This window comes from Chitinophaga sp. (genome assembly GCF_017745275.1).
Classification (GTDB): domain Bacteria; phylum Bacteroidota; class Bacteroidia; order Chitinophagales; family Chitinophagaceae; genus Chitinophaga.
Map to the genome: position 1 here is coordinate 346,029 of NZ_JAGHZS010000001.1, position 115,343 is coordinate 461,371.

A 115,343-nucleotide genomic window follows, 5' to 3' on the forward strand; every position below is an offset into this window, starting at 1 on the left:
CCGCTGTTTTCCAGCGACGGATATCATACAGGCGTAGCCCTTCAAAGGCCAGTTCTACGGTGCGCTCATAACGTACCGCTGCACGCAGCTGGCTTTGTGTGAGCCCCACCGGTAGTGCCGGCATATTTACATCTGCCCGCTGACGCACCGTGTTGATAGCGTTATATACGGTTTGATCCAACTGGTTCAATTCAATTTTTGCTTCTGCATAAGTAAGCAGCACTTCTGCATAACGCAGCAGGATAATGTTGATACCGCAGTTAGTGGGGTTGACATAATCTTCTGCATTCACATATTTCTTCAGGTTATAACCAGTGGTGGAGGCAATATAAGTGCTACCGATAGCATCGGCAGTGCCGCTGTTGGGCGCCGGATGAAACACCTGTCCGGAAGGCAGTACATCTCCATCTGTGAAAAGGCTGTATTTCAGGCGGGGATCGCGGTTGTCGTAGGGATGGGCAGGATCATAGTTGCTACCGTTATCGTTGATGCCTTTGCCGTTGGCAGTTTGATATGTATCGGCCAACACACGGGTAGGCACATACGAACTATTACCATTCTTCTGGCTGTACGGCGCCAGCAAACTAAATACGTTGTTGGGATAGTTGTCTTTGATAAACTGTTTATCCAGGATCACTTCCTTGTTATTTTCTGCTGCATAGCTGAATAATTTCTGATAACTTTCATACAGCGTGTAGCCGAGACCGTTCACCTGTGTTGCCGCATCTGCGGCCAGTTGATAGCGGCCGGCAAAAAGATCGGCACGGGCTTTTAACGCCCAGGCAGCGCCGCGTGTGATGCGGCCCTTGTCTGCAGCTGCATAGCTGGCAGGTAGCAGGGCGGCTGCTTCGGTGAGTTCTTTGTCGATGAAATCGTAAATTTCAGACACCGGCGTTCTTTTCAGGCTCCGTGCCTGTTCCAGGGTAATAGAAGTAGTGACCAGTGGTACATCTCCATATAAACCTGCCAACTTAATATACTGGTAAGCGCGTAATGTTTTGGCTTCTCCTTTGAACTGGCTGATCAGCGCGGGCGTAACAACGGTAATTTTATCCACATTTTCGAGGAAATAGTTGCTGGCGTGGATGCCTTTGTAGGCGTTCTTCCACTCGCCGTATACCTTGGCGCTGGACTGGTCATAAGTGCCCAGCTCAATATAGGCTTGTACATCGAAGTTCTGGTTGGTATGACCGATATCCGTGAGGGCATCCAGGGCGATGATATTGGTAGAGTCAAGGTCCTGGTACAGTGCATTCACGGCCAGTTTCGCGTCGGCTTCTGTTTTCCAGAAAATATTCACAGCCAAACGATCTGTAGGCGCGGTATCCAGCAAATTTTTATTGCAGGATGCAAGCAGGACGAGGAGAAAAAGATAGATATTTCTATTGATTAAGTTCATAGCATTCATTTTTGCACAGCACTAGAGCTGCAGGTTAATACCAACGGTGTACAACGATGTTTGCGGGTAATACACGGCGCGGCCGGATTCCGCTTCCGGATCCAGGTTCCATTCATTCAGTTTGGAAATGGTGAACAGGTTGGTAGCAGATACGTATACCCGTGCGCTGCTGAGGAAGGCTTTCCGCGTGATGTTGGATGGCAACTGATACGCCAGTTGTATATTTTTCAACCGCAGGTAAGAACCATCTATCACCAGCCGGTCAGACGTCGCCACGTTGCGCAGATCATACTTCAGCGGTCTTGGGAAACGGGCATTAGGATTATCCGGTGTCCAATAGTTGTTGGTATAAATTTTATGTGTGAATCCTTCCTGGTTACCCATTTCAGCCAGTGCGCCGGATAAGCGGGTATCTACTTTAGCGGCGCCCTGTAACAGGATATTCAGCTCTATGCCATGATATTGAATACCGGCATTGATACCAAAAGTATATTTTGGGAAAGACACTCCTATATTGGTCATATCGTTCGCATCAATTTTACCGTCGTGGTTACGGTCTACGTATTTTACGTCTCCCGGTTTAGTATTCGCTGCCAGGGTGGGATATTTACTAATTTCTTCCTGGGTCTGAAACAGGCCATCTGTCTGGTATCCCCAGAGGGTGTTGATGGGAAGTCCTGTTTTAATGATATAACGGGGATCAATATCCGAACCCGTGATATATGGCCCGGTTCCTTTCAGGTCTGTTACTTTATTTTCGTTATAACTAACGTTGGCGCCTATATTATAACGTATTTCGCTGGTAGGTTTGCTGCTGTAATTCACGGCAATTTCCACGCCTTTATTTTCTACAGCACCCGCGTTTTGCGGTGGAGCATTGAGTCCTACCGTAGCGGGGATATCCAGGTTGAGAAGAATATCCGAAGTAAGCTTGCGGTAATAATCGGCCGTTAACGTGAGTCGCTTATCGAGGAAAGCGGCATCCAGACCGAGATCCAACTGCTTTGTAGTTTCCCATCCAAGGTCGGTATTGGCCAGTGTCGTTTGCCGGTAGCCGGGTACCGGCACGCCGTTAAACGTATAGCTGGTAGCGGTGAGTGCATCGTAGTAACTGTAGAGATCTACTGACTGGTTGCCGGTACTGCCATAGGAGCCCCGTATTTTCAGGTCGTTGACCACCGGAAGCAGCGAGGCAAAAAAGTTTTCCTGCGAAATGCGCCAGCCTGCGGAGAATGACGGGAAGAAGCTGTATCGTTTATTGCCGGCGAAACGGGAAGAGCCATCGTAGCGACCGTTTACTTCCAGCAGGTATTTGCCGGCATAAGCATAGTTGATTCTGCCAAAATAAGAACGCAGTCCCCAGGTGGCATCACTCCCGCCGTTGCTTTTGGTACCGTCGTTGGCACCTTGCCCGATAGAGGTGATATCGTTGTTATAAAAACGTTCGCGGTACGCTGAAAGGAACGATTGTTTATTGCTGATTTGTGAATATCCGGCCAATGCCCTGAGGTCGTGTTTACCAAAGGAGCGCTCGTACGTGAGCAGGTTATTCCACGTATATTCTTTGAGGTTATTGCGTACTTCTGTGAGCGAATTGTTCGTTACCGTTTTGGTGATGTTGGTGTTTTTATCGGTATTCGTATAGGCGCTTAGGAAGTTTTTCTGGCTGGTATATACTACACGCGCGCCGAATTGTGTGGAGAACCGGAGGCCACGCAGCAGTTCCACATCTCCCTTTATATTTCCATTAAAGTAATCCACCTTCTGTTTGGACAGGCCGCCTAATTCATCGAACATGAGTGGGTTGTTACCTTGTGTGCTGAGGCCATAGGTGCCGTCCGGGTATTTGGGTACGGCCCAGAGTGATCCATGCAGCATGTTATTGAAAGGCGCTACAGAAGGCGCATTGGAAGCATTGTTCTGGTAATGGATATCACCGGCTACGTGAAAGCGGCTATTCACCGGCGTAAGGTCGGTGTTCAATCGCAATTCGCTGAGCTGGTTGCTGTAATTTTCCACGATACCCTGCTGATCCTGGTAGCGGATGCTCAGCCGGCTTTTCACGACGTCATTACCGCCGGCAACAGAGAGCGCATGACTCTGCTGTGGCGCAGTTTTCAACATGGTCTGGAACCAGGTGTTGGGCAAAGGGTATTTATACCGGTCCGTTGCATTCACATATTGTTGAATAGAGGCCTCTGTGAAACGGGCGGGTACAGCCACGCCGGCGTTGGTATAAGCTACTACCTGTTCCCGCATATAGGATTCGATGTCCATCATTTGCGGTTTATTCACGCTTTGTTGCCATGCGTAGTAGCCGTTGTAGTTCACAGTTACCTTACCGGCTTTAGCCCGTTTGGTAGTAATCAGGATGACCCCATTGGTGGCACGTGATCCGTAGATAGCGGTAGAGGCGGCATCTTTCAATACAGTAAGCGAGGCAATATCTTCCGGGTTGAGGTAAGACATTTGTTGTTCTATTCCATCTACAATCACCAGTGCATCATTTTTATTGAGATCGAAGCCGCTGGTGGAGCTGTTGTTGGTATTGAAAGTAGTGATCCCTCTTACGCGGATAGTAGCCGCTGATGTGCCCGGAGCGCCACCTCTGTCTAGTACAGTCACACCGGGAGCAATGCCTTGCAGCGACTGTTGTATATTAGACACGGGCCGCCGCGTGATATCAGCTCCTTTGATTTGGGCCACCGCATTCGTTAAATCGCTTTTCTTTTGTGTGCCATATCCTACTACTACAATTTCTCCCAATGCGGTTTCATCTTCCTGCAGGCGCAACTGGAGGAGGTCACGGCCATTTACTGCCACTTCCTGTTTTTTAAAGCCAATGCCGGTAATTAGCAAGGTATCCGAACCGGTGGCGGTAAGAACAAATCGGCCCTGTCCATCTGTTACCGTGCCTGACCTGCTATGCTTCACCAATATATTGATGCCCGGTAGCGGATCTCCTTTACCTGATTTTATTTGTCCTGTTATCTTCAGCGGTTGCTGGGCCAGGGCAGTGAAAGATAATAGCATGGCGATGCCATACATGAAAAGTGCAAGCTTTTTCATTCAGTTGATAGTATTAAAATGATAGCCTATGATCAGCTGGAAGTAATGTTGGTTTTGTGTTTTTTCATTGATGGGGACAAAAGTATATTTTATAGTCTACAAATCCTATAGGGTAATAATATTTGTAGAAAAAATTACGAATTACGGATTTGTGGGTAGATAATAGCGGGTATTATCATTCGCGTTTACTTTCGACCCACAAATCCGTAATCCGTAATCCGTAATTCGAAATTCTTCCCCTTTACGTATCTTTCCTGCAAAATTTTCAGAACTATATGAAACGTATTGTTGTCCTCTTTGTTTTTGTAGCCGCTCATACCATTGGATTTGCCCAGGAAACGGAAGATTACTCCCAAATCACCAAAGAAACCCTGAACTATGAAGAATACCGTGTCAAAATTACCCGCCCTCCTTATGGACTGGAAAAAGTGTTAGGACTGATCAGCCGTATCAAAGAAACGGAGGACGAAAACCTGGTACTGAACCAGAAAGATTATATGGCGTTATCACTTCGTGAGAAGTTCACCTATCATATGATTCACCCGGAAACGTATAGCCAGAACTGTGATGCCACCCCACCGGTACCTGAATCAGAGAAAAAAATATTCGGACAACTACCAGATGGGTTCAATGATTTTAGCTGGAGTGAACGCCAGGGAAAATTCTTCGATGCCAACCGCGACTCTGTTATCGCCCTGATGAGCGAATCAATTAACAGGAGTAACCGGGTGGGCATTAACTATAAAAGAGCCATCGCAGATATAAATGGCAGAGAAATGATTCCATTGCTGATCAGCACTTATAATAAGGATCATAAAGACAAGGACATTCTTACCCTGCTCATGTTACTAATGAAAAACAATGAATACACCCCTTTCATGACGTCCGCTTCCTATAAAAAATTATATGCCGCACCTAACCAGGAAAGCAGCTACCGGGCTTACCTGGTTGGTAATACGGCGAACGAAGAACTGATTATACAACGTGCCACCGCTTTTTATAATGGGCTTCCTAAAAAACATTAGTGCATTAGCGCTATTGATATGCTGCTTTTATCCTGTGCAGGCACAGGATAAAAGCAGCTATATATTAGTACCTAAAGGATCATACTGGATTGGGAAAAAACAACATGGTTTTAATCCCCGGCGGCAGGTAACCGTAGATAGTTTCTACATCGCCACCTGTGAAACCACCAACCGGCAGTTTGCGGCCTTTGTAGCGGCTACCGGCTACATCACGGATGCAGAGCGGCGTCACAACGCCCTTGTATTTTTGCCAGGGCTAAAGGAATTTGAATGGCATGAAGACAGTACCGCCTGCTGGCGTTTCCCCAATGGCGTTAGTGTGGGCGGCATCGATCAAAAAATGGATCACCCTGTTACCTGCATCAGCTACAACGATGCCGAGGCTTATTGCACCTGGGCCGGCGTACGGCTACCTACCCTGGAAGAATGGGAAATAGCTTCGCGCGCAGGCGCTGCTACCGATTACTTTTTCGGCAACGACCGGTCTCTCCTCGGACAATATGCCAACATCTGGCATGGCCGTGATCATTTAAAAGCCGATAGCTCAGATGGCTACATGTATACTGCACCCGTAGGCAGCTTCCGGCCCAATCCCTGGGGATTGTATGACGTATATGGGAATGTATTTGAATTTTGTTCCGGTAAAGTACTGGCGGATGAAAGTGCTGCTATTGTGCATGCCCGCGGCGGTTCCTGGTGGTGCAGCAGCGCATCCTGCTCTTTTTTCAACTCTGCTGATATCGGCAGGGTAAACCGACGGGCATCATTTAGCAACCAGGGATTCCGGGTAGCTAAGCGCTAATTCTCCTTTTATTTCTTAACCCGCAAATCAGTGACCACTGCAGCCGGCAACATGGATGTCAACTGTACTTCCGGCTGAAACGGCACTTTAAATTCATTCTCTTTTATCTTCACTTTTTCGCAGGCTGTCAGGCTAAAGGCCGCGCGTATATTGCCTTGTGGCGCCATATAATCCTGCATCCAGGTAACCTGGTTATGGCTGAAAATAAGGTTAGACGTACTCCGTGCAGTGAGGATTGGATAATCATAAATCCGGAAGATGTTGTTTTCAATACGGATATTGCGATGTACCATATATCCTTTCACCAGTGTGTGGTTTTCCGGCGCAATGGCAATCACAAAATTACCGGGGGCTGAATTGTAGCCGACTCCTTCAAACGTATTACCAGTAATGGTTACATCCTCTACCGGGCCGGATTCATACCAACTGCTGGCATCATCGGCAATCAAGATCGCATGCATACCGGTCCTGTAAAAGATATTGTCGGCGATGATTACTTTTTTCCGGGTAGTCACCAGCAGTCCGCGTGTGTTAGTACCTTCAAAGCGGCAATTTCGTATAGTCAGCGACGGTGTCCAGGTGATATTTTCGAGGCAGTCACCCACCTGTACGGCGGCGGGGACATTTTCGCTGAGTGTAACTTCCATTTCCCGTTCAGAAAGCATGCGGGCGGCGGTAATGCGGCCATTCCCCAATCCCTGCAAGGCAGCACTGCGTATAAATGCCACGCTATCACCGGCGAAGAAAGCAGCAAAGCCATAGGTTTGATGGTGCATGAATTTCAGCTTGAGGACCTTTGGAGATACGCGTTCCGTTACCTGCAAATGCGTGCCATGCACGTTTATGGGATCATCATGTAACCCTTTAAAATGCGAACCGGTGATTTCGATGAGGCCCTTGCAACCGGAGAAATGCATGCCATCGGCAAAGGATGCCATGGCTCGTCCGCGGCCTTCCGGTGTTACCTGTATATGCTGATAGTAGAGGTTTTCCGAGAACTGCGCCACAATACCCAATCCATGCATATACCGCATGTTGATATCCTGCAGATGAATATCTTTTGAATGATGGATAAAGGCGCCCACCTGGTCGCGGATACCATCCCGCACGGTGAGAATATCACCTGGCTTGCCTTTGAAGCCGGAGAAGTCGCCATCGAAGCGTACTATTCCCGGGCTTAACAGCGTGGCTTTACTTTTATAAAAAGGATCCCAGGAAGAGTAGGTATTTACGCCTTTGATCGTATCTGCTAAGATGGCGTGGAACTGCTTCATGCCCCATTTTTCGCCATACCATTCCAGGCGCTGGTTGATGATAACAAACCTGGAATCCGGGTGTATGGCTGCTGTAATGCTGGCAGGCGACACGTTTTCCAATGTCATCTCCGACATGGATGGCCGCTCAAAATCAATGGTCAGCTGGCTTAGGGTAATGTTTTCACAATGATCCAACAACCAGGTAATCATCTTCCCATGAAATACAAAAGTAGCACCATTACCGGCAATGGTCAGCTCCCGGCAGTTTTCAAAAAACAACCCGATTGTTTTCTCTTTATTGGGTGCCTCTGTTTCGTTGGAAGTGTTGGAAATAAAATAAGTTTTCCTGACTGCACTATCAGGGTAGAAATCGTACCGGCCAGGCTGAAATTCAAGTACCGTACCGGCTTTATCCTTATTGGCATCGATAACGCGCTGTACAGCAGCTGTCACATCTTTAAACGTGTTGGGTGTGACGTTAACGGGTATACGTTGTTGTGCGCTGGCGGCAACTGCTAACAATAAGCCGGCCAATATAGTGGAAAATCGGTGCATCATGTTTCTGTTAAGAGGGAAAGCTACTACATCTGCCGCTGATGAACTGATATTTTTTGCTGAAATACTATCACTGTTTTAACTTCAGAACAAAAACCAAATCATCGCCACCGCTGCTGCTGTCATGATAATCAGCGTGAGTACACCTAATATATTTGAGAACTTCGAATTGGTAAACTCCTTCATGATCTTTTTATTGTTGCCAATATGCATAATCATGGCAATCAGAACTGGTGCGGTCAATCCATAGGCAATAGCGGTGTATAACAGCGCCTTGATGGGGCTTACACCGAGGAAATCGAGCGATAATCCTACGATCAGGGATACGATAATAGAAATATAAAAGGGCTTCGCCTGCGCAAACTTCTTATCCAACCCGGCAGGCCAACCCATGGTTTCTGCCAGCATATACGACTGGGAACCGGCCAGCACCGGGATAGCCAGCAGCCCCGTTCCCAATACGCCGGTGGTGAAAATGAAATAAGTAAGCTTACCTGCCAGTGGCTGCAAGGCCTTCGCTGCCTGATCTACAGTATCAATTTGCGTTACGCCGGCAGGGAACAATACACTTCCTGCGGTAAGAATGATAAAGAACATCACGATGTTGGAAAACAACATCCCGGTATTCACATCTGTTTTCATATCATTCAATATCCGCTTATCTACCACAATATGGGTAGTATGATGTGCCATATCTTCCGCTTCCATCGTGGTTTGCCAGAAAAAGAGATAGGGCGAAATAGTAGTACCGAGGAGCGCTACTATAATAGAAAAGAAATCCTTATCGTAACGGATAGTGGGGATAAATGTATGTCGTAATACATCTCCCCAATCCTGCTTCACCATAAAAGGTACTACCAGGTATAGCAGTAACGATAAACAGAGCCACTTCAGGATCATCGCAATTTTCTGATACGGGTACTCAATAATTACGTACATCATCAGGGCAGTAATCAGCACGCAAAAAACAGATACTGGTACAGCCGGAAATATCATATGACAAACTGCCCCCATGCCCTGGATATCAGCGCCCAGGTTAAGCGTAATAGCTGGGAAGCTGAACAACAGCATTATATAGAGTACCGGACGTGGATAGTGTTTCTTCAGGGTAACGGTTAATCCCTGACTGGTTACCAATCCTATGCGGGCGCACATACCCTGCACACCAGCCATAAGCGGGAAAGTAAATAAGGCCGTCCATAGCGTTCCCAACCCAAACTGTGCGCCGGCCTGCGAGTAGGTAGCAATACCGGAAGGATCATCGTCACTGGCGCCTGTTACAAGCCCAGGGCCTAATTTTTTAAAGAAAACTACCAGCTTATTTTCAGAAGGCTGTTTGCTCATGAGGCAGCAACATTTAATAGGAGGTGGTAAGATAATTCAAATTTAGCAGAAAGCTGAAAGCAGAAAGCAAAAAGCTATTGACATGATTGAACAGAGCGAATAAGTAATTTAAATACTCGCTTCTATCAATCACGTCAATAGCTTTTTGCTTTCTGCTTTCAGCTTTCTGCTCTTACAAACTATGCATATACTCTTTGTAACGATTGTATAAATGCCCGGCTTGCAGGTAAGCAGATTGCGGGCTCATAAAGTGAGAGAATTCAAAAGTGATGGCCTTATCATAACCCGCACGGCGTGCGGCTTCCAGCTTCAAACGTAACTTCTCAAACTTAATGGGCAGGAACTTGATAGGCATGTCCCGGTCAAAACTTTCTGCATTGGTCCAGCATTGCAATCCATAGCGATCTGCCATTGTTTTATTGACGCGAAAAAAATCTTCCAGCTCACTATAGTCAATGTGACCATCCTGGAAAGCTACGGCATCTACAGCGCCGCGGATTTCGTCGAATATTTCGCTCCACTCTTTTTCGTGTTCCTGTATCGATACTGATTCAGCTTTGGTTAGTTGCCCGGAAGCAGCCATCACGGCCTTTTTACCATCTATCCAGGGAGAAATGAGTGTAGGCAGCCCCTGGCTTACTTCTTTGCATTGCAGGCCCAGCGTACGAAAAGCGGCAGCAGCTCCTTTTGTTTTACGACTGATTTCCATACTGAGATACCATCCTTTAAAACTTTTATGATGCCCGTAAGTTTTCCATACCTCATCTATCACAAAACGGTTGCTATCGATTTCATGCTGCATATCGCCGGTATCCCAGTATTTGCCGCTATCGTACAGGCCGAAATAAAATTGCATATCCAGTTCATCGGCCAGTTCCAGGAATAACTGCACCAGGTCTACCGGTGGCTCATAGCAACCAAACTGGTGAATGAGATAGGGAGAAGGATAAGTAATAAACCTGCGGTAACCACTACGGATCAGGATCACCGTATCAATACCGATGGCTTTCATGTGTTCAAAATCCCGGCGCCATTCTGCCCTGCCCCAGTTTTGGTGCGGGATATCGTGGCTGATTTCATCTATAAACGTTCCTGTGATCTTCATGACAATAATATTTTACGCGGCGGTCAAATGATGCTTTTCCTGTTGTGATACGTTTTCCGCGGCGGTGATGTGCAGGCGATCATACCAGGTAAATTTAAGGATTACCATACAGGTCAGCCATACGCCCATGGCCAGGAATCCTTTTTCAAAATAACCGAATACAAAACAGATCGGCATAATCACCATGCTCATCTGCCAGCAAATGCCTACCAATATATTCAGTATATCCCATTTAAATTGCTGATTAGGCAGGAAAGAAGGATCTGCCATTTTTGCCCAACGTGCTACTGGCGTCCACCAGCCCCATGGACGGGTATTTACATAGAATTCCGTTAACACCTTTTCGCTGGCGGCCGGTGTAAGCAGGCAACCTACAATGCTGCCCGTCATAGAAAATACCAGGATGATAAAGAACGAAATCAAGGTACCGATACCACTGCCAAAAAGATCGGCGTATTGCGGGAACCAGGCAGATGACAACAGGGCCATCAACTTAGGTACAAACGTAGCAGAGATTAACCCTACCAGCATACCGGAGAAATAACCGTAGCCGTTGAACCGCCACCAGATCCACTTCAGCACATTGGCCGCGGCATAGCCACCATAGAGTGCAGAAGAAATCCATAAGGTGAGTGAACTCAGTGAATCTGCAAATAACCCGAAAATACAGCCGGTTAAAATTACAGCTACCGACGTTACATAACTCCATTTCACATAATGCGCAGGCGCTTCATTGGGACGGAAATATTTTTTGTAGAAGTCGTTCACCAAATAAGCCGGTGCCGCATTCACAAACGCAGAAAAGGTACTCATAAACGAAGCCAGCAAACCCGCCAGCACAATACCTCTTACGCCTGCCGGCAAATAACCGCCCACTACCCTGCTCAGGATAATTTCGAAATCGGGTTTTGTTTGCCCCTGTAATACCGGCATCAGGTAATTGATACCAATCAGTGTTAACGCGCTCACCATCATGAACAGGGGAATATACAGTACCAGGTTGGTAAACCCGGTCAGCATCGCTGCTTCCTTCGGCCTTTTGGCACTGAGTATACGCTGCATATCAAAACCCGGTACCGGGCCTGCCAGGCTGGAAAATACGCCTTTGGCAATCATCATCATCACCAGTGCGCCAAACCAGGTAAATCCATCTTCCGCTACTTTCTGATTCGCCTGCGGGAAAGAACTGCTCCAGTTCACATCCAGTTTCCAGGTAGGCCAGAAATTACTCCAACCCTCCGGTACTTTGTTATGCAACTCCGCATAGTTCACATCATGTACGGCGTATGTCACCACCAGTACACAACTCACCAGCAGGATACCATACTGCAATACTTCTGTAGCTACCACGCTGTACATTCCACCTTTTACCGTATATAAGGTGGTGAGCGCCACAATGATCACGGCATAAGTTTGCTGGCTGGTCAGCAGCGGGTTCGATAAATCCCATGGCAAAATGCTGCCACTGAATTTACCGATGCCTACAAACACATAACCGATAAACCCGATCACACTCACAATGGCAAACAGTACCACGATGATATGTGCCAGCCGGCCACCCCGGTCATCTCCGAAGCGCTTGGTGATCCAGTCGGCTCCCGTCATCGCATTACTGCGCCGGATCCAGATGGCCAGGAATACCATCACAAAAATCTGGTTCCAGATAGGCCATAACCAGGGCAGCCACGCGGCCTTGAAGCCATATATAAACAGCAGCGCCACATAAAAGGCGGTACCGCTTACATCAAACATGCCACTACTATTGCTGAATCCCAGCCAGTACCATTTGATGTTATTATCTCCCAGGAAATACGACTGGATATTTTTAGATGCTTTCTTCGATATCCAGAATCCCAGCCCCACAATAACAGCGAGGTAAAGAAAGATGATCACAATGTCTATTGTCGCCAAATTCATGATAAAAAAATTACGAATTACGAATTACGAATTACGGAAGGACGCGAAGAACTACAGGGAATTACGATTTACGAATAACAACGGTAAGCTCCGTCCCAATTCGTAATTCGTAATTCCTAATTCGTAATTCTTTTTAACACGCTCACCCACTTCAGGTAGCCTTCCCCGGAAAGGTGCAGCCCATCATAAGTATACTTTGCATCCAGTTGCCCGCTGTCATCCAGCAGGGCATCATAGATATTGATAAAAGCGACGTTCAGGTCGGCCGCCATCTGGCAGATACCGCTGTTGAGTGCCTTGATTTGCTCGTTGGTGCCACTATAATATTGGCGGCCTATTAACTGGTTGTTAATAGGGAATACGCTCTGTACATAAATACGGGTGGCAGGCGACTGCGTTTGCACGGCAGCAAGAATGCGCCGATAGGTAGCTACAATCGATGCTGCCGGCATTTGTTTATTAATATCGTTGGTGCCTACCAGGATGAACAGGCGGGCCGGCCTGTGCCGGATCACTTCATCTACCCGGGCTAATAAGCCATTGGTATTGTCGCCCGCGATGCCCCGGTTCAGGATGTTGGCTTTGCCCAGGAACTCTGACCAGTCGCCCCACTGCGTGATACTATCTCCAAAAAAAATCACCGGCTTCTTTGCGGTGGGTAATTGTTTAAAATAGGCAGTACGACTATCGTACAGATAATTATGATAGCTGGAATCCTGTGCCAGCAACTGCGTCATGGCGCACATTAAAAGCATAGGCAGCATGGTTGATATCTTCTTCATATACATTTATGTTTTCCAGTACCATTGCCGGCGGGTAAACCATACGGCAACAGCGGATACAATACCGGTAAAAAATATACCCCGTGCAATTCCCCACCCTACAGACTGCCCCATACTTCCAAACAGTGTAATGGCACCCGTAAGGTGTAAGAGCGGCAGCAATAACAGGTTGCCGGCAACATAAGCCACCATGGGATTACGGCCGGCCATCGCCAGGTAATGGACAGTCACATTTCCTGCTTTACTGTATTGCCAGGAATAAAAAATTATCAATGCCAGGAACGCTAAACCGGCAGTAACAAAGTAATAGCTAAACGTGGCCGGATCTTTTTTGATCCCTCCTTCAAATGACTCAAAACATAGGCCCAGTACAACAAGATAAGCACCTGCTTTCAAAAACAAATGCAATAACGGAAATTCTTTTGGCGCCGTTTTCCGGATGGCGGCATAACAAGCACTTAACCCTGCTATTGTCAACAGCAAATTGATAGTGGTATGCCGGCCAAACAGTAAACAAATATTTCCTGCCAATACCACCGCTGCACACCAGGCGCCGGTCCGCAGATACCGGAGCGATGACTTTTCAGGCTGCTGTTGCACCGTGCCATACTGTAACATCCAGTCGCCCGCCAGCGTGCCAGGCAACAAGATAAACAGGTACTTCAAAAAGTTGCTGCTATACATCCAGGGTAACGGCGACCATGACAATAATGCGTGACACCAGCTACCTTCCTGCGTACCACTGAGATACATCCCCATGAGTAAAGGCAGCAGTGCGATGCGGAGCATCGGTTTGTTACTGGTAGCATACCAGCACAGCGTACCTGCCAGCGATACATTCGCCAAAATCAGGATAATAATATCACTGTTGTATAAGGAAAATCCCTTGTTGTCTGCAAACGGCAACGCATATACTAATATCGCCGTGAGCAATATGGCGGCCGCTTTCAGCGCATACCATAAAACAGCACGACTTTGTGGCTGGTAAAACAACACGAATAAGAGTGCAAAGGATAACAGCGATAATCCATATTCCATCGCACCCGGTACTTTACTTAATCCTCCTGCCGTCATCTGGTGGCTGAATAAAGCAAAGAATACCAGCAGGCAAAAGCGTTTCACCGTTGTTTCTAAAACAGCCCAGGTACCTGCCTGCATTTTTTTCTTTAGGGAGAAGGGAATCGCGGCGCCCATGCTGAATATAAAGAAAGGGAACACGCAGTCTACCCAGCTAATACCCGGCAGCGCCGGATTGAAACCATGCGTAGGCGGCGGCTCCTGCGCATGGTACATCCATGCCGGCAGTATGCCAAAGGCAATACTACCGGCTAAGACCATAGCAACAATGGCCAGTCCCCTTAATGCATCCAGGCTTTGATTACGCTGCTTCATATGCTTACGGCTGTAATCCTGCTTTTATCTCGTCCCACAACGGCTGCTGCAACTTGTTGTACTGCGGTGCATACAGGTGTACCAGGTCAAAAATCATCACCCCGGAAGTTTGCGAGAGAATTAATTTAATAGCCCTGCGGATATCCGATTTTTGATTCCAGTTGGTATTACCGGCATCAATACTGCCTACCAGCGGCACTTTCCCCTGGGTTACATAACGGCCTCCTTTTACTGATCCTTCCACACTCCACCAGTTATAGGTTAAGTTAGCCGTGGCCGGATTATCAGCGAGGTATAACTGGGAGAAGTAATTGCCCGTCATCAGCAATCCCAGTTCTTCTGCATAGCCATATTCTTTGGTTTGCGGATATGCCCAGTCCATGCGGATTTTAGGATCATTGAAGGGGTCGTATTGCTGGCTGCCCCAGTTCACTCCTACGGGGTAATAATCGCCATACCAGCCACCTACATAAGCGCCAAACAACGCATCTGCACGAGCTGCCTTCACGCCGGCATGTGCTTTTTTTACGAAGTTGTAAATCACGCTCATGCGATACGCCAGCCAGCGCTTGTAATATTTACCCGTTACTGCAGGCGTAGTTTGACCACTTTCTGTTTTCCACGACGTCACTATATCCGTGGGAAAATTGAGGAAGTTGGCATTCTGATCGTGAAACACGTCTTTCAAATATTGAATAAACTGTGTTTTGCTGTAGTCGGAAAAATCTGCGTCGATATTGGCATATCGGCCGTAGTCGAGGATCACGCCATCTACGGCATATTTGGTCACAATCTCTTTCAGGATATTGATAATACGGTCCTGTACTTCCGGGTAGGCCGGGTTCACAAATCCAGGGCGACCTGTTTCTGTAATGGGAACACGTTTCCCGTTGACATCACAAACGATCGACTGGTACTTGTTTTTAAACGTGGCATCTTCAAATACAGCGCCTGTTTTATCGTCGTTATCTCCTTCCACGAAGGTCATTACGGAAGCGTATATTTTGAAGTTTCTCTCTTTGGCTTTTTTCACCATAAAATCGAGGTAGTCCACATCGGCAGGCAACGATTTTCCATTATGACTGCCCACCTTTTTCGTATAGGCGCTGGGGAAAACTGTATGGCCGGACGACTCTTTTACATCTACTACCAATGAAGTAATCCCTATTTGCTGCAGGGTATCCAGTGTTTTTCGTATAGCTGCTGTATCATTGAAACGGCCATAAGTACCGAATACATTCGCATTCAGATCTATCCATACAATAGCTTCTTTTTTACCGGTAGGAATAGGAATGGTATCTGTACCGGTACCGGGATCTACGGGCGGTGTATCGTTATTTTTCTTGCAGGCTGTTGCCAGTAAAAGCAGGCAGCAGGCCGACAGCAATGTTGATTTTATCATTACGCATTATTTTAATGCCACGCGCAAGCGCGTGGCAACTGGTTAATAAGTAGTGAGTTCATAACCGATGATACCCACATTAGTGAGCACCATATAGATGTAGGCACTGGATCTGTCGGCGGAGAAAGATACGCACAGATCGCCGGTACCATTGCCGTTATCGGCAGCGCCCCTGATCTCTTCGGAATTGAATACATTGAACGTACCATAGTTCGGATTACCCGGCGACATGCTAACCGCAGCAGGATCTGTAACATCAAACAACGCGATGTTACCGCCGTTCAGGCTCCAGGAAGTGTATTTCAGGATGGCCAGGTAATTGGCGTTGTTAAAGCGGAAATACAGGGAAGGGGCATGGAAGATGTTGCCCGCTGCATCGCCATTAAACGCCGATGTGCGCGCATTGCTGCCACCATTCACCATGGCTATCTCCGCACCGTAGTTGAGGAAGTAAGTACTGCTGAAGGAAACATCTGTAGGCACCGCATCTGCGAGATAACCGAAGTTACCGGCATTGGAAGCATAGGTACTGATCACTGGCGCCGTATTCACATCCGGTGTATTGGCGGCGTTTACAATTTTCCCATCATGGATACGCCATTTGTAGATGTCATTCGTGAGAGAGGCCGTAGCATAGATCACCGCATCTTTATTCACATCTCCGTAAATTCTTACCCGGCGGCCCAAACCACCCCAGGCAGTACTATTGGTCCATTCCAGGATTTTTTCCGGTGCAGGATCTGTGGCATTTTTCCAACGATATAAACGGAATTTATCTCCGCTGGCCGCAAAAGTAGCACCCAGCAAGGCGCCGGTACTATCGTTCTGCATCTGGAAGGAATAGTAGTCGTTAGCCGGTAATGGCATGTCGCGTACATAGTTGCCCGTAGTACGATTGAACAGCCGTAGCTTAGATGGATTGGTATTGCTCACTATCACGAGGTAGTCGCCGCTCACCGCCATACTGGTTTCCGTATAGTTAGTACTGATGCCACCGCCGCCGGAAGCTGCGCCCAGCTTAACAAACAGCTTACGGGTAATACCAATGCCATATGGCTTTTTCACCGGCGGCATTACTTTTAACGTGTATTGCTTCACGATACCATCTATGCTTTTCACCGTGAAAGGCAGGTTAGCAGAGAGATCCAGCGTTGCATCGGGAGCAATGGACACAGTAGAATGGCTATTTACGGATATCGCTACTTTCACTTTACTCACGTCAATACCGGGGAGAATGTAGAAAATCACGTCATTGCCTTTGATCACGGCTTCCATTTCTGTTGGCTCACCATCCATCAGATATTGTATGGTAGCGCTTTTCACGTCGGTATTCCCCACTTTCTTTGCCACCACTACTACCTTTCTTTTTTCACCGGTACCCCCTTTTATTTCCAGCTGCACAGGCTTGGATAAATCCATCGGTACGCCCAAAGCGGGTGTTACCACAGCATCCAGCGGGATATTGGCGCGGAGCACCAGTTGTTTCATATCGGTTTCGTTGTCTGATTCTTCCGGATAGAAGTACGGTACATCGATGTAGGCGGTATCGCGTGCGGTGCTGTATACAGGATCAAACTTTGCATCTTTTACGCCGGGAAGGCCTACCCAGATATCCTGCAGACTGTTGTCTGATTTCGGGAAGATAGGTTCCGGCTGCCGGCAGGCAGTAACCGCCATGCCCAGTCCCAGTATAATGAATATATTTCGCATGTTCATGTCTTTTTTGTTACGCATAATGATTACCAACCCTGAATTTGTTTCATTGCAGGATTCTTGATGATCTCATCCTGCGTGATAGGCATGTAATAGAAAGAGCTTGGGAAATAACGGTTTTCCTTATCGCAGTCCACTTCGGTATAAGTAAAGCCGCTGCCGTTATCAGTTACTTTATGCCCGTGGAAACGTACGTTGTTCAACACAATATGCGCTTTACGCCAGCGGCGCAGGTCCCAGTAACGATGTCCTTCAAAGGCCAGTTCCACTTTACGTTCATGCTCAATAGCAGCCATCATGGCTTCCGGCGTGGCGGCTACCACACCCGGCAGTTTCACCCTGTTGCGTACTTTATCCAGGGACACTTTCGCTTCCGGAATACGATCCAGTTTGGTGAGTGCTTCTGCATGAATCAGCAATATTTCTGCATAACGCATTTCTATCCATGGCTGATTACTTCCCAGTACCAGTATATTAGTGTTGGTTTCATCCAGCATTTTGCGGATATAATAACCCGTTACCGTTTTGCGCGGATCGGTGGCTACTTTAAAATCGATGTAGCCCTCTATTTTGTCTTCGGGCGTTGTATTCAGCACGCGTCCTTTCCAGTTGGCGCCATTGTATAAAATGCTGGCATAGAAACGGGGTTCCCGGTCTTTATAAGGATCGGCTGCCATAGCGGCTTCCGACCAGGAAAATTTGCGGCCATCCGACATTTCATATTCATTCACCAATTCAGCAGTAGGTACGCCGGTAGCGCCGCCACCGTCTACATCTGCCGGCGGACAAAAGAAGTAGTCCAACTGGTGGGTAACACCCGGGCGTTGATAGTACAACGCAAAGATGGTTTCCTTGCTGTTGTTGCTGGTAAACAGTTTACCGTAATCGCTTTCCAGGTCGTATACGCCGGAGTTGATCACTGCTGCAGCGGCATCTGCGGCATGTTGATAGTATTCCGTTTTTTTAGCCGCGGGCATGCCGGTAAGTGGATCTTTATTAAATTGTTTGTTGTCGTATTCCGCTACGGATGCAGCGTATAGCCATGCCCGTGCCAGCAGTCCGTTGGCGGCGCCTTGTGTGGCACGGCCCTTTTGTGCAGCCGGCCATTCTTTTGGCAGGTGTGCAGCGGCAAAAGTGAGGTCCTGTGTAATAAAATTCCATACGGCTTCTTCACTGCTACGGGCCATACTCTGGCTGGCAGGGAGCTTATCGAGGATAATGGCACTACCGTTGATACGCGCCAGCCAGAAGTAAAAATAGGCCCGGATATAACGCGCTTCCGCTTCGTACTGTATCTTTTGTTCTGCATTGATTTTGGCATACAACTGCATGCCATTCAGGAATTCATTGATGCGTTTAATATTAACATACGCCGTTTCCCAGAATGAAATGCCCGGAGCGGTGGCATTCACCTGCCCCGGGTTGTACATCAACTTGTTCACTGATCCATTACCGGTAGTATTGGAAGTATATTTTTCGATATCGGTCAATGCATCGGTAGCATTGCTGTAGCCGATAGGAAACTGGCCGAAAGAAAAGGTTTTAAACTGGTCGTACATGCCATACATGTACAGGTCTACGCTGCTGGCATTTTTCCAGATAGCCGCATCGGTATAACGGTCGCCGGGCATCCCGTCCAGCTTACATCCCTGCATCCCCGCGGAAACGATGAACAGTAGCAGCAAGGCCTTTTTTATATTTGAGCGAAATGTGGTCATAGTAATTGCTTTTCCGGTTTAGAAAGTAAGGTTAGCGCCAAAAGACAGCATCTGTTGTTGCGGATAGAAGCCGTTGTTGGCGTTTGGCATTTCCGGATCCATGTACTTCAGGTGATCCAATGTGATCAGGTTAAATCCTGCCAGGTAGAAGCGGCATTTTTCAATGTTCAGTTGCTTTAGAATAGTAGCAGGTACTGTTACTCCTATCTGTGCAGATTTCAAACGTACATAGGCGCCATTCTTTACCCATTGAGAGTTAGCCCAACCGTTGTGATTTGGAAACCCGGCCCTGTCGGCCGTTAAACGGGGGAACGCTGCATTTGGATTGTCAGGAGTCCAGGCTTGTTCTACCAGGTAGTAGGGACTGTTGCCGGCACCATAAAACGGACGGGTAAACGGTGTGTTATCATTCACCCCCCAGGTACCGGATGAACCTTCGTATTCCCCACCGAGTGATACATCTACCAAAGCTGCTCCCTGTATTAATGCAGAGAAATCAAAGATGCCATAACGCAGTTCCAGGTTTAACCCATACATGATTTGCGGAATGTTGCTGCGACCCATGTAGGTGATATCATCCGTAGTAATTTTACCATCGCCGTTGATGTCCTTGTATTTGATGAAGCCGGGAGCCGCGCCACCACTGGGTGAAGACGGCCAGTTGTTTACTTCGTCCCAGTTCTGGAATAAGCCTTCAGAAATAAATCCTTTCTTTTCGCCGATACTTCTTCCCGGAGTTCGCTGCCATGCGGGCCATCCATCAGGATCATTTTTCACGAGAATTTTATTACGTGACCAGTTGAAGTTACCGGTTACACCATAATCCAGTTTGTTGTTTACTTTATGGCGATGGGTAACCTGCAGGTCTATCCCGCGTACATCGGCCATCCCACGATTGATCACCTGTGTATAGTAGCCTCCCATGGAAGGTGGGAATAAGTTGCCCTGTACATCGAGTATGTCTTTGGTAATTTTATAGAAATAATCAGCGGTTACAGAGAGGGCGCCATTGAACAGGCTTACATCTGCTCCAACATTGGTGGTGTATGCTTTTTCCCAGGTGAGGTTCACATTCGGCGGATTACCGGAATAAATACCTGATACCGATTTATCACCAATCACCACCACTGGTTTGTCTGACAGCGAAAAAGTTTGCAGGTACTGGTAATCACCAATCCCCCTGTCGTTACCCGTTTTACCGTAAGAAGCCCTTAATTTCAGGAAGTCTACTTTCTCTTTCAGGCCGGCAAAGAACTGTTCTTCACTCAGCACCCAGGCCGCAGATGCTGCCGGGAAAAAGCCCCAGCGGTTGTTCACCGGGAAGTATAAGGAGCCATCGTAACGGGATACCAGTTCCAGCAGGTAGCGGTTTTTGTAAGCATAGTTGACCCTGGTTACCAGTCCGGAGCGGGCGTTGGTACCGCTGTTACCGGTAGGTTGAACAATGTATTTATTGTCCTGGTCGCGGAAATCAATTTCTTTCAATTCTGTGAGTGGTAAGTTACTACCACCGGCAGAGAAGCCATTTCTATCGTATTGGGAATATTCATATAAGGCCAGCGCTTTGATGCTGTGTTTACCTACTTCGGTGCTGTATTGAATGCTTGGCTGGAAGGTTTGGCGCGCGTTATTGCCCTGCGACTGGCGCACGGTGTTGATGTTGATACCCGGCGGCAGCGAAGGATTCCAGTAGAAGCCGGTGCTGCTTTGTTCTCTCACCATCATGGTATAAGGGGTGGTCCAGCTTTTAAATTCCTGGAAAGATTTATCGTAGGCTGTCATCAGTTTCAGGTCCAGTCCTTTTACGTAGGGCACGTGCATAGTGAAAGTGAGCGCGCCCTGGAAGGTGCTGGTGAGGTAGCGTTGCCAGCCGGATTGTTCAATTACAGCTTGTGGATTTACAATACCGGAGTTAGAGCGTGTAGCCGTTGGCGTACCATCGATGGTAGCGGGGATGTTGGGCAATGCTCTTACTGCCTGGTAGAAGGGATTCATGTATTCGCCGTCATCCGCGGGGATACCGGTGCTGTTGCGTGTTTCCTGGCGTGCGCCGAGGTCGAATGCTATAGAGAATGTTTTACTGATGGTAGCGTCTACGTTGGTTCTTACGTTGAAGCGTTTATAGTCTGATCCTTTTACTACCCCTTCCTGGTTGAGGTAACTGGCGTTGGAGAAATAGCGGATTTTATCGGAGCCCCCTCTTACACTTACGCTGTGGTGTTGCGCCATTGTTTTTCTGCCGGTGAGCATGCCGGTCCAGTCGGTGTTGCCGAGGTAAGGATCTTTGTTGGTGCCGTTCCGCAGGGCCGCAATCTGTGCGTCGGAATACGTGTATGGAATGGGATCTCCACCGGTGGCGGTGAGGTAATCATTATCCATTTGTTCTCCTTTTTTGAACCAGTACATGTAATCTGGTCCGTTGAGGAATTTAGGGAAGCGGGTAAAAGCGGTACGGGTAATTTCTCCGTCGTATGACACAACGGGTTTGCCGGCGGCGCCTCTTTTGGTGGTCACGAGGATTACGCCGTTAGCACCTTGTACACCGTAAGTAGCTGCAGCGGCGGCGTCTTTCAGGAGGGTGATGCTTTCTACTTCTGTTGGATCAAGGCTGCCGAAAGAGCGTTCCACGCCGTCTACAATTACTACCGGTGCGTTGCTATTGTAAGTACTTTGTCCGCGGATCAGCAGCGTGGCATCGTCAAAACCGGGGCGACCGGAAGTCTGGCTGGCTACCAATCCCGGCAAACGACCTGCCAGTGCATTGGTCAGGTTCATGGCCGGCGTTTTCTTCAGCTCTGCGGAAGAGATCTGTGCCACGCTACCGGTGAGGGATGCTTTCTTTTGTGTACCGTAACCTACTACCATTACTTCGTTCAGGTCTTTCGGGTTTTCTTTCAGGATAGCGTTGAAAGGCTGCCCTGGTGTAGCGTTGATGGTGATGGTGGTAAAGCCGGTCATTGATACCTGTAAGGTTTGGGGACCATTGGCGGGGAGACTAAAAGTCCCGTCGGGGTTGGTCACCATTCCTTTTTGTGTACCTTTTACCAGGATGGTAGCACCCGGCAGCGGGTTTCCTTTCTCATCCCTGACGGTACCTTTCAGCACCTGTTGCTGTGCCAGCGCTATCCCATGCTGTATGATCAGGAGTATCATCAGCAGGCAGGTGCGCCACATTAGATTTGGTTTACGTTTACTCATAACTTGAATTTAGCCGTCAGTTGTTAGCTGTTGGCAGTTAGTGATTGCCTTTTGCGATTACTTTTACAGGGATTAGTTTTTTCATAGGTAGCAACAAATGTTATTACGAAAAGGTAGCCGCTACCTGGTACAGCGCTCTGGGTACGTGGAAGCAGCCTTTCCATTTTCCGCCTTTGAGCGGTAGTAATACTTCGCCTTGCCTGTTGAGGTATCCGAACCACTCTGCGTGTTCCGTATCGCGGAAATGTTGCCAGGTATAGTCATGTACTTTTTTGAACCAGGTGGCGCAGCGTGGATCGCCGGTATAGGTGTAGCCTTTGGCCAGGGCCACCAGTGCTTCTACGTGTACCCACCACAGTTTCTGATCCCACTCCAGTTGTTGTGGTGGATGGCCCAGGATATCTTTAAAATAGAGGATGCCGCCAAATTCGTTGTCCCATCCAAATTCCAGGGTATCGAGCATAATGTTGCATGCCTGGCGGAGCAGGGAGGGATCATTGATTCTTTTGGCGAGGTCCATGATAAACCACATGGCTTCGATGCCGTGACCTGGATTTACGAGGCGGCCTTCGAAGCTGTTGGAGAAGGTGCCGTTGGCGTATACATTTTCAACGATCAGTTTTTTATCCGGCTGATAGAATACGTCCATTACTTCGTGTACTACCGTAGGAATAAATTCAGCAACGCGGGAAGCGCCGAGCAGGTGTTCCATTTCGAGCGACAGGTTACAGAGTATCATAGGTAAGCTGAAGCCTTTGAGTGGACGGGTACCGGGATAGGCCTTATTATAGACTCCTTTCCAGTTGTCCTGGCGGAGGAGGATACTTTCAAAAGTAGTGAGGGCAATTTCTTTGAAACGATCGCTGGGAGTGGCTTTATCGAGTGCGGCAAATCCCATGGCGGCGAAGCAGTCGCTGAAAATATTATAGGCTTGTACCAGTGGTTTTCCCTGTTCATTGAGGGAGAAGTACCAATGTCCTTTTTCGTTGCGACCATATTTTTCCATGAAGGTGGCGCCGTGCAGGGCCATATCGAGCCATTCCTGCCGGGGCGCGATGTGGTTGAACATATGGGCGAAAGTCCATACTTCGCGGCCTTGCAGCCACATAAACTTATCGGTATCGAATACGCTGCCGTCCCTGTTCAGGCAGGTATAAAATCCGCCATTGGTTTCGTCTTTGCTGAAGTTGACCCAGAAAGGCAAAATATTATCGAGTAATTCGGTTCTATATAAACCTGCATAATGCGAGGTATTTAATTCGTGGGAGGTCTCTTCCTGTCGATCGGCTACTTTTGGTTGCATTCTTTTTAAATTATTTTATTTTCAGAAGCCAATTTATTATTATTTTAATTATAAAGCAACCATTCGTAAATAATTTTATTAATAAAGGTTGTTTCATGACAACTTGATTAACTTTATTAATTATATACTACTTTTAAGAAAAAATATCATTCATACTGCATGACAACCCAGGAAAGCATATTTGAAATCTTTTCAGAAGAGAATCTGGCCGGTGTGGCTTATAAGAATAAATCCCTCAAACGCGCGATCATTGATCATCTGGACCAGCTAGGCAACAGCACTATTACTGATTTAACCATTGCCCTGAATATCAGTGTCCCCAAAACCACCAGTTTAATTAATGAGTTGATGAGCGATGGCATTGTGAAGGAGTATGGGAAAGACGACTCCAAAGGCGGGCGAAGGGCCAGTATGTACGGGCTGGTAGCGGAATGTGGCTTCTTCATTGGAGTAGACATCAAGAACTTTTATGTGAACATCGGCTTATTGGATTTCAAGAAGGAGCTGGTAACTTCCGAGATGCACGTTCCTTTTACGCTGGCTAATACGCCCGAATCTTTTAAAGAGCTGATCAACATTATTCTTCACTTTATAGAGCATGTACCGGTTAACAAAAAGAAGATCTTCGCTGCCTGTCTCAATCTTTCCGGGCGTATCAACAGTGAGAAAGGGTATAGCTACAGCTACTTTCATTTTAACGAAGAGCCGTTGAGCCAGATCGTGGAAAACGAGATTGGCATCAAAACCTTTGTGGAAAACGATTCCCGGGCCATGGCTTATGGAGAGTTTTACAACGGCACGGTGCACGACGAGAAGAATGTACTGTACCTGAACCTCGATTATGGCATTGGTTTAGGCATTATGATAGACGGTAAGATTTACCGGGGTAAATCCGGCTTCAGTGGCGAGTTTGGGCATATCCCGATTTTCACGAACGAAATCATTTGTCATTGTGGCAAGAAAGGCTGCCTTGAAACAGAAGCCTCCGGGCAGGCGCTGGTACGCATGTTCCAGGAAAGAATAGAACAGGGCCATACCTCCGCGTTGCTACAGGGCAAGAAGATGCCGGAGCACCTCCGTGTATCAGATATTATAAAGGCTACCTTAAATGAAGACACACTGTGTATAGAGTTGATTGCGGAACTGGGCGAAAAAATAGGCCGTGGTATTTCTGTACTCATCAATCTCTTTAACCCCGAACTGGTGATTATAGGCGGTATCCTGGCAGATACCGGCGATTATATCCGGCTGCCGATCCGCAGTGCACTGAACAAGTATTCGTTAAGCCTGGTGAATAACGATACGCAGTTACGGATGTCTAAACTCCATGAAAAAGCCGGTATTATTGGAGGCTGTCTCATTGCAAGGCATAACCTGCTTGCTTTTAATAAATAATTACATCAACGGCTGTTGTTTTTTAAATTATTTTATTAAGTTTGTTACGATTAATAATAAATATTAACTATTCATCGTAACAAATTTCCATGTTTACAACACGTATATCAGCCAACGGAAAAAGGATATTATTATTCGGCATTGCAGTCGCCACCGGTTGTATGGCTCATGCACAGGGCGTTTCCAGCGCATTGAACCAGGTGATCATCAACACCCCGCAAGGCCATGCCTTACAAGTACCCGGCCTGCTCAGTGAGCAGCTCCCCTCCCTGAACTACCAGAAAATAGTACTGCCCGGCCCACAATACCTCATTTCCGACGACCCTGAATATATTCGTGTACCCGAGGGCGTAGCCCTGCGGGAACCGGTGCAACCCGGCACTGTAAGGCTCTATCTTTACAACGTAAACGGCGTACAGGAACCACAGAAAATGGACCGCAAAATAGCCGCGGTGATTAAAAATACCGGGAGTCAGCCTATGCATATACGCATGCTGAAATACGCTTCCCAGAAACCTACCACCAACTATTTCTTTGCCGGCAAACAAGGCCTGGCGGACTTCTTCGCCTCCAAACCCGAAACCACTGCCCGTGAAGTAAAGCCCGGCGCCAGCATTTGCCTGGACCCCATCCAGGATAAAGCCGTGGTGAAATATGATGAACTGGTACATGGCTTCTATGAATTTGTGATTGACCAACCCGGAGAAGTAAGCATTGTACAAACCGATTTAAAAACACCGGCTACCGTGGCTGCTGCACGCGTGAAAACTGCCCTCGCCACCAAACAATACGCCGGCGCCGGCCGCGGCACCTACGGTATCAGCAACTACCGCATCATTGCAAAAGATACCCTCGATACTAAAAATGGACTCGCACAAATTGTAGTGGCAGACGGAGAAAAAGATCCATGGGTGATAGGTAAAGAAGCCACCACCGGTGAACTGAAAAGCCTGGATGGCAACTATGGTATCATCTATCATATAGACGTGGCCTGGAAAAGCTCCGATGGCAAAGGCCTGGCACTTATGACCTGGAATCCCCGCGGCGATAACAGCCAGTGGTGCGGCGGTATGGCCAACACCATGATTGTGAGTGGTGGCAAGTTTAAAGAAGGCATTATACAATTACCCGGCAATCAACTGGTAACGACCAAAGCCCCGGAAGCAATCCTGGTGCAGATCTTCACGCCATCGAAAGATGGGAGCGTGCAGCAAATTCACCTGACCTACTCTCCCCCCGGCGCCTCCTGCCTGCCAACACCATTGGTGCTGGTACCGGTAGACCTGTAATAACAAATAACGGAAATCATATACACAGCGGCGTTCCATCACGGAGCGCCGTTTCTTTTTAACCATCGGGCAGCAATACCTTCATCACCGCATCCTTATACTGCCGCCCGATAGGCAGCTCCAACCCGGCAATTTCAATCAACGATGCACCAAACGCCGTTATTTTATCAATCGCAATAATATAGGAACGATGGATGCGGAGAAACTTTTCATCCGGTAATTTCTCCTCCAGGTACGTGATACGCTGATAAGTAATTATTTCCTGGTGAATAGTTTTTACTTTCACATAATCCTTCAGGCTCTCTATACAAATAATGTCTTTCAAAAATACCTTGATCATCTTCTTATCTGATTTCAGGTAAATAAAAGGCGCACTGGCCGCAGGCACAGGCAACAGCATCACCTTTTCTTTGCGATGTTGCGCATGGTACTTATTAATGGCCACCAGGAAGCGTTCAAAAGGAATGGGCTTTACCAGGTAATCCAATACCTGCAATTCAAAACCGTCTACCGCGTAATCGCGGTAGGCAGTTGTTATTATCACTGAAGGGCGGATGGAGAGCGTTTTCAAAAAATCAATGCCGGATAACTTAGGCATCTGAATATCCAGGAATAACAGGTCTACTTTATTCGTTTGCAAAAACAATAACGCCTCAATAGCATTATTGCAACGCCCTGACAACGTAAGAGTATCCAGTTGCCGGATGTAGGTACACAATACATCCGCAGCCAGTGGCTCATCATCTACTACCAGGCATTTTATTTTAGACAGCATCATGCTTGTAATTTAATTTTCAGGTCGACGATATACCGCCCCGGTTCCCGATACTGCTGCAATTCATGCCCATGCGGATACAATAATTCCAGCCTGCGTATAATATTGCGCAACCCAATACCACTACGTTCCCCCGTTGGCGTTATTGTATCGGTTGTATGGCTGTTTTCAATTTTCGCCTGCAACCATCCTTCTTTTACTTTGAGGTCGATGGTGACCCACACCAGGTCAGTTTCATTACTCACTCCATGTTTGAACGCGTTCTCCACAAAAGGAATCAGCAACAGCGGTGCAATAGAAACAGCAGCCGTATCGCCTGATACATTCAGCGATACCTCCAGCCGGTTACCATAACGCAACTGCTCTAACTGTATATAGTTTTGTATATGCGCAATTTCTTTCTGCAACGAAATACCAGGTGATTGCGCATCATATAACATATAACTCATCAGTTCTGATAGCTTCAACACCACCACCGGTGCACCCGGCGACTGATGCAACGTAAGCGAGTACAGGTTATTTAAAGTATTGAATAAAAAATGCGGCTGCACCTGCGCTTTCAGGTAGTTTAATTCTGCACGCAGCTTTTCCTGTGCCAGCTCCTGCTGCTGCTGTTCCTGGTAAAACGACTGCTGTATAATCCGCATCAGCAACGTGAATAACAACACCGGGCTCAGGAACCATAACATACCTTTCAGTAACAAATACCAAACAAAAATAGCATCCAGGTGAGTGCTATCCGGCAACAACAATGGCTCCCACACCCACTCGCTCAACACCCTGTTCAGCAGCGATGCCACAAACAACAACAACACCGCACTGATGATATAGCTCAGGTACTTTTTCCGGGCATACAGGTGCGTAAATAATACATACGCATTCACATAAGCCGTTATCATCGCCCCAGGTAAATTCATGGCCTCTATCTTCAAATAATACCACCACCCATCATCACCATCTGAATGTACCCCCGTGTACACCAGCATGTATGTAGCCCAGAAAAGCAAATGAGCCCACCACCGTTTATCTATTTTGTTTAATATATCCATTACTGGTATAAAAATAGTATTTGCCGCCGCCTGTCACCATTATTTCGACGAACCGCAACTTGCCACCGGCTTTCTCCTGGTTACCCGCTTTTGCGGTGATATCCGCTGTATGTCTATCACAACCGTGCGCCGGACGAATTCCTTTACGCCACAACGCGTTTCCATCTTCCTTTGGTAAATAAAAAACAACATGGATATGCCTTGTTTCAACAGGAATTTAAACAAAATATGGCTTTGCAGCCTGTTAATTTCCGGATATACCAGCTACGCACAAACAACTAAAACATTGCAGACGGTTACTATTACCGCCCCAAAGCCATTAGTGGAAAAAAAGGCCGACAGAACAATTGTGCATGTAGACGCTTTACTGTCTGCTACCGGCAGCAACGGGATGGAAGTGCTGGATCTGGCGCCGGGCGTACAAACCGGTAATGATCAAATAACCCTGCAAGGCAAACCCAATGTTACCATCCTGCTCAATGGCAAACCGGTTTATTTATCAGGTGCCGAACTGGCCGACTATCTCCGTGCCCTCCCTGGTGCTTCCATTGCCAGTATTGAGATCCTTCCCTATCCGCCCTCCGGTTATGACGCCGCCGGCAATGGGGGCATTATCAACATTATCCTGAAAAAGGAACATAAAAAAGGATTCAATGGCACCCTGCTTTCCGAAAACATCCGTGGCCGCTGCAGCCGCATCACACAAAACGCCCACTTCAACTACCGCAATAATAACGTGAACCTATACACAATGCTTGATAACTATAACAGCAACGGATATAGTAAAATAGAACGAAACAGAACTTATCCAGCCTCCGATTTACAACACAGTCAACAACAAAGCGTGTCATTATCCCAACTCCATCGCTTCCTGGGAAAAGCAGGACTGGAGTGGTTTCCATCTTCCAAAACTACCCTCCACACCGGTATCCAATATATTTACCGCGACCTGGCCATTCAGAATAACGGCAGCAGCACAGAACAGTATACTGCTACTGACAGTGTGATTCAAACCGACCACCACCGTCAATACTATTATAACAACACCAATATATATGCACAACTACGGCATGCTTATGATAGCAACGGCCGGGAAATGGCCGTAGACGCCGATTATATCCGGTATACCCGTGGTCTGAAGTGGAGGGAAACCGAACAGCTTCATTCCTATCAACAGATACTCACAGGTGATCAGCCGGTCAGCACCACTATTTTTACCTTTAAAGCAGATTATACCCTGCCCCTGGGTAAAAGCCGGAAACTGGCTATCGGCTATAAAGCAGGATTTGCACATACGCAAGCCGGCGCCTTTGATTACCGGGAAAATATCCAGGCTGCTTATGCTCATTATAACCGGCAAATCCGCTCCTTTTCCTACCAGGTGGGCCTGCGGGCAGAATATACCCATACTTTCAGTGACTACCTGAACCTGTTTCCCAGCGCCTCTTGCTCTTATAAATTATCTGTACACCAAATCGGGGTTTCGTATAGCCGTCGCATTGACCGGCCGGAATATTTCCAGCTTAACCCGGCCCTGTTACTGATAGACCGGTATACCTATGAGCTGGGTAATCCTTACCTGCAGCCACAACTGTCGGACAACATGGAGTTATCATATAATTATAAAAATGAGTTTAGCGTGAGCGGGTTTTATACCCAGGTTCGTAATAACATGGAAGAAACGGTGCAGGTGAAAGATGGCAATTTCTACCAGCGCATGGACAACATAGGCCGGAAAAAACTGACCGGCATCAACATCTCTGGTAGCCTTGCCCTTACGCGGTGGTGGAACGTGCTCCCCTATCTCCAATACACACACCGCGTCACTCATGCACTACTTCCTGATACCGGGATATACCTGCAAAATGATCATTGGAGCCTGACGCTGACGCAGCAGTTTAACTTTCCCCGCGGTTGGGGTGCTGAAATATTTGGCAGCTATACTACTGCGGAAGCGTTTACACAGTATACGCAGCAGGGCGGGTGGTATATACATACGGGTGCCGGCAAAAAGATCTGTGGAGACCGGGGCATCATCAAACTGAATATCCGTGACGTATTCCATAGCCGGGTAGACGCACAACAATTTTACCATTTGAATGGCGTTACCGATTACCAGCATCGCACCTGGGATACGCAAAGCGTGACCCTTGCCTTCTCGTGGCGATTCAGCAAGGGTCAGAAAACGGGCAAAGGTGTTAGTGCCGGCAGTAACGAAGAAAGCAGGCGTTTGGGAGAACTATAGTTCATCCGGATAAGGTACTGCTTTCCGGGTGCCTTTATATAATGGCAATTGTGCGTGTCGTTGCTTCAGTTGTTGTGTAAGCAGTTTGGCCAATGCTTTCGTTTTTTCCGGGAAACGGGCAGCAAGGTCATTGGCTTCATAGATATCTGCTTCGAGATCGTACAGCTCCAGCCGGCGTTGCTTCTCGAGGTAAATCAGTTTCCACTTGCCTTGCCGGATGGCAGTGAGCCAGGAATTGTCGGCGCCCAGGTTACCACCGGTCCAGTCGTTGGGATAATTCCAGATGAGCGCGCGCTGCTGGTCCCGCAGGGACGGTTGTTTCAGGTAAGGGATGATACTTCGTCCATCAATAGTTTGCACGGTGTGATAATTTTTTATGCCGGCCCACTCCAGGATAGTAGGATAGAAATCTTCCATGATCATATATTGTGTGTTCACAGTACCTGGTTTCGTTACCCCTTCCCAACGTACTATCATTGGCTCCCTGATACCGCCTTCGTATAGCGCGCCCTTCCCGCCACGGAGGGGATAGTTTTGGGTATTATCGCCGCCCTGGCGTGGCGGATGTGAAAAGCCGCCGTTATCTGACATAAATACAATAATGGTATTTTGGGTAAGATGATGTTGATCGAGGTAGTCCATCAATTCCCCGAGGCTCTGATCCATGCCTTCTACCAGGGCTGCATAGGCGGCTTCCGGTTTGGGAAGGCCCATATCCAGGTAGCGTTGTATAAAGCGGTTGTCTGTATTATAAGGCAGGTGTACAGCGTAGTGTGCCATATAGAGGAAGAAGGGTTGCTTCCTTTGCTGTGCAGTATCCATAGCCAGCATAGCTTCCTGTGTCAGGTCTTCTGTGAGAAACGACTTTCCTTTTCTGTATTTATCCAGTCCGGGCATTTCTGCCTGTAAGATAAAGCGACCGGGTACGCGGCCGAAGTCGTCTTCCGCGAGATAGGAAGCCGGATGCCCGGCGGCGCTGCCGCCAATATTTTTAATGAAGCCCAGTTGCAGCGGCTCGGCACCAATAGTTTGGTAAGCGCCGAAATGAGCTTTTCCACATTGAATAGTATAATAACCATGTGCTTTCAATAATTGGGGTAACGGGGTAGCATATACGCTTCTTTCCTGGCCCGGTATGGGTGAGATCCCGTTTACATTCCAATCGGGCGCTTCCAGTACGCTATCCTGACCATCTACTGCTTTATTTTTGAGAGAGGTCCAGTTGCTTACCCGGTGGCGGGCTACATTCATGCCGGTCAGCAAGCTGACGCGGGAAGGTGTGCAAACCGAGGCTGCGTAGGCGTTGGTGAACTTAGTACCCGCTTTGCAGAGGCGTTCCATATTGGGCGTATGGAATTTACGGTTAGCGGGCGTGATGCTGTCCCAGAAGGGTACTGAGGTATCCTGCCAACCCATGTCATCTACGAGGAAGAAGATGATATTGGGAGAAGCGGGTGTTTGACTGCAGAGGGTAGTGTGAATGCTGAAGAGCAGACAGCCACTGAGAAATATTTTTTTCATTGTTCCGGATATACTTGGTCTGTCTTTTAAAAATACAAAATTTACTACATGATAAATTAATTCTCTTCTATGCGGGAAATGGAAATTATGCAAAAAACACTTGACAACAATAGTAAATCTACAGCAACAGGAATTCTATACTGGCAGAACATTACAGCGAACGTCCTGCATGCATATTTTCATGATTGCAGCAACAATTTATAGAGGCGCGGTAATGATACTGTGTTACAGAAGACAAAAACCTATATTGTTTTTTTCCAAAAAACAATATATTTTTATAGCGCTGATGAAAAAAATAACGTTGTGTTAACTGTATTCAACCAGTCTGAAAACAGGACCCATATTACAACAATACCAAACTGTAGTTTTTTGCTTTTGAAATATATTTTTTGCTTTTGAATTTTTTTAGCTTGAGAATCATTTAAATCCACAAAATCTGACAACAAATAAGCCAATACGATGAAAGCTGTAGAACTGCCATGGTATGGCGTTTTATAGTTATTTTTTACATAAAAATAACCGGTCAATTTTCGGGCATGGAGATATAATGTTTATGCTGTAGCCAATTTATTATTCTGTTACAACAAGTCCGTTAGCTGTTTAGCAAATTTATCTTCACTTGCGCTGCAATTCCGTTTTTTTAACCTGCATTCGTCATCAAAAATGACGGGCAACTAAATTTATGCCTAAACCAAAATGAAGTATGAGAACGACCTACTGATAGCTGAGATATGTTACAAGATGTAGCAGTAACCATTAACAGCATGTAGCGTCTCCAATTTTTTTTCACATAACAAACCCAATTTAAACCGTATGAAAAAAGGTTTACTACTATGGCTGTTGCTAGCCATCGGTATGGTGCAAGCTTTTGCCCAAACCCGAACGATTAAAGGTAAAGTAACGGATGCACAGGATGGCTCACCGTTACCAGGTGTATCTGTGAGCGTAAAAGGCGCTAAAACAGGTGCTGTATCCGGTGTTGATGGTACTTTTAGCATCCAGGTAGACAACGCCGCTTCCCTCGTTTTTTCCTTTGTAGGCTATGAGCAGAAAGAGGAAAAAATTGGCAATCGCCAAAGTATCACCGTTGCATTGAATAATAGCAACAAAATATTGAACGAAGTAATTGTAACCGGCTATGGTGAATTGAAAAGAAAAGATGTTACCTCTTCCGTAACAGCGGTATCCGGTGCATTGATTAACGACCGGCCAACTACCAGCTTTGACCAGGCATTAACCGGAAGAGCTGCTGGTGTGAATATCGGCCCAGGTTCCGGTGTATTGGGTGATGTGGTAAAAATCAGCATCCGTGGTGTAAACTCTATCAGTAACAGTAACCAACCGCTGATTATTGTAGATGGTATTCCTATGAACACCAATACTAACCTGAACGTATTTAACAGCGGTAACGGTACCCGTTACAACCCACTGGCAGATATCAACCCTAATGACATCGAAACAGTAGACGTACTGAAAGATGCTGCTGCTACCGCCTTATACGGTTCACGCGCTGCTGCGGGTGTAATCGTTATCACCACTAAAAGGGGTAAAACAGGTACTATCAACATTAATTATAATGGTTATGTAGGTGCTGCTAAAGCGGCCCGCTTACCTAAAGTACTGAATGGTGACGACTTCAATACCATCCAGAACGAAAAAGCGGCTAATTCTACCAGGGCAGGTAACCCGATTGTTCCTATCGCAAAAGATATTGACTTAAATGGCGATGGTAAACCAGACAGAACTGACTGGTTGAAAGAAACCTTTCAAACAGGTATTGTCCACAGCCACCAATTATCACTTTCCGGTGGTACTGAAAAAGCTAAATTCTATGCTTCAGGAGAATATTCTGATCAGAAAGGTATCGTAATCACCAACCGTTTGCGCAGAGGCGGCATGCGTGTGAACCTGGATGTAACCCCTAAAAAATGGTTGAAATCAGGCATCTCCCTCTATGCTTCCAAAACATTGAATAACGGTGTGTTGTCAGATAGCTACCTGGCAGGTTCTACCAGCTCTTCCTTCTCTGCTCCGCCAAACGTTCCGGTGTATGATAAAAATGGTGAGCTCTATATTAAAGCCAGCAACGGAGACCTTGGTGATGGAGGTAATACTATTACTCCGGCCAACAGGTTTAACCGTTTCTTCCACCCACTCTCCAACGTTTTGCTGGGAAGAAATGATAACACCTCTACCCGCGTATTATCTTCTGCTTATGTAGAAGTAGAACCTATTCCCGGTTTGAAATTCACTTCCCGCTTCAGTGTTGATTTCCTCCAGAACTTCGAAGATCAATACAGCGGTCCTAAACAAGCAGGTAACGGTATTGGCCTGAATGGCCTGGTACAGGAAAACCTGCTCAGAAAAAACCAATGGAACTGGTCAAACTATGCTACTTATACCAAGAGCATTAATGATATTCATTTCATCAATGCTACGCTGGGTGTTGAATCTCAGTATGCACAAGAAAAAAGCTTGTATACCGGACAAGGTAACCTGGCTGACTCTTACTTTAAAGAAATCTATGACGGATTATACGCCGGTGTAGAAAACAGCTTTACCGGTGGTGGCAACATTGCCAATGCATTTAACTCTTACTTTGGTAAAGTAGGTTATAACTATGGTTCCAAATACTACTTTGATGCAACGTTGAGAGCAGATGCTTACTCTGATTTTGGTATTAACAACCGTCGTGGTTACTTCCCAGGCGCCTCAATTGGATGGAGAGTATCTGAAGAAGGTTTCTTCAAAGATAATGTATCTGTCATCAGTGATTTAAAACTGCGTGCCAGCTATGGTTTGGTGGGTAACTCCAACATCAGGGCATATGCTTACAGAACGTTGTATGGTGGTGGTAGCTACGCCGACATCAATGGATTCTCCCTGAACCAGGTTGGTGATCCTAACCTGAAATGGGAAACCTCAAAAAAACTGGATATCGGTATCGATGTCGCGCTGTTGAAAAACAGGATTACCGTAACAGCTGATTATTTTAACAGTAATATCGACAACCTGATCCTGGATGCACCGATATTGGCTACTGTAGGTACCCCATGGAATCCTGTTACCAACGTTCCGGGTTCTATCCTTACCACTAACATTGGTGCGATGTGGAACAGAGGTGCAGAATTTACTATTAACACCCGTAATATCGAAACCAAAGACTTCACCTGGTCTTCCAGCCTGAATTTCACTTATATTAAGAACAAAGTAACCGCTACTGCGGATGGAAGTGATATTTCTGCTGCGAATAACCGCGCCAGCATAGGCCGCACACTGGGTGTATTCAAACTCGTAGAATGGGGTGGTGTAAATCCGGATAACGGTTTCCCTATGTTCTACAACAAGAACCACGAACTGGTAATGTACAACCCAACCCCGGGTGTAGCCAATAAATGGACCACTCCTGACGGCAAAACAAATAAGAGCCCAATTTCCTCTTCTGATGCCCAGTACCAGGATAAATCCGGCTATCCTACCTTCTTCGGTGGTTTAAACAATACTTTCACCTACAAGGGTATTGATCTGAGCATCTTCCTGCAATACAGCGGTGGCAACTACGTTTACAATGCTACCCGTGCTGCGTTGATGACTACCTTCTTTGGTAACAACCTGGAAGAGATCAAGGACAGATGGACACCGGACAATAAAAACACCGATGTACCTAAACTGTTCCTCGCTGATGCTACCATTACACAAGCATCTACCAGATGGCTGGAAAAAGCAAACTTCGTAAGAGCGCGCGAAATCAGCCTTGGCTATACTTTCCCAAGCGTAAAAAGACAACTGGGTGTAAATACCCTGCGTGTATATGCGTTAGTACAGAATGCTTTCATTATCACCAAATACAAAGGTGCTGATCCGGAAATCAATACTAACCGTACCAATAATATCAACTACGGTGTAGATAACAGAGGTGTTCCAATGCCAAGAGTATTCACGTTCGGATTAAATGTTGGATTCTAATTGTTAGTGACTAAAAAAGAGAATTATGAACTTAAAAAATAAATTAAACTTCACTAAAAGATTCCATCTCGGCTTTGCGATGGGTACAGTGGCCCTTGCCTCCACAGTGATGTTTTCGTGCTCCAAAGTAAATGATCAGCAACCATTCTCCAAGCTGGATCCCAAAGATGCATTCAGCAACCCGGAAAGGATTGGTAAAGCTGCAGTAGGTATGTATGATGCGTTACAAAACGTGGAATTCCTGGGCGGTCGTGTACTTATTTATGCAGATCAACGCGGGGTGGATGTTAACAGCGCCAGTTATTTTACCAACCTGGGTACTTTCGATATGTTGTCTAACAACGTATATGCCTTCAACTGCTGGTCTGGCGGTTACAGAACCATCAACGAAGTCAATTTCTTCAGCATGAACCTGAAGGAAAATGAAAAAGTTGTTACACCAGAGGAAGCAGCCGGTTACTATGCGGAGGGTAAATTTATCCGTGCCCTTACCTATTTCTACCTGGTAAATACTTATGCCCAAACCTTCAGAGCTTCAGCAGATGGTAGCCATATTGGTATTCCCCTGATCCTGACTGCTCCCAAAGATGGTGCGGAAGCAACAGATCCTAAAAACAAAGTAAAGCGTAACACCGTAAAGGAAATTTACGACCAGATGATTAAAGACCTGCTGGAAGCTGCACCTGCATTGCCTGTTTCAACCGGTGACGGTTTTGCTGACCATGCCAGGGCTACCAAAGGCGCTGCACACGCTTTGCTGTCCCGTATTTATTTATACCAGGGCAACTGGGCTAAAGCAAGAGATTTTGCCGACAGCGTGTTATTATCTTCTGCCGGATATGAACTGGATGCTACGCCAGCTACTGTATTTTCAGCAGGCAACTATCAAAGTTCTACTGAACGCATTTTCTCTGTAGCCATGAACTCCGGGGATAATCCAAATACAAATAACGCACTGGGTCAGCACTATGGTTCCAATGGTCGTGCAGATATTTCCATCAGCGCCGACTATCGTAAATTACCCAACTTCGATTATCAAACTGATTTAAGAGGTAAGCCACTGTTCACCTATAATATCGATAAGGTGACTAAAGATACCGTTGCCTTCTATACCAAGAAGTTCTTCGGTACCAGCACCTTTGATGCCTGGGTACCTGTAATACGCCTGGCAGAAGTAATGCTGATCAAAGCAGAAGCATTAGCCAGACTGAATACAGCAGCACCGGATGCAGAGGCTATTCGCTTACTCAATGCCATCAGAACAAGGGCAAAAGCCAGCACCCTGGCGCCTGCCACACAGGCTGACCTGATCACCAACATCCTCACAGAACGCCGTATTGAACTGGCTTTCGAAGGTCATGGTGTAATGGACTTCCAGAGAACTCAGCGCGACATACCTGCACATGGTAATGTGATAACACAGAAATGGAATGGTAACTATACCATCTTCCCGCTTCCTGTTTTAGAAATAGAACGTAATCCAAACATGGTACAGAATGACGGTTACTAATCGAAAGATGAACTACTGATATCATTCCTAATACTATATAAAAACAAATATGCCGGCTGCAGATGTAGCCGGCATTTGTTTTTTTGTTTATGAAATCTATCAGCGCTTACTTAAAGAAGATTTTCCTGACGGTCTTATTGGTTTGCTCAACTACATACATATTTCCTTCCGTATCTACACATATACTCCGGATACTGCTAAACAACGCCTGGTTCAATGTACCATCCTGGTAGCCTCCCCTTGGAGGCGCCGTACCACCTTTCCAGCCCGCAACGGTAATCACCGCATCGTCTGTCACCATACGCACCGCATTATTATCTGCTATATACATTACCCCTGCCACCGGATCACTTACAATACCTGACAACAAGGAGAGGCCTGCCATCCGGAGTGGCCCATCATTATACCCCCACTGGAAACCGGTATAAATAGATTTGTTACCATCACTGATCCTTAATACCTGCGCATCGTCACTGGTATAAAAAATATTGCCGGCATTATCTACTGCCATTGTAGTACCTGGTGTTTCATAGGCATTGAGCGCCAACCGGGTAGCATTGCCAAATGCATCCAGCTTGTATGGTCCATTATACTGTCCACCTACGAACAACGTACCATTCTTATCTATCGCAATGCCAAATGGCGTGAAGGTAAAGCGGGCATAGGTAGTAACTACCCCGGCAGGTGTTATTTTACGTAAGGCTTTGTTTACCTGGTCTACTACGTATAAATTATCCTGCGCGTCCACTACCATCCCGGTGACGTAGTTAAATGAAGCATTTGTACCCGTGCCATTTTCAAAACCGCTTTGTCCATCTGCGCGGCCTGCAAACAGGGTCACGGTACCATCCTTCGCTACTTTCTTTATCACATGTACATCTCCTACATACACGTTGCCATTTTTATCTGCCGCTACCCCAAACGGATAATTAAAAGCGCTGCTATTAGGGCCACCAGCAAAGGTGATTACACCGGCTCTTTTAAATACAGGTCCTGCTGCTACCAGGCTGCCTACTTTCACTTGTACTGCACCGGTAGAGATACCAACGGGCATCACTACACGCAGCGTGGTATCTGTAGCTTCGCTCACTGGTACGCTGATGCCGTTAAAGGTCACCATATTATCCCCGGCATTGGAGCTAAAACCAATCCCTTTTACAATCACTTCCGTTCCTGCCAGTCCATTATCCGGCAATAACTGTTTCACGCCCAGCGCCTGTTCTTTAAACAAAGGTCCGGTGGTTTGCTGACCATTCACCATAATCTGCAAAGCTCCCGCACCTGCACCTGCCGGTACTTTCACGCTGATCTGGCGGTCGCCGGTGGTAGTCACCACCGCAGGCTGCCCATTAAACATAACGCTTACTTCATCCGCCAACGTGCTGAAATAGTCACCGGTAATATCTACTACCGCACCAGCAGGGCCACTTAGCGGCGCCACTGTTTTGATGACAGGCTTAGGTACTACTGTAAATACATTACCTACCGTTTTCTGCCCGTTGATGCTTACCGCCACCGGACCGGTAGCCACGCCTTCCGGTGCTGTTACCACCAGCTTATTATCAGCAGCACTTACTACTGTAGCCGGCTTACCGTTGAAGGTCACCATATTGCCGGTAGCAGCAGTACTAAAGCCGGTTCCACTGATGACCACCTGTGTACCGGCCCCACCTTTCACCGGCTTAATACTACTGATGAGTTGAAAAGTAAAATCAGGTCCGGATACGGTTTTACCGCTCACGTTTACCACCACTTTACCTGTTCCCGCTCCTTCCGGTACTACTGCAATCAGCAAAGTATCCGAAGCCGCGGTAATCAGTGCTGCCTTACCATTCACGATTACTGCCGCCGGGCCTTCCAGGCTGCTGAAGCCGGCACCACGAATAGAAATGTTCGTACCTGCGGGGCCGTTAGCCGGGTTGATACCATGTAAACTCAATGCCTGGTAAGTATACGTACCCAGGTCCTGCTTACGCTCTCCGGCTTTCACCGTGAGCGTACCGCTGGTTCCCTGTTCAGGCGCCAATACAATCAGTATGGAGTCGCGGGCATCCACTACTTTGGCGTCTGTGCCGTTAAAACTTACACTTACGTCTTTGGTAAGACCCTGTCCCTGCAGGGTAACAATGGTACCAGCGTTACCACTGTTAGGCCAGAATGTTTTTACATTCATGGACACAGCGTCCTTGTTGTTATTTTTCCTGCAGGCGAAAGCCAGTATACTGCATACTACCAACAGGGATAAATATCTTTTCATATTAGTTGTATTAGTCAGCTTAAAAAGAATACCGCATTCCCAGTTGCATCTGCGCACGGGAATTGAAGAAGTCCACAGAATAAGGCTTGCCCGGGTTTTCAAACGTATATACCGGATAACCTCCCGGATTTTGCCTGGCCGGGAACACAGGCGTTAAACCTGTACTGGCTGTAGAGTTGAACGTATTGGGAGAAAAATATACTTTCCCCCAGTTACTATTTACCAGGTTGGTCAGGTTCACAATATCCAGGGTGAAGGTGATGTATTGCTTTGCACCAAAATGATACTCCTGTGCAAAGTGCAGATCTGCCTGTATGTTCCAGGGAGTACGACCCGCATTACGTTCTGTAAACTGTCCGCGGCGGGAACGGAGATATTTATCTCCATCGATATAGGCATTGAATGCCGCGGCCTGCGCTGCGGCTCCATCTCCCTTATCCTGGAAATAATTCACCGCTTCTTCTACCTTTGGAATATACAGCAGGCTTACCTGTTGTGGTAATCCCTGTATGCTGTTATTTACAATACCATAGGTAAACGGACTACCACTCTGAGCCGTAGCAAAAACGGTCAGCGTACTTACCCAGCTATTGCTCCAGGCTTTGTGGTAAGTAACGTTACCGACTATACGATGACGCACATCGAAGTTAGACCAGGCCAGCCCCGGATTGTTGGGATTCAATGCCTGGTTCAACTGCCAGTTACTTTCCATGGAATTACGGATACCATTCGATACATCTTTGGAACCGCCATACGTGTAAGCGAGGGAAGCCTGTATACCGGAAGGGAATGTACGGTTTACACTGCCGGTAAAACTATAACGGTAACCTTTGCTGGTATTGCTTAACAGGTAGGCATTAGAGAAATGAGGATCTACTGTACCACTATAAACAGGTTGCTGATGATCTTTATCATACGCATAATATTTAGGATCATCTTTGATATTCACCTGCTGGAACAATACATCCTTCAATGATTTGGTGTACATCGCTTCCAGGGTATACTTAAACCCTGCAGGGCTGGTATAATCCACACCTGCACTGGTGCGCCATACCTGCGGCATCACAAAGTTGTTGTCTAAAACATCTACCTGTGTTTTACCCGCATTACGGTTATTCATCACCGCACCATTCTGTTCAATAAATTGCGCAATACCGTTAGGATTCGGTTTCAGCGGATCGCTACCGGGAGCAAATGCTTTTGTATCTGCCTTCTGATCAAAAGAGCCGTAGTTAATACCGTTGTTATAGTAAGCATAGGCTATCCATGCAAATGGAATACGACCGGTAAACAAGCCGGTCCCACCGCGCAGGATCAGGCTTTGGTCGCCTTTTACATCGAAGCGGAAGCCGAGTCGTGGCGACACTTGTACTTTACCGAGGTAGCCATTGTTAATGCGATTAAGCGGTGTATAGGTATAAGTGTTACCAAAGAAACCATCAGTATAAGCGTTCTGTGTTTTGTCGCTCAGCGCCGGTTTCTCCGGCAACCAGGTATAATCTGCCCGCAAACCAGGAATCAGCTTCAGCTTATCTGTTACCTGTATTTCATCCTGTGCGTATACGCTATGCATATTCACACTGAACTTCGCTTCGGGATTTTCCAGGATATAATTGCGGCTGTTGTTGGTATAGTTATAACTTCCTCTTACGCGGTAAGGGTTGTTGTTGAGATAGTCTTCGATGCTGAGGTAGTCCACACGGCCATTCCAGGCGTTCACAAATCCGTAGTTAATCCGATACAGCTCATTGTGCATACCGAATAACATGGTATGCTTTCCTGTGCGCCAGGTGAGGTTATCAGAAATTTCAACAGTACGTTGTTTCATATCGAAGATACTGGCTTCACGATCTGTACCCAGGTAGATAGTAGTTCCCGGTGTGCGGCCTGCAATCTGTACCTGTGGCAGCGTTGGATCGGAGTCAGGATTACGTTTATCGTGTACCACGCTGTAGCCGGCAATGAAGCTGTTGGACCAGCGGTTGTTGAAGCGCGACTTCAGCTCCATCACGGTTGAAGTTTGATTGTTCACTTGTTGATAAGCCATGCTGCTGAAACGGAAGTCCTGCTGATCACGGTCCATGTTCATCGCTTTGGATAAAATGGTATTGTTGCGCACAGACAGCTGGTGCTTGTCGTTAATGTTCCAGTCGAGGCGATTGAAAAATTTCTGAGAGCGGGAATAAGCGCTGTAGTTGCCGGCTGTACCCGGATCAAAGCTGTTACCATAACGATCCAATGTAGACTGACGGATCTGGTCTGCATCTTTGATGCTGAGGATCTGTGCAGTTTCTTTTTGGCCAACGAGCAACTGGGAAGGATCCTGGCGGGAAGTGATTTCCTCGTTGGTGAAGAAGAACAATTTATTTTTGATGATAGGGAAACCTACTCTCACCCCTGCCTGGTAATCGTAAAAGTCGTTGTTCATTTTAATGCCAGCAGGACCTTTACCGGTAAGCGCAGCATTGCGGCCAAAGCCGTACACGGAGCCGGTAACGGTGTTGGTACCACTGCGGGTAACTGCGTTGACGCTACCACCGGTAAAGTTACCAATCTTCACATCGAAAGGTGCGAGGTATACCTGCATGTCTTCGATGGCATCCAGTGATACCGCGTTGGTACGGGTGCTGGAGCCGGGCATGCCGGAGCTACCGGTGATACCGCCGGCAGAAGGACTGAAACCAATCGCATCGTTATTAATAGCACCATCGATGGTAACGTTGTTATACCGGAAGTTAGTACCGGCGAAAGAGTTATCCCTGGAGCTTTGTGGTACCATCTTGGTCATGTCCTGCAAGCTGCGGGAAATAGTAGGCATGTTGGCCAACTGGGTACGACTGATATTCTGTCCTGTTCCGAAGGTATTGGCAGAAGCGCCTTTCTTTGTGCCTTTCACGGTTATAGCCGATAATTCCTTACCAGCTACAGCCAGCACAAAATTGAGTTGCATCGGTTCACCGAGGCGGATATTCAATTGTTCTCTTTTCTGTGGTTGCATGCCCATCATGGTAACAGTTACCGAGTAAGGCCCACCAATACGCAAACCGGGTAAATAGTAGCGGCCATCAGTACCGGTGGCAACGCCGTATTTGGTACCGGACGGCTCATGCAGTGCTACTACGGTTACACCGATAAGTGGTTCATTTTTATCACCGGTGATTTTCCCGCTGAGCGTACCATTTGTTTCCTGTGCCATTGCCGGGAAGCGCAGGCAGAGCAGGAACGCAAAAAAATAAGCTATGTATAAAATTTTATTCATCGCAATTACTGGTTTTCTTTTAATACCTGGTCTATGATATGCAGTACACCGTTGCCGGCCATGAAATTCTGTTTCACCACTTTAGCCGCCATTTTATTACTGGCGCCTTTGATGTTGATACCGGTATATTTCACTCCTTCTTTTTCAAGGGTAATCAACACGTTGTTGCCGTTCATCATGGCTTGCTGCGATTGATCAGTACTACCTGTGGTGAGAATATAATCGTAAATGAATTTCCTGCCGGGGAAGAAATGATACTGCAATAGATCTTTCAACACCTTTACATCTGTCTGAAGCACACTGTCGGCAGAAGGATACCCTGCTGCACGGAAAGCATTATTGGATGGTGCAAAGAAGGTATACACGCTACTACCGGCGATACTTTCCTTCATACCTGTGCGTTGCAAAGCCGTATTCAAGAAAGTAAGACTGGTATCTGATGCAATAGCGGTGGAGAGGTTCGCTTGTACCAACGGCTGCAGCACTGTATTCAATACCTGGATGATACCGTTGCTGGCAGGAAGGTTATAAGCTAGTACCGGGCTACCATTTACGGTCAGAATAGTATCTGCTCCTTTTACCCAATGGGTAACGAACATTTTAGCGCCGGTGATGGCACTGATTTCCTGGTTAAATTTAAAGGGCAGTTTATTTAGTTCCCAGGTACCATTAACAATATGATAAGCTACCAGCTTATTGAGCACATCTCCGCTTTCCGTCAGCACTTGTTGTGTAGTAGCGTATCCGGCCCTGGCAAAGGCGTTGTTATCCGGTATCATTACGGTATACGGACCTTCTCCGGTCAGTACACTGCGGAAGCCGGTGCGGCCTAAAGCAGTACTAAAAGCGGAAAAGTTAAATTTATTATCATCGATGATGTAGGTTAACCGGTTTAATCCGGCGTTGCCCGGCTCATTATCTTTATCCTTTGTGCAGGCTGCCAGCATTAACAACAGCAAACCTGTGCAGGTAAATTTTTTCATTTTGTCTGCGTTTAAAAATTATCTTTTAAAGAGATCATCTACTTCATGAACGACGCCATTAATGACCCGGGTATTTTTTTGCTTTAAAGGGATATAAGGATAGTTGGTATTGATTCTTCTTATACCCGGCTGGCCGTTGTTATTGATAAAAGACAGGCGGATGATTACCGGTCCTTCATTGTAGCGCTGGCCAGCACGCAGTACGATACCTGAGAGGCCGGATGCATTATTAACGAGGTCATTAGAGAAGTATACGGGCCCTACCCGGTAATTAAGATCCAGCTGGCTGGCAGTGGCTACTTCCGGTCCGCATGCATTCAGGATAGAATCCATGGCAGTAGAAGGTGTTTGCCAGAACATGTTGTCATCATAACCGGGATCCGGCAGTGGCCAGGAACGGAGGTTGAATTGCAGTATATCGTCAGCGTTATGAAAGCCATTTTTGATGAATGCCTCATTGGTGGGTGCAAACAGTGTGAACTGCGCAAAGGTGGGCGACGACTTCAGGAAGGCAGATTTTTCATTCATCCATACCGATGCGTAAAGACTATCACTGATACGTATGGCATCCACATACAAACTGAACTGAGGCTGACTTTGCAGGTATTCCCACATCGTTTGCTGTGGTTGGGCAATCAGGTGTTCAATCGGGTAGATGATACCATTGGATCCTTCCAGGTATTGCCCCCATTTGGCGAGTGCATTACCATTGATGATGAGGCTATCGCCCGACTTTGCGGGGAACAGAAAATCTGTGTACTTAGTGCCATACCACTCGTCTCTGCCGGTGAGCTCCCGGGATGACAGCGTAGCGGTTGGCGTACTGCCGTTTACGCTGGCTATACTTTCCGGTACCAGGCGGGCAGGCATCACATAATAGGTTAACAGGCTGGTTAGTGTAGCCGCATCCGTATTTTTAATTTTATCTGATGTCCAGCCGGCTTCATCAAAGGCTTTATCATCAGGTACCAGTAAGGTATAAAAACCAGCGCCTCCTTTTTTCACGGTTTCATCCATACCGGCACGTTGCCATGCCTCACGAAAACGGGTATACGGCGATGCTGCCAGTTGTTGCTGCCAGGTTTTATCCGGACCAGGTTTGTAAGGTATCGCTTCCCCTACCGGTTCCGGTTCAATATCCTGTTTTTTACAAGCGGCAAAAGACAGGAGTAGCAATAAGAGTAAAGATATTCTTGATGTCATTATTTTCATTTTTATCGCTTCATTAAATCCGGGTTCAGGAACAGGTCATCTACCACGTGTACAATACCATTGCTGGCCAGGTGATCGGCGTTGGCGAGGCCGTTGTAATATTTCAACATATAGGCGCCATCTTCATTAGGCATCCAGGCGGCCGACTTCCACTTAGTAAGGGTAATGGTGGCATTTTCTCCGATAGTCGGATAGTAAGAATAGTCCGGTGCAATAGCATAGTCGCCTACTTTGATGGCGTTGTCTGATATCACAGTAGTACCATTCAAAATGTATCCATCCGGAGAGAAAATCCTTAACTTCCTCATTTCAATGGCATAAATGGAAAAGACAATCGCTTTATAATTATCCGGATTCATAGCAGCGATTTTTTCCGCTGTGATACCATATTTGGCGAAAGCAGTGTTGGCAGGTGCGAATATGGTAAGGGGCTTGTTGGTTTTGAGTCCGCCCCACAAATTGAATTGCTTCATCGCCGCAGCAAATAAGGTGAGGCTGGTATCTCCGGCGATGTAATCCTGTACCGTACCACGGGTAACCTTCAGCGGTTTGGAAAGGATATGCATCACCCCATTTGCCAGTGGCGTATTACGCCGGCTTTCTTTATAGATCAATGCACCATTCACAAACACATCATCATCAGGCCCCGGTTTTGCGTTGATGAGAGTAGATACATATATTTCTTCCCCGGCCAGTGTCATATAGCGGTTATCCAATTGTTGCGGGAAGGTGGTGGTAAAATAGCGATTACGTATCAGGTGATAGCGGAGCATAAAACGTAAGCTATCTACCTCCATTTTTGCCACATCTTCCAATCTAATTCCCATGCTATTGAAAGCACTATTATCGGGTGCGAAAAGCGTGAATGGGCCTCCCTGATTCAAGGTATCCATCATGTTTGTTTTTTTCAGCATGGCGGCCAGGATACTCAGGTCGTAGTTATTTTCAATGAAAGCGCCCATCGTGCGCGGTGAAGTAGTCCTGTCAACTGGCGGAAGGAGATTGTCTTTCCGGCACCCCCCCATGAGCGCCAGCAACAATAATCCGGCCGTGAACTTTTTTATGATAACAGTATTCAACATATTAAAGTAATAAAGACGTTAATAAACAGGTGGCGCATACTTGCGCTGGATAGTGGTGATATAGAAATGTCTGTTGATATACTCCACAGTATTTACCGTAGCAAACGACCGGGGATTGGTAGTACCGGAATGAATGCTGACCACCAGGCCGGTACGCAAATCACATTTTACTTTGAATGGAGAATAAAAACCAAGTGCGGATTCACCATAGTCGCCAATGATCACCGCGGAGTAAGCCCCCACCGGCAGGAAACCAGGAAAGGTCAGATTATCCGGAGTATAGCCCGGACCGTAGAATCCAAACATCTGGCACATATTGCCGGTAAAGATTTTATTGCTGCTGCTATCCGGGAATAGCGGGAAGCTATAGTAAGGCGCCACTTTGGGTTCCAGGGATTGAATGATGGGCCCCATTGGTATTCCCCGGTATCCGGGAAGTGCAGTGATGATGCTATTGTTCCGCTTACTGAGCGAGTAATACACATTCATGGTATCTCTCAGTTTGGTATTGGAAAGATCTATATTCGGTGCCACATTCAGCGACAGGGCATAAAAGTTAGCCGCACTGAGATTATAGAAGTTCACGTATACCATTGAATCAGCAAATGGTTGCTTAGGAAACGTTTCATTGCGCAGGTACATCATGGGCCGCTGACTTGCATATTCTTCTGTCAGTGCATGCATGGTATATACTTCTCCTGCAGTAAGATTAATGGTCGTATCAATCAGCGTAATCCCTCTTTCTGCTTTGTCGAGTTCGAAGTAAGGAACATCATTCAGTGGCCTGGTACGGAATATGATACGATGTTTTCCCGAAGGCACCTGCGCCCAGCTGGACAAATCATAGCCATTCACTACCGGCGCAGCCAATACTCTCCTGGTGCCCGGATATTCATCCTGCCAGAGCACATTGCTGGCAGCATCGGGATAAGGACGGGCCCAGTCGGCGCGCCGTTTCAGGAAATCGCCGGTGGTAGCGGCGCTCACCGGTACACCGTAATCGTCCGTCACAGGATCTATCAGGAAGACCAGGAAAGGTTGTGGCACATCCTTATTGTTAAGTGTAGGGATAAATTCCAGGCAATTGAATACCCGCAGATATGCAGGGCTATTCACGGCTGCATAATCTGTTTTGCGGCAGCTGCTGACAAACAGCGCTATCACCAACAGTGGCAGTAGAAAATATTTATAGTTCATAAAACAACTCAATTATTATGTTTCACAATAATCATCCGGGCTTTTTCAGTTGCATTGACAGCTGTACTTCCTACCAGCGCCACGGTATAAATACCTGGCTCACTCTGTGGCAGTGATGGCGTTTTGTACAGTTCTGGACGGGCAATAAAATCACGGCTCTTCAACGGTGTAATGTTTGTTATCCAGTCGCCGGGAGTAACACCGGGGGCAGAAGCATAAGCCAGTACTCTTTGCGGGAAATTGACCGGCATCATTACATATGGCACATCCATCACTGGCTTACCCAGGAAGATATGCTGTGAAGCTGCATATAAGCCAGGTAAGGGCTGCCCATCGTTTTGTGTAAATGTTACTTCATCCAGGTCAGGACAGAAATTCATGCAACGAATCCAGAAAGGGAAAATATCTTTCATGGCACTCCAGCTACCATTGTCGGTAGCATTGCCGTTGTAATACCTGCCACTGAGATTATTAGCGACAAAGGAAATAGCGGCACTGCCATCTTTACGGGGATACAACCAGGCCGTGAGGTTATCAGCGGGCTGCAGATCGATGTTACTTTCCGCCACCACTTTACCATCATCTCCCAAAGCTTTTACTATATGCTTACCCGTTATATAATGTACATAGCTGGTTTGTTTAGCGAAAGCGAGGGCCTCGCCCAGCGGTTGTCCATCTACCTGCCAGGTAATTTTTTTACCGGCTACTACATTCACTCCCTGTAACCGGGCATAGGTAAGGTTTACCGGCTCGGCTATATCCGCAATAATACGGAAGGTGTTGTTTTCTGACTTATAGGTTTCCCCGGTAGGGTTACCGTTGGGAATACCGGCATCATAAGTACTGGCTACTACAATCGTATAAATTCCTCCGGGTTGAAACGTTTTAACAGGCGCATAATTTAACCACGTATCTTTCCAGTTGCCGATACCAGGAACACCCTGTATATCCATCAACGTACCGGTAAGCGGATTGATCACGTTCAGCAGGCTGTTAGCTCCCTGTACCTGATTACCCTTATTATCCAATACCCGGAACTGATAAGTACCATAAGGTAATTCTACATAGTCGGAATACTGACCAGGTGCAATGTTGCTCAGTCCTGGTACGGTAGTACCATCTGCCAGTGTAACGGACATAGGACCGGTACGGTAAATTCCCGGCGGAATACTACCTGTAATGGTAGCGCTGAGATTCAGCAAACGGAGCTTAAATCCGGCCGGATCTGCTGCTGGTGAGATACCCCTTGGCACTTCAAACAAAGAGTCCATTAAACCCGCCGGATTGGGGCGAAAACGCACAAAATAGTAGTCCTTCGGATTGGCATCATCATCTTTCATCCGGAGTGGTCGTGGATTTGGCGCATAATTCCGGATTGATAAGCTGCTGAGCATAACACTATCTACCCAACCATTTATTACAAATGCCCGAGGAATAGTATAGGTAGAACCTAAGCGGCCATTTTCCGGAAACCAGAACGTACCCTTGGTATTGCTTTCACCATAGTACCCTTCATAATCCGGCAGTTGATAGCTGGTCAGTTGTTCACCACGCACCGACAATTCTGTAGCTCCGGCCAGGTTCACCAGGCGAATAGCAGAAGGGGTGATGGGCTGCTGTACCATCCTGTTATCGTAAGCGTAATCCAGTTTCTTGCTGCAGGCACTTAGCATCAATGCCGCCACCGTCAGTATATAAGTAGTTCTCATTTTCATCATTCAAATTTTTACAGGTTGAAAGTCAATCCCAGCATAAATTCTGTTCCGCGGTAAAAGCTTCTGCGTACATATTTCTTTCCATAAAAATTTCCACCAGTACCCGGGTTGGCATATACTTCTTCCACCGGACGATCCAGGATATTTTTAGCAAAACCTTTTAACTGCAAACGCTTCAGCAGTTGCTGGGAAAACACGATATCCAATACCGGGTTAGGTCTGGAATAGAGATCCGGCGTGCCATCCAGGTTTACCTGTATCAACCGCTCTCCTACCATGTTGAAAGTGGTGGTGATGTCTGTACCGGTTTTGCTGTCGTTATAGTTCAGGAATACATTCACAGAATAGGGAGCCTGCTCAAACAGCGGGCTGTTGGCCGGCGCACGACGATCAATGGCGCGGGAGGATTCCAGTCGCTCTTTCGTTTTCTTAATTTCACTTTGTGCCAGCAACAGGTTAGATCCCAATGAAAAGTTTTTCATGGCAGCTGTCAGGATGCTCAGATTCTTTACTATCTCCAGTTCTATCCCGTATACCTTACCCTTGTTAGGATCATTCTGGAATTCAATGGCCGGGAACTCGGGGAAGCGTGCTTCCAGTCCGCCGGAATTCTGCTTGAATACCTTCGTTAACTGGTTATTGATTTCTTTATAAAAAACGGATGCAGAAATTACTTCTCCCGGGCGAGGGAACCATTCCCAGCGGAAGTCGTAGTTCGTTGTCTGCTGGTTCTTCAACTTTGGATTACCTACTACCAATGCAAACTGGAAAGGATCAAAGTCGAATACATTCGTCAGCTCCCGCAGCTCGGGCCTTGCCAGCGTAGTGTTGTAGCCAAGGCGGAAGTTCATGTTCTTATGCAGTGTATAGGTCAGGTTAGCAGAATAGTAAGGCTCGTAATCTGTTTTGTAGATGGAGTTCGGCTCCGTGTACACCAGGTTCACTTTATTACCACTGGCATCTTTAGCGGTAATAGAAGGATCCAGGAATACATTGGACGTATCTACCGCCGCCTGTATATCTGTCATTTCGAAACGTACCCCACCGGTGAAGCGTAGCTGCTCAGTAAGGTGCAGGTCCAGCATACCATAGAAAGCACGTGTTTCGTAGTAGCCTTTATAGTTGTTGGGAGATTTCTGGATGTTATATAGAAAACCACCAGTACGTGGTGCGCCTTCTTCGTTATACGCCGAAGGCGGACGGATACCAATACGATCATATCCTACCAGCTGATCCAGGTTACCATTTACCTCGTATAAGGGCAAAGCACCACCCGTACCATAGTTGGATCCCGGGAGATAGAGTACATTCTCGCCAAAACTTCTTCTTCTATGGAGATAGTTCACCCCTGTTTTGAAGTCCTGCTTTTTGTTCAGGGCTTTAAAAGGCAGCGTGATATCCGCTTTATAGTTGTAGTTATCTTCTTTCAGATGACGGAAACGACGGCCATTCGGATCGGCCTGGATGATACCATACGGGCCATAGCCGTTTACATAACCGGATACCAGAGAATATAAACTGGGCGTAGCACTTATTGGCGGCACCTCGCCGGGAGTTGTTACCGGTGGAACATAAGTACTTCCGCCATTGATGCGATAATCGGCCAGGTTCACAAAACGATAATCCGGATCATCCTGCGTGGAAGAAGAAGTAGCCATGTTGTAACTCAGCTTCGGCGCATATTCATTCTTTCCAAACTTATGCTCCCCCTGTAGATTGAACGTGTTGAGCGTACGATAGCTTTGACGCAGGGAATAAATGAGGTTGTATACCTTACCGGGTAAGCCTGTGTACTCATAGGCGCCATGCAGGTTGCTGGCCCTGGTTTCCGCACCACGGCTGCCCAGGTACTGCATACTGATTTCATGTTGCGGGCTGAAGCGATAAGTGAGTCCACCCAAAAATCCATAGTTGAGTGTTTGTGTTCCGGTGTTTTCCTTATAGTTTAAGTACTTCCCCAGGTTAATATTATTCGGGGTAATATAGTTAGGAATCACGCGGGGACTGTACAATGCGCTGTTACCTGTTAACACGCCCTGGTATACACTATACTGGGTCAGCGATCCATCATAGATATCGTTGGTGCGGCTGTAATAGTTGGCGCCGGCAATTAATCCGACCTGGTGTTTCTTAAATACCGTGTAGCTGTTACCGTAGGTAATGGAGTAAATCTGGTTCAGCGGCGCCTTTTTATATTTAGTGGTTAGTACGGGATCAAAGCCATGCATCACTTTGTTGATACGATTGGCTTCTGCCAGCATGGCCGGGTCATTGCGGCTGCCGGCAATCTGGCGTTGGATATCACCCAGCCCATTCGGATACTGCGCGGATAGCTGCTGGAAGTCGTTCGATAATCCTTTGCCTTTCACTTTTCCCCCGAGAAACCCCATATCGCTGTTGTAGAAGCTATTCACATAGTTGCCCGTGCGGGAGTTGATGCCGGATTGTATCGTGATGCTCAGCGTCTGATGTTCCGGCACCGACTTGGTTTTCAGCTCCACGATGCCAGCAGCAGCATCCGCCGGTTTATCGGAGGTAGTGGTTTTATAAATAGTAATGTTGTCTAACAGGCCGGCAGGCACCAGGTCCAGCGGGATAGCGCTTCTATCCGGATCTGAAGAAGCCAGGCGGATACCATTCAGCTGACCAATCACGCTACGGTCGCCCAGGCCGCGGATGGCTACATACTTGTCGTCTGTTACCGTTACACCAGACACGCGTTGCAACGCCTGGGTAGTAGTGATACTCGCCGTTTTCTCGATGTTCTGTGCAGAGATCCCGTCGGAGATCATAGCAGAATTTTTACGATCGTTCAACAGCATCACCTCTGTGTTCGCCTTTCTGCGGGCATCTACCGTAACACCGGCTAAGGTTTTACTGTCGGCTTTCAACAATACCAATAATACAGGCAGACTTCCGGCCTTTACCATTTTGGTGGCATACCCTACATAATATACTACCAGCACATCACTGGTATCTTTCACATCGATGAAAAAACGGCCGGATTCATCTGCTGCAACCACCTGCCCGGTGCTCTGCGACATGATCTCTGCATGCGCCACCGGCGAACCTTTTGCCGCATCTGTAATCATCCCGCTGATCGTTCTTTTGCGGGGAGCAGTGGATTCTTTTATAATGATTTTGCGGATCACTACCTTTTTGCCATCGACCGCCTCATATTCCAGGCCAGTGTTCAACAGCAGATACCCCAGCACCTCTGCTACGGTTTTATTATTCAGGTCTGCATTGTATTTTTTATCCAGCACCTTGACATCGGCGGGATTATAGAAGAAGGTCACGCCCCCTTTCTGTTGCAACAGGGAGAAACATTTGGTGATGCCCTCATTCCTGAAACTGATGTTGATCTTCTGCTGTAGCACGTTGACCTGCCCCATTGCCGGGAGCGTCATCAACAGCAGGATCCACATACATCCGTGTAAAATTTTTTGCTTCATTCGTTTGATAATTTGCTTTAGCCTGAGTTTGGGCAATGATCAGCCGTTAGCCGTGGCGGCCTGCCAGGCTTTACTTCAGCTACTATTGTGATGCTATTTGATTAAAATGGTACCGTCCTTGTTTTTATGAATAGTTAACCGATAGGAAAGGGAAATTACTTTTAAGATATCATCCAGGGTATCTGCTTCCTCAAAAGCACCTGTAAACTTCAACCCTGCCGTAGCCGGGCTTCCGCAGCTGATCTTCACCCCATACATTTTTTCTATCTCCCCAAACACCGCTGACAATGCCGATTCATTAAATATTAACTTGTTACTGATCCACCCGGTGTTCACCTCCTGGTGGCTATATATTTTAATTTGTTGCTGCTCTTTGTTAAATATCAACTCCTCATCTGCCCCTAACTGCCGCGTTACCGTTTCTGCCGTTACCGCCACCCTACCCGATTTCACACTTACCTTCGGCGACTGGATACCAACGCTATCCGTTACCACAAACGATGTTCCCAACACCTGCACCTTCAGGTTAGGCCCTGTAATAATAAATGGCGCCGACTCCGGCATCACCTCGAAAAATGCTTCCCCATTTACTTTGATGCTGCGCTGCCGCCCACGGAAATATTTCGGATACATCACGGTACTACCGCCATTCAACACCACCACCGAACTATCCGGCAACACCACCTTCTTCACCTGGTACTTCAACGCCGTTACCCGCTCAATAGGCACGGGATTGAGCCAGTCCTGCAGCTCAAAGCGATACACGGTTGCCGCCACCAGCAGCGATACACTCGCCGCCGCCGCCATGCCATACTTCCAGAAACTGATCCTGCGCGGTTCGTATATAGCTAACCGTAGGTTGTCCAATACCTCTTGCCGATGCAACTCCGCATCTGCCGGCAGCTCTTTTTCTGCCATGGCCTTATCCAGCCATTGCTGCAATACCGCCGCTTCCCTGCGGGAGGCATTCCCCGCCAGGTAGCTATCGACCATTCTTCTAAACTGTGAAATATTCATCCGGAACATGCTTCTATAGATATGTTCCTTTACAAGGGACGGTTGTCCCGAAGAAGTAGGTTAAGGAATTATTAACTGATGAATTCTACCAGTAACATCGCCACCGCAATATGGTGTCGCAAGGCCTTCAGCGCCATATGCAACTGGTTTCTCACCGTTTTTTCCGAGAGGTTTAATTTTTGGGCTATCTCCGCTATCGACAAATGATGCCGGCGGCTTAATAAAAATATCTCCCGCGTTTTTACAGGTAACGAATTTAATTGTTCATCTATTTCCCTGAACACATCCGCTTCCTCCATCTTCTCCCATATATCATTCAATACCGGCAAAATATACTCCTGCACCCGGTCTAGCTCCTCCGGCCGGTTCATGATCTCCTGCAGTTTCTTCAGCGATTGAAACCGCACCGCCTGCAGCAAATAATTCTCCAACGGCCCCTTGATATTCAGCCGCTCCCTTCTTGACCATAATGATATATATACCAACTGCACCACATCCTTGGCATCATCCGCACTCCCCAGGATCTTCCACGCAAAAGCATATAGCACGGCCCAGTGGCGATTGAAACAGCGTTCAAAAGCTTTCTGATCCCCAGCGCGGATAAGATGCAGCAACTCGATATCTTCAATGGATTGCATGACGCATGATTTAGACAATGCGGCGGCAAAATAGTGGATTTGGAGGAAGAGGGGTTTTAAGTTAGTGTTATCTTTTGGCGCTATGAGGTGCGGGGGCATTGCAGGCGGTTGTAGTAAATTCGGAGTATGAAAAAAGCAAGGATCATATTAGTGGTGATAGCGTTGCTTGGTATAGCCGGCGGCGCGGTGGCGTATTTTATGCCAACGGTTTATTACAGACCTGCGTATTATGGCGGGGAGTGTACGGTGCCTACTACTATCTATTACAGCGTAGTAATGGATACGCGGATGCCAGGGAAGGAGGTGAAGCTGGCGAGGAAGCCGGGGAGGTGTGAGACTTATATTGTTATTGGGCAATAAACTTTGCGTTATGAAGCGAGCAAGGATTGCGTTGAGTTTTATTTTGATTGGAGGGATTGCGGCGTTTGTGTTGAGTTGGCCGGAGAGTAGGTATATACGGCGTATTAATCCAATCACAATTCCCACTAACATTTATGATAAACTAATACCCAAGCAATTTCTTCTTAACTCCCCTATACGACAACAAGAGGAAGAATCGCATCAGTGCTAAAAAGCAATCGGATGATAAAAAATGGGCAAACACCGGCCTTCATTTCCTAATATAATGAGATATCCTTCATATTGTCAAGATTAGAAGACACAGTCACGCTTATTTTTTCACCACTTAACTTTATGGTAGCTTTTATCCTTATAACAACACATAGAAATACAAATACATCTCTGCAAGTTAATTTAAAATTGGAAGCTCCTCTTATATTACAGTACAAGGGAATATAAATGACTTAAGAGAGCATTCATTGGCAGCATAATACCTGATCTGATCATCAAACTGACTATAAACTATTGCAGTATATTAAATAGGCTAGTTTCAGATTACAAGCTGAGCTAGTCAAAATGGGAAAGCCGAAAACCATTATAAAAGAGTAGGTATCATTCAATATAAAGTTTAACTTTTGAATTTAAAAAGCATACATTACTATGAAACAAGCAAAATTAGCATTATTGGCTATTGCAGTCCTGGCAGTTGTGGGTGGTATATTGGCGTTCAAAGCAAATGGTATTCATCCATTTTACTCAACGGGCGTTGCTGGAAAATGCGACGCATTTGCTGGTAATTTCAAATATGATATAACAACGATTACCTCTCTTCCTGGTGCGTACACTACAAATCTTTCAACTGTTCCAGATCCCGCTCATGCATGTCCTAAAATCACAATTGTTCCGGTTTTATAAAATAGTCTATTCGCATTTAAAAAGTTCAAACTACATATCCGGTCAGTAATCCATTCTGGAATCGTATAGGCTCGACAAAAACTCTATATATCAGATTCAAGTAGCAGGACTATCATTTCGAACAATAGTTTCACTGATAAATCAATATACGTTGTGCCTGGCCATAGATTGGAAATAGTCAAGAAAACACCAAGCCTCTAAATACATAACAGCGCAGATATTCTTAAACCTTAAACTTTAAGCCTTTTCTTAAAAAGGTGTCTATCATCATGAAGCAAGCAAAACTATTATTAACAGCCATTGCTATTCTAACAGTTATTGGAGGAGCATTAGCCTTCAAAGCAAACACTATTAAGTCATTTTACTCAAGTGGCGCCAGTGGAGAATGCGACGAATTCTACACAAATGCAAAATGGGAAGTAGTCTGGATGACAAATCTTCCCGGAGTACGCACTACGTATCTTTCAACTGGTCGTGATCTTGCGCACCCATGTCCTAAGATTATGATAATTACTTCCCCATAAAGAAATACTCCAGCAAGGCGCTTTTAGCACTTAACGTCAAGCTGCCAATCATCAATTGGTAGTTTTATCTATGGCACCAATAAATAAGGTCCCTTTTGGTGTATTAGTGGAAGAATCCAAATCCAATCCGCTATAAACTCCTTTCAACTTCGCCGGCACTCCCTTTGTCATCCATATTGGCGCAGGTTTCCTTTTCAAATAATGATCAAAAAACTGCGCCATGCGGATGCTAAAGTCCATACCTGACTTTCCTTCAATACCATGATCACCAGGATAAACTAACATCCAGGATCTTTTCCCAAGACGGCGCAATGCGGTAAATAGCTCTGTGATATTTGGCAACTGGCAAACTCCATCATCTTTGGTATGAGCCAGTAATATTGGCGTCGAAATTCTATTGGCATTAAGAACTGCAGAATTCTTAATGTAAATTTCTGGTTTATCCCAAAGTGTTGCCTCGCCCATTCTTAGCTGCCCTCCAACATACAGTGCCTGAAAGCTGATTCCTGAAGGCGCTAAACTTCCAAAACCGCTAATCCAATCTCCAATACCGGACACAGAGCAAGCAGCGGCAAACAAATTCGTCGCCGTGATCAAATAATTAGTTTGAATTGCTCCCCAGCTAAAACCTTGCAAACCCATTTTTTTTGCATCAACAAAAGACAATTTTGATAAGTGCTCTACAGCAGACACAATTGCATTATAAGCTCCTTGCATTGGATCACCTACAGTATACTTTATATCTGGACAGAAGACCAGATACCCATTACTAACATAATAAGGAATATTAATATTTCCACCACTAGATAGTTCTGATGGCATTATAAATGCGCGTAGCCCATCCGATTTCCTTTCATAATAATTAAAAATTACTGGATATTTCCTGGTAGAATCAAAATTCTCTGGTTTATAAAGGATTCCCTGTAAAGGAAGGCCGTCAGGAGACTTCCATTCGTGCAACTCTGCTGTGTACCAATTATATCTGACCTGAGGTTGAAAATTGGTCAACCTCCTAAATTTCTTAAAATCTTTTGTAAACCACAAATTGGGATATTCCGCATCACTCATTCTTCTAACAATATAAGCATTAGCGTTCACCGCTTTAACAGGAGAGAAACTGGATCCCTGGGGAATGGCAGTACTGAAAGGTATATCATAGATAAAAGGACCCATTGTTAACAAAACCGGATCTATGCCTCCACTCCAATTGGCAGAAAAAAAGCCATTCTCTTTTGTTTCTGAATTAAAAGCCGTCAAAAAAAGTGGTTCTTTGGAATTAATATCAAGATCCGATAAACTGTTCCATGTTAGTGTGAAAATAATATTCTTCCTTCTTCCATAACTGTTAGTAAGATTAACTGGTGAATGAGCCCCTGTTGGATCTAATAGCCATATATCATTCCTTTCATTCATAACTACACCTGAATCATTTTGAAGCCAACCTTCTATTAATTTTCTATACCCTTCTACCTCCCAATTGGCGTTTATTCCCTTTGTGACATTCCTAATAATTCCCGTACCTATTTCATAGGTGAAATAATCTCTTTTTCTTTCATCAAAATAAATTACATACCGACCAAACGCTGACAGACTAAGGCTTTGATTTTTACTGATTTCGTTAATTAATATTCGCTTTCCGGTTTTAGTTGAAATCAGACATGATGTTGGTATAGACGCCATGTTCCAATCTAGTTCTGAACTGCCCTCATCTTGTTGGTGTATCAGTATAGCTATCGAATCCTGCAATAGTTGATTATCAATAACTACAATCTCATCCCGCTTTTCTAAAGAGAATAACTCTTTCTTTTGTATATCTACTATTGCATTATAAGTTCTCGAGTCATCTTCCAACAATTGCTGCGACTGTAATTTCCTGTCATTAAAACTCCATACATCAGGTAGGGCTGGATCAATACTTTTCCCAAGATATTTCATATCTTCTAATGTAACAAACAGGCGGTTATTATCATTACTGAAACGCAACAACAGGTTCAATTTCAAACTATCGCATTGCAAACATGGTAAACCGGATAAAACTAAGTCAGGTTTATCAGATCCCAATTGATAATACCAAATACCTTCCAAATTGTTGTTTGCACTTTTATCTTTCGCAATAAAAGACATGTTATTACCATCCGTACTGAAGATTACACTGCGTATACCCTCACCCCTATAAATATTAAAGGTATCGCCAGTTATAATATTAGCATAGCACAACACTTGAGAGCCACTTCCACCTTCATTTTCCGCATCCCTTCTCATAAAGATTATATCTTTACGTTTGCCAAAGAAAAAACCAGCTACAGACAAAAAAGAAGACCCTTTGTTGGTGTTGATATTTTGAACCACAAGCTTTTTTTCAGATCCTTTCTGCTGATATGCAAGCCATTTCCCGTCTGGGGATAACTGGTAAGAAGATACATTAACTATGCTATCAAGACCAGAGGTACCGAGCCGAACTAAATAAATTTTGTCTGCCTTTACCAGAATGGCCTGCTTGCTGTCGGAGGTAAATTTAACTCTATCGATATTGTAAAATTCTCTCTTCCAAACTCCTTCTGTTGCTTGAATAATCCAGGTACTACCTCCAGTAACATCATTCTCAATCAAAGAATAAACAAATCTGCCATTGCCTGTTAACACTGCTCCCGTCGGCACCGGCCATCGATTATAGCAGCCTGAGTCAATCAAAAGCTTATCTATTCTACCTGCCGATTTAATTTGTTCTTTGGATGGTTGTTTCTGTGCAAAAGAATATACTTTGACTAATCCCAAAAATGCTAGAAGACTTAAAAATCTCATGACTTAATTTTTACCAGATTAGCTAATGGTTACAAAACAAATTAAAACTTATTGGGAGATTCAGCCAGATAAGCCTGATGCTGAAGTAAAATTTCATCCGTCTCTCTATATTTAGTTATTTAAAGTAGGCTGCAAAATCTTACCGAAATTCCCTCTTTCATCTCTGTTTAAGATGATTAACCCTTCGTCAAATCAATTATACTGAAACACTTTTCTTAAGAAAACGTACTACTTATTCAAACACAAATAAATAAATTAAATATTTACAATTAATTATATATAAAACCAAACAAAAAAACGGGGCGCATCACCCATTCGGTAAAAAAATAACTAACATTTCCTGCTCTACAATCAGGCATCATTCAATTATTGTCCGTTAGTGGTTAGCATCGGTAATGGCATTCTAATACTGTCATCAAGCTCAAGTCCGGTTATAACGCCTTTTTTGCCTGCAGGTATCCCTCTTGTCATCCAAATTGGGGGAAGGCTGTCCATTAAATAATGATCAAAAAATTGCTTCATACGAATACTATAATCTTTTGCTTCACTTCCAGATATACCGTGATTACCAGGATACACTAACATCCAGGATCTCTTATGCAGGCGCCGTAGCGCTGTAAAAAATTCTACAATATTCGAAAACGGGCAGATATCATCATTTTGGGTATGCATTAACAAAATTGGTGTTGAAATTTTATCGACCGAAAAAACCGGGGAATTCTTAATATACTTGTCCTTTAATTCCCATAGTGTACCTCCCATTCTAAACTGTCCTACTTCATACATTCCCTGCAAACTTGCTCCATGCCCCTGCAAACTTCCGTAGCCGCTCACCCAATCCGCCATTCCCGATGCAGAACAAGCAGCAGCAAACAGCCCAGTTCTTGTCACCAGGTAATTGGTCTGAATTCCTCCCCAGCTTCCACCCTGTATGGCCATCTTCTTTGGATTAACAAATGAAAGTTTCATCAGATATAATGCAGCAGAAACTATCGATGCATATGTTCCTTCCATTGGGTCGCCAACAATATAATGGATATCAGGGCAAAATACCAAATATCCATTACTTACATAGTATGGTATACTTATATTACACTCACCTGCTAAGGCCTCTGGACTCAAATAAGCATTTAACGCATCGCTTCTTTTTTCATAATAATGAATGATAACTGGATACTTTTTGGAAGAATCGAAGTTTTCAGGTTTATACAAAATCCCTTTAAGTCTCATTCCATCGAAAGATCTCCAGGAATGTAGCTCCGAAGTATACCAATTATAATATTTCTGAGGTTGTAAGTCACTTATGGCCTTAAATTTCTTAAAATCGGTTGTAACAAAATAATTAGGCGCATCTGTAGCGCTCATTCTTTTTACAATGTACTTCTCTGCGTTCAATGCCTTCACCGGACGAAAACCGTAGAGACTTTGAATACTTCTATTTTCTGTTATGTCATAAACGTAAGGGCCCATTATCAACGAATCCGGATTACCTATACTACCAAGCTTTTTCTTATAAAATCCACCGTCTTTCGTTTCTCTATTAAATGCTGAAATGAAAAGCATTTCGTCAGGTGATAAACAACGCTGGTTATACGGATCCATCGCCAATGTAAAAATCAAATTATGCTCCCTGCCATAAGCATTTGTAAGGTTCAATGGAGGAACCTTTCCAGATGGGTCGATTTGCCAGATGTCATTCCGTCCATAAATAAGAATAGCAGCGTCATTCTTCACCCATCCTCCTATACTCCTATTACGATAATACTCATTACTTTTATCATTTGTCCAGACTTCCTTTATATTCTGCGTAAGATTTCTAATCTCACCTGTTGCTATTTCATACGAAAAATAGTCATCAAGTTCTTTATTAAAGTAAATTATATACCGCTGGCAAGGTGATAATTCAATAAACTTACTGTCGCTTATAAAAGATAGGGACTTTCTTGATGCATTATTTGTTGATACGAGGTACCAATGCACTCTACAACTGGCGTTCCATTTTATTTCTCCCGTTAATCCGTTGCTTTGCTGCTTTCCTATCAATACAAATTCATCCGATCCGTAATTCGGATTAGGTAGTATCAACCATTCATCAGGATATTCCAGTTGAACAATCTTTTCTTTATTAACATCTATTACAGCGGTATAATTACGGAATAAGGGGTTTGTTAGTTGTTGAGACTGAAGCTGCAGGTCGTTATAGCTCCAAACGTCAACTTGTACTGCATTGGAACGCTGCGGTATTTGGGGGATACCTTCTCCTAATGTAATATATAAACGCTGTCGATTCTCACTGAACTTCAATATCCCACTTACGCTCATACCATTTTCAATCCCAATAGAGGAATCGCAAACTAAACTTCTTAAAGAATGACTAGAAATGTCATAGAGACATACTTCCTGACATCGGCTCTTCTCATTCTTTACAATGAAAGCTAGCTGACGGCCTTCACTATCCATCGTAATATTGTCTATTATTCCTCCTCTCCATATACTATAAACCTCACTATTCCCTTCATTGGCGATATTAAGTACCTGCTCCTTTCCGTCCGCTCCAACCTGCAGCAGGATAATGACCTTTCCATTATCGCTTATGTGATAGAACGTAACACCTACATAAGAACTCAGCTTTCCTGTTTTTATATGCCTCAACACCAACTTGTTATCTATTCCTTTTGGGCGAAAAAATAAATAGTCTCCTTTCATTTGGAAAGAGGATACATCGGGATAATAAATAACCCGGGGAGTTCCTAACTCTGCTATCCCCAAACTGTCATTACTATTTTTCCAAACAGCAATACGCGAATTGGATGCTATTGTTATTGCACCAGAGATATACGGTATAACAAACCTCCAACTATTCAATAGAGACCTAACTACACCAGTCCGATATCCCCCAGGTGCATTCTCAATAATATAACAAGCAAATTTCCCATCATTGCTGATCTCTCCTTCCACTACCGAAGCCCACTTATCATAGACACTCGAATCAATCACCCGCTTTAACCCTTTACCTGCTATAGTATGGATGGACTGGCCACGAACCGACGAAAAGAGGGAGTAAAAAGCAATACTCAGGCAAAGGGCTCTTATCAAACGCATAGAGACTAATTAACATAAGTGAAGCAGTAAATTATCACCTGGTCGATTTATTCTTGAAAGTATAAGTTAGTTGCAGCATAAAAAATCGTTGCAGTCCAATAGATTGAACATTCTCAACAAACCCTTCTCCAATAGTTCTGGCGTTAAATACATTCTTATTCAACAAATCGTATCCGTAGAATTTCATCACTAATTGCCTATTAGGCATCAAGGGCTTCGATAAATATGCATTAATAATGGTCGTACTTAAATTATAACCCGCGGTACTTCCGGTATTTAAATTATATCTTACTCTTCCTCCAAGAGAAAGACCCCAAAAAATATTCGCATTCCAATCCAGGGAGAATCTATAATTGAGGTAGGTTTGGTTATTCTGCCCTCCATCTGAATACCTCAGATTACTATAATCAAACGTTACCGCCGGAGAAAGATCAAATTGCTCTTTACAGGAATAAAATAAGCCCACCGACTGCATCGCTGCTACCTCAACGCTGGTTCCATCTTTTCCATTCCAATAATTAACATTCTTATTCAGACGCACTAAACTGGCAAACTTGATAGTGCTTCCCTTTGCCTTAAGGGGGTAACTGGTGTTAACGGATAGTTGCAGCATATAGGCACCACTTTTATTCAACGGCTGGGTAATTTGCCGGGCCAGGGAATCCGTCCATGTTGCGTTGACGATTTTATTACTCAAAAACATACCATTCAACATGATATAAAGGCTTTTCAACGTCTCCACATTTATGCTACTGTATGATAGCAGTAAGCTGTGATTATGGGCCGGCTTTAAATCTCTATTTCCCAGTTGAATAAACAAAGGATTAGCGCTATAAACAATCGGCTGTATCTGGCTCACATCCGGCAATTGACTATTTAAAATATACGAGAAACTTACCTTCCTACCTGCGTCAACGTAATAATTAAAAGAAACATTAGGTAACAGATCAAAACTACGAAGCTTTGTATCTACATGATGACTATAATTGCTATTATTCATATCTCCGATTAAAGTAAAAAGTGAAAAGCTATAGTCATATTTCGTTTTAGAAGTACTTAGTGATAGTCCTCCATAATGATAAAAGGAAACATTCCCTACCGAATTACTTAAACTATCATTAAAGAGCGTATAACTTTTCTTATTTCGATCATAATCAAAAACAGGATTATTAGATGGAGAATTCCTTCGGGTATACACGTACGAAAAAGTCAATGAATGATCTTTCACCGGTTCTGTATACAACAATGTTAATTGCGTATATTTAACAACACTAGACTGGATTCTCTTTTGATTTAAGGTATCCCTTAAAGATTCACCATTCCCTAATATGTAATGACTGCTAGAGACATTATAATTATCGCCCTTCATATCCGCATATCCATTTCCCAATTCTATATTCAATTGTCGTCCTTTCTTTCTGAATTTCTTATCATAGATTAGACTACTGTAAAAATTATTACTCCCCGTACTCATCGTATTATTGATCACTCCATTGTTCAATACATTCGTATGTTGATCTGACATGCTAAAATTATTATCCTGTATATCTTTGTCTGTTTTATAATTAAACAAAACTGAATAGGATAATGTCTGTAGTGAATCTATTTTTAATTCAATCCGAGTATCAATCCTATGACTTACAAAAGAGCTAAGTATGTTAGATTCCTGATCATAGTAGCTTGAGTCAGAAATAAAATTTTGCCTGCTACTTTTCCTTTGATAGTCTTTTTTATTACTCTCTATAATGTAGTTGCTATATATTTTTAATTTGGGACTAATGTCCTCGCTGTAATTCATTCCTGCATTCCAGGATCGGGAAATTCCCTCGCTCTCTTCAATTCCCCCATCTGGATATCCATTTATATTATCGCCTTTGACAAAAAAAGCAATTTGCTGATTTGGAAGAAACCTGTTAGCCATTGTATGCACCGAGAATTTGTCCTTTGATCCGTATGAGGCAGATGATTGTCCGGATACTAGTTTTAATTTATCCTTTCTTATAGTTATATTGATTATCTTCTCCTTTCCACTTTCATTAATATTCTGTGGCGATAATCTATCTTTCTTCCTATCAATTATTTGTATTTTATCTATCAACTCAGACAGCATATTTTTACTTACTAATTTTGGATTATCAACAAAAAAAGGACGGCCATCTACCAGGATCTGTTTTACCATTTCACCGTTAATTTTAATACTTCCATCACTTCCTACTTCCATCCCTGGTATTTTCTTAAAGAGCTCTTCTACCAAAGAATTCTCTTTTGTATGAAAATTATCTGCGCTAAACTCCAATGTATCCCTTTTAATACGAACCTGTTTTTTTATGCCTTTTACCTCAAATTGGGATAAAGTAAAACCAATTCTCTCAAGATCTAAAACACCAAGTTCTATAGAGCTTCTCATCAACTCAGCATTTATTGGATATTCCAAATTCTTGTAACCTAGGTATGAAACCCTCAAAAAATATTTTCCTGGCAAAACATCAATTACAAATGATCCACTCTTATCAGTGTGAGTAAGCAATACTTTAGAAGAGTCCTTAGTACTCAGGCATAAAACGGAAGCATCCGATAGAAATACGGATATTGTATTATCATGAATCCGACCTGTAATTCTGACAGTATTGGATGTCTGCGATCTACCTTGAAACGATAGTAAGGAGATAACAAACAAGTATAATATTTGCTTCATATATGGCATAGCAATAGTCGTAAATTCACTATTTTAATTGCAGTAGAAATGCAGTAGACCACAAAAAGCGTAAAACAACATTTTCAAAAAAATTTTTAGGGAATGAATGCTCATTGCAGTGGATGATTATAATTTTGAATTCAGCAACGAAAGGCCATGATGGTACACGGTTGGCGCGGGTATCTTCAAAAAATACTTAACGTTTAATAGCCATATTGATTCTAAAGTAAAATGCAAACCCTCAAAAATTTAATCCCTTATTAGGAAAAACTATGCGCTATCTTATATTTAGCCTTTTCACTAAGTCTATGCACAGCTTTTATTTATCGGAATAATCCACATCCATAAAAATAATTTCAGGATTACCCGAATAACTCAAAATAACTAATACGTCGATGGATCAAACTAAAAATTCCTTTTATAAAAGTATTGACTCTTTGAAAAATGCCGTAGCAAGCATTGCACTAAAAACAATAGGACACTGAAAACTCCCGTCAATCGATGGTATAAACAGGCCATGGAATATCCTTCCGATCTGTTGGATAAACATCAGTGGCTTATTACTTTAGAATGTTGCTTAGTCGGATCGGCAACAAATTTTATGAATACAGCTTAAATCCTGTAATGGAAATGCAACTGTTTACAATGGGAAAGTACTATAGTACTATTTAACAACTTCAGTGGAATAATAAAAGGAAACGATTAAAATAACTACTATGGCAATAGAAGCATCCAAACTTTTTAACAGAACGATATTCACTGATAATAAATATAAATGGTATTTATGGATTGGGGTTCCATCAATACTTGTTCAACTTACCATATTCAAATACTTTTATCCTTTTGCAGGATTTATTAATGGCGATTCCTTTGTTTATTTAGAATCTGCCTATCATAACTTCTCGATAAATACTTATCCAATTGGATATTCAAAGTTTCTTAGATTATTTAGCGTTTTTACCAAATCAGACACGGCTCTGGTGGCGTTCCAATACCTGCTGTCACAATTTAGTATGCTTTATTTTCTTTTTAGCATATTCTATATATATAATCCATCACGAGTAACCCGGATTCTACTGTTTGCTTTCTTAATTTTTAATCCAGTGTTGCTTTATCTGGCAAATTATGTATCAAGCGATTCCATCTTCTTTTCTCTTAGTCTAATCTGGATAACGCAGTTAATCTGGATATGCTATGAGCCAACAAGCAAAACCATAATTTTAAATGCTATCATTCTGGGACTCCTTTTCACGATACGATATAATGCCTTATACTATCCAATCATACAAGGAGTTGCATTACTAATGACACGGTACAAGCTGTGGATTAAAATAGCTGGATTCTCGTTGAGTGTTGTGCTGATTATGCTTTTTGTACAATTCACCAGTTATAGGTATTATAAATTAACCGAAATTCGCCAGTTCTCACCGTTTACAGGATGGCAGCTAGCAAATAATGGAATGTATGCCTATCGTTTTGTTGATAGCGCACATGTAAAAAAGGCTCCTCCTCGTCTACAAAAAATTGACAGAATGGTAAGGACCTATTTCGATACAACCCGCGATGTAAAAAAGCATCCAACAGAAACGCTTATTGCCAGCACTGTTTATATGTGGGATCCAAAATCTCCGTTATCCCTCTATATGGAAAGCCAATTTAAAAAAGATAGTTCTGCCACCGCACTAAAGAAATGGGCTAGTGTTGCACCAATGATGAAAGAATATGGTACTTTCCTGATACAACAATATCCTAATGAATTTTTTAAATATTACTTAATACCCAATGCCTTAAAATATTATGCTCCGCCCGTTGAATTTCTCAGCACATATAGTACGGGGGTCGACAGCGTTAATTATATGGCTACGGTTTGGTTTGACTATCCAACAAACAAAATTAGGACCCGATTTAAAGATTTCAATGTAAGTACTTTGAACTTCTATCCGGTATTCACAGGTACCATGAACGTTATCCTGGTATTTAGCCTGCTAAGCTTCGTTATTTTAAAGGGGTATAAAGAATACCCTGTATTAAAGACCGGTTTAATACTAGTTTTCTTCTTATGGGCTACAAACTTTGGATTTAGCGTGTTTGCATCTCCAATAGCACTTAGGTTTCAACTATTACCCATAATAGTTTCAAGCTCTTATGCTTTTCTACTAATTGAGTTCTTAGTAATAAAAGCCATGGAAAAAGAGACGAGGTTAAATATTGAACCTGCAGTTGAAATGGAAATAAGATAGCAATATTGATTTATAAACGCAACGTTTAAAATCATTTATCATGACAAAGAAAGATATATTCACAATTGGAGGCATTATTATACTAGGGCTAATTGTATTCGAATGCGCCAGTAAATACATTGGGGCTAGCTATAAAAAGGCTGCTGAACAGCAAAGCGAGAGTTATCCGGAATTAAAAGGTCAGGTATTACCCTCATTTAATCTTTTATTACCTGATAGTGCCACTATAATTGACGTTGCCAAGAAGGAAACAAACAAGTCCACGGTACTCTTTTATTTCCGGCCAGACTGTCCTTATTGCCAAAAAGAAATGACGCAAATTACCCAAGAAATAAAGAAACTGACAGACATACACTTTTTTATTTTTACTCCTTACCCCTTCAAAGAAATGATGGATTTCTATAAGCATTTTGATCTTAAGCAATATCTAAATATTACAATGGGACAAGACTATAACTATTTTTTTGCGAATCACTTTAAGATCGGTAGCGTGCCTTGTATAATGGTATATGGAAAAGACAAAAGGCTCAGGGGTACATTCATTGGAAATATAGCACCAGAACAAATTATAGAACTGGCTAATAAATAAGTTGTTGCGTAACATCAAATAAGGCTGGTTTCAGATTGCAAGCTAGACTAGCCGAAAAATGGAGAAGCCGAAAACCATTACAAAAGAGTAGGCATAATTCAATAATAAAGTTTAGCTTTTTGAATTTAAAAAGCATCTATCATTATGAAACAAGCAAAATTAGCATTAACAGCTGTTGCTATTCTGGCCGTTGTAGGTGGTGCATTAGCTTTCAAGGCAAACACTATCCGTGCATTTTACTCAACTGGTGTTGCTGGAAAATGTGATGCCCTTTTGACTAATACCAAATTTGATGTAACTACAGTAACCACTCCATTGGGTGCTTATACTACAAACCTGTCAACTGCTCCAGATGCAGCTCACGTTTGTCCTAAAATTACAATCGTTCCTGGTAACTAAAATGTTCCATATGTGCAATTATTCATGCACATAGAATATTATCAGAACTTGGGGGTATTCTCTAATGGGGTACCCCCCTTTTGTTTAACAAGTTCAACCCAGAATGCTTTAAAAAAGATTATATCTGTTCTAAATCGGTTAGTTGATTAAAGTAAGTACATAGTTAATGTATTTCTATAGGATCCCAACAGATTAATCTATTTAAATATTCTATTGACACTTCTTTAAATTTCCAATCATGAAAAAGGCAAAAATATTACTATTAGGTGTTGCTATAGCAGCGACTGTGGGTATTGCGTGCGCATATAAAGCAAATACTACCACTACCTTCTTCAGGAATACTGGCGGAGGCCAATGTACCGTACCTCTCATCACAAAATTAACTCTGGCTAATCCATTCGACCCGGAAGCCTTTACAACGCAAATGACAAATTTTTCCGTTCTAACTATTTGTCCGAACACCTATGTTAAAGTAGCAGCCTAGTATCATTAATTATCTTGACTTTTAGAGAAGAATATATCGCCAGCTGCATGGTTCGACAAATCTACGGGAAAATACAGGAGGGACGAATGTTGCGCCTATTTAAGGTAATAACAATATCAACCTTTATCACAATTATTCAGGGCTGACTACCAGTATTAGTTACTGGCTTAACCATTCAACCAATAAATAAATGTGCTTCGCAACATTGTCCCCCCTTTTATTGGTTACTAGAACAATTCATCAAAATAAATATAACTTTTCGGCAGCTTGATATCTATACAAAATCAGCCTAACCAAATAACTTAAAATTAACAATACATGCCAGATTGACATTTGCCATCAATACATTGGTATTTAATGCTAATTTACTCGCAGCTATTGCTCAATCGATGTTGTCGAAAAATGTAATGTTTTAGCTACTCCTCAACTACATAGAATATTTCCAGTAAGTATACTAATCATAACTGCAACACTATTAACAACCGATCCAGATCTCACTCGCAACTGCCATAGCTGCCAGCCTTTTCAACCAGGTAAGGTTATCAAATCTGCATGTTCTTTTTCTCCGATAAATAAAATTAAATTATCTTCTGACAGCTTTATTTATCGGATCTACAAGTAAAGACGCTGTTGGCGTTTTAATTGTAGAATCCAAACTCAATCCCCTATCAATACCTTTTAACCTCGCTGGTATACCTTTCGTCATCCATATCGGCGCTGGCATATCTTTCAGATAATGATCAAAAAATTGCTTCATACGTATACTCATATCCACAGCCTCCCTTCCTTCAATGCCATGATCTCCCGGATAAACCAACATCCACGACTTCTTCCCTAAACGACGTAATGCGGTAAAAAATTCTATCACATTAGAAAACAAGCAACCTCCATCATCCTTAGTATGGACAAGCAAAATAGGAGTAGAAACTTTATCTGCTCCTAATACTGCAGAATTTTTAATGTAGATTTCCGGTTTTTCCCACAGTGTAGCTCCTATTCTCATCTGCGACGTAACGTACATCCCCTGAAGACTATGTCCCTCTGATGTTAAGCTACCGAAACCACTTATCCAGTCTGCTGTCCCTGACACAGAGCAAATAGCTGCGAACTTTTCTGTAACCGTAGATAAGTAATTAGCCTGAATTGCGCCCCAGCTAAAGCCCTGTAAAGCCATCTTTCTAGCATCTACAAAAGGAAGCTTTGATACATGCTCTGCCGCTGATAATATTGCATCATATGTGCCCTGCAACGGATCTCCAATTCGATACTCTATATCCGGGCAAAAGATTAAATATCCATTGCTTACGTAATAAGGGATATTAATATTCCCGCCTCCGGATAATTGTTCAGGCCTTATAAAAGCATTTAATCCGTCTGATTTCTTTTCATAGAAGTTAAAGATTATTGGATATCGATTGGAGGAATCAAAATTTTCGGGTTTATACAAGATCCCTTTCAAAAGAGTTCCATCCGGAGCCTTCCATTCGTGCAATTCAGTTGTATACCAATTATATTTAGTTTGAGGCTGAAAATTGGTTAGCGCTCTAAATTTTTTAAAATCTGTTGTGAACAATAAGTTAGGATAATCTTTAGCACTCATTCTTCTTATAATATAAGCATTAGCTTTCGCTGCTTTCATGGGAGTAATGCCTGATCCCTGAGGAACAGTCATAGAGGGTATATCATAAATAAAAGGTCCCATTGTTAATTGAACCGGATCTCCTATTTGCCCTATTTTAGCAGAAAAAAAACCATTCTCCTTTGTTTCTGAATTTAGGGCTGTTAAAAACAAGGGCTCGTCGGAATCAATAGTTCCATTGAATAAACTTTTCCAGGTTAAGAAAAAAACAATATTATTCCTTTTCCCATAACCATTTGTTACATTAACTGGCTGATGAACACCGGTGGGGTCCAATAACCATAGGTCATTTCTATCCGCTATAACTACCCCTGAATCATTTTTCAGCCAACCCAGGATATCTGGTCCGTTATTTTTTTCCCAATTACTGTTTGCTCCCTTTGAAATATTCCTAATAACACCGCTCCCTATTTCATAAGTGAAACAGGCATTTTCATTCATGTTATAATATATTAAATATTTGCCATACGAAGATAGCTTTAGACCTGGTATTCTACCAATCTCATTAATCATTATACTCTTTCCAGTTTTTGTGGAGATTATATATGATATTGAACTAGAAGCTGGGTTCCAATCTGCTTCCCAAATGCTATTATTTTCTCTATAGGTAACCATAGCAATTGAGTCTTGCAGTGGTGGGTAATTAATATCTGTGACCTCATGTTCACTTTCTAAGCGGAACAACTGCTTTCTTTGAATATCTATGACGGCGCTATAAGTCCTGGAATTATCTTTCAATATCTGTTCTGATTGCAATTCCTTATCATTAAAATTCCACACCTCTGGCAGAGAAGGATCAATACTCGGCTTTGTATTAACGTATTTTTTCTTCTCCAAAAGAATAAAAAGACGAGTATTATCGGTACTGAAACGTGAAATCTGGCTCAACTTCAAATCATCATTTTGTATACCTGCAATACCCGACAGTATAAACTGAAGTGTACCTGATCCAAATTTGTAATACCCAATACTGTCTAAACTGCCAGCGCTATTTTTATCAGTTGAAATGAACGCCAAGCAACTACTATCGTTACTAAGAACTATACCTTTAAACTCAGTGCTTTGCCAAATAACAAATGGGACTCCGTTATCAGCATTAACACAGTATAAGGTTTGTGAGTTCCTAATAACATTATTTTTCGTATCGTTTGTAACAAAAACAATCTCTTTACTACTTTTGAATAAATAGTCTACAACAGAAAAAAAAGAAGTACGCTTCTGTGTTTTAAAATTTAACACCACAAGTCTTCCTTCAGGATCCTTTAGTTGACATGCCATCCTTTCCCCATCAACAGATAGCTTATGTGAATTAACGTTTACTAAACTATCAAGACCTGATGTACCAAGGTTGACGATATAAACTTTGTCTGACTTGGTAACTATTGCCCGCTTACTGTCTGCAGTGAATTCAACTCCGTCAATATTACCAAACTCTCTTTTCCAAAGTCCCTCCGTGGCTATAAGAACTAAGGTTCTAATACCTTCATACTCGTTCTCAATAAAAAAAAAGGCGAACTTTCCATTGTCGGATAACGCCCCCGATTGAGGAACTGGCCATCGACCAAAACATGATGAGTCAATTAAAATTTTATCCTTTATAAGAGGAACTCTAATATTCTTTTTTGACTTTACATTTTGTCCAAAAGAATACCATTGGATTAACATAAAAAGAGAAAAAAAACTAAGAAATCTCATGCTTTAATTTTTATAAAATCAGTTAATGGTCACAAAACAACACTATTAATTTGTTTAGGAAATGTTCCTAATTGACAATAAAGACACTAATAATCTCAATCAAATTCCTATCCTCCCTATTACATCCTTTTTGCAAGCCCTATTTGCAATCTGGTAATCTAACAAAACATACTGCAATTAGCCTGCTTTCTACTTACCGACTAAGAAAGAAAAGCCAATTAATTCCATCATCTTAACTGTTCATATTTCGCGCACCAGATGGTTAAATAACACTTCTAAAACACATCTAACCAGACAAACGTACTAGTATTATCTACGCAAAACATTAAAATGTTAATTTATATAATATTACATATAATATATTATACGTATTCAAATATAATGGACAATTCAAATAAGATAGGATATAATTCTAATAGTACGATTCATCCTATAACGTGTAATAGGTAAAAGAGAACTGTATTAAGCCACAACCAAAACTGCTCCAGGCACCAAATTTTAAAATTCAGTTTATGAAAAAGCCGATAACTATTTCATTAGTTAAAATGCTCTTAATATTAACATTAGTAATAGAATCTAACACTGCACGATCATTCGCCAGCCACAACTGGCAAATGCGTACGGTTACCTTAACTGCCAGTCATGTTTCCATGAGATATGTATTCGAGAATATATATCAACAAACAGGGCTGGTTGTTAAACTCAATAATTCTGTTAAGGATTTAAATGATGCACAAATTATAAGTGTAAACTTTAAACAAACGGAGATTCCCGAAGTAATGGAATTCTTGCTAAGCAACAGAAAGGATATAAAGTTTCTATTAAAAAACAAATCAATTATTGTATACAAGGATGGTGCTACCTCTAACCAAATTTCAGTATACAACAATCCAGCTGATACCTCCCGCTCTATATTTCCAGTTAGTGGCAGAGTAACGGATCAGGCAGGCAACCCTCTCCCAGGGGTCAGTGTAACACTGAAATACTCGAACAAAGGCGCCATAACAAATGATGATGGAAGATTCTCATTTCCAAATGCTGATAAAGGCGAGATCGCTATTTTCAGATCCATAGGCTTTTTATCCAAAGAAATGCCTATAAAAAATAACACCTTATTAATACAATTGGCGCCTTATATTGGCAAGTTAGATGAAACTGTTGTTATTGCATATGGAACAACAACTAAAAGAAAGAATACCGGAAATGTAGGCACCATAAAAGCAGCCGATATTGAAAAACAGCCTGTAAACAATCCCATATTGGCACTACAGGGAAGAATACCTGGTATTTTCATTACTCAAACATCCGGACTCTCGGGAGCTGCTGTAAACGTACGAATTCAAGGAGAAAATAGTCTCCAAAATGGGAACAATCCGCTTTATATAGTAGATGGAATCCCATATACATCCGAGTTACTTCCCTCCATGTCCACAAACAACTATGGTATAATAAGTAATGGAAGCCCTCTAAATTTCCTTAGCTCCAGTGATATTGAAAGCATAGATGTTTTAAAAGATGCAGACGCCACTGCCATTTATGGATCCAGGGCAGCCAATGGCGCCGTGCTCATCACTACTAAAAAAGGAAAATCAGGGAAAAGCAAATTAGATGTTAACGTACAAAACGGATGGGGGCAATTAACACGAAAAATGCAGTTGCTGGATACAAAGCAATACTTACAAATGCGAAATGAGGCAAAGAAAAACGATGGGCAACCTATAAATCCAACTGATTATGATATCAATGGTGTCTGGGATACAACTAAATCTACAGACTGGCAGAAAGAACTGCTAGGGAATACTGCACATTACACAGATATACAAGGCAGCATTTCCGGAGGCAATACCAATACCCAGTTCCTGATTGGCGGAACATTTCATAAAGAAACAACCGTGTTTCCAGGCGACTTCGCAGATCAGAAAACATCCTTCCACTTCAATATTAACAACACATCTACTAATCAAAAATTTCGGCTACAGGCATCTGGTAGCTATTTAGTTGACAAGAACCGACTTCCCAACACAGATTTAACAAATTATGCTCTTACTCTCCCTCCTACTGCGCCACCTTTGTTCACTAAAGACGGTGGGCTAAATTGGGTTCCGGACGCCAGTGGCAATTCAACATTTTACTATAATCCGGCAGCATATCTTTATAATATCTATAAGCTTAATACATCCAATCTAATAGGCAATGCGATTGTTAGTTATGAAATAGTACCTAGTCTGGACGTAAAAACAAGTCTGGGATATACCAGAATTCTATCAGATGGAACCATTGCAGTGTCTTCGCTATCCAACCGGCCTGAATATAATGCTTTATACAACCTTCGATCAGCCAGCTATAGTAATAGTGGCATCTCCACCTGGATTATTGAGCCCCAATTGACATACGTCCGTGAAATAAAAAAGGGAAGAATCGATGCTCTTTTGGGAACTACTATACAAGAAACAAATAGTAACCAGGTTCAATTTTACGGTTCCGGATATCTAAGTGATGCTGTTCTGGAAGATATTCATTCGGCACCTCAGCTGTATGTTGTGTCTTCCGTCGCTACTCAATATAAATACAATGCATTATTCTCCCGCCTAAAATATACCTATGATGATAAATATATTATTAGTTTGAATGCACGACGAGACGGCAGTAGCCGATTTGGTGACAAGAACCAATTTCATAATTTTGGCTCTGCTGCACTTGCCTGGATTTTCTCCGGTGAGAAATTTGTTGAAAACGCCCTCCCATTTATAAGCTTTGGCAAATTGAGAGGAAGTTATGGATTAACAGGAAGTGACCAAATTGGCGAATACCAGTTCCTTAACCTGTATGCTCCTCTTGATCAAATAGCTGTTCCTTATCAAAATGTGCTTGGACTCAGTACCCAAAATTTAACTAATCCATACTTAGCATGGGAACAAACTAAAAAATTACAATTTGGCCTTGAGCTTGGGTTATTAAAAGACAGAATTCTTTTCTCCGTCAACTATAACCATAACAGATCTTCTAATCAGTTACTATCATACGTATTACCTGTTTTCGCCGGATTTCAATCTGTATTAAAGAATTTTCCAGCAACTATACAAAATACAGGATGGGAGTTCTCTCTGTCCACCAAAAACATAAGCACGAAGAATTTCATTTGGTCAAGCGATATCAACTTAACGATCCCGCAGAACAAATTAATTGATTTTCCAAATCTTGAAAGAACCGCCTATTTTACTCGGCTGAAAGTCGGACAGCCAGTGATGAGTACCAAACTATATCACCTCCTGGGAGTAGATCCTACAACAGGACAATATCAATATGAAGATAGTAAAGGTAATCCTACATTTAATCCGGACTATGTAAATGATCGATCAGTATTCATGAAAACATATCCCGACTTCTATGGCGGACTTCAAAACAATTTCAAATACAAAAATTTCGAGCTTGATATTCTGTTTCAATTTGTAAAGCAGAAAGGAATAGGTTACCAATATGGCACAAGCAATCCTGGCGGCTTCCTTTCTAATATGCCTACAAGTGTATTAGACAGATGGCAGAAACCTGGCGATAAAAATCCAATTCAGAGATTTAATTCTGATGACGCTTTATTTGTCAACTGGGCAAACACTCTATTAAGTGATAAAGCATGGGCTGATGCATCCTATATTCGATTAAAGAACATATCTCTTTCATGGCAAATGCCAACTTCCTGGCGGGAAAAGCTTCATCTTAATGGTTGCCAATTGTTTATACACTGTCAGAACCTTCTAACTTTTACAAAATATATAGGTTTAGATCCTGAAACCACAAATGTAAGCGTACTTCCACCATTACGAGTGGTAGCCATCGGTGGAAAGATTTCCTTATAACAATCGTTCTAAATTTAGGAGAAACTATAATTAGAAAAAAATATTATGAAAACAGCATTCAATACGCGGTATCCATTTTCGACACGGACAAGTATTCGAATAATATATCAGTCAGGAATCAGAAAAAATCTGCTTCTCAAACCTATCATATTTGTACTTATTATAAGTTTATGTGCATGCAAAAAATTAGTTAGTATTGACCCTCCAATTACCAGTACAAATGGTATTAATGTATATAATTCAGATGCAACCGCATCCGCCGTGCTTATTGGTATCTATACAAAAATGACATCTGGATTACGAGGTGGTGGACTTACATCACTGACACTGTTCCCTGGATTATCTGCTGATGAATTGATTCTTTTCGGCGGAGCCAATAGCGGCGCCAGACAATATATCCCCTACTATCAAAACAGGCTCACTAGGTCAACAACCGGAGCAATGGACTTCACGTATAACATCTATCCTATTTTATATATCACCAATGCAGCCATTGAAGGTATTAGCAGCTCTACATCTTTAACACCCAAGGTAAAAAAGCAATTATTGGGAGAAGCTAAGTTTATGAGAGCGTTTTGCAATTTCTATCTTACAAATTTATATGGTGATATTCCTTTGGCAATTACTACAGACTATACAATAAATGCTGTATTAGCTAGATCCTCCCAACAAAAGGTGTATCAACAAATCGTTAGTGATCTGGAAGATGCACAAGCTCTGTTAACGGATAACTACATTGCCGGCAATTCAACCAGCATTACAACTGAAAGGGTAAGGCCCAATAAATGGGCTGCCACCGCCTTATTGGCTAGAACCTACCTGTTTATGGGAGATTGGGTAAATGCTGAAAAACAATCCACCTTAGTTATCAGCAACTCAGTGCAATATAATCTTGATAGCCTGAATAACGCTTTTCTAAGAAATAGTATGGAGACAATATGGTCGTTGCAACCAACTCTTGATCCAACGGCCATTCCAAATACTGAAGATGCTAACCTTTTCATTCTACCGTCTACCGGACCGACTCTCGCTATGAACTATCCTGTATATTTAAGTAATAACGTAATAAATAGCTTCGAAAAAGGAGATCAACGGAAAAATAACTGGATAGACAGTGTTGTTGTAAAAGCAGATAACACTACAAGCAATACCTATTATTATGCTTATAAATATAAACTCAGCGAGGGAAATATTGCTGTTAATGAATATACTATAGTACTACGCCTGGCTGAACAATATCTTATCCGTTCTGAAGCCAGAGCGCAGCAATCCAATACTAGCGGAGCGGCAGACGACTTAAACTTAATCCGTAAAAGAGCAGGACTATCCAAAACCACTGCTAATTCCAAAGAAACGCTACTGGATGCTATCCTACATGAAAGGCAAGTTGAGCTCTTTACTGAGTGGGGACACCGTTGGTTCGACCTCAAGCGGACGCATAAAATTGATGAAGTAATGAGTATTGTCACTCCACAAAAAGGTGGCACCTGGAATAACAATTGGCAATTGTATCCATTTAGAGATCTGGAGTTAGCAAGTGATCCTAATCTCGTTCAAAATCCTGGGTATTAAAAAGAGAGGCTTCTTTGGAAAAATTCACCTTCATTTCTATTTCGTTATCCAAATAATAAGAACAAAAATAAGAAAATGACTAAAAATAATTTAACATGTTTGGCATTTGCGCTCTCGATATCGACTTATGTCAATGCACAAAGTCCTCAAAATATACCTGTCAGCAACTCAGACGCAGGAAGATATAAAATGCAACCCATCCATTTACAGTCCAGATGGGCTAAAGATGTTAACCCCAACAATGCATTAAAAGAATATCCACGTCCACAAATGATTCGTAGTAACTGGGAAAATTTAAATGGCTTATGGCAATATGCCATTACCGATTTAAGTGAAAGTAAACCCATTAATTATTCTGGATACATACTAGTTCCATATCCTGTTGAATCCGCATTATCGGGTGTACAAAAAAAATTAATGCCCAATAATTTATTATGGTATAAAAGGTCTATTTCCAAACCTAAGCTAAACTCTGACGAGCGATTATTCTTGCACTTTGATGCCGTAGATTGGAAAGCGACTATTTACGTTAATGGAAAGGAAATCGGGGAACATACCGGAGGATATCAAAATTTCTCCTTTGACATTACTGACTACTTAAAGTCTGGACAAAACGAACTAATCGTAAAAGTTTTCGACCCAACAGACATGGGCCCTAATCCTCATGGGAAGCAGGTACTTCGTCCTGCAAATATTTATTATACTCCCTCAAGTGGTATATGGCAAACAGTCTGGCTAGAAACTGTCCCAGCTAAACATATTATCGGTTTCAAAACAACTCCTGACATTGACAAAGAAGAGCTTACAATTGATATCAACACCACACCTCAGTCCTCAAACTTAATGCTGGAGGTTTCTGCATTGAAAAATGGGAAAGTAGTAAGTGTACAAAAACAACCTATCTCAGGTTCAAAAGGGGTTGATAAAAATACAACATCGATGTCTCTAAAAATTCATACTCCGGATTTATGGTCGCCTGATAACCCATTTCTCTATGACCTTTCTATAAAATTGCTTAAAGGGAATACTGTTATTGATAAAGTAACAAGTTATTTCGGAATGCGAAAAATCGATATTCAAAAAGATGAAAAAGGAGCAGACCGAATTTTCCTCAATAATAAATACACCTATAACCTAGGGGTACTTGATCAGGGATTTTGGCCTGAAGGCTTATATACAGCGCCTACAGACGAAGCATTGGCTTTTGATATTAAAGCAATGAAATCTATGGGATTTAACACCATCCGAAAGCATATAAAAATAGAACCTAATAGATGGTATTACCATGCGGACAAAATTGGTGTATTAGTATGGCAGGACTTCGTAAATCCTCCACATGGACTTCCGGAAGGATCCAGAGAGATTTTTGAAAAAGAAGCTATGGAGACAATGGACCAATTGCACAACTACCCATCCGTTATCACCTGGGTTCTTTTCAATGAAAGATGGGGAGCATATGATCAAAAAAGACTGACAGAGTGGGTAAAGAAATATGATCCCAGCCGGATAGTAAATGGGCACTCTGGAGAATTATTATATGTGAATGATGAATTAAGGGAACCCGCTGATTCACCTTGGGTAAATAGCGACTTAACTGATGTTCACTCTTACCCTGATCCCAGAAACGCACCTGGACAACCCGGAAAAGCCAGGGTACTTGGCGAATTCGGAGGCGTTGGGGTATCAGTTCCTGGTCATCAATGGGACGACATGCAAGGATGGGGCTATGTACAGGTTCCGCCGTCAGAACTAAAAAAACGGTATACTCATATGATGAGTGATTTAAAAAAATTAGAATCTGAGGGTCTAAGTGGTTCGATATACACTGAACCATACGATGTTGAGGGAGAAGAAAATGGACTACTCACTTACGATAGAGAGATAGTTAAAATACCTGTTAGTGAAATTCGTGAGATCAACAATAACATAGTTCCTCAAATATCTGCAGGATTAGATCCAAAATTCTTTATCGCGGAAAACATAAATACTAAAGACAATGATGACAGATACACCGAACTGCTGCTCTCTTACGAAAAAGGCAAACGTGACTCTGTCTTTCTTAGACGATTACTGTTAATGGCTGCCCGAAAGAAGGACCAGGTCCATATAACAAATATCGGCAGAGAATATATTAATCAATTGATTGATCCATACTCAAAAGAGAATCTGACTTTCATTAATCAAATCACCAGAACAACTAAGGATAAAGGGTTTGAAATGCTCATGTCCAATTCCGAAAAAGTTGACGCTGTTCTAGGTGAAAATACATCAATCTATAAGTTAAAGGCCATTATAAGCGCGGATGACTTGAACCCATATATGGCAGCTAACTACTATACTCCAAATTGGGATAGTTTACAACAAGCATTTCAAACCAAATATGGAACAGTTGGTGAAGAACTAATACTTGGAAAACGTATGTATTACTACGGAACTGTAACAAAGGATTGGAAGAATTATGGAAAATATTTCGTTTTGTATTTCGAAAAAGCACTACACCATCCTGACTTCATGATCAATAATGTTGCCTGGGCTTTATTTGAAAACGTAAACGATCCAAAAATACTTTCTTATGGAGCAGAAGTAATGAAATACTGTATAGAAACATGGGACAAACAAGCACCCGATGCATTTGACACCTATGCTAATTTGCTTCATAAGAGCAATCAATCAGGTGAGGCAATTAAATGGGAAGAAAAGGCACTTCAAATGAAGAAAGGAGCACCAGACGAAAAAGTCTACGCCGAAACTCTCCAAAAAATGAAATCCGGCCAGCCAACCTGGCCTACAAATAACTAAACACATTACGCGGTACATGTGGGCGGATTGGTTTACGCCCCATGTGCACTCATATGGGAACGTCGCTAATAGTCTTATTGGTGACCTTTTTATTAAAATGATCAAAAAATTTAAAATATGATCCTTCCCCTTCTGGCGGTTCAAAATTTTTCAAAAAAACCTTTTAGAAATATAGTACTATCAGAATTACGCCCGTGTATTATTAATGTACCGCCTTTTAAAAGGAAAGGAAAGGGCCCATCTCGAGCATAACCGTTAAAAGACACATTTTTATAGTACGATCCAAATATTACTCGTGTATTATTAATACCACCAGGATAACCATTAAAAGACAGACTCAAAGAAACAATACTGACAGCCGATTGAAATAGTTTGTTATTATCCTATGAAAACCTATTCAATTAGCCCAGAAGTTGCAGGCACCGGTAAACAAATATTTAAACAGTTTAAAAACATTGTTTTATGGCAATGCCCAAAAATGTAAATCTCCCTGAAAAAATTCTGCGAATCGAAACGGACGACCAAAACTATACGCCGATAGAAGAGATTCCGGAAGAGTATCAACACCTGATCATCCCTGTTTCGAAAATCTTCTTCACCTCAGACTACGACTTCGACATGGTTTGCCAGGTTATCCGCCTGGGCATTTTTAGCATCTGGATGCACGAAATCTATGCGATGGAAGCCATCAAATTATTACCCGTTACCTGCAGGGAAATTGTAGTGCTCCATTTTATGGCCCACGGCTCCCCCAAAGCAGAAATAGCAGATAATGGCGCCTATCCGTTGAATGGCAAGGAAGTGAACATGTTTAAATTAAATGCCCGGTTTAATGAAGCCCCTATGAAAAGAGGCGATGAAATGATCAGCTTCCACATCAACGTACTACCGGCAGATTTACCTAAACTGGCTGAAATACATCCTGACCTGGCACAACTGGCAAAGAAAGAACTGATGGCAGGCAGCGGACCATTACAAAACAGACCTTATAAACTCAACCTGGTATGTAATTACCTGATCAAACAATTTATAGATTGTAAATATATTGGAGTAGCGGCAGAGAAACTCCTTTACAGATGCTGCGTAGACCTGTTTATCAACTTCGCTAACCAGGATAAAATCGCTCATCTTCCCAATGCGTATAATGCTGATGAGATAGATAATATCCTGAAAAAAGTGGTAGAATACATCAACACACATACAGATGACGAATTTAACCTGGCCAAAATCGCTTACATCTTTGACGTAAACGCGAAAGCTTTATATGCCGGCTTCGAAAATACTTATCATATTACGATGGAAGCATTCGACAGGCAATGTAAAATGTTATACGCCTTTCATTCGGCCGTGACAACGAAAGCCGAGGCCAAAGATATCGCCAGGTCGATTGCCATGAGAAGCACCGCAGAATTTATTCGAGTATTTGAATCATATTTTAACTGTTCCTTCATCACCGTTCGTAATGCCCAATGAAGTTCACTTTAATCACCCCTTGATTTTTTAGGTTGGTGACTCGCGGGACTAGTCTTAGTCCCGCTATTTTTTGTCTATCCCTCAAAATAGCCCTTGCTTTTTGCCATGCAAGAAAGAATCCTTAAATTCCTTTTCTTATTCACCGCAAAAAGCAAGGGTTATGTCTTTTCAGCAACGTACCATCTTTATTACCGGCGCAAGCCGTGGCATCGGCAAGGCGATTGCACTGCGACTCGCCAGTAAAGGCGCTAATATTATTATTGCCGCCAAAAGTGTAGAAGAAGATCCGCGCCTGGGAGGTACCATTTACTCTGCTGCCGAAGAAGTAGAAGCCGCCGGCGGCAAAGCCCTGGCAGTACAGGTAGATATCCGGGAAGAAGCACAAATAGCCCACGCGGTACAACTGGGAGTAGAAAAATTTGGCGGGATAGATGTGGTGATCAACAACGCCTCCGCTATTCAACTCACCAACACCGAACAAACACCTGCCAAACGGTTCGACCTCATGTATGATATCAACGTGCGGGGTACGTTCCTGGTAACACAACACTGCCTCCCCTATCTCAAAAAAGGTAATAACCCACATATCCTCACCTTATCACCACCCATCAACCTGGATCCCAGGTGGTTTGGCCCACATGTGGCATATACCATCAGCAAATACAATATGAGTATGCTGGCGATGGGATGGGCTGCGGAACTGGCCCCGCACCACATTGCTTCTAATGCACTGTGGCCTGCCACCACTATTGCCACTGCTGCCGTGAAGAACCTGCTCGGTGGAGATGCCCTGATTAACCGGAGCCGCACTCCCGAGATACTCGCTGATGCGGTTGAATACATCCTGCAACAACCGGCTTCCTATACCGGGCATACTTTCATTGACGAAGAAGTATTACAGGCTGCCGGTATTACCAACTTCGATAAATATGCCGTAGTGCCAGGCGGAAAATTACAGAAAGACCTGTTTCTTTGAGGAGCTGGAAGCTTAAAGCACAAAGCTATTGAAGCAAATGATAATAATGTGACTACACAAATCATCTTTTATCCGGGATAGATAACAATAGAAAATCCCGTTTAGTCAATAGCATCTGCGACAGCAGCTAATGGCAACAAACCTGTTTTATAAAAAGATAAGCTGATCTGGAAAGAACTGCCTTTTCCCGTAATTCAACAACTCATTTTTAAAAAATGAGATCAAAAAAAAGCGGCCCTGGAAAGGGTGGCTTACTTCATACTCTCGTATGTCATCCGCCTTTAATCGAATGACATGTTTGTTAACCCGGAATAAATTTACGACGAGTATCTGAAAAAAATCTGTTCAGTTTTGTTCAGTTCATTTTTTCTTGTTCATTCTCATTCATTTTAAAAATCTCCCAAAAACTGATTTTTGAATTGAAAAATTTCTTATGAAGAATAATCACACAAAGTAATTTTCTACCCAACCAAACATACACACAACAGCCACAACACAACACCATACTAACTTTCAACCATCATAAGTATTTCATTATCTATAAAAAAAACTTATCACCACTTCTCTGTTGTAACATATAATACGGATACCTAACTATTATAAACACACCAACACCCCTGATTTAAAAACACAACCACACACAACTTCCCTCCCCGACTGAATCAGGCATTTTCTTTTCCAAACCATTATTTATTTATCGGTTTATAACACCGGCGTAGCTACCGGCACTAGTATTGGCAGGTGGCGTAGTAGTAACCGTGAATGAATATTTACCAGCATCAACATCGATAACGTAATGCCCGTCCTTATATCCTTTGGTTAGCGGCTGCCCATTCATGGTGGCATCTGCTGTATACGATGCGGGCAGATAAATAGTAGCGCGGGCATTACCAGGTACCTGCACCTCCAGGTAAAAATCACTCGCTTCCTTTCTCCATTTACTACTGATCAAACCATAAGGCGATTCATAGCTGGCTTCGGCAGACGTTACATCTCCTACCACTTCCGGGCGAATCTCCATATCGCGGAAGGCCACACTGCCGGGAGCCGCACGGATACCCGCCAAACCTGTATAAAACCATTCCATCAAATGCCCCAGCATAAAATGATTGTTGGACGCATTGTGATGCGCCTGCCATGATTCAGTTAGCGCCGTAGCTCCTTTAGCCAACTGCAGCCCATAACCCGGTACATCGGCACGGCTATTCATATCATAGATCACATCGGAATGTCCTGCTTCATCCAGTACACGCAGCAGGTAACGATAACCGATATCACCGGCGGTAAGACTGTTATTATGTGCACGTACATCTGCAATGATATTATCAACCACTGCTGCTTTATTTTCCGGCTCCACCAGCCCCATGTACACAGACATCGCGTTGGCGGCCTGGCTGCCGGTACCATATTGTTTGGTGCTATCGTTAAAGAAGGCCTTATTATACGCCGCTTTCACCATTGCTGACTGGGTCTCATATCGTTGGGCATCTTCCCTTCTTCCTAAAATACCCGCTACCTTTGCCAGTATAGCGAGATCATAATAGTACATAGCCGTAGCGGTTATACCTTTGGGCGTCAGTTGTGATTCTCCCGGGAAATCCGGACCTATGTCGTACCAATCTCCCAGGCCATGCCGGAGGATATGATGATCTGACTTTTGCTCCAGGTAAGCCACATAGCGCGTCATCATCTCATAACTTTCTTCCAATACCCGTTTATCACCATACCACTGATACAGGTAATACGGAAAAATAATACCATTGCTACCCCATTCCGGCGAATCGCGGAAACCATCTTCAAACACAACATATTCCGGTGCAATATCCGGCACCAGGCCTTCGGCGGTTTGCGCCAGTATCATGTCCTGCACGGTTTTGCGCCCTTGTGCTTCAATATTGTAAATATAACGGATAGAACTGCCTACCAGGTGCGCCTGCTCCAGCCAGCCCAGCTTCTCGCGATGCGGGCAGTCTGTAAACACACTCGCCATGTTGCTGCGAATAGCCCAATCGATGAGACGAAAGGTTTGATTAAACAGTTCATTGGAGCAGTGAAACTGGCCACTGGTAATAGCTTCATTACGTGTATGGATCTCCGTGAGCTGTTGTATCACTGGCAGGTGACGGGGATTATCCTTTCCTTCCGGCACGGCACCCTCTACCTGTATATAGCGGAAACCATAGTACATAAATTGCGGCTGCCACTCTTCCACGCTATCCCCTTTCAACGTGTAATTGAAGTAAACCGGGCTGCCTACCGGCTTTTGATCTGCAACACCTTCCGGTGTCAGCAGTTCTGCCGGCGTTAGTTTCACCACGGCATTGACAGGACCTTTCACCCGCAGGCGCGGAATGGCAGACGCATTCTGTCCCATATCATACAACCAAACACCTGGCCGGGGCTGGGTAATGGTCACCGGCGAAAACTGATCGAAAGTAGCCAGCGCCGAAGTTTGCGCCTGTAAGTTGGTCGTCCCTTTTACAACTACGGCATTCCGCCAGCTGCTATCATTAAAGCCCGGCTGGTCCCAGCCGGATGGATGTAACGTGGCGTTATAGTCCTCTCCCCCATAGATACTGGAAAAAGTAACCGGGCCTGGTGCGGCCTTCCAACTGGGATCACTGACAATATCATCGGCGCTGCCATCGCGGTATTGGAGATATAACCGGCAAATAAGCTGTGGATAACCATAGGCGCCGGTGAGTTTCCGGTATCGGTCGCCGGGTATAAAGAAGAAACCGTTACCCAGCATAACGCCCAGGGTATTTTGACCGCTTTGCAACTGGTCCGTTACATCAAACGTCACATACAACGCTTGCTGATCGTATTTGGTCCATCCCGGATCCAGGAAATGCTGACCTACTTTTTTTCCGTTGAGATGCAAATCAAATTGTCCCAGGCCGCAAATAAAAACAGTGGCCCTTGCCAGCGGTTTGCGGGGAGTAAAATCTTTTCTCAGCAAAGGAAGTACATCTTTACGACGGTTTTTCTCCTGGTAGTCGCTGTGGAGAGCGGGTACAATCCTGTCGTTGTCCGGCATGGCTTCATAGCCGATCCATTGCGCTTTTTTCCAGTCGTCCGCCTTATACAAACCACTTTGCCAGGAGGCAGGTTCGCTCCAATCGGAAGCTACCCCGTTATTCCATACCATCACTTTCCAATAATACAAGGTAGCGGCGTGCAATGTCTTACCTGCATATAAAATTTGTATCGACTCGTCCGATACAACTTTCCTCGAATCCCATATATTTCCTTTATTACGCGCCAGCAGGGCAGGGTTATCGGCTACCAGTATACGATAGGCTGTTTGTTTAACATGAGGAATATCTGCGTATAGCTGCCAGCTGAAAGTAGGTTTTGCAGCGTCTATGCCAATGGGGTTATTGGCTTGTCCGTTACACAGGAGCCGTTGTACGCGGACTTTCTGTGCCATGGTGGCGGCGCTGATCAGTAGCAGGAAAAATAACAAAGTGGACTTCATCATCACACTGTTTATTGGTTGATATACAAAATTACATATCCACAACTGCCTTGATCACTTCATTCCGGGGGTCCAGCAGGGATGGGAACACATGTTTCACGTCTCCGAATTTAATGCGGTGGGTAATATATTTCTCCGGGCTCACCAGGCCTTGTTTGATACAACGGATTACTTCTTCAAAATCTGCGCGGGTAGCATTACGGCTGCTCATCAAAGTTGTTTCCCGCTTATGAAATTCCGGATGCGAAAACATCAGCATCTCTTTCTGTAAACCAATCAGGACATACCTGCCGCCATGTGCCAGGTAGCGGATGCCATTGTTGATCGCCTGCTGGTTGCCGGTGGCATCTATTACTACGGTGGGCAAGTCGCCGCCGGTAATGGTTCTCAACTGCGTTGCTACATCTCCGTTAGCCAACAGTGCATGTGGTATCCCCAGGGTATTTTTTACAAACTGCAAACGTACTTCCCGGATATCAGTGGCAATAACAGTGGCGCCGGCAATGCGGGCCATTTCCATAGCGGCCAGTCCTATAGGCCCCGCTCCCATTATCAGCACATATTCTCCTTGTTGTACCGCCGCCCGCCGGATACCATGCGCACCAATGGATAATGGTTCCACCATCGCCAACTGCTCTTCCGTGAGACCGGCGCCATGCACCAGCAACCGCCCCGGCACTGCGAGGTAGTCTACCATCCCACCGTCTTTATGCACACCGAATACAGCAATGTGTTCGCAGCAATTGGGTTTGCCAGCGCGACAAGCCACACAATGTCCACAATTTTCGTAGGGAATTACTGTAACGGTGTCTCCTTCTTTAAACCCTGGCACGTCGTCAAGGGCAATAATTTCACCGGCCAGTTCATGGCCCAATATCCGGGGGTAGTCAAAATAGGGTTGGGTACCTTCAAAGGCATGGAAGTCGGTACCGCAAATGCCTACTTTCTTTATTTTAATAATGGCATGACCTGGCTGCAGCGTGGGTATAGCACCCAGGCCATATTCAAAATTGCCAGGAATGGTACAAATCAGTGTTTTCACTACATTTAATTTATGCAAATTTCTCCGTAACTGCCAGTATATTTTTTTCAGGCAGCGTAGCTTACATCATGATTTATTCCCCCGCCATAACCGCCACCAGTACTTTTTTAACCGCATCCTCCTCTTCCACATGATTATACTGCGGCATCACCCCATGCCCGTCATTTACATCCCGGTTGACCAGGTAATTAGTAGTAGATATAAATCCCTGTAAATGCGTATTCGGCAAAGAAATAGCCCTGGCATTTCCGCTGATGATATGCTTATTGCCACCCGATTCCGTTCCTATAAAAATGGCCCTGGTATATTTTTCCAGGTAGGCACTCACAATGGCCGCATTAGAAAACGTTCCTCCATTAATGAGTACAAACAGGCGGCCGGTATAACGGTTACGCACCGGCGTAATCAACCGGGTTTCTTTACCTCCGTACAGGTAAGTTACAGGCCTGGGAACCAGGTACGAAAGCAGGTAACATCCCGGAGCAAAATCGCCGCCCTGGTTATCCCGCAGGTCGAGGACGAGGTGTTGATACCCCGAATCGCGTATGGTGGCGAAGATACTATCAATAGCGGTTTTATATGACTGATGATGGGTAGCTTTTAACTGGTCTTTATCCAGGGTTTTCACCTTTAACCAGGCTAGCGGCTTTTCGTCCGGCATGGTGGATAAAGTAATACCAGGGTTTTCATTTCCATGGGGATATAATACAGTAGCCTCCGCCGTGGTGTCTGGTGTCAGCAGCAACCGGATACTGTCTTTTGTTAGTGCAGCCACCGTTTGTGTGTCGGCGGCTCCTTTGATCTGCACGCGAAAACTGGGGCATTGTCCAAATGCGAAATTATAATACGCGGAAAAATAATGTTGCAATATCCATAAGGGATAGGTTTGATTATATCCATCCCTGATCTGTCTTTTCACTAATTGCGTCATTAAGCTATCCGTTGGCATATCATTGATGGACAATATTTCCTGCCCGGCCTGTAGCGCTTTGTTGAGGGAGCCGTTGTCCCGGATAAACAGCTTTCCGTCACGACAGGTTACCAATAACGGTAAAAATCGTCCCTTGCTGCTATAATAAGCCATAGCCGCTTCGCTGGGCAGGAACATGGTATGCCCGTCTGCAATTTTTTCATGGAGGAGGGTAATTAAACTTAAAAACGCCTGCTCCTTCATCGGGTGATTTATCTCGTGGTAAAGACTATCGCAAAAGGCGGAAAATACTTGCCTGGAAGTATAGCGATAAAGCGCGGGGTGTATAGTTTCCAGTTGCTTTCTTAGGAAGCGAAAATCAGCTTTTAACGCAGCGGGTGGGTATAATTGATCAGGGGGTTGCTGCGCTGTCGCAGAAAAGGCGATCAATAACAGGAAGATACAACGTCGGAGACTAATCATCCTTTAATTTACGACAAGAAATGAATTCACGGAAGCCCCTTAATAAAAGGCTTAATCCCTTCCGTCACAAATACTTTCAATTGTCCATCATCTCCCTTGTAAACCAGGTAAGCGTCCAGCTCTTTATGCTGCAACAGAAAGCGTTTCGTAGCTTCCAATCCCATTACCATAAAAGCAGTATCGTAGCCGTCGGCAGTAATGGCATCATCGGCAAAAACGGTGACGCTGAGTAAGTCGGCTGGCGCAGTGGCGCCGGTGGCGGGGTTGATGATGTGTCCGAAGGTATGGCCGTCCTGCTGGTAGTAGTCGCGGTAATTACCGGCTGTAGTGGCAGCCTTGTTAAATAACTGCACGGTGGAAGCTTCTGCTTCCGGGTGCAGTGGATTGTCGATGCCAATACTCCAAGGAATACCGTTTTTCCGGCCTTTGCAGCGCACTTCTCCTCCTATCTCCACCATGTAGTCGCTGATGCCGTTGCGCTCCAGCAAGGTGGCTAAAACATCCACACTATAGCCTTGCGCGATGCCATCGAAATCGAGGCGCACCTGCTCCTGTAGTTTATGTACTTTATTTTCGTCGAATACAATTTTGGTGAAGCCTACATATTGTAATAAAGAATCCTTTTTTTCCCACCACGGTTGGCCGGATTTTTTCCCGGCGCGATAGGCTGCTGTGAGTGGCATCACAGTAGGGTCGAAGGCGCCATGAGTAGCGGTATATATTTCAGCGGACTTTTTGAGTACCGGGTAAAAATAAGGCAGCTCATAAGTCCAGGTGGTGGATTTATTAAAGAGCGATATTTCGGAGTCATTACGATAAAGGGACAAACACTGGTCTATTTCCTGCAGCGTGCTATCAATGGCAGATTGCAGTTGCGGATGCGGGATACCGGTATATCTCACCTGCCAGGTGGTGCCCTGGGCGGCACCGCTAAGGCTCACCACCTGGCTGTGAAATAGTAAAAAAAACAGGTACATCATTATTCCTGCAATAACTGCATTAATTCTGATAAATGCGCGCTGTATACTTCCCGTGGACTGCTGTGATATTTTTGCGCCACGGAAGCCGCAAAGCCTACCACTTCTCCCATCATACCACAGGTACGCATTACCCTGGTGCTGCCAAAAGCCACGTGCGTGGTGCTGATATTTCTACCGGCCATAAACAGGTTGCTGATATTACGGGAATACAGGCAACGGTAAGGAATGGTATAAGGCGCTACCCGGATATGCCGGGTGCCTGCGAAAAATTCCTGTCCTTCAAAATACTTATGATTCAGGGAATCGGGGAAGTGCAGGTCGATGGTCCAGGTAGCGGTAACGGCGCCATCAGGATAGTGTTTACCTTCCTGGATGTCCATCTGTGTCAGTACCAGGTCGCCCATAATGCGTCTCGACTCCCGCTTGCCGCCGATATAGGCTACCCATGCCAGCTCTTGTTTCGCATATTTTTCCGGTTTGTTATTTTTGAGATAAGACCAGTTACCGTATACGGCGCGGAGATTATGGTCACGTATTTTCTCTGCATCTGTGATGGTATTGAAGTTACCGAAACCCGTTTCCCATTCCCAATCTGCTTTTGTGGCATCGATATGATATTCATCGGAAAAAGGAAGCGCCCACGGGGTAGCAGGGAAGGTAGTAGGCTTATCTACCGGCACAGCCGCCCATAAGTTAGATGTGCCCAGGGTGAAGCTATCCGGCTTTTCTGCGGCTAGTGATTCATGTGTTTCTGCTTTACTTTCCCTGCCCATGCGGAAGTCTGCGCCTGCAAGATAGCCAATGGTACCGTCGCCGGTACAATCTGAAAAATAAGTGCCGGTAAACCGGGTGTCCTGGCTGGTGGCAATATCACGGCCGGTGACGGCAATAATGCGGTCGTTTTCTTTCTCTACTTTATACACATAGGTGTTGAGGAACACTTTAAGATTTTTCTCTGCTTTTACGATGGCAGCTTTCCGGCCATCGCCATATTCTTCCCCATCCGGGTTACCATTGCCAGGGTCGCCGTTATCCATCTCTCTAACGATTCTTCCTAATTTAGGATAATAGTTTTTGTCGATTTCTCCGCGCAGATGCACCCGCACTTCAGAGCTGTTGTTGCCACCAAGTACCGGGCGATCCTGTATCAACGCTACCTTTAAACCCATGCGGGAAGCGGAGATAGCGGCACAGGTGCCGGCAATACCACCGCCAACTACCACCAGGTCATACTTTCCACCATCAGCCGGCTGTTCGCTGGTATGCAATAATTTTCTGCGTAAGGCGCTTAAAGCAGGCTTATCATTAGGGGGCGTATATTTTTGCGCAGTGGTAAATAACAACGCATCACATCTGCCGTTGAAACCAGTGAGATCCTGCAGCGCTATTTTGGTATTCACATTGGTGATATTCACAACGCCGCCATCGTACCATTTCCATTCATCGTTACCGCTTTCTCCAAATATCGGGGTGAGTGGTATATCGTTCACGACTACACGAAATTTACCGGGTCCTTTGGGAAATGGCGCCCAGTCTTTGGTACGTACCCATACATGATATTTTCCTTTGGCAGGGAAGCTCACACTGGTTACTGCATCTTTCACCGGGCGGCCCATACCATGCGCCATGAGGTAAGAAGAGCCCATGGTAACAAACGATTGCTGGTCAATTACCCAGCCACCCCTGTTGGCGAAAGATTCTGTTTCCACCAAAACCGGTTCCTGTGCGTGGACCCACATGGAACTGCAACATAGCGCTATCACCCGCCACCATGTTTTGCTACTGACTAATACGCTTTTCATAATTGTATAGCTGCTTTTTAACGTGTTTACTATCGGGTTTCCGTTGTTGTATGAGTGTATAAATAATGGCTGCTTTTTCTGCATCTGCACTGGTAAGTTGTGCGGCCAGCTGCTCTAACGGCAGCACCGGCGCCTGCTGTAATAACGGGAGTATTAAGGCCGACTGCTCCGTGTTGGCATTCGGGAAAACGTCTGCCAGTTGACGGGTCAATGCTGTATCCAGTGGTATGTTTTTTAGTTTGCGTAAGATGGTAACCTGCACCGGGTATGCCGCTGCTGCATATATTTTCCACAGCCAACGCTGGGAGGATTTGCCGCTCATAAAATCCGGATGCAGTTGTTGTATTAAATACCGCGTCAGGAACACATTTTTTCCGGCTACTACCTCGCGGATATCGGGTTCAAAACCGGCCTTGATATGACCGCTTTTATCCATCACTTTATCGATGGCCCAATACTGGTAAGCATAGTTTCCGGAGGCCAGCATCCGATGCCACATCGCTTCGTTGCTGTACGTTTCAGTAATACGCATCATCTCCTCCACTACTGGTCCATGGGCAATATGCCACAACGTATAACAGGAATATACCGCACCGGATATCACTTCATTTTTGATCGTCTTCAAGGTGGCGCCGGTTCTGGCATCCACGGAGTCGGTCAGGTTTTCTGTACCGGGCACAATGAGGTCCGTAATTTTCAAAGATGCCAGCAACGAGTTGGATTTGGCGAGGATGTCCTGCATCTTTTCATAGTCTGCCGGCTTAAACACTTTATGATCCAGTTTGGTCAACGCCTCATTTACCGGCAAGTCGTAGCGGATATAATTCCCCAGCAGGTCCCAGTAAAAATTGATGTACACCGGTTTGCATTCGCCGGTATAACAAACCGGTGTAAAGATGTTGCTGAAATAATACAATGGCTGTCCGGCCTTGTTGGTAGCCAGGTACAACGGATACACCGTGGTATCGTTTTCCCGGAAAGTAAAGGCGCGCTGGTGAGTGGCTACCGGCAACAGGTAACGGTTGTGCAACACATCATTGACATGACTGGTATCCAATACCTGCAGCCCGGCAGTATCTGCCGGTATACAGAATGCTGTGGCACTTAGCGCCAGCCATCCTGTTATCCACCATGCCACCATTGTATATTTCATAACTATTTATATTCCAGCCACGCCGTAGCGTTGCAGTCTTTATTACTGTTAAAACGAATCCACCTGGCCTGGAAGCCTTTCGGGAACTGGTATTGAAAGGTTTCGCCAGGCGCTACCGTCACGGTTTTATAAGGCATCCAGGTACCGTTGCCTACGGGATCTGTAGCAATCGTGAACGTAACGGATATTTTGGCATCATGCGATAATTGCAGGCTGCGATTGTCGTAAAACCCAATGAGATAAGGGTCTGACGACTCCCCTGCTTTTACTGCCGAATTTTTCCACGGACCACCGTGGCCGGTAGGTTTACCCATTTGCCACAGGTCATCAATGGCGCCTGCCCATACGGCCGCTTTTTTATCATCGGATACAATGATGTGTGCGCCTGCTTTTGCGGCCGGGTCAATGCCGGTCATAATCAGCATGCCACGGTAGGAAGCGTAATCATTAATCCGGAAATGATGAGAAGAAATGGGTCGTATTTTCGCATAGCCGTCCGCGTTTTCTGCCGGCAGTTCATAGAACGTACCATGGCAGTTAAACAAGTCTCTCTCTGTAGATACTTCCCGGCAAATCCGCAACGCGGCTTTACCAACGAGCGGCGTATATGCCTCATCGCCTAACGGCAATCGCCAGCGACGGCCTTTATCGTCCACAATCAATATGGAACCCGTTTCAATGAGTACCGGCTGTTGCGGAATGGCAAATTGCTTTTCAATAAAATCAGCGGTAGCCGCATCGGTTTTGGGTTGCAACTGCATGTCGGCATTCAGTTCATAGTAGCCGGTATTAGTAGCGTCGCCATTTTGATAGGTACGCGCTAACATGCCCAATGCACGGCGATCATTGCCCAGTCCGTATAACAGGCCTCCTTTTACCTGTGAGGCCGTTACTTTACTGAGACCGTCAAAGATTGGCGCCGCGGTGGTGTGGCGGGTATCGTTGGCGGTATAAGAAAAATGCGCCGTAGCGGTAACGGCTTTACTCGCTTTTACGCGAATCCATTCTCCGGGTATCTGCGTTGGAAAAATCACTTCCGCGGCCTGTCCGGGCGCTACGGTGATAGTTTGCGCAACGGTCCACTGATCGTTACCGTTGCGGTCTGTTTCAAATGTAAACAGGACCGGTTGTGTGCCGTTATGTTGAATACGTGCGCTGCGTTGCGGCCAGCCGGCAAATAAGAATGGGTCGGAAGGAGTATCGGCTTTCACCGGCTCGTTGAGCCATACAGCTCCTTCGGCGGTATTGGGTCCCAGGTGATCCGGTTGTTGCAAACCGGTGAACCATAAGTTAGAATTCGATTGGCCGGGGCCTTCAATATTTCCTTTGGCGCGGCGCTTGTTGAGGAATTCCTTTTGTGCGGAGTCATCACAACCAAATACCAGTTGGTCCTGCCAGCGGGTATAGTCGCCGATGACTTTTAAATACGCACTACGGGGACGGATACCCGCTGTATGGCCGCTGGCGAATGTGGCCGGGAAATGCCAGAACATGCCGTGCATGGTCATCAGGTATTCCGGTTTTGCAGCGGTACCTACATCCCTGATACGGGGCCATTCCGTATTCCATCCGTGGGCGCCGTCATAGCTGTGACTGGCTTTGGGCAAGCGAAAGAACTGCCATTTTCCCTGATCTCTTAATCCCAGTAACAATGATTTATGATCCCACCCGGTGGCCCAGATTGGATCGGTGACGGGATGTGGATTTCCGGAGATGCCTCCCGGACCGGTGATTTCTACAAATTGATTCCGGCGCACTACTTTCCAGTCCTTACCATTCCATTCTGATAAGGAGCCGGCTTCTATGTCGAAATCGGTGAGGGCTTTGGGGCCGGGTTCACCATTGTTGGAATAAATGAGCACCCCCTGACCGGAATACAATCCTTTCCCATGCGCACCAGGCAATAAAGCCAGTGCTGCATTGGCAAGGGTATCTGCGCCTCTTTTGTTTTTCACATTTCCATCTTCATATAACAATGTTGGCTGCAGGGTATGTACATCTACTTCATAGAAACCTTCTTCCATGGTGCCATAATATATTTTCCCGGCAGGATCGGTCAGGTGGCGGGCATTGCCGGTATGCCGCCCTGGCATTAACGTATAAGGAATGACCCTCACGGTACCTTTATCGCTGATGGCGTAAGGGCCTATAAATAACTGGTTGCTTTCGGGATGTATCATTCTATTGGCCGGCGTGCCACCGATGCTTTCTTCCCGCACTATTTGCTGCAGGGCCGGCGTTATTGCATACAACTTATCTGATGAGCCAAAAGGCATATGCGGACCGTAAGTAATCACCCATAAATTACCTGCCCAGGGTACTACTGCACCGGTGCCACACTCTCCTTCTTTGTTATACATAGCCAGCTTCGGATAAATACCGCTATAGGCGCGGGGTTTACCCGATTGTGCGTCGGCGGGGTTATAATAGGCAGCGCCGACCAGGCTCATAATAGCAGCACACAAAATAATATTTCTTCCGTTTTTCATATTGTTTTTTTGCGTGCTTAGTAATTTGGATTCTGCGTCAGATGACTGGTCAATACTTCGGTTGACGGAATTGGCCACAGGTACTGGCGGGTAGCGTCAAACTTGCGTACGGCAATTTGTTTTACGAGCCCAGCACTATACATCGGGGAAAAGTCGGCCACTCCATCTGCATCTATCACCGGTGTTTGCGGGAAGAACCACAGCCCCGGCTTCACTACTTTGGCACGCAGATCAGCTGGATCCAGCAGGCCAAAGTTCGCCCTGTTCAATACTTTCTCTGCCAGGCGCCAGCGGATGATATCCATATAACGAATGCCTTCCAGCGCAAACTCCATGCGTCTTTCAATACGGATCACCTGCATCAGCGCATTCTTCTCTGTAATGGTAACGGCAGGATAAGCGGCCGTGTTCGTATAGGCGGTACCGTAAGCGCGGGCGCGTACTTTATTAATCGCATCAAGCACCGATTGATCAATATCTCCCAGCGCTGTTTTTGCTTCTGCATACATCAGCAATACATCTGCATAACGGATAATGATATTGTCCGGTTCTACCGTCCAGGAGTTGAGGAGCCAGTCGCCGTCAATACCTTTCTTCCACAACAGCCCGTTAAAAGAGGCGTACTGCGCAATAGAGCGGGTGTCTTTATTTTCCACATACTTATTGTCCGATACTTTTAACACGGTCACAGAGTCCGGATGTGGTTGGAAAATATATCCCAGGTGCGGCGTCTGAAACTCCACCAGCGTGGCGGCACAGCGGGGATCACGGTTATCAAAGGGACGGCGCGGGTTAAACAAAGGCGATTGATCAATGGGTAATCCATCTTTGCAGAGGAAGGCGCAGAACAGGTCCCAGGAAGGATCTTTCGCAGCCCAGCCGCCGGCATTACGGGTAACATAGTTCTGGCAATCGCCCAGCGTTACTTTCAAAGTAATAGAACGGGGCAGTCCGAAAACGGTTTCAGCAGAATTCTTTGTTTTAGATAAAAAGAGATTACCGAAGTCGTCGTGCAATTTATAGATGTTGAGATCCATACAGGCTTTGGCAGCAGTTTTAGCGGTTTCCCAATCACCCATATACAAAGCAATGCGTGCTTTCATGGCCAGCGCAGCACCTTTGGTAGCGCGCTTCAGATCACTGCCGCTATACGTGGTTTTCAACGACGCAGCAGCGAGGTCGAAGTCCGCATAAATTTTTTGCAGCACCTCCTGCGGTTTACTTTGCTTCAGCTGCAGCGCTTGTTCTATATCCAGGATAGAATCGGTGTACACGATATTGCCATAGTGAGATAACAAACGGGAATACTGGCAGGCTCTTACAAAGCGTGCTTCTGCAGAATAGCTGGCAATCTGGTCGGCCGACAATACCTTGCTGGCCCTGGAAATGCTTTGCAAAACATTGTTAGCCCTCGCGATGGCTTTGTAGGTTTTGGTCCACCAGTCTTTCACGAACCCGGTTTCACCATTGATGGTAGCGCCGGTTACTTCTGTGGTCACGTCGCGGTATATCCAGTCGTCGGTCCACTCGTCGTTGTCTTTCAGCCAGAAATCACCTTTATAAAGGCCGTTGAGCGACATGTTAATTTCTTCCGGTGTAGAATTCCAGGTTTCGCTGGAACCGTCAGACAAAGGATGCAGGTCCAGTGAACCACAGGCACTCAGCAACATCCCGGTGAATATGATAATAGCCAATTGTTTCATGATCGTGGAATTTTAGAATTTAACAGATGCGCCAAATACGAAGCTGGTAGTGATTGGATAACCCAGCCTGTCCTGCTCCGGATCCCAGCCCCTTGGGAAATGATGAATAGAGAACAGGTCACTCACGCTGCCGTATAAACGAACACCCTGCAGGTGTATCGTCTTCATCCAGCTACCCGGCATAGAATAACCCAGGCTGATATTCTTCAGGCGGAAATAGTTTCCTTTAATCAACCAGAAATCAGACATCGCGTAGTTGTTGCCCGCGGAAGTGTTGGTGTAGCGCGGAAATTTCGCTGCCAGGTTTTGTTCCGGCGTATTGTATTTGCTCCAGGAATTACCATCCAGTATAGCGGGGAAGTTGCCGTAATTTTCTGTTAATGGCCGCACGATATCAGATCCCAGTTGAGAGCGTTGTTTACCTACGCCCTGTAAAGCAATACCGAGGTCCCAGTTTTTATACCCCACCTGTATGGAGGCGCCATACTGGTAGCGTGGCAGGGAACCTCCTAATAACACCCGGTCGTATTCCGGTGAAATTTTACCATCAGGCACACCCTCCGGGCCGCTGATATCTTTGTAACGGACATCGCCAGGTTTTACGTTGGCATTGAGTTTGGGCGATTTATCCACTTCATCCTGTGTTTGATAAATCCCGTCTGATACATAGCCATACCATTCGTTAAATTCACTGCCCTGCTTTTTGATCTGGTCGCCGAGGAACACGGTACCACCGAGGTCGCCCATTTTGGTAATGAAGTCAGACACGTTTACAGATACGCTGTAATTGAAATCACCGATGCGGTCGTTCCAGCCCAGTTGTGCTTCCCAGCCTTTGGTATACATTTTACCGGTGTTCTGGAAGGGATTGTCGTAGCCAATAAAATCAGGTATTTCCAGTTCCAGCAAAATATCGCTGGTGGTTTTCTGGTAGTAGTCGCCGGTAAAGCGCAGGCGGTTTTGTAAGAAGTTAACATCAGCGCCTATATCCCATGACCGGGTTGTTTCCCAGGAAATATCGCGGATGGCATATTGCCATTGTGCGGCTGATTGGCCGGATACGATGGTATTACCTTTATAGAAAAGGGAATTATTTTCGAAAGATAGCAAAGCTTGGTAGGGGTAATTTCCAATACGCTCATTACCCAATGCGCCTATAGAGGCGCGTACTTTCAGGAACGACAACCAGGGCGCTGTTTTCTTCAGGAATCCTTCCTCAGACATCACCCATCCGGCAGAGAAAGAAGGGAAGGCGCCCCAGCGGTACCCTGGCGCAAAACGCGACGAAGCATCATAGCGGATATTTCCCTGCAGCAGGTATTTATCTTTATAACTATACATCAACCTGCCAAACCAGGAACGGTAAGCATTTTCAAAGGCGCTGCCGCTGTTATCACGGAATTCCAGCGGACCAAGGTTGAGGTAAGGATAGTTATCCAATTGATACTGCCCCCTGGAAGCCCCCAACAGCTCATCATGCGCTTTGTAAAACTCATAACCTGCCATCAGGTTAAAGCTATGGTGCCTGAACTCTTTGGTATAATTAGCGAAGAACTGGGTGGTATAACGATAGTTATCATTACGGGCTTCTTCCAATTTGGTTTCTGTAGCACCTTCTATATACCCGGAAATAGAACCGGGATTATTGAAGGCGGTATAAGGGATTTTCTTCGTAAACTTTTTCCCTTTGTCGAAATTCAGGAAAGGCGCTACCACTGCGGAAAATTTCAATCCTTCAACAGGCGTAAAATCGATGCCGATTTTTCCACCCAGCTGGTTGTACCAGTTATCATTAAAACCGCCAAATTTTGTCAATGCATAAATATTAGCGCCATCTTTTCCGGCGCCCACGCGGCCATCAGACCACATAGCGGCATAAATAGGCGGCACAATACCCAGCTTATACATGGGGTCTATCATAGGATATGGAATAATAGGCGCGGAGGTAATAGTACGTCTAAAGTTAACGTCTACACTGGCAGAGAGGTATTTATTGATAGTAATATCATTGTTGACACGCGTGGTGATACGATCGTAAGAGCGGTTATCATATAAAGCGCCATTTTTATCATACACCAGTGATATACGGGAACGCAGCGCTTTTCCGGCGGCGCCAATACTGAGCATATGTGTTTCGCGTGGTGCGCTGCTATGCAGCAGGAGTGCGCGCCAATCGGTGTTAGGATATTGATCCGGGTTTTGTGCGTGCAGTTGTGCGTAGTTATCTACAATATCTTTTGTATAGGTGGGATATTCGTTGGCGTTATTGCCGTTATCATTCCATCTCAGTTCATTAGTGAGCTGCATAAACCGCACCGCATCTACATACTGTGGTAGTTTGGTAGGTTTTTCCAGGCCATATTCATAGCTGTAGTTAAGATCCAGTTGTCCGTTCTTCGCGCGTTTGGTGGTAACGAGGATAACCCCTGCTGCCGCACGGGAGCCGTAGATAGAGGCAGAAGCAGCATCTTTCAGTACAGAGATATTCTCGATATCATTGGGGTTGATGGAATTCACATCGTCTACCGGCACGCCATCGAGGATAACCAGCGGCGTAGCACCTTCGTCTCTAATAGAGGTAATACCACGTACACGGATTTGCGCAGTTGCTCCGGGGCCTTTATTATTGCGCGTTACCATTACACCGGGCATCGCACCCTGCAGTGCCTGTGATACCTGGGTAGTTTTCCGGGCGGCTACGGCTTCGCCTTTCACGCTGGCAACGGCGCCGGTAAGGTCGCTTTTTTTCACGGTACCATAACCAATTACCACCAGTTCATCGAGTGCGGTATTGGTGGCTTTTTTTAGCCGGATGTCGAGCCGGAATTGCCCTGCCAGGGTCACTTCCTGTTTTTCGAAACCGATATAGGAAAACACGATGGTGGCGCCATCATTGATATCACTGAGTTTATAGTCGCCCATTTCGTTGGTGACGGTAGCTTTGGAAGTGCCCTTCCATAGCACCGTTACGCCGGGTAATGGCGTACCGGTATCATCTGTTACCCGCCCGATGAGCGACATAGGAAATGCCATGAATTTTAATACAGGCGTTGTAGTCAGATGAACCGCTTTCTTAATAGAAATGGTTTTGTCTACGATAGAGAAAGTAAGGTCTTGTCCTTTCAAAGCCTTGGTGAGCAACTCTTCCAGGGATACTTTTTCCACATCCAGGGTAACGGGGTGACTATCTTTCAGCAGAAAGTTGTCGTAAAATACGACACAACCGGTTTGCTTTTTGATAGCGGAAAAAACCGTTTTGAGTGATACATCTTTCCCTGAAAAACTCACGGTTTGAGAAAGTCCTGTAGCACTTACATTCAAAAAAACAACCGTCAAAAACAGAAACGTTAACTTCATAGCTAACAGCATTTTGGTTGAGCATAGCCCGCGATGCCCGATGGCTGGTGTTGGTACCCTTTGGGCAATAGCAACGGCCATCCGGCTGCAAAGAGCGTTACAATTAATTTGCATACATTTGCATTGTTTGGTTGAGTGAATAAGGAGTCTTCGCCGACTTATTTTGTTCATGCTATCAAATGCCGCCGGAAATATGTCCAGTATTTCCGGTTTTTATTTGCATAGCAGTTTCATACGCGTAATCGTGGGTGACTTACGCAGTGGAATTTGTTAGTTTCATCAATAAAATAAAACGTGGTTTGGTGTTTACTTAAGTACTGTAATATTTTTCCCCTCTATTTTAAATTTAACATCATTGGCTTCCAGGATACTTAACACTTCCGACAAGGGCAATGAGCGCTGCATACCACCACCAAAGCTCCTCTTCGGGATAGCTCCTTCGTAGCTTACTTTTACATCATACCATTGTTCAATTTGTTGCATCACGGTAGGCATATCAGCATCGGTAAACTGGAAGAATCCATTTTTCCAGGCAATAATTTCATCGGTATCTACATTATTCATCACTAATAATGCACCATGATGATTTACCTGCGCCTGCTGCCCGGGCTTCAGTATGGTGTTTGCGCCGGCGCTGCTTACCTTTACGCCTCCATCCAGCAGCGTAGTGCGGATATCAGGCAACTGTTCATAGGCATTTACATTAAATCGTGTACCCAGCACCGTGATATCAACTGCGCCGGCATTCACTACAAACGGGTGGTGTACATCCATGGCCACTTCGAAATATACTTCCCCGGTGATATTTACTTTCCGGTTGTCGCCGGAGAAAGCAGCAGGAAAGGAAATGGAAGAGGCAGCGTTGAGCCAGGCGATGGTACCATCCGGTAACGTGAGGCGGTATTGTCCACCTCGCGGCGTCACCATTTTGTTATACATCTTTTCTCCGGCGCCACTCCCTTCATAGGTAAGTTCTCCGTTGCGCTGCTTTACTATTTTTATATTGCCTTGCTGTGCCAGCAAACCATTGCCGGCACTATCCAGCGTGATGACGCTGCCATCTGCCAGCGTAAGTGTAGCTTTATTGCCTCCTGGCGCCACCTCATTTTTATACCGGCTTTGCTTATCGGCTATCACCGGTGTAGTAGTATGAGTATGCCGTAACGCCCACCAGCTGCCGGCTCCCAGCAACAGTACGCTGGCAGCGGCCCACCAGCCGTAGCGGATAATGCGGGCGGGTTGCTTTTCCGGAACCGTACTGAATAATGCCTTTTCAATACGATCCGACATAACATCTGGCATGGCTGTATGTGGCACATGGGAGGCCCATGCATCTCCCAACGCTTCTTCCAGCTCCTCCTGCGTGGCGGTAGTATCTATCCATACCGCCAGCTCCTCCCTCTCGGCATCTGTGGCGGTATCGTCAAAGTATTTTTCAACGAGGTATTTAATTCTTGCTGACAGCATCCTGGTTATTTATGTTAATCAACATCCCCTCCACGGTATCTATCTTACTATAGACAAACGGGAAGGAAACTATAACTAGTCCGGAAGAAAATATTTTTATTTTTGGAATGCCACCAGGATCACCAGCACACAAGATGCGCCGGTAGCGGATTGCAGGTGTATACCGAGCTGCTCCCGGATGGTACGCAGGGCAGCAATCATATGGTTATTCACCGTAGCGGGGGAAATATTGAGGTGCCGGGCTATTTCATCGTGTTTTAATCCCTGGTCCCGGCTAAGGGTATATACCAGCTTTTGTTTGGGAGGTAGTTTATCCAGCGCCTTGTTCAGCCGCGCTCTCACTTCCTGCACTTGTAAATGATCTTCGGCATTGTCGTGCGCCGTAAGATGCAGTTTATTAATTTCTGCCAGGATCAACGTTTCTTTGGCCATCCGCCGGAAGGCATTCAATACCTGGTGCTGGGCCATCCGGTAAATATAGCCTCCAAACTGTTCAATATGCAGCAGTTGCTGACGATCTTTCCATAGCTTCAGAAAAACATCCTGAATTACATCTTCTGACATTTCCGGGGAATTGGTTAAGCGCAGGAGGAAGCTATATAACTTATGCTTGTGCCCGTGAAAGAGGCGGGTAAACGCTTCTTCATGCCCGGCAGCAGCCAGTTGCAGCAATCGTTGTTCATCAGTTACATGCTCCATGGAACAGGATAAGTGGAATAGTATTACATAACGTAGATCAGACTAAAATTAAAAAAAATGGGGAAACAAGGGGAAATATTTTTTGGGGAGATGAATGTTATTGGCTCGTTACTCTTAAAACGATGATGTCTGATTACATTAGAGAATTTCAAGAAAAAGAATTGACAGAAAGAGTATTAAGAGAAGCGAAAAGCAAACGGATTGCAGGATGGGCTGCTGCAGGAGCTGCTATTACGGGGTTAATCGTTGCGATAATTAGCCTTTAAAATAGCCTTAGACAAGATTTTCTCTTTCTAATGATACTGCCAGATGCGACGGGTAACTTGCACTCGTCACATCTGTGCTATCGTCTTATGCACATTTTTCTGTTCCTGTTTTCTTAATTCCTTATTTGTTCTGATATTATAACTTTTTCCTTTTTCAGCCAGCATGAACCAATAGAATGCAGGGATGTTATCATCCGAGTGTAATTCCAACCTTATAAATAATTCATCATTAGGAAATTCCTTCTGATGGATAATTCTGCTTAAGCGAGTAGCATCCACACTGATTTCAGCTGCAAACTCCTTTTGCGTTTTTTCTAGTATACGGATATAAGTAGCAAGAAAATAACCAAAATGTAATTCCTCCTGGTACTCCCGTGCCTCTATTACATCCAATATCTGAAATCTCAATTGCATCAACTGACCTCTTAAGCGTTCCTGCTTAGTTCGATTATTCCACATCTCCATTCGCAGTGCCACAAATTCCTTGTCTGCTGCTGCCTTTTCAGCTGCAGAAAGGCCGTGAGGGTAAATATTATCCGGATCAAGTGGTTCCTTTTTTTTCTTCTTTGCTTTCATTCAAATTAATTTTTATATATTCTGTAATCAAGGCGTCTGAGCTACTTCCCTCTAACACAAGATGTTTTCCAACTGGCCTAAAGTGATACTTTTCAATGTAGTGCGATATAAGTTCTGTTTTGGGGATTAAGGAAACGAAGCCATCAAATCCACTTTTAAATGATAACTGGCATGCAAAAGTGATAAGATTCCCTGCTACCCGATCATACAATTTTGTCTTCCCCCTGTTTTCCCGGGCCAATTCCAATAACTTAATCTCCACTCTTCGCTCTGCCTCATAAATCAAAACAGACATTAACCCAAGAATGCTATCATCGTTGAAAAGGGTTTGTTTGTAAACATTATGAATCAACTCTTGTTCCCATTCAAAATCAAATCTCTTTTTTTCTGATTTTGTTAATTCATTTTTCTGAAGAAGGGAAATCCTGGCGTCTTCGTATTGGCCAGTTTTAATATTTAGTACTTCCATATAAAGATAATGAAAATTTATCAAAATCATCAATTAATTGATGTATTTTATCAATTAATTGATCAAAACAATCAATTTATAAAAAGATTGGAAAGCTGTTACTACAGTTATGCCGAAGCAGCGATAACAGATAAACAGGGGCTTATTTTGATGTCAGGAGCTGACATCATTCGCAGATTGGTTGAAGCAACCAAATTTATATTCGCAGGGTTAAACAAATCGGTTCTCCACTACTCACCACTCACCTATCCTGGCATTTATAATCATAATACACATTACCATATAAATAGTACTAATACAGACCCAATAAAAAAGCGAAGAGGGAAGCATACATACTTCCCTCTTCGCCCATATAAAATCATCTTAAACCTACAACTCCCTCACCCAGATATTTCTAAAGCTCAGCGGCTCACTCTTATCACCATGTGCCTGCAGCTTAATAGGACAAGCACCATGTGCCTGGCGATAAGCTGCCTGGCCAATATATTGGGTAGGTCCTTTCAGTTCTACATCATTTTGCACCACTACACCATTAAAGAATACCGTTACTTTAGCAGGTTTCACTACGGCGCCATCGGCACCAAATACAGGTGCATTCCAAACTACATCGTAAGTATTCCACTCGCCGGGTTGCAGGGTGGGATTAGCCAGTGGCACATATTGTTTGTAGATACTGGCTGCCTGCCCGTTCGTATATGTTTTATTTTTATAAGAGTCCAATACCTGCAATTCATAACCAGCATCCCCTTTACCGAGGGAGGCGAGGAATACGCCACTGTTACCGCGGGCCTGGCCACTACCGGTAATATTGGAAGGTACACGCCATTCGATGTGGAGCTGGTAGTTGGTGAAAGTTTTTTTGGTTTCGATGTTACCCACCTTCTTATTTACGGTCAGGACACCTTTTCCTACCAGCCATTCTGCAGGCTTGTCGCGGTCGTCGGCCATTACCCATTGATCCAGGTTGGTACCATCAAAGAGTACGATGGCATCAGAAGGCGGAGCGCCGGGCTTTTTAGCTGGAATTACTTCCGGTGGTACGGGTGTATATACTTCTGTATCTTCAGGCTTTGCTTTCTCCTGGGCATTAGCGGCACAAAATCCACCTGCCAACAACATCGTAAATAAGAATTTTCTTTTCATAATGAAATGAGTGTTTAACTGGAATTTAAATGTGGGTTCAATAAAGTAACCGGTAGCACAATAATAGATAAAATCCGATAGGGACGCAAGCATTATTATGTCGGCGGCAAGTCATTTGGTAACATACAGTTAACACTAAAATGGGTTCTTTGAGGATTGTTTATGCTTAATTGTAGGGTGCTGTCATGAAAAAGAAAGGGGTTTACCAGTTTATCGTTCTATGCTTATTTATCTTTCCAGCTTCGGCGCAGGACTCCCTGCAACGACAATTGCAGGCGGCCGCAACACTAAGCCAGCAGTCGCCCGATGCTGCTTTCCTTGCGCTACGCAAAATGCATGACCAGGCAGTAGCTTCCCACGATGACGCCGCCGCAGGCAAATGCCTGCAACAAATGGGACGCATCTGCTTCACACTCGGCCACTACGCCAAATCACTCGAATACTACCAGGAAGCCGCTACCATCTTCGGCAATAGCCATGAACAGGCCGCAGAAGCCGCTACTATGAACGACATCGGACTGCTCTACTACCGCAATATCAATAAAAAAGCTGCCAAAGTACAGTACGATAAAGCCTTCGCGCTGTACAAGGCCATCAACAATAAACCCGGTATGGCTGCCACCTATGGCTATATAGGCCACCACTACGAAAAACAACAACAATACGATAGCGCCTTCTTCTTCCAGCACCTGGCACTGAAACAATACCAGGCCATCAGGGATACCTTCGGTATGGCCGGCATTTACGAAAACCTCGGCACCATTCATGAAGACCTGGAAAAATACGACAGCGCCCTCTACTACTTCCAAAACGCATTACGCCTATACGAATTGCACCACGAACGCAGCGCAGGAATTGAAATCATTAATAATATCGGGGATGTATTAAGAAAAACAGGCGAGTATAAACGCAGCATGCCCTTCTCTAAAGAAGCACTGGCCATTGCCCGCAACACCAACAATAAATACCAGGAAGCCGCTGCCGGGAAAGATATCGCCAAAACATTTAACCTGTTGGGCCAAAATGACAGCGCCTATTATTATATGGAGCAAAGCCGCAAATGCCTGGCGGAAATTTATTCTGCCCAGAATAACCAGCAAATGAACTTCCTCCAGATCATTTATGATACCAATAAAAAGAATGATGAAATCATACAATTGGAAAACAGCCACAAAATGAACCGCATCATTTATACGGCCATTGTTATAGTGGTAGTGCTGCTCGTGATCCTTTGCCTCCTCACCATCTCCCGCCAAAAGTTGAAAATCAGCCAGGAAAAGGCAGAAAAAGAAAGAAATGCGGAAATAAACCGGGTACAAAAAGACCAACTGGAACTGAAAAGTAAACAACTCGCCACCCACACGCTCGACGTCATCCAACGTAACCAGTTCCTCGATGAACTGAGAAACAGCCTTTCCCAACTGGTACAAGACGATAAAAGAGACCAGAAAAAACAACTGCAGCAACTGGTACTGAAAATCAACCAGACCGTTAACCACGAAAAACAATGGAAAGAATTCACCGGCATCTTTGAACAGGTGCACCAGGTATTCTTCGACAAACTCAATGCATTATACAGCGACCTTACCACCAACGATATCAAATTACTGGCCCTCCATAAAATGAATATGGACTCCAAAGATATGGCTACCATTCTCGGTATTTCTCCCGATAGTTTGCGCGTAGCCAGGTATCGTCTCCGGAAAAAATTAAACATCCCCGAAGGCGATACCCTCAACACTTTTGTACAGGGACTATGACGCTTAACATTGCGTTAATATGCCGGTAACATAATGGTAATGGCGGATCGTGTTACAAATAAACAATTAATTTTCAACTACTTACCAGTCATTTGTATACGCTGATTACGCTTTGTTTACGGGGCTGTTAACGCTGTTTACGTTTTGCTTACGGTCGTTTCTTGCAATTTTTTTCATAGCAGATCACATTTGCGATACCATTTACGAACAACACAAACGGTATCAAATTCATTACAAATGAAGACACTTTTAACAACGTTGCTATGTCTGTTGCTCAGCGTCACCATCGTTAAAGCCGATGGCCTGAAAGGACATGTTTACGATCAGAAAACAGGGGAACCGCTGGTAGGCGTTACCGTTATACTCGAACAAACCAAACTGGTAGCCCTCACCGGCCTCGATGGTTCCTTCGAATTCAAAAAGGTAACTCCCGGCAAATTTACCCTCGTTATTTCCCACCTTACCTACAAAACGCTTTCTCAATCTGTCACCGTAGTGGAAAAAGACAATCCACATATTACCATTTATCTCAGTGAACGCAACAGCAAAGGACTCAGCGAAGTAGTAGTATCCGCTACTACCAAAGCCTCCTCAGAAAAAACTGCCCGCAAACTGGAACAGAAATCCCAACAGGTAATGAACGTAGTATCCGGCGCCGCTATCGAAGTATCGCCAGATCTGACCGTAGCCAACGTGATTCAACGTGTATCCGGCGTATCTATTGAACGCAGCAGCAACGGCGACGGACAATACGCCATTCTCCGCGGAATGGATAAAAGATATAACTATACCCTCATCAACGGCGTGAAAATACCCAGCCCGGACAATAAATACCGCTACGTACCACTCGATATCTTCCCATCCGAACTACTCGATCGCCTGGAAGTATACAAATCACTAACGCCTAACATGGAAGCCGATGCGGTAGGCGGTGCGGTAAATATGGTGATGAAAGATGCCCCTAACCAGCTTTCGCTCAACGCCAATGTAGCCACCGGTTATAGCCAGATGCTACTGGATAAAGGATACACCCGCTTCGATGCCGGCGGTATCAACAGCAAATCGCCGTATGAAATTCATGGTAAAGACTACAATGCCACACCAGCCGACTTTGCTACCGGCACCCTGAATTATAAGGCTAAAAACTTTGCACCTAACATCGTAGCGGGCTTGTCTGTAGGCCAGCGCTTTTTCCATAATAAACTGGGCGTTATTGTAGCCGGTAGCTTCCAGAATAACTACCGCGGTACCACCAGCACCTTCTACGATGCTTCCAATGTTGGTACAGAGAAATACCAGAAAATCTCCAACATGCGGGAACGCCAATACAGCGAACAGCAACAACGCAGCGGAATACACGCTAAAATTGATTATGCCATCAATGATAATAATAAGCTGTCGCTCTACAACGCTTACATGAACCTGTTAAGCTTCCAGACAAGAGACGGCATCACTACCAATGTGGGTAACGGATTTGACCCGGTAAACGGCAATGCACAACTGACTTATCAAAGCCGCTCCCGGAAAACAGATCAGAAGATCTACACCTCTACCCTGCACGGTGAACATAAACTCGTTCCCGGTACATTAAAACTGGATTGGTCGGCCGTTATCTCCTCTGCCTTAAACGAAGTACCTGACAACACCACCGTTGATTTATATGGCGTACGTACCAACTTCCAGGATGCACGTACAACAGTATCTAAGAGCACCCGTCGCTGGGAACGTAATACCGACAACGATATTGCCGGTTATCTCAACCTGACCTATACCGCAAAGATCGCCGGTACCAAAGTGGATTTCTCTGCCGGAGGCTTATATCGTGATAAACAAAGAAGCAGCTTTTTCAACAACTATAAATTCCTGCCAACAGACCTGAACGCTACGTATGGTAAAGACTTTTCCAGCTACGCCGACATCAAATGGAATATTGAAAAAGCAACAGGCGCGGTAGATAATGCCTTAACCTATGATGCTTCTGAAAAAACTACCGCCGGCTACGGTATGTTTAAATTCAAGGCAGCAGATTTGGAAGTAACCGGTGGTGTACGCGTGGAGCACACCGATCAGGGTTATGATATGTTGTTCGCCAGGGGAGAAAGCAGACCTGCCGGCCACCAGGTATATACAGACCTATTGCCCAGCCTGAACCTGAAATATCAATTAACCTCCCACCAAAACCTCCGTGGTTCATACTTCCGCTCCTTAAACCGCCCCGGCTTCTTTGAACTGGTGCCAGGTGTTATTGTGAACGAAGATTATACCGAACGTGGTAACCCGGATCTGAAACGCGCCATCGCCGACAACTTCGACCTGCGTTACGAATTATTCCCTAACCATACCGATCAGTTGCTCTTTGGCGTATTCTACAAAAAAATACAGGATCCCATTGAAAACACCATCGTTTCCGACGCCGTACGCGGACAGGATCAGTACTATACACCGGGTAACTTTGGGAACGCCCGCAATTACGGACTGGAAATAGATTATATCAAATTCTTCCATAAAGTAGGATTCAAAGCCAACTACACCTATACCAACTCCAGTATCACTACACCGAAAAGCTACCGGTACACAGATGATAAAGGCAATCAAACCACGGGTAAAGTAGATCAGACAAGACCATTGTATGGTCAGTCGGCACATATCGCCAACCTCTCCCTGTTGTACAAAGACACACAACATGGCTGGGATGCACAGCTGGCAGGCGCTTACACCGGTCCGCGTATTAATGTGGTATCCCAGTTTGTGGATAACGACTACTGGCAGAAAGGATTTATACAGATGGATATCTCCGTGGAGAAAAAGTTCCGCAACCACTTCAGCATTTTCGCTAAAGCCGGTAACCTGCTGAACACCCCTACCACCATCTTTATCAAAGGTGCGAACAAAGAAAACCAGGACGTACCCGGACAAAACAATGCCAATGAAACACTGATCAGGAAAGACTATTACAAACAAACTTACCTGCTCGGCGTACGCTACAAATTATAAACATCTTCAAAATATTATCATCATGAAGTTGATACAAACGCTTTGCTACACCGCACTCATCATAGCCCTCGTTAGTAGTTGTAAAAAGGCCAACCTCTACGTAGACCTGACTGAAAAACCGGTTGATACTTCCGGTATTCACGGAGAAGTATCCGGTGTATGGCCTAAATTCAGCACCCTGCGCGTTACCGGCGATATCATTATCCCGGAAGGTAAAACGCTGATCATAGAAGAAGGCGTCACCATCATCATGGATACCCTCGCCAAACCGGAAGTGATTGTAAAAGGGAACCTGTATGCTATGGGAAAAACAGGCAGTCCCGTAAGCTTTACCATCCACGAAAAAGCACGCACGGAAGCCAACAAATTCGGTAAGCAATGGGGCGGTATTCTCGCGGCACCCAGCTGCGGGGAATTGCTACTGGATAACGCGATCCTGGAATATGGCGGCGCTACTACCACAGAATCTTCCACCTCCGTGAAAATGGGCCTGTACAAAGCCAGCAGCGGAGAAAACCTGCCCGCTTTATGGTATAGCAATACGAAAGGAAAACTGGTAGTCAACAATTCCATTTTCAGAAATTTCAATGAAGATTGTACCTATATCGAAGGAGGAAAAATTATCTTCTCTAACAATCAATTTTATACTACCGGCATCACCGGCGGTGAAGGCATCAACATCAAATCCGGTTGTATTGCGGACATCGCATTTAACTTGTTTTATGCTACCAATACCAACGCGCTGAAGCTGTCTAACGCCGGTGAACGTACGCCACAGGCACATGTGATCGCCTACAACAATACCATCCTCAACACCGGCTGGAGAAGGCCTACCGTGAAAGGTGGTTCCATCTGGGTGGAAGCTGCCGTATTCGTGGAATTACATAATAATTTATTTGCCAACACACGTTTTGGTATTAAGAGAGATACCAAAAAAGTAGAGGACGCCCGCTCTGTGATCAGTAACAACATGTACTATGGATTTGATCAGGCAACAGTAGACCAGTTCCAGCCTTCCAAAGAAATAATAGCCGGCAAAAACGACGTTATCGGTACCAAAGCAGGACAAAACGATCCTAAATTCGTGAACTACCCGCTCAACACGGCGATGAACAACGCTACCTTTAATACCGGCTGGAATTTCCAGGTACAGGCAGGATCCCCTGCTATTGGCGCAGGCACCACTGCTTTTACCCGCAACTTCCCGAACGGCGTAGGGATGGAAAAATATCCCTATCCTTCTCCGGATCCATCTACTACTATCGGCGCTTTTTCTGCCAAAAACTAACTTAAATGATTAAACGAAATATAGCTTTATTATGCACAGCAGTCCCCGGACTGCTGTGTTTTCTTGCCTGCGCCGGTTCTGCCGGTTCAGCGAAACATCACGCTGCCGACAGCGTTATTCAACCGGCCGTAGTCACTGCTCCTGTGCAATTTGACTCCGACGATCCGGCGATCTGGGTGAATCCCGTTAATCCGGCGCAAAGCCTGGTGATTGGTACGGATAAGTCGGCAGAAGGCGCCCTTTACGTGTTTGACCTGCAAGGCAAAATAAAACAGGTGGTATCCGGTTTGCAACGCCCTAACAACGTGGACATTGCCTATGGGCTGTTGCTCAACGGAAAGCGTGTAGACTTTGCCGTTACCACCGAACGTATCACCCACAAACTTCGTTTCTTTTCCCTGCCGGATATGCAGCCCATTGATGGCGGCGGCATTCCCGTATTTGAAGGAGAAACCGGTAAACAGTACCGGGATCTGATGGGCATCGCTGTTTACACCAATCAAAAGGGAGAACATTATGCCATCGCAGGCCGCAAAACCGGTCCGCAGGATGGCACCTACTTATGGCAGTACCTGCTGACAGACAACGGCGCCGGCCAGGTAAAAGCAACCCTGGTCCGTAAATTTGGCCAGTACAGCGGCAAGAAGGAAATTGAAGCCATTGCGGTAGATAATGAAGCAGGATATGTTTATTATTCAGATGAACAACATGGCGTGCGACAATATTATGCAGATCCGGAAAAAGGTAATGAAGAATTAGCATTTTTCGGAACTACCGGGTTTACCGAAGATCACGAAGGAATTTCCATTTATAAAACCAGGGCGAAGAAAGGATATCTGCTGGTATCCGACCAGGGAGCCAATAAATTCCATATCTTCAGCCGGGAAGGAACACATCACAAGCTGCTGAAAGTGGTAACAGTAGCCGCCAGTCACAGTGATGGCTCCGATGCAGTCAGTGTGCCATTAAATGATACGTTCCGTCATGGCTTGTTTGTAGTGATGAGTGACGACAAAACCTTCCACTATTATCGCTGGGAAGATATTGCCGGTAAACAACTGGAACTTGCGCCAACAAAAAAATAATGCCCGCTATATGAAATCTACTGTCCTGGCTTCCATGCTGTTGTTGTTTGCCTGTACGGCAACACAGGCACAGGAAGCACCGGTTAAAAAAGTAACGCTCACGCCAGCCCTGCTGCGTGGTCCCTATTTACAGGCTGCCAGCAGCGAAAGCATCGTTGTCCGCTGGCGCACCGATGTATCTGCCAGAAGCCGCGTTAAATACGGTACTGCACCGAATAAGCTGGATCAGCAAGCCGATGACATCAACCTGGTGACCGAACATAAAGTAAAGCTCACCGGCCTGCAACCAAATACCCGCTACTACTACAGCATTGGCGGATATAAAGATGTGTTACAGGGAGACGCCAACAATTATTTCCAGACACTCCCCGCTCCCGGCACCACCGGTTTGTATCGCATTGCCGCCCTCGGCGACTGCGGCGATAACTCCGTGAACCAACGCCAGGTAAAGGAACAACTGCTGAAATACCTGGGCAACAACTACCTGAATGCATGGATATTATTGGGAGATAACGCCTACCCCGATGGCACTGACGCGGAATATCAAAGCAAGTTCTTTAACGTTTACAAAGATGACCTGCTGAAAAAATATCCCCTGTTCCCTGCCCCGGGCAACCACGACTACCATGATACCGACATCTCGGCAAAACAAGCCCAGATGACACACCAAACCACTTATTACCAGAACTTCTCTATGCCGGTAGATGGAGAATCAGGTGGCGTGCCATCACATACCCCATCGTTCTATTCCTTCGATATCGGTAATATTCACTTCCTGTCGCTCGATAGCTACGGCAAAGAAGACAGCGCCTACCGGCTCTACGATACCACCGGCCCGCAGGTAACGTGGATAAAAAAAGACCTCGCCGCCAATCAAAACAAAGGCTGGGTGATTGCTTTCTGGCACCATCCACCTTACACCATGGGTTCGCACAACTCTGATGAGGAAGATGAGCTGATACATATCCGCGAAAACTTCATCCAGATACTGGAACGCAACGGCGTAGACCTGGTATTGAATGGACATAGCCACGACTACGAAAGAACCCGACTGATACAGGGACATTACGGCCCCGCCAATTCCTTTGATCCGGCGAAACATAATGTCAGCAACTCTTCCGGGCGATATGATGGTGGTAACAACGCGGCGCCTTATATCAAAGACAGTATCCGCAATAAAGGCACCGTATATGTAGTAAGTGGTTCTGCCGGCAAACTGGGTGGTAAACAAACTACGTATCCACACAAGGCCATGTACTTCGCAGACGCAGACCACGGCGGGTCCAGCCTGCTGGAAATCCAGGACAACCGCCTCGACCTGAAATGGATCTGTGCTGATGGCACCATCCGCGACCAGTTTACCATGATGAAAAATGTAAACCGTCAAACAGATATCCACATTAAAAAAGGTCAGTCGGCTACACTTACCGCTTCCTTTGCAGGTACCTGCAAATGGAACAATCGTGCTAATACCGGCAGAAGTATAACGGTAACGCCTACCTCGTCTGTCACTAAATATACGGTTACCGACGTGTATAATAATTTGAAAGATACATTCATCGTACATGTATCGAAATAAGCACACCTGGCTCATCTGGCCCTTGTTTGCCATAGCCGCTATTTTTAGCGCCTGGGGATTCAAACAAACCGATGATCAGCACGGTGTAGCCAATGCCATCATTCTTTTCAGGGAAGGTGCCGCCAACTTTGCGGCCGCCTCCCTGGAAATGGAACAGGCCATACAGGCGCTGGATGCCCACCAACCGAATAGTGTTCCCAACGCTAAAGCCGCACTCCGCAAATGCCGGCTACAATACAAACGCATCGAATACTTCCTCGACTACTTCTTCTTCAGCTCTTCCATGGCGTTTAATCAGCCTGCTAAAACAGAAATAGACGAGCCTTACATGGAATACCAGGCCCCTGCCGGCCTACAACAAATAGCGGTATTGCTGTACGATAAAGATCCGCTGTCCCGCAAAAACGAATTACTGCAACAGGCAGCCGTCATCAGCTCTTCCGCCGCCGATCTTCCAGCCCTGTTATACCAGTTTAACACCACCGACAAGGCCCTCATGGAAAGTATACGCATCGAACTGGTACGCTTATACGCAAATGGCATCACCGGCTATGATGCTCCCGAATTAAAAAGTGGTATCGCCGAAACGGCACAATCGATGCAAACGATCCAGGCCCTGCTACAGCCCTGGCTCAGTACCCCATCTCCCGAAAACATACCCGTAAAAAAACACCTCAGTGAATGCATTCAATACTTACAGCAACACCCCGATTTTGATAGCTTCAACCGGCTGGAATTCCTGACCAGCTACGCGTTGCCGCTACAAGAGCAATTGAACAAACTGATCACCGCCCTGCACCTGGATCAACATACACGCACCGCGCTGAATTACCACGCCCAAAACCTGTTCAGCAAAGATGCGCTGAACCCTGGCGCATTTCCCGATAGTAATACCCACAATGCCGCACGCATAGCACTGGGACGGCAACTGTTTTTTGAGAAAGCCCTTTCCGGTAATGATGCCCGTAGCTGTGCCACCTGTCATCAACCTGCGAAATATTTCACAGATGGTTTGAAAACCAGTTTAGCGATTGATGAAAAAAACTATGTGCGCAGAAATGCACCCAGTCTCTATTACGCCGGATTCCAGTACGCGCAGTTCTGGGATGGCCGCGCCAAAAGCATTTCCCAACAAATTGCAGATGTGATCAGTAATCCACAGGAGATGAATGGCGTACATGCCGTAATATTGAAACGACTACGCGACAGTGCACATTACGTACAGGCGTTCACGGTAGCATTCCCGGAAGCTGCTGCCGACAGCGCCATTACCCTGGCGCACCTCACCCGGGCGATTGCGGCCTATATTAATACGCTGTCTCCCATGAACAGTGCTATGGATAAATACTTCGCCGGCAACAAACAAGCCATGACCCCGGCGCAGATCAATGGCTTCAACTTATTCATGGGGAAGGCACAATGTGCAACCTGTCATTTTGCACCCCTGTTCAACGGTCTTACCCCTCCTTATTATCAGCGGACAGAATTTGAAAACTTAGGTGTTCCGGTGAATGATGATTTGCAACATCCACAGGCCGATAAAGATGCCGGTCGCTTTGAATTCTTCCCTATTGAATTCTACCAGCGGGCCTTTAAAACACCTACGGTGCGCAACAGCGCTATGACCGCACCCTATATGCACAATGGCGTATTCGCCGACCTGGAACACGTCATGGCGTTCTACAATGCCGGCGGTGGCAATGGACTGGGGCTCCATGATCCCTATCAAACATTATCCGCTACCCCCCTGGGATTAACGCCCGGAGAAATACAGGATATCATTGCCTTTATGCATGCGCTGACGGACCAGCCACACTAACTACGTAGTACTACTGATTTTCGCGAGCCCTTGTTAATACTGATACCCGGGCCATTGGAGCAGGCTACTTTTGGGGTACAATAAAATGTTACCCGAAATGAAAAAGATATTGTTTACCGGTTGCATGATCTGTGTTGCGTGTTTGGCTGGAACCGC

The 115,343-nt window shown here is 44.8% G+C and carries 69 protein-coding genes (2 of these 69 cut by a window edge); 25 read left to right on the forward strand and 44 right to left on the reverse strand.

Annotated elements, in window-relative coordinates; genetic code table 11:
- Positions 1-1,399 carry the 5' portion of a RagB/SusD family nutrient uptake outer membrane protein gene (locus tag J7623_RS01440; RefSeq protein WP_291916389.1) on the reverse strand. 176 nt of this gene lie to the left of the window's left edge, so only the first 1,399 of its 1,575 coding nucleotides appear in the window; the start codon lies at positions 1,397-1,399; the stop codon falls past the left edge of the window.
- 21 nt (positions 1,400-1,420) lie between these two features.
- On the reverse strand, positions 1,421-4,468 hold the full coding sequence (locus J7623_RS01445; protein ID WP_291916391.1) for a TonB-dependent receptor: 3,048 nt from the start codon (positions 4,466-4,468) through the stop codon (positions 1,421-1,423).
- Positions 4,469-4,743: 275 nt separating this feature from the next.
- Here J7623_RS01445 and J7623_RS01450 point away from each other — a divergent pair, with 275 nt between their 5' ends.
- On the forward strand, positions 4,744-5,493 hold the full coding sequence (locus J7623_RS01450) for a hypothetical protein (RefSeq protein ID WP_291916393.1): 750 nt from the start codon (positions 4,744-4,746) through the stop codon (positions 5,491-5,493).
- Positions 5,471-6,295 (forward strand): SUMF1/EgtB/PvdO family nonheme iron enzyme, encoded by an 825-nt coding sequence (locus J7623_RS01455; protein WP_291916395.1) that lies wholly within the window; start codon positions 5,471-5,473, stop codon positions 6,293-6,295. The genes J7623_RS01450 and J7623_RS01455 overlap by 23 nt, the downstream gene beginning before the upstream one ends.
- Before the next feature lie 8 nt (positions 6,296-6,303).
- Here the strand turns inward: J7623_RS01455 and J7623_RS01460 are convergent, their stop codons facing one another.
- The 11 genes from J7623_RS01460 to J7623_RS01510 form a co-directional block, all read right to left on the reverse strand.
- Positions 6,304-8,109 carry a right-handed parallel beta-helix repeat-containing protein gene (locus J7623_RS01460; protein ID WP_291916397.1) on the reverse strand — a complete coding sequence of 602 codons (1,806 nt, stop codon included), beginning with the start codon at positions 8,107-8,109 and terminating at the stop codon, positions 6,304-6,306.
- An 81-nt stretch (positions 8,110-8,190) separates the two neighbouring features.
- Positions 8,191-9,450, reverse strand: coding sequence for an NRAMP family divalent metal transporter (locus J7623_RS01465; RefSeq protein WP_291916399.1), 1,260 nt, complete (start codon positions 9,448-9,450; stop codon positions 8,191-8,193).
- 172 nt (positions 9,451-9,622) lie between these two features.
- Positions 9,623-10,555: a DUF4434 domain-containing protein gene (locus tag J7623_RS01470; protein ID WP_291916401.1), complete on the reverse strand. Its 933-nt coding sequence runs from the start codon at positions 10,553-10,555 to the stop codon at positions 9,623-9,625.
- A gap of 12 nt (positions 10,556-10,567) precedes the next feature.
- Complete coding sequence (locus J7623_RS01475; protein ID WP_291916403.1) at positions 10,568-12,472, reverse strand: sodium:solute symporter family protein; 1,905 nt, start codon at positions 12,470-12,472, stop codon at positions 10,568-10,570.
- A 116-nt stretch (positions 12,473-12,588) separates the two neighbouring features.
- Positions 12,589-13,254 (reverse strand): GDSL-type esterase/lipase family protein, encoded by a 666-nt coding sequence (locus tag J7623_RS01480; protein WP_291916405.1) that lies wholly within the window; start codon positions 13,252-13,254, stop codon positions 12,589-12,591.
- Positions 13,255-13,260: 6 nt separating this feature from the next.
- The gene (locus J7623_RS01485) at positions 13,261-14,646 is read right to left on the reverse strand and encodes a DUF5009 domain-containing protein (RefSeq protein ID WP_291916407.1); all 1,386 of its coding nucleotides are present in this window, start codon (positions 14,644-14,646) and stop codon (positions 13,261-13,263) included.
- Between the two features lie 4 nt (positions 14,647-14,650).
- Positions 14,651-16,048: an alpha amylase family protein gene (locus J7623_RS01490; protein WP_291916409.1), complete on the reverse strand. Its 1,398-nt coding sequence runs from the start codon at positions 16,046-16,048 to the stop codon at positions 14,651-14,653.
- Between the two features lie 42 nt (positions 16,049-16,090).
- The gene (locus tag J7623_RS01495) at positions 16,091-17,758 is read right to left on the reverse strand and encodes a DUF5018 domain-containing protein (RefSeq protein ID WP_291916411.1); all 1,668 of its coding nucleotides are present in this window, start codon (positions 17,756-17,758) and stop codon (positions 16,091-16,093) included.
- Between the two features lie 29 nt (positions 17,759-17,787).
- Positions 17,788-19,479, reverse strand: coding sequence for a RagB/SusD family nutrient uptake outer membrane protein (locus J7623_RS01500; RefSeq protein ID WP_291916413.1), 1,692 nt, complete (start codon positions 19,477-19,479; stop codon positions 17,788-17,790).
- A gap of 18 nt (positions 19,480-19,497) precedes the next feature.
- The gene (locus tag J7623_RS01505) at positions 19,498-22,677 is read right to left on the reverse strand and encodes a TonB-dependent receptor (RefSeq protein ID WP_291916415.1); all 3,180 of its coding nucleotides are present in this window, start codon (positions 22,675-22,677) and stop codon (positions 19,498-19,500) included.
- Positions 22,678-22,780: 103 nt separating this feature from the next.
- Entirely contained in the window at positions 22,781-23,980 is a 1,200-nt protein-coding gene (locus J7623_RS01510; protein WP_291916417.1) for an AGE family epimerase/isomerase, read from the reverse strand.
- Between the two features lie 159 nt (positions 23,981-24,139).
- Between J7623_RS01510 and J7623_RS01515 the strand changes: the two genes are divergently transcribed.
- Together J7623_RS01515 and J7623_RS01520 are read left to right on the forward strand one after the other, a co-directional pair.
- On the forward strand, positions 24,140-25,375 hold the full coding sequence (locus tag J7623_RS01515; protein ID WP_291916419.1) for an ROK family protein: 1,236 nt from the start codon (positions 24,140-24,142) through the stop codon (positions 25,373-25,375).
- An 89-nt stretch (positions 25,376-25,464) separates the two neighbouring features.
- On the forward strand, positions 25,465-26,664 hold the full coding sequence (locus J7623_RS01520) for a copper amine oxidase (protein WP_291916420.1): 1,200 nt from the start codon (positions 25,465-25,467) through the stop codon (positions 26,662-26,664).
- A 58-nt stretch (positions 26,665-26,722) separates the two neighbouring features.
- Here the strand turns inward: J7623_RS01520 and J7623_RS01525 are convergent, their stop codons facing one another.
- Both J7623_RS01525 and J7623_RS01530 read right to left on the reverse strand, forming a co-directional pair.
- Positions 26,723-27,442 carry a LytTR family DNA-binding domain-containing protein gene (locus J7623_RS01525; protein ID WP_291916421.1) on the reverse strand — a complete coding sequence of 240 codons (720 nt, stop codon included), beginning with the start codon at positions 27,440-27,442 and terminating at the stop codon, positions 26,723-26,725.
- Positions 27,439-28,488, reverse strand: a complete 1,050-nt coding sequence (locus J7623_RS01530) for a histidine kinase (RefSeq protein ID WP_291916422.1) — start codon at positions 28,486-28,488, stop codon at positions 27,439-27,441. Before J7623_RS01530 ends, J7623_RS01525 begins: the two co-directional genes overlap by 4 nt.
- Before the next feature lie 190 nt (positions 28,489-28,678).
- Here J7623_RS01530 and J7623_RS01535 point away from each other — a divergent pair, with 190 nt between their 5' ends.
- Complete coding sequence (locus J7623_RS01535) at positions 28,679-30,733, forward strand: outer membrane beta-barrel family protein (protein WP_291916423.1); 2,055 nt, start codon at positions 28,679-28,681, stop codon at positions 30,731-30,733.
- Here J7623_RS01535 and J7623_RS01540 read toward each other — a convergent pair.
- A complete protein-coding gene (locus J7623_RS01540) occupies positions 30,728-32,254 on the reverse strand; it encodes a sulfatase (RefSeq protein ID WP_291916425.1) in 1,527 nt (508 codons plus the stop codon). The two genes, J7623_RS01535 and J7623_RS01540, sit on opposite strands and share 6 nt — an antisense overlap.
- A gap of 813 nt (positions 32,255-33,067) precedes the next feature.
- On the opposite strand from J7623_RS01540, the gene J7623_RS01545 reads away from it, so the two are divergent.
- Both J7623_RS01545 and J7623_RS01550 read left to right on the forward strand, forming a co-directional pair.
- Complete coding sequence (locus J7623_RS01545) at positions 33,068-36,220, forward strand: TonB-dependent receptor (protein ID WP_291916427.1); 3,153 nt, start codon at positions 33,068-33,070, stop codon at positions 36,218-36,220.
- A 25-nt stretch (positions 36,221-36,245) separates the two neighbouring features.
- The gene (locus tag J7623_RS01550) at positions 36,246-37,730 is read left to right on the forward strand and encodes a RagB/SusD family nutrient uptake outer membrane protein (RefSeq protein ID WP_291916429.1); all 1,485 of its coding nucleotides are present in this window, start codon (positions 36,246-36,248) and stop codon (positions 37,728-37,730) included.
- Positions 37,731-37,836: 106 nt separating this feature from the next.
- Here the strand turns inward: J7623_RS01550 and J7623_RS01555 are convergent, their stop codons facing one another.
- The 10 genes from J7623_RS01555 to J7623_RS01600 form a co-directional block, all read right to left on the reverse strand.
- On the reverse strand, positions 37,837-39,987 hold the full coding sequence (locus J7623_RS01555; RefSeq protein WP_291916431.1) for an IPT/TIG domain-containing protein: 2,151 nt from the start codon (positions 39,985-39,987) through the stop codon (positions 37,837-37,839).
- Positions 39,988-40,006: 19 nt separating this feature from the next.
- Positions 40,007-43,246, reverse strand: a complete 3,240-nt coding sequence (locus tag J7623_RS01560; protein WP_291916433.1) for a carboxypeptidase regulatory-like domain-containing protein — start codon at positions 43,244-43,246, stop codon at positions 40,007-40,009.
- Between the two features lie 5 nt (positions 43,247-43,251).
- The gene (locus tag J7623_RS01565; protein WP_291916435.1) at positions 43,252-44,229 is read right to left on the reverse strand and encodes a fasciclin domain-containing protein; all 978 of its coding nucleotides are present in this window, start codon (positions 44,227-44,229) and stop codon (positions 43,252-43,254) included.
- 18 nt (positions 44,230-44,247) lie between these two features.
- Positions 44,248-45,432: a fasciclin domain-containing protein gene (locus tag J7623_RS01570; protein WP_291916437.1), complete on the reverse strand. Its 1,185-nt coding sequence runs from the start codon at positions 45,430-45,432 to the stop codon at positions 44,248-44,250.
- Between the two features lie 11 nt (positions 45,433-45,443).
- Positions 45,444-46,523: a fasciclin domain-containing protein gene (locus J7623_RS01575; protein WP_291916439.1), complete on the reverse strand. Its 1,080-nt coding sequence runs from the start codon at positions 46,521-46,523 to the stop codon at positions 45,444-45,446.
- 18 nt (positions 46,524-46,541) lie between these two features.
- On the reverse strand, positions 46,542-47,720 hold the full coding sequence (locus J7623_RS01580) for a hypothetical protein (protein WP_291916442.1): 1,179 nt from the start codon (positions 47,718-47,720) through the stop codon (positions 46,542-46,544).
- An 8-nt stretch (positions 47,721-47,728) separates the two neighbouring features.
- Positions 47,729-49,429 carry a hypothetical protein gene (locus J7623_RS01585; RefSeq protein WP_291916444.1) on the reverse strand — a complete coding sequence of 567 codons (1,701 nt, stop codon included), beginning with the start codon at positions 49,427-49,429 and terminating at the stop codon, positions 47,729-47,731.
- 17 nt (positions 49,430-49,446) lie between these two features.
- Positions 49,447-52,890 (reverse strand): TonB-dependent receptor, encoded by a 3,444-nt coding sequence (locus J7623_RS01590; RefSeq protein ID WP_291916446.1) that lies wholly within the window; start codon positions 52,888-52,890, stop codon positions 49,447-49,449.
- Positions 52,891-52,983: 93 nt separating this feature from the next.
- On the reverse strand, positions 52,984-53,907 hold the full coding sequence (locus tag J7623_RS01595) for a FecR domain-containing protein (protein ID WP_291916448.1): 924 nt from the start codon (positions 53,905-53,907) through the stop codon (positions 52,984-52,986).
- Positions 53,908-53,978: 71 nt separating this feature from the next.
- Entirely contained in the window at positions 53,979-54,545 is a 567-nt protein-coding gene (locus J7623_RS01600) for an RNA polymerase sigma factor (protein WP_291916450.1), read from the reverse strand.
- A 126-nt stretch (positions 54,546-54,671) separates the two neighbouring features.
- On the opposite strand from J7623_RS01600, the gene J7623_RS01605 reads away from it, so the two are divergent.
- A complete protein-coding gene (locus J7623_RS01605) occupies positions 54,672-54,905 on the forward strand; it encodes a hypothetical protein (protein ID WP_291916453.1) in 234 nt (77 codons plus the stop codon).
- A 639-nt stretch (positions 54,906-55,544) separates the two neighbouring features.
- Positions 55,545-55,799: a hypothetical protein gene (locus tag J7623_RS01610; RefSeq protein WP_291916455.1), complete on the forward strand. Its 255-nt coding sequence runs from the start codon at positions 55,545-55,547 to the stop codon at positions 55,797-55,799.
- Between the two features lie 575 nt (positions 55,800-56,374).
- Here the strand turns inward: J7623_RS01610 and J7623_RS01615 are convergent.
- The 3 genes from J7623_RS01615 to J7623_RS01625 all read right to left on the reverse strand — a co-directional run bounded on the left by J7623_RS01615 (position 56,375) and on the right by J7623_RS01625 (position 64,634).
- Positions 56,375-59,125: a prolyl oligopeptidase family serine peptidase gene (locus J7623_RS01615; protein ID WP_291916457.1), complete on the reverse strand. Its 2,751-nt coding sequence runs from the start codon at positions 59,123-59,125 to the stop codon at positions 56,375-56,377.
- Between the two features lie 366 nt (positions 59,126-59,491).
- A complete protein-coding gene (locus J7623_RS01620) occupies positions 59,492-62,227 on the reverse strand; it encodes a prolyl oligopeptidase family serine peptidase (RefSeq protein ID WP_291916459.1) in 2,736 nt (911 codons plus the stop codon).
- Positions 62,228-62,261: 34 nt separating this feature from the next.
- A complete protein-coding gene (locus J7623_RS01625) occupies positions 62,262-64,634 on the reverse strand; it encodes an outer membrane beta-barrel protein (protein WP_291916461.1) in 2,373 nt (790 codons plus the stop codon).
- Between the two features lie 1,004 nt (positions 64,635-65,638).
- Here J7623_RS01625 and J7623_RS01630 point away from each other — a divergent pair.
- The 4 genes from J7623_RS01630 (at position 65,639) to J7623_RS01645 (ending at position 68,634) form a co-directional block, all read left to right on the forward strand.
- Positions 65,639-67,162, forward strand: a complete 1,524-nt coding sequence (locus J7623_RS01630) for a hypothetical protein (protein ID WP_291916463.1) — start codon at positions 65,639-65,641, stop codon at positions 67,160-67,162.
- A gap of 40 nt (positions 67,163-67,202) precedes the next feature.
- Positions 67,203-67,751, forward strand: coding sequence for a thioredoxin fold domain-containing protein (locus J7623_RS01635; RefSeq protein WP_291916465.1), 549 nt, complete (start codon positions 67,203-67,205; stop codon positions 67,749-67,751).
- 144 nt (positions 67,752-67,895) lie between these two features.
- Positions 67,896-68,150 carry a hypothetical protein gene (locus J7623_RS01640; protein ID WP_291916467.1) on the forward strand — a complete coding sequence of 85 codons (255 nt, stop codon included), beginning with the start codon at positions 67,896-67,898 and terminating at the stop codon, positions 68,148-68,150.
- A gap of 238 nt (positions 68,151-68,388) precedes the next feature.
- Entirely contained in the window at positions 68,389-68,634 is a 246-nt protein-coding gene (locus J7623_RS01645) for a hypothetical protein (RefSeq protein WP_291916469.1), read from the forward strand.
- Positions 68,635-69,217: 583 nt separating this feature from the next.
- Here the strand turns inward: J7623_RS01645 and J7623_RS01650 are convergent.
- Complete coding sequence (locus tag J7623_RS01650) at positions 69,218-71,968, reverse strand: prolyl oligopeptidase family serine peptidase (RefSeq protein WP_291916471.1); 2,751 nt, start codon at positions 71,966-71,968, stop codon at positions 69,218-69,220.
- 512 nt (positions 71,969-72,480) lie between these two features.
- On the opposite strand from J7623_RS01650, the gene J7623_RS01655 reads away from it, so the two are divergent.
- The 5 genes from J7623_RS01655 to J7623_RS01675 all read left to right on the forward strand — a co-directional run bounded on the left by J7623_RS01655 (position 72,481) and on the right by J7623_RS01675 (position 82,642).
- On the forward strand, positions 72,481-75,822 hold the full coding sequence (locus J7623_RS01655) for a SusC/RagA family TonB-linked outer membrane protein (RefSeq protein WP_291916473.1): 3,342 nt from the start codon (positions 72,481-72,483) through the stop codon (positions 75,820-75,822).
- A gap of 45 nt (positions 75,823-75,867) precedes the next feature.
- Complete coding sequence (locus J7623_RS01660) at positions 75,868-77,394, forward strand: RagB/SusD family nutrient uptake outer membrane protein (RefSeq protein ID WP_291916475.1); 1,527 nt, start codon at positions 75,868-75,870, stop codon at positions 77,392-77,394.
- A gap of 75 nt (positions 77,395-77,469) precedes the next feature.
- Positions 77,470-80,193, forward strand: coding sequence for a sugar-binding domain-containing protein (locus J7623_RS01665; RefSeq protein WP_291916477.1), 2,724 nt, complete (start codon positions 77,470-77,472; stop codon positions 80,191-80,193).
- 462 nt (positions 80,194-80,655) lie between these two features.
- Complete coding sequence (locus tag J7623_RS01670) at positions 80,656-81,666, forward strand: hypothetical protein (protein WP_291916479.1); 1,011 nt, start codon at positions 80,656-80,658, stop codon at positions 81,664-81,666.
- 160 nt (positions 81,667-81,826) lie between these two features.
- Positions 81,827-82,642 carry an NAD(P)-dependent oxidoreductase gene (locus J7623_RS01675; RefSeq protein ID WP_291916481.1) on the forward strand — a complete coding sequence of 272 codons (816 nt, stop codon included), beginning with the start codon at positions 81,827-81,829 and terminating at the stop codon, positions 82,640-82,642.
- 694 nt (positions 82,643-83,336) lie between these two features.
- Here the strand turns inward: J7623_RS01675 and J7623_RS01680 are convergent.
- The 14 genes from J7623_RS01680 to J7623_RS01745 all read right to left on the reverse strand — a co-directional run bounded on the left by J7623_RS01680 (position 83,337) and on the right by J7623_RS01745 (position 104,662).
- Positions 83,337-86,126: a family 78 glycoside hydrolase catalytic domain gene (locus tag J7623_RS01680; RefSeq protein ID WP_291916484.1), complete on the reverse strand. Its 2,790-nt coding sequence runs from the start codon at positions 86,124-86,126 to the stop codon at positions 83,337-83,339.
- 28 nt (positions 86,127-86,154) lie between these two features.
- Positions 86,155-87,165, reverse strand: a complete 1,011-nt coding sequence (locus tag J7623_RS01685) for a zinc-binding alcohol dehydrogenase family protein (protein WP_291916486.1) — start codon at positions 87,163-87,165, stop codon at positions 86,155-86,157.
- Positions 87,166-87,238: 73 nt separating this feature from the next.
- Entirely contained in the window at positions 87,239-88,558 is a 1,320-nt protein-coding gene (locus J7623_RS01690; RefSeq protein ID WP_291916488.1) for a S41 family peptidase, read from the reverse strand.
- A gap of 26 nt (positions 88,559-88,584) precedes the next feature.
- A complete protein-coding gene (locus J7623_RS01695) occupies positions 88,585-89,538 on the reverse strand; it encodes an FAD:protein FMN transferase (protein ID WP_291916490.1) in 954 nt (317 codons plus the stop codon).
- Positions 89,538-91,340 carry an FAD-dependent oxidoreductase gene (locus J7623_RS01700; RefSeq protein ID WP_291916493.1) on the reverse strand — a complete coding sequence of 601 codons (1,803 nt, stop codon included), beginning with the start codon at positions 91,338-91,340 and terminating at the stop codon, positions 89,538-89,540. Before J7623_RS01700 ends, J7623_RS01695 begins: the two co-directional genes overlap by 1 nt.
- Complete coding sequence (locus tag J7623_RS01705; protein WP_291916495.1) at positions 91,318-92,493, reverse strand: hypothetical protein; 1,176 nt, start codon at positions 92,491-92,493, stop codon at positions 91,318-91,320. The genes J7623_RS01700 and J7623_RS01705 overlap by 23 nt, the downstream gene beginning before the upstream one ends.
- Before the next feature lie 2 nt (positions 92,494-92,495).
- Positions 92,496-94,982: a hypothetical protein gene (locus tag J7623_RS01710; RefSeq protein ID WP_291916497.1), complete on the reverse strand. Its 2,487-nt coding sequence runs from the start codon at positions 94,980-94,982 to the stop codon at positions 92,496-92,498.
- Positions 94,983-94,999: 17 nt separating this feature from the next.
- Entirely contained in the window at positions 95,000-96,685 is a 1,686-nt protein-coding gene (locus J7623_RS01715) for a RagB/SusD family nutrient uptake outer membrane protein (protein WP_291916499.1), read from the reverse strand.
- Between the two features lie 12 nt (positions 96,686-96,697).
- Positions 96,698-100,042: a TonB-dependent receptor gene (locus tag J7623_RS01720; protein WP_291916500.1), complete on the reverse strand. Its 3,345-nt coding sequence runs from the start codon at positions 100,040-100,042 to the stop codon at positions 96,698-96,700.
- A 306-nt stretch (positions 100,043-100,348) separates the two neighbouring features.
- The gene (locus J7623_RS01725; protein WP_291916503.1) at positions 100,349-101,509 is read right to left on the reverse strand and encodes a FecR family protein; all 1,161 of its coding nucleotides are present in this window, start codon (positions 101,507-101,509) and stop codon (positions 100,349-100,351) included.
- A 96-nt stretch (positions 101,510-101,605) separates the two neighbouring features.
- Complete coding sequence (locus J7623_RS01730) at positions 101,606-102,208, reverse strand: RNA polymerase sigma factor (protein WP_291916506.1); 603 nt, start codon at positions 102,206-102,208, stop codon at positions 101,606-101,608.
- A gap of 332 nt (positions 102,209-102,540) precedes the next feature.
- Complete coding sequence (locus J7623_RS01735) at positions 102,541-103,050, reverse strand: hypothetical protein (protein WP_291916508.1); 510 nt, start codon at positions 103,048-103,050, stop codon at positions 102,541-102,543.
- Positions 103,016-103,519 carry a hypothetical protein gene (locus J7623_RS01740; protein ID WP_291916511.1) on the reverse strand — a complete coding sequence of 168 codons (504 nt, stop codon included), beginning with the start codon at positions 103,517-103,519 and terminating at the stop codon, positions 103,016-103,018. Before J7623_RS01740 ends, J7623_RS01735 begins: the two co-directional genes overlap by 35 nt.
- 369 nt (positions 103,520-103,888) lie before the next feature.
- Complete coding sequence (locus J7623_RS01745) at positions 103,889-104,662, reverse strand: DUF1080 domain-containing protein (RefSeq protein WP_291916513.1); 774 nt, start codon at positions 104,660-104,662, stop codon at positions 103,889-103,891.
- Between the two features lie 185 nt (positions 104,663-104,847).
- On the opposite strand from J7623_RS01745, the gene J7623_RS01750 reads away from it, so the two are divergent.
- The 7 genes from J7623_RS01750 to J7623_RS01780 form a co-directional block, all read left to right on the forward strand.
- On the forward strand, positions 104,848-106,422 hold the full coding sequence (locus J7623_RS01750; RefSeq protein WP_291916515.1) for a tetratricopeptide repeat protein: 1,575 nt from the start codon (positions 104,848-104,850) through the stop codon (positions 106,420-106,422).
- Between the two features lie 237 nt (positions 106,423-106,659).
- Positions 106,660-109,416 carry a TonB-dependent receptor gene (locus tag J7623_RS01755; RefSeq protein WP_291916517.1) on the forward strand — a complete coding sequence of 919 codons (2,757 nt, stop codon included), beginning with the start codon at positions 106,660-106,662 and terminating at the stop codon, positions 109,414-109,416.
- A 22-nt stretch (positions 109,417-109,438) separates the two neighbouring features.
- Positions 109,439-110,704 (forward strand): hypothetical protein, encoded by a 1,266-nt coding sequence (locus tag J7623_RS01760; protein WP_291916519.1) that lies wholly within the window; start codon positions 109,439-109,441, stop codon positions 110,702-110,704.
- A 5-nt stretch (positions 110,705-110,709) separates the two neighbouring features.
- Positions 110,710-111,789, forward strand: a complete 1,080-nt coding sequence (locus J7623_RS01765) for a phytase (RefSeq protein ID WP_291916521.1) — start codon at positions 110,710-110,712, stop codon at positions 111,787-111,789.
- Positions 111,790-111,799: 10 nt separating this feature from the next.
- The gene (locus J7623_RS01770) at positions 111,800-113,368 is read left to right on the forward strand and encodes a metallophosphoesterase family protein (RefSeq protein WP_291916523.1); all 1,569 of its coding nucleotides are present in this window, start codon (positions 111,800-111,802) and stop codon (positions 113,366-113,368) included.
- Positions 113,355-115,187, forward strand: coding sequence for a cytochrome c peroxidase (locus J7623_RS01775; RefSeq protein WP_291916525.1), 1,833 nt, complete (start codon positions 113,355-113,357; stop codon positions 115,185-115,187). Before J7623_RS01770 ends, J7623_RS01775 begins: the two co-directional genes overlap by 14 nt.
- Positions 115,188-115,284: 97 nt before the next feature.
- On the forward strand, positions 115,285-115,343 hold the 5' end (the start) of the coding sequence (locus tag J7623_RS01780) for a hypothetical protein (protein ID WP_291916527.1). Its footprint extends 946 nt past the window's final position; only the first 59 of its 1,005 coding nucleotides appear in the window; its start codon is at positions 115,285-115,287; the stop codon falls past the right edge of the window.

Coding starts and splice junctions, on each gene's coding strand:
- J7623_RS01655 (WP_291916473.1), top strand. CDS start 72,481: ATGAAAAAGCCGATAACTATTTCATTAGTTAAAATGCTCTTAATATTA.
- J7623_RS01510 (WP_291916417.1), bottom strand. CDS start 23,980: ATGCAACCAAAAGTAGCCGATCGACAGGAAGAGACCTCCCACGAATTA.
- J7623_RS01730 (WP_291916506.1), bottom strand. CDS start 102,208: ATGGAGCATGTAACTGATGAACAACGATTGCTGCAACTGGCTGCTGCC.
- J7623_RS01635 (WP_291916465.1), top strand. CDS start 67,203: ATGACAAAGAAAGATATATTCACAATTGGAGGCATTATTATACTAGGG.
- J7623_RS01605 (WP_291916453.1), top strand. CDS start 54,672: ATGAAAAAAGCAAGGATCATATTAGTGGTGATAGCGTTGCTTGGTATA.
- J7623_RS01600 (WP_291916450.1), bottom strand. CDS start 54,545: ATGCAATCCATTGAAGATATCGAGTTGCTGCATCTTATCCGCGCTGGG.
- J7623_RS01515 (WP_291916419.1), top strand. CDS start 24,140: ATGACAACCCAGGAAAGCATATTTGAAATCTTTTCAGAAGAGAATCTG.
- J7623_RS01660 (WP_291916475.1), top strand. CDS start 75,868: ATGAAAACAGCATTCAATACGCGGTATCCATTTTCGACACGGACAAGT.
- J7623_RS01580 (WP_291916442.1), bottom strand. CDS start 47,720: ATGAACTATAAATATTTTCTACTGCCACTGTTGGTGATAGCGCTGTTT.
- J7623_RS01530 (WP_291916422.1), bottom strand. CDS start 28,488: ATGGATATATTAAACAAAATAGATAAACGGTGGTGGGCTCATTTGCTT.
- J7623_RS01585 (WP_291916444.1), bottom strand. CDS start 49,429: ATGAGAACTACTTATATACTGACGGTGGCGGCATTGATGCTAAGTGCC.
- J7623_RS01550 (WP_291916429.1), top strand. CDS start 36,246: ATGAACTTAAAAAATAAATTAAACTTCACTAAAAGATTCCATCTCGGC.
- J7623_RS01520 (WP_291916420.1), top strand. CDS start 25,465: ATGTTTACAACACGTATATCAGCCAACGGAAAAAGGATATTATTATTC.
- J7623_RS01735 (WP_291916508.1), bottom strand. CDS start 103,050: ATGAAAGCAAAGAAGAAAAAAAAGGAACCACTTGATCCGGATAATATT.
- J7623_RS01490 (WP_291916409.1), bottom strand. CDS start 16,048: ATGATAAAATCAACATTGCTGTCGGCCTGCTGCCTGCTTTTACTGGCA.
- J7623_RS01540 (WP_291916425.1), bottom strand. CDS start 32,254: ATGAAAAAAATATTTCTCAGTGGCTGTCTGCTCTTCAGCATTCACACT.
- J7623_RS01710 (WP_291916497.1), bottom strand. CDS start 94,982: ATGAAAAACGGAAGAAATATTATTTTGTGTGCTGCTATTATGAGCCTG.
- J7623_RS01705 (WP_291916495.1), bottom strand. CDS start 92,493: ATGAAATATACAATGGTGGCATGGTGGATAACAGGATGGCTGGCGCTA.
- J7623_RS01650 (WP_291916471.1), bottom strand. CDS start 71,968: ATGAGATTTCTTAGTTTTTTTTCTCTTTTTATGTTAATCCAATGGTAT.
- J7623_RS01675 (WP_291916481.1), top strand. CDS start 81,827: ATGTCTTTTCAGCAACGTACCATCTTTATTACCGGCGCAAGCCGTGGC.
- J7623_RS01645 (WP_291916469.1), top strand. CDS start 68,389: ATGAAAAAGGCAAAAATATTACTATTAGGTGTTGCTATAGCAGCGACT.
- J7623_RS01670 (WP_291916479.1), top strand. CDS start 80,656: ATGGCAATGCCCAAAAATGTAAATCTCCCTGAAAAAATTCTGCGAATC.
- J7623_RS01525 (WP_291916421.1), bottom strand. CDS start 27,442: ATGATGCTGTCTAAAATAAAATGCCTGGTAGTAGATGATGAGCCACTG.
- J7623_RS01480 (WP_291916405.1), bottom strand. CDS start 13,254: ATGAAGAAGATATCAACCATGCTGCCTATGCTTTTAATGTGCGCCATG.
- J7623_RS01775 (WP_291916525.1), top strand. CDS start 113,355: ATGTATCGAAATAAGCACACCTGGCTCATCTGGCCCTTGTTTGCCATA.
- J7623_RS01745 (WP_291916513.1), bottom strand. CDS start 104,662: ATGAAAAGAAAATTCTTATTTACGATGTTGTTGGCAGGTGGATTTTGT.
- J7623_RS01725 (WP_291916503.1), bottom strand. CDS start 101,509: ATGCTGTCAGCAAGAATTAAATACCTCGTTGAAAAATACTTTGACGAT.
- J7623_RS01770 (WP_291916523.1), top strand. CDS start 111,800: ATGAAATCTACTGTCCTGGCTTCCATGCTGTTGTTGTTTGCCTGTACG.
- J7623_RS01455 (WP_291916395.1), top strand. CDS start 5,471: ATGGGCTTCCTAAAAAACATTAGTGCATTAGCGCTATTGATATGCTGC.
- J7623_RS01610 (WP_291916455.1), top strand. CDS start 55,545: ATGAAACAAGCAAAATTAGCATTATTGGCTATTGCAGTCCTGGCAGTT.
- J7623_RS01640 (WP_291916467.1), top strand. CDS start 67,896: ATGAAACAAGCAAAATTAGCATTAACAGCTGTTGCTATTCTGGCCGTT.
- J7623_RS01555 (WP_291916431.1), bottom strand. CDS start 39,987: ATGAAAAGATATTTATCCCTGTTGGTAGTATGCAGTATACTGGCTTTC.
- J7623_RS01465 (WP_291916399.1), bottom strand. CDS start 9,450: ATGAGCAAACAGCCTTCTGAAAATAAGCTGGTAGTTTTCTTTAAAAAA.
- J7623_RS01590 (WP_291916446.1), bottom strand. CDS start 52,890: ATGAAGCAAAAAATTTTACACGGATGTATGTGGATCCTGCTGTTGATG.
- J7623_RS01575 (WP_291916439.1), bottom strand. CDS start 46,523: ATGTTGAATACTGTTATCATAAAAAAGTTCACGGCCGGATTATTGTTG.
- J7623_RS01460 (WP_291916397.1), bottom strand. CDS start 8,109: ATGATGCACCGATTTTCCACTATATTGGCCGGCTTATTGTTAGCAGTT.
- J7623_RS01615 (WP_291916457.1), bottom strand. CDS start 59,125: ATGAGATTTTTAAGTCTTCTAGCATTTTTGGGATTAGTCAAAGTATAT.
- J7623_RS01750 (WP_291916515.1), top strand. CDS start 104,848: ATGAAAAAGAAAGGGGTTTACCAGTTTATCGTTCTATGCTTATTTATC.
- J7623_RS01570 (WP_291916437.1), bottom strand. CDS start 45,432: ATGACATCAAGAATATCTTTACTCTTATTGCTACTCCTGTCTTTTGCC.
- J7623_RS01720 (WP_291916500.1), bottom strand. CDS start 100,042: ATGAAGTTAACGTTTCTGTTTTTGACGGTTGTTTTTTTGAATGTAAGT.
- J7623_RS01485 (WP_291916407.1), bottom strand. CDS start 14,646: ATGAAGCAGCGTAATCAAAGCCTGGATGCATTAAGGGGACTGGCCATT.
- J7623_RS01665 (WP_291916477.1), top strand. CDS start 77,470: ATGACTAAAAATAATTTAACATGTTTGGCATTTGCGCTCTCGATATCG.
- J7623_RS01495 (WP_291916411.1), bottom strand. CDS start 17,758: ATGCGAAATATATTCATTATACTGGGACTGGGCATGGCGGTTACTGCC.
- J7623_RS01620 (WP_291916459.1), bottom strand. CDS start 62,227: ATGCGTTTGATAAGAGCCCTTTGCCTGAGTATTGCTTTTTACTCCCTC.
- J7623_RS01680 (WP_291916484.1), bottom strand. CDS start 86,126: ATGATGAAGTCCACTTTGTTATTTTTCCTGCTACTGATCAGCGCCGCC.
- J7623_RS01700 (WP_291916493.1), bottom strand. CDS start 91,340: ATGAAAAGCGTATTAGTCAGTAGCAAAACATGGTGGCGGGTGATAGCG.
- J7623_RS01740 (WP_291916511.1), bottom strand. CDS start 103,519: ATGGAAGTACTAAATATTAAAACTGGCCAATACGAAGACGCCAGGATT.
- J7623_RS01695 (WP_291916490.1), bottom strand. CDS start 89,538: ATGATGTACCTGTTTTTTTTACTATTTCACAGCCAGGTGGTGAGCCTT.
- J7623_RS01630 (WP_291916463.1), top strand. CDS start 65,639: ATGGCAATAGAAGCATCCAAACTTTTTAACAGAACGATATTCACTGAT.
- J7623_RS01625 (WP_291916461.1), bottom strand. CDS start 64,634: ATGAGAAGCTCTATAGAACTTGGTGTTTTAGATCTTGAGAGAATTGGT.
- J7623_RS01545 (WP_291916427.1), top strand. CDS start 33,068: ATGAAAAAAGGTTTACTACTATGGCTGTTGCTAGCCATCGGTATGGTG.
- J7623_RS01500 (WP_291916413.1), bottom strand. CDS start 19,479: ATGACCACATTTCGCTCAAATATAAAAAAGGCCTTGCTGCTACTGTTC.
- J7623_RS01715 (WP_291916499.1), bottom strand. CDS start 96,685: ATGAAACAATTGGCTATTATCATATTCACCGGGATGTTGCTGAGTGCC.
- J7623_RS01595 (WP_291916448.1), bottom strand. CDS start 53,907: ATGAATATTTCACAGTTTAGAAGAATGGTCGATAGCTACCTGGCGGGG.
- J7623_RS01765 (WP_291916521.1), top strand. CDS start 110,710: ATGATTAAACGAAATATAGCTTTATTATGCACAGCAGTCCCCGGACTG.
- J7623_RS01450 (WP_291916393.1), top strand. CDS start 4,744: ATGAAACGTATTGTTGTCCTCTTTGTTTTTGTAGCCGCTCATACCATT.
- J7623_RS01560 (WP_291916433.1), bottom strand. CDS start 43,246: ATGAATAAAATTTTATACATAGCTTATTTTTTTGCGTTCCTGCTCTGC.
- J7623_RS01760 (WP_291916519.1), top strand. CDS start 109,439: ATGAAGTTGATACAAACGCTTTGCTACACCGCACTCATCATAGCCCTC.
- J7623_RS01475 (WP_291916403.1), bottom strand. CDS start 12,472: ATGAATTTGGCGACAATAGACATTGTGATCATCTTTCTTTACCTCGCT.
- J7623_RS01755 (WP_291916517.1), top strand. CDS start 106,660: ATGAAGACACTTTTAACAACGTTGCTATGTCTGTTGCTCAGCGTCACC.
- J7623_RS01445 (WP_291916391.1), bottom strand. CDS start 4,468: ATGAAAAAGCTTGCACTTTTCATGTATGGCATCGCCATGCTATTATCT.
- J7623_RS01470 (WP_291916401.1), bottom strand. CDS start 10,555: ATGAAGATCACAGGAACGTTTATAGATGAAATCAGCCACGATATCCCG.
- J7623_RS01690 (WP_291916488.1), bottom strand. CDS start 88,558: ATGATTAGTCTCCGACGTTGTATCTTCCTGTTATTGATCGCCTTTTCT.
- J7623_RS01535 (WP_291916423.1), top strand. CDS start 28,679: ATGGATATGCCTTGTTTCAACAGGAATTTAAACAAAATATGGCTTTGC.
- J7623_RS01505 (WP_291916415.1), bottom strand. CDS start 22,677: ATGAGTAAACGTAAACCAAATCTAATGTGGCGCACCTGCCTGCTGATG.
- J7623_RS01565 (WP_291916435.1), bottom strand. CDS start 44,229: ATGAAAAAATTTACCTGCACAGGTTTGCTGTTGTTAATGCTGGCAGCC.